92 protein-coding genes and 1 other RNA gene (2 of these 93 cut by a window edge) are annotated in these 115,343 nt (G+C 57.2%); 48 read left to right on the plus strand and 45 right to left on the minus strand.

Translation table 11 applies throughout. From position 1 onward, the window contains the following. The 3 genes in view from BFL40_RS19530 to BFL40_RS19540 are tightly spaced (at most 56 nt apart) and all read right to left on the minus strand, a layout consistent with a single transcriptional unit that may run on beyond the window. Positions 1-42, minus strand: partial view of a hypothetical protein gene (locus BFL40_RS19530; RefSeq protein ID WP_071485481.1) — the 5' end (the start) only. It extends 945 nt beyond the left edge of the window; the window shows 42 of its 987 coding nt (coding positions 1-42); its start codon is at positions 40-42; its stop codon lies beyond the left edge, outside the window. Further along, a complete protein-coding gene (gene ypfJ / locus BFL40_RS19535; RefSeq protein WP_071485482.1) occupies positions 43-933 on the minus strand; it encodes a KPN_02809 family neutral zinc metallopeptidase in 891 nt (296 codons plus the stop codon). A 56-nt stretch (positions 934-989) separates the two neighbouring features. After that, complete coding sequence (locus BFL40_RS19540; RefSeq protein ID WP_071485483.1) at positions 990-1,403, minus strand: membrane lipoprotein lipid attachment site-containing protein; 414 nt, start codon at positions 1,401-1,403, stop codon at positions 990-992. A gap of 185 nt (positions 1,404-1,588) precedes the next feature. Between BFL40_RS19540 and BFL40_RS19545 the strand changes: the two genes are divergently transcribed. Further along, on the plus strand, positions 1,589-2,467 hold the full coding sequence (locus tag BFL40_RS19545) for a DMT family transporter (RefSeq protein WP_071485484.1): 879 nt from the start codon (positions 1,589-1,591) through the stop codon (positions 2,465-2,467). A 1-nt stretch (position 2,468) separates the two neighbouring features. Here BFL40_RS19545 and BFL40_RS19550 read toward each other — a convergent pair whose 3' ends face one another. Further along, entirely contained in the window at positions 2,469-3,803 is a 1,335-nt protein-coding gene (locus BFL40_RS19550) for an MFS transporter (RefSeq protein ID WP_071485485.1), read from the minus strand. A 212-nt stretch (positions 3,804-4,015) separates the two neighbouring features. Between BFL40_RS19550 and quiC the strand changes: the two genes are divergently transcribed. After that, positions 4,016-5,917: a 3-dehydroshikimate dehydratase QuiC gene (quiC, locus tag BFL40_RS19555; RefSeq protein WP_071485486.1), complete on the plus strand. Its 1,902-nt coding sequence runs from the start codon at positions 4,016-4,018 to the stop codon at positions 5,915-5,917. 77 nt (positions 5,918-5,994) lie between these two features. After that, positions 5,995-6,660: a TetR/AcrR family transcriptional regulator gene (locus BFL40_RS19560; protein WP_071485487.1), complete on the plus strand. Its 666-nt coding sequence runs from the start codon at positions 5,995-5,997 to the stop codon at positions 6,658-6,660. A gap of 31 nt (positions 6,661-6,691) precedes the next feature. On the opposite strand, the gene BFL40_RS19565 is transcribed toward BFL40_RS19560, so the two are convergent. Both BFL40_RS19565 and aroQ read right to left on the minus strand, forming a co-directional pair. After that, positions 6,692-7,540, minus strand: coding sequence for a shikimate dehydrogenase (locus BFL40_RS19565; RefSeq protein ID WP_071485488.1), 849 nt, complete (start codon positions 7,538-7,540; stop codon positions 6,692-6,694). Between the two features lie 5 nt (positions 7,541-7,545). Further along, on the minus strand, positions 7,546-7,986 hold the full coding sequence (gene aroQ, locus BFL40_RS19570; RefSeq protein ID WP_071485489.1) for a type II 3-dehydroquinate dehydratase: 441 nt from the start codon (positions 7,984-7,986) through the stop codon (positions 7,546-7,548). A gap of 217 nt (positions 7,987-8,203) precedes the next feature. Here aroQ and BFL40_RS19575 point away from each other — a divergent pair, with 217 nt between their 5' ends. From BFL40_RS19575 to BFL40_RS19605, 7 genes are all read left to right on the plus strand, one after another. Beyond that, complete coding sequence (locus BFL40_RS19575) at positions 8,204-8,725, plus strand: RNA polymerase sigma factor (RefSeq protein ID WP_071485490.1); 522 nt, start codon at positions 8,204-8,206, stop codon at positions 8,723-8,725. Positions 8,726-8,788: 63 nt separating this feature from the next. Further along, positions 8,789-9,787 carry a FecR family protein gene (locus BFL40_RS19580; protein ID WP_071485491.1) on the plus strand — a complete coding sequence of 333 codons (999 nt, stop codon included), beginning with the start codon at positions 8,789-8,791 and terminating at the stop codon, positions 9,785-9,787. A 150-nt stretch (positions 9,788-9,937) separates the two neighbouring features. After that, entirely contained in the window at positions 9,938-12,694 is a 2,757-nt protein-coding gene (locus BFL40_RS19585; protein ID WP_071485492.1) for a TonB-dependent receptor, read from the plus strand. A 107-nt stretch (positions 12,695-12,801) separates the two neighbouring features. Next, entirely contained in the window at positions 12,802-13,419 is a 618-nt protein-coding gene (locus tag BFL40_RS19590; protein ID WP_071485493.1) for a heme acquisition protein HasA, read from the plus strand. A 172-nt stretch (positions 13,420-13,591) separates the two neighbouring features. Continuing rightward, the gene (locus BFL40_RS19595) at positions 13,592-15,334 is read left to right on the plus strand and encodes a type I secretion system permease/ATPase (RefSeq protein WP_071485494.1); all 1,743 of its coding nucleotides are present in this window, start codon (positions 13,592-13,594) and stop codon (positions 15,332-15,334) included. Continuing rightward, positions 15,331-16,641 carry an HlyD family type I secretion periplasmic adaptor subunit gene (locus BFL40_RS19600; RefSeq protein ID WP_071485495.1) on the plus strand — a complete coding sequence of 437 codons (1,311 nt, stop codon included), beginning with the start codon at positions 15,331-15,333 and terminating at the stop codon, positions 16,639-16,641. Before BFL40_RS19595 ends, BFL40_RS19600 begins: the two co-directional genes overlap by 4 nt. Further along, a complete protein-coding gene (locus BFL40_RS19605; protein ID WP_071485496.1) occupies positions 16,638-17,954 on the plus strand; it encodes a TolC family outer membrane protein in 1,317 nt (438 codons plus the stop codon). The genes BFL40_RS19600 and BFL40_RS19605 overlap by 4 nt, the downstream gene beginning before the upstream one ends. 65 nt (positions 17,955-18,019) lie before the next feature. On the opposite strand, the gene trmA is transcribed toward BFL40_RS19605, so the two are convergent. Then, a complete protein-coding gene (trmA, locus tag BFL40_RS19610; protein ID WP_071485497.1) occupies positions 18,020-19,099 on the minus strand; it encodes a tRNA (uridine(54)-C5)-methyltransferase TrmA in 1,080 nt (359 codons plus the stop codon). Beyond that, entirely contained in the window at positions 19,096-20,391 is a 1,296-nt protein-coding gene (locus tag BFL40_RS19615) for an NCS2 family permease (RefSeq protein WP_071485498.1), read from the minus strand. Before BFL40_RS19615 ends, trmA begins: the two co-directional genes overlap by 4 nt. A 222-nt stretch (positions 20,392-20,613) precedes the next feature. Here BFL40_RS19615 and BFL40_RS19620 point away from each other — a divergent pair, with 222 nt between their 5' ends. Continuing rightward, positions 20,614-21,060, plus strand: coding sequence for a DUF4879 domain-containing protein (locus BFL40_RS19620; RefSeq protein ID WP_071485598.1), 447 nt, complete (start codon positions 20,614-20,616; stop codon positions 21,058-21,060). Here the strand turns inward: BFL40_RS19620 and BFL40_RS19625 are convergent, their stop codons facing one another. Further along, positions 21,061-22,299 (minus strand): MFS transporter, encoded by a 1,239-nt coding sequence (locus BFL40_RS19625; protein ID WP_071485499.1) that lies wholly within the window; start codon positions 22,297-22,299, stop codon positions 21,061-21,063. 319 nt (positions 22,300-22,618) lie between these two features. Here BFL40_RS19625 and BFL40_RS19630 point away from each other — a divergent pair, with 319 nt between their 5' ends. The 3 genes from BFL40_RS19630 to BFL40_RS19640 are packed head-to-tail and all read left to right on the plus strand — an operon-like array spanning position 22,619 to position 25,247. Then, complete coding sequence (locus tag BFL40_RS19630) at positions 22,619-24,058, plus strand: cytochrome ubiquinol oxidase subunit I (RefSeq protein WP_071485500.1); 1,440 nt, start codon at positions 22,619-22,621, stop codon at positions 24,056-24,058. A gap of 1 nt (position 24,059) precedes the next feature. After that, a complete protein-coding gene (cydB, locus tag BFL40_RS19635; protein WP_071485501.1) occupies positions 24,060-25,067 on the plus strand; it encodes a cytochrome d ubiquinol oxidase subunit II in 1,008 nt (335 codons plus the stop codon). A gap of 12 nt (positions 25,068-25,079) precedes the next feature. After that, complete coding sequence (locus tag BFL40_RS19640; protein WP_071485502.1) at positions 25,080-25,247, plus strand: DUF2474 domain-containing protein; 168 nt, start codon at positions 25,080-25,082, stop codon at positions 25,245-25,247. A gap of 65 nt (positions 25,248-25,312) precedes the next feature. On the opposite strand, the gene BFL40_RS19645 is transcribed toward BFL40_RS19640, so the two are convergent. Then, on the minus strand, positions 25,313-26,437 hold the full coding sequence (locus tag BFL40_RS19645) for a methyltransferase (RefSeq protein WP_071485503.1): 1,125 nt from the start codon (positions 26,435-26,437) through the stop codon (positions 25,313-25,315). 167 nt (positions 26,438-26,604) lie between these two features. Beyond that, the gene (locus tag BFL40_RS19650; protein WP_071485504.1) at positions 26,605-27,318 is read right to left on the minus strand and encodes a helix-turn-helix transcriptional regulator; all 714 of its coding nucleotides are present in this window, start codon (positions 27,316-27,318) and stop codon (positions 26,605-26,607) included. Positions 27,319-27,778: 460 nt separating this feature from the next. Between BFL40_RS19650 and BFL40_RS19655 the strand changes: the two genes are divergently transcribed. Continuing rightward, the gene (locus tag BFL40_RS19655; RefSeq protein ID WP_071485505.1) at positions 27,779-28,555 is read left to right on the plus strand and encodes a ferredoxin--NADP reductase; all 777 of its coding nucleotides are present in this window, start codon (positions 27,779-27,781) and stop codon (positions 28,553-28,555) included. Positions 28,556-28,595: 40 nt separating this feature from the next. On the opposite strand, the gene mscL is transcribed toward BFL40_RS19655, so the two are convergent. Beyond that, complete coding sequence (mscL, locus tag BFL40_RS19660; protein ID WP_071485506.1) at positions 28,596-29,012, minus strand: large-conductance mechanosensitive channel protein MscL; 417 nt, start codon at positions 29,010-29,012, stop codon at positions 28,596-28,598. Positions 29,013-29,299: 287 nt separating this feature from the next. Between mscL and katB the strand changes: the two genes are divergently transcribed. From katB to radA, 3 genes are read left to right on the plus strand one after another with little or no spacing between them, the layout of a single operon-like run. Further along, positions 29,300-30,841: a catalase KatB gene (gene katB, locus BFL40_RS19665; protein ID WP_071485507.1), complete on the plus strand. Its 1,542-nt coding sequence runs from the start codon at positions 29,300-29,302 to the stop codon at positions 30,839-30,841. A 56-nt stretch (positions 30,842-30,897) separates the two neighbouring features. Next, positions 30,898-31,437 carry an ankyrin repeat domain-containing protein gene (locus tag BFL40_RS19670; protein ID WP_071485508.1) on the plus strand — a complete coding sequence of 180 codons (540 nt, stop codon included), beginning with the start codon at positions 30,898-30,900 and terminating at the stop codon, positions 31,435-31,437. A gap of 35 nt (positions 31,438-31,472) precedes the next feature. Continuing rightward, positions 31,473-32,840 (plus strand): DNA repair protein RadA, encoded by a 1,368-nt coding sequence (gene radA / locus BFL40_RS19675; RefSeq protein ID WP_071485509.1) that lies wholly within the window; start codon positions 31,473-31,475, stop codon positions 32,838-32,840. A gap of 115 nt (positions 32,841-32,955) precedes the next feature. Here the strand turns inward: radA and BFL40_RS19680 are convergent, their stop codons facing one another. Next, on the minus strand, positions 32,956-33,324 hold the full coding sequence (locus tag BFL40_RS19680) for a PilZ domain-containing protein (protein ID WP_071485510.1): 369 nt from the start codon (positions 33,322-33,324) through the stop codon (positions 32,956-32,958). A gap of 174 nt (positions 33,325-33,498) precedes the next feature. On the opposite strand from BFL40_RS19680, the gene BFL40_RS19685 reads away from it, so the two are divergent. The 3 genes from BFL40_RS19685 to yjiA all read left to right on the plus strand — a co-directional run bounded on the left by BFL40_RS19685 (position 33,499) and on the right by yjiA (position 36,889). Further along, positions 33,499-35,565: a carbon starvation CstA family protein gene (locus tag BFL40_RS19685; protein ID WP_071485511.1), complete on the plus strand. Its 2,067-nt coding sequence runs from the start codon at positions 33,499-33,501 to the stop codon at positions 35,563-35,565. Positions 35,566-35,580: 15 nt separating this feature from the next. Further along, positions 35,581-35,778 carry a YbdD/YjiX family protein gene (locus BFL40_RS19690; protein WP_017737420.1) on the plus strand — a complete coding sequence of 66 codons (198 nt, stop codon included), beginning with the start codon at positions 35,581-35,583 and terminating at the stop codon, positions 35,776-35,778. Positions 35,779-35,932: 154 nt separating this feature from the next. Then, positions 35,933-36,889, plus strand: coding sequence for a GTPase (gene yjiA, locus BFL40_RS19695; protein WP_071485512.1), 957 nt, complete (start codon positions 35,933-35,935; stop codon positions 36,887-36,889). Between the two features lie 173 nt (positions 36,890-37,062). Here the strand turns inward: yjiA and glyA are convergent, their stop codons facing one another. Beyond that, complete coding sequence (gene glyA / locus BFL40_RS19700; RefSeq protein WP_010174925.1) at positions 37,063-38,316, minus strand: serine hydroxymethyltransferase; 1,254 nt, start codon at positions 38,314-38,316, stop codon at positions 37,063-37,065. Between the two features lie 248 nt (positions 38,317-38,564). Beyond that, the gene (locus BFL40_RS19705; protein WP_071485513.1) at positions 38,565-42,416 is read right to left on the minus strand and encodes a bifunctional diguanylate cyclase/phosphodiesterase; all 3,852 of its coding nucleotides are present in this window, start codon (positions 42,414-42,416) and stop codon (positions 38,565-38,567) included. A 285-nt stretch (positions 42,417-42,701) separates the two neighbouring features. Here BFL40_RS19705 and ettA point away from each other — a divergent pair, with 285 nt between their 5' ends. Both ettA and gdhA read left to right on the plus strand, forming a co-directional pair. Continuing rightward, entirely contained in the window at positions 42,702-44,366 is a 1,665-nt protein-coding gene (gene ettA, locus BFL40_RS19710; RefSeq protein ID WP_071485514.1) for an energy-dependent translational throttle protein EttA, read from the plus strand. A gap of 273 nt (positions 44,367-44,639) precedes the next feature. After that, a complete protein-coding gene (gene gdhA, locus BFL40_RS19715) occupies positions 44,640-45,977 on the plus strand; it encodes an NADP-specific glutamate dehydrogenase (protein WP_071485515.1) in 1,338 nt (445 codons plus the stop codon). Positions 45,978-46,112: 135 nt separating this feature from the next. Here the strand turns inward: gdhA and BFL40_RS19720 are convergent, their stop codons facing one another. The 5 genes from BFL40_RS19720 to BFL40_RS19740 all read right to left on the minus strand — a co-directional run bounded on the left by BFL40_RS19720 (position 46,113) and on the right by BFL40_RS19740 (position 49,941). Continuing rightward, positions 46,113-46,625, minus strand: coding sequence for a GreA/GreB family elongation factor (locus BFL40_RS19720; RefSeq protein WP_071485516.1), 513 nt, complete (start codon positions 46,623-46,625; stop codon positions 46,113-46,115). A gap of 70 nt (positions 46,626-46,695) precedes the next feature. Next, positions 46,696-47,052, minus strand: a complete 357-nt coding sequence (locus tag BFL40_RS19725; protein ID WP_071485517.1) for a hypothetical protein — start codon at positions 47,050-47,052, stop codon at positions 46,696-46,698. A gap of 107 nt (positions 47,053-47,159) precedes the next feature. Next, positions 47,160-47,465 (minus strand): chorismate mutase, encoded by a 306-nt coding sequence (locus tag BFL40_RS19730; protein WP_071485518.1) that lies wholly within the window; start codon positions 47,463-47,465, stop codon positions 47,160-47,162. A gap of 42 nt (positions 47,466-47,507) precedes the next feature. Further along, positions 47,508-49,361 (minus strand): Lnb N-terminal periplasmic domain-containing protein, encoded by a 1,854-nt coding sequence (locus BFL40_RS19735; protein ID WP_071485519.1) that lies wholly within the window; start codon positions 49,359-49,361, stop codon positions 47,508-47,510. Positions 49,362-49,452: 91 nt separating this feature from the next. Beyond that, positions 49,453-49,941: a DUF3015 domain-containing protein gene (locus BFL40_RS19740; RefSeq protein WP_071485520.1), complete on the minus strand. Its 489-nt coding sequence runs from the start codon at positions 49,939-49,941 to the stop codon at positions 49,453-49,455. A 267-nt stretch (positions 49,942-50,208) separates the two neighbouring features. On the opposite strand from BFL40_RS19740, the gene BFL40_RS19745 reads away from it, so the two are divergent. Both BFL40_RS19745 and BFL40_RS19750 read left to right on the plus strand, forming a co-directional pair. After that, positions 50,209-52,647 (plus strand): Lon protease family protein, encoded by a 2,439-nt coding sequence (locus tag BFL40_RS19745; RefSeq protein WP_071485521.1) that lies wholly within the window; start codon positions 50,209-50,211, stop codon positions 52,645-52,647. 226 nt (positions 52,648-52,873) lie between these two features. Next, positions 52,874-53,203, plus strand: coding sequence for a PA4575 family protein (locus BFL40_RS19750; RefSeq protein WP_071485522.1), 330 nt, complete (start codon positions 52,874-52,876; stop codon positions 53,201-53,203). Between the two features lie 3 nt (positions 53,204-53,206). Here BFL40_RS19750 and BFL40_RS19755 read toward each other — a convergent pair whose 3' ends face one another. Continuing rightward, positions 53,207-55,030, minus strand: a complete 1,824-nt coding sequence (locus tag BFL40_RS19755) for a hypothetical protein (RefSeq protein ID WP_071485523.1) — start codon at positions 55,028-55,030, stop codon at positions 53,207-53,209. A 162-nt stretch (positions 55,031-55,192) separates the two neighbouring features. Between BFL40_RS19755 and BFL40_RS19760 the strand changes: the two genes are divergently transcribed. Further along, positions 55,193-55,681: a TIGR00645 family protein gene (locus BFL40_RS19760; protein WP_071485524.1), complete on the plus strand. Its 489-nt coding sequence runs from the start codon at positions 55,193-55,195 to the stop codon at positions 55,679-55,681. Positions 55,682-55,696: 15 nt separating this feature from the next. Here the strand turns inward: BFL40_RS19760 and BFL40_RS19765 are convergent, their stop codons facing one another. The 9 genes from BFL40_RS19765 to BFL40_RS19805 form a co-directional block, all read right to left on the minus strand. Next, the gene (locus BFL40_RS19765) at positions 55,697-57,136 is read right to left on the minus strand and encodes an ArnT family glycosyltransferase (protein WP_071485525.1); all 1,440 of its coding nucleotides are present in this window, start codon (positions 57,134-57,136) and stop codon (positions 55,697-55,699) included. A 141-nt stretch (positions 57,137-57,277) separates the two neighbouring features. After that, a complete protein-coding gene (locus BFL40_RS19770; RefSeq protein WP_071485526.1) occupies positions 57,278-58,303 on the minus strand; it encodes a hypothetical protein in 1,026 nt (341 codons plus the stop codon). 591 nt (positions 58,304-58,894) lie between these two features. Continuing rightward, positions 58,895-60,877 carry a DUF3732 domain-containing protein gene (locus tag BFL40_RS19775; RefSeq protein WP_071485527.1) on the minus strand — a complete coding sequence of 661 codons (1,983 nt, stop codon included), beginning with the start codon at positions 60,875-60,877 and terminating at the stop codon, positions 58,895-58,897. Further along, complete coding sequence (locus tag BFL40_RS19780; protein WP_071485528.1) at positions 60,861-61,358, minus strand: three component ABC system middle component; 498 nt, start codon at positions 61,356-61,358, stop codon at positions 60,861-60,863. The genes BFL40_RS19775 and BFL40_RS19780 overlap by 17 nt, the downstream gene beginning before the upstream one ends. Next, entirely contained in the window at positions 61,355-62,548 is a 1,194-nt protein-coding gene (locus BFL40_RS19785; protein ID WP_071485529.1) for an ABC-three component system protein, read from the minus strand. Before BFL40_RS19785 ends, BFL40_RS19780 begins: the two co-directional genes overlap by 4 nt. Positions 62,549-62,950: 402 nt before the next feature. Further along, positions 62,951-64,990, minus strand: a complete 2,040-nt coding sequence (locus BFL40_RS19790; protein ID WP_071485530.1) for a DUF8724 domain-containing protein — start codon at positions 64,988-64,990, stop codon at positions 62,951-62,953. Positions 64,991-65,000: 10 nt separating this feature from the next. Continuing rightward, the gene (locus BFL40_RS19795) at positions 65,001-68,561 is read right to left on the minus strand and encodes a DEAD/DEAH box helicase (protein WP_235864695.1); all 3,561 of its coding nucleotides are present in this window, start codon (positions 68,559-68,561) and stop codon (positions 65,001-65,003) included. 9 nt (positions 68,562-68,570) lie between these two features. Beyond that, entirely contained in the window at positions 68,571-71,354 is a 2,784-nt protein-coding gene (locus BFL40_RS19800) for a DISARM anti-phage system protein DrmE domain-containing protein (protein ID WP_071485531.1), read from the minus strand. A 2-nt stretch (positions 71,355-71,356) separates the two neighbouring features. Continuing rightward, positions 71,357-77,815 (minus strand): PLP-dependent aminotransferase family protein, encoded by a 6,459-nt coding sequence (locus tag BFL40_RS19805; protein WP_235864694.1) that lies wholly within the window; start codon positions 77,813-77,815, stop codon positions 71,357-71,359. 289 nt (positions 77,816-78,104) lie between these two features. Between BFL40_RS19805 and BFL40_RS19810 the strand changes: the two genes are divergently transcribed. After that, entirely contained in the window at positions 78,105-78,338 is a 234-nt protein-coding gene (locus BFL40_RS19810; protein WP_235864693.1) for a hypothetical protein, read from the plus strand. 662 nt (positions 78,339-79,000) lie between these two features. Here BFL40_RS19810 and BFL40_RS19815 read toward each other — a convergent pair. Then, positions 79,001-79,378: a hypothetical protein gene (locus BFL40_RS19815; protein WP_218027741.1), complete on the minus strand. Its 378-nt coding sequence runs from the start codon at positions 79,376-79,378 to the stop codon at positions 79,001-79,003. A 33-nt stretch (positions 79,379-79,411) separates the two neighbouring features. Then, the gene (locus tag BFL40_RS19820) at positions 79,412-79,864 is read right to left on the minus strand and encodes a YfjT/YkfB family phage-associated protein (protein WP_071485533.1); all 453 of its coding nucleotides are present in this window, start codon (positions 79,862-79,864) and stop codon (positions 79,412-79,414) included. Between the two features lie 136 nt (positions 79,865-80,000). Here BFL40_RS19820 and BFL40_RS19825 point away from each other — a divergent pair, with 136 nt between their 5' ends. Further along, entirely contained in the window at positions 80,001-80,345 is a 345-nt protein-coding gene (locus BFL40_RS19825; protein ID WP_071485534.1) for a helix-turn-helix domain-containing protein, read from the plus strand. 366 nt (positions 80,346-80,711) lie between these two features. Here the strand turns inward: BFL40_RS19825 and BFL40_RS19835 are convergent, their stop codons facing one another. The 3 genes from BFL40_RS19835 to BFL40_RS34360 all read right to left on the minus strand — a co-directional run bounded on the left by BFL40_RS19835 (position 80,712) and on the right by BFL40_RS34360 (position 82,481). Beyond that, on the minus strand, positions 80,712-80,900 hold the full coding sequence (locus tag BFL40_RS19835) for a hypothetical protein (RefSeq protein ID WP_071485536.1): 189 nt from the start codon (positions 80,898-80,900) through the stop codon (positions 80,712-80,714). Between the two features lie 253 nt (positions 80,901-81,153). Further along, positions 81,154-82,122 (minus strand): DUF932 domain-containing protein, encoded by a 969-nt coding sequence (locus BFL40_RS19840; protein WP_071485537.1) that lies wholly within the window; start codon positions 82,120-82,122, stop codon positions 81,154-81,156. Between the two features lie 86 nt (positions 82,123-82,208). Beyond that, complete coding sequence (locus tag BFL40_RS34360; RefSeq protein ID WP_231982597.1) at positions 82,209-82,481, minus strand: hypothetical protein; 273 nt, start codon at positions 82,479-82,481, stop codon at positions 82,209-82,211. A gap of 645 nt (positions 82,482-83,126) precedes the next feature. Between BFL40_RS34360 and BFL40_RS19850 the strand changes: the two genes are divergently transcribed. After that, a complete protein-coding gene (locus tag BFL40_RS19850; RefSeq protein WP_071485539.1) occupies positions 83,127-83,357 on the plus strand; it encodes a helix-turn-helix transcriptional regulator in 231 nt (76 codons plus the stop codon). A 386-nt stretch (positions 83,358-83,743) separates the two neighbouring features. Further along, a complete protein-coding gene (locus tag BFL40_RS19855) occupies positions 83,744-84,871 on the plus strand; it encodes a YagK/YfjJ domain-containing protein (RefSeq protein ID WP_071485540.1) in 1,128 nt (375 codons plus the stop codon). Positions 84,872-84,895: 24 nt separating this feature from the next. On the opposite strand, the gene BFL40_RS19860 is transcribed toward BFL40_RS19855, so the two are convergent. The 6 genes from BFL40_RS19860 to BFL40_RS19885 form a co-directional block, all read right to left on the minus strand. Further along, positions 84,896-85,615: a hypothetical protein gene (locus BFL40_RS19860; RefSeq protein ID WP_071485541.1), complete on the minus strand. Its 720-nt coding sequence runs from the start codon at positions 85,613-85,615 to the stop codon at positions 84,896-84,898. A gap of 366 nt (positions 85,616-85,981) precedes the next feature. Continuing rightward, positions 85,982-87,226: an integrase domain-containing protein gene (locus BFL40_RS19865; RefSeq protein ID WP_071485542.1), complete on the minus strand. Its 1,245-nt coding sequence runs from the start codon at positions 87,224-87,226 to the stop codon at positions 85,982-85,984. Positions 87,227-87,408: 182 nt separating this feature from the next. Next, positions 87,409-87,805, minus strand: a transfer-messenger RNA (tmRNA) gene (gene ssrA / locus BFL40_RS19870). 104 nt (positions 87,806-87,909) lie between these two features. After that, a complete protein-coding gene (locus tag BFL40_RS19875; protein ID WP_071485543.1) occupies positions 87,910-88,188 on the minus strand; it encodes a PA2433 domain-containing protein in 279 nt (92 codons plus the stop codon). Between the two features lie 136 nt (positions 88,189-88,324). Next, positions 88,325-91,135, minus strand: coding sequence for an FAD-binding and (Fe-S)-binding domain-containing protein (locus tag BFL40_RS19880; RefSeq protein ID WP_071485544.1), 2,811 nt, complete (start codon positions 91,133-91,135; stop codon positions 88,325-88,327). Positions 91,136-91,205: 70 nt separating this feature from the next. Further along, complete coding sequence (locus BFL40_RS19885) at positions 91,206-92,900, minus strand: lactate permease LctP family transporter (RefSeq protein ID WP_071485545.1); 1,695 nt, start codon at positions 92,898-92,900, stop codon at positions 91,206-91,208. Positions 92,901-93,162: 262 nt separating this feature from the next. Between BFL40_RS19885 and BFL40_RS19890 the strand changes: the two genes are divergently transcribed. Beyond that, complete coding sequence (locus BFL40_RS19890; protein ID WP_071485546.1) at positions 93,163-93,930, plus strand: GntR family transcriptional regulator; 768 nt, start codon at positions 93,163-93,165, stop codon at positions 93,928-93,930. A 38-nt stretch (positions 93,931-93,968) separates the two neighbouring features. Here BFL40_RS19890 and smpB read toward each other — a convergent pair whose 3' ends face one another. Next, positions 93,969-94,451: an SsrA-binding protein SmpB gene (gene smpB, locus BFL40_RS19895; RefSeq protein ID WP_003176160.1), complete on the minus strand. Its 483-nt coding sequence runs from the start codon at positions 94,449-94,451 to the stop codon at positions 93,969-93,971. A gap of 167 nt (positions 94,452-94,618) precedes the next feature. Here smpB and BFL40_RS19900 point away from each other — a divergent pair, with 167 nt between their 5' ends. Together BFL40_RS19900 and BFL40_RS19905 are read left to right on the plus strand one after the other, a co-directional pair. Further along, the gene (locus BFL40_RS19900; RefSeq protein ID WP_071485547.1) at positions 94,619-95,053 is read left to right on the plus strand and encodes a type II toxin-antitoxin system RatA family toxin; all 435 of its coding nucleotides are present in this window, start codon (positions 94,619-94,621) and stop codon (positions 95,051-95,053) included. Continuing rightward, positions 95,046-95,348, plus strand: coding sequence for an RnfH family protein (locus tag BFL40_RS19905; RefSeq protein ID WP_071485548.1), 303 nt, complete (start codon positions 95,046-95,048; stop codon positions 95,346-95,348). The genes BFL40_RS19900 and BFL40_RS19905 overlap by 8 nt, the downstream gene beginning before the upstream one ends. Before the next feature lie 63 nt (positions 95,349-95,411). On the opposite strand, the gene BFL40_RS19910 is transcribed toward BFL40_RS19905, so the two are convergent. After that, positions 95,412-95,939 (minus strand): outer membrane protein assembly factor BamE, encoded by a 528-nt coding sequence (locus BFL40_RS19910; protein WP_071485549.1) that lies wholly within the window; start codon positions 95,937-95,939, stop codon positions 95,412-95,414. A gap of 98 nt (positions 95,940-96,037) precedes the next feature. On the opposite strand from BFL40_RS19910, the gene fur reads away from it, so the two are divergent. After that, entirely contained in the window at positions 96,038-96,442 is a 405-nt protein-coding gene (gene fur, locus BFL40_RS19915) for a ferric iron uptake transcriptional regulator (protein ID WP_017139266.1), read from the plus strand. An 85-nt stretch (positions 96,443-96,527) separates the two neighbouring features. On the opposite strand, the gene recN is transcribed toward fur, so the two are convergent. Then, positions 96,528-98,201 carry a DNA repair protein RecN gene (gene recN, locus BFL40_RS19920; RefSeq protein ID WP_071485550.1) on the minus strand — a complete coding sequence of 558 codons (1,674 nt, stop codon included), beginning with the start codon at positions 98,199-98,201 and terminating at the stop codon, positions 96,528-96,530. A gap of 254 nt (positions 98,202-98,455) precedes the next feature. On the opposite strand from recN, the gene grpE reads away from it, so the two are divergent. The 8 genes from grpE (at position 98,456) to BFL40_RS19960 (ending at position 108,922) form a co-directional block, all read left to right on the plus strand. Beyond that, complete coding sequence (gene grpE / locus BFL40_RS19925) at positions 98,456-99,016, plus strand: nucleotide exchange factor GrpE (protein WP_071485551.1); 561 nt, start codon at positions 98,456-98,458, stop codon at positions 99,014-99,016. A 102-nt stretch (positions 99,017-99,118) separates the two neighbouring features. Beyond that, the gene (gene dnaK / locus BFL40_RS19930) at positions 99,119-101,035 is read left to right on the plus strand and encodes a molecular chaperone DnaK (RefSeq protein WP_071485552.1); all 1,917 of its coding nucleotides are present in this window, start codon (positions 99,119-99,121) and stop codon (positions 101,033-101,035) included. A gap of 316 nt (positions 101,036-101,351) precedes the next feature. Further along, positions 101,352-102,476 carry a molecular chaperone DnaJ gene (gene dnaJ / locus BFL40_RS19935; RefSeq protein ID WP_071485553.1) on the plus strand — a complete coding sequence of 375 codons (1,125 nt, stop codon included), beginning with the start codon at positions 101,352-101,354 and terminating at the stop codon, positions 102,474-102,476. Between the two features lie 10 nt (positions 102,477-102,486). After that, positions 102,487-103,293 (plus strand): 4-hydroxy-tetrahydrodipicolinate reductase, encoded by an 807-nt coding sequence (dapB, locus tag BFL40_RS19940; protein WP_071485554.1) that lies wholly within the window; start codon positions 102,487-102,489, stop codon positions 103,291-103,293. Between the two features lie 259 nt (positions 103,294-103,552). Beyond that, positions 103,553-104,689, plus strand: a complete 1,137-nt coding sequence (gene carA, locus BFL40_RS19945; RefSeq protein ID WP_071485555.1) for a glutamine-hydrolyzing carbamoyl-phosphate synthase small subunit — start codon at positions 103,553-103,555, stop codon at positions 104,687-104,689. 105 nt (positions 104,690-104,794) lie between these two features. Next, positions 104,795-108,016: a carbamoyl-phosphate synthase large subunit gene (gene carB, locus BFL40_RS19950; protein WP_071485556.1), complete on the plus strand. Its 3,222-nt coding sequence runs from the start codon at positions 104,795-104,797 to the stop codon at positions 108,014-108,016. Beyond that, a complete protein-coding gene (greA, locus tag BFL40_RS19955) occupies positions 108,013-108,489 on the plus strand; it encodes a transcription elongation factor GreA (RefSeq protein WP_071485557.1) in 477 nt (158 codons plus the stop codon). The genes carB and greA overlap by 4 nt, the downstream gene beginning before the upstream one ends. Positions 108,490-108,517: 28 nt before the next feature. Then, positions 108,518-108,922 carry an MFS transporter gene (locus BFL40_RS19960; protein ID WP_071485558.1) on the plus strand — a complete coding sequence of 135 codons (405 nt, stop codon included), beginning with the start codon at positions 108,518-108,520 and terminating at the stop codon, positions 108,920-108,922. 10 nt (positions 108,923-108,932) lie between these two features. Here the strand turns inward: BFL40_RS19960 and yhbY are convergent, their stop codons facing one another. After that, a complete protein-coding gene (yhbY, locus tag BFL40_RS19965) occupies positions 108,933-109,241 on the minus strand; it encodes a ribosome assembly RNA-binding protein YhbY (RefSeq protein ID WP_028617972.1) in 309 nt (102 codons plus the stop codon). 105 nt (positions 109,242-109,346) lie between these two features. On the opposite strand from yhbY, the gene rlmE reads away from it, so the two are divergent. The 6 genes from rlmE to secG form a co-directional block, all read left to right on the plus strand. After that, entirely contained in the window at positions 109,347-109,997 is a 651-nt protein-coding gene (rlmE, locus tag BFL40_RS19970; RefSeq protein WP_071485559.1) for a 23S rRNA (uridine(2552)-2'-O)-methyltransferase RlmE, read from the plus strand. A 200-nt stretch (positions 109,998-110,197) separates the two neighbouring features. Next, the gene (gene ftsH, locus BFL40_RS19975) at positions 110,198-112,108 is read left to right on the plus strand and encodes an ATP-dependent zinc metalloprotease FtsH (RefSeq protein WP_071485560.1); all 1,911 of its coding nucleotides are present in this window, start codon (positions 110,198-110,200) and stop codon (positions 112,106-112,108) included. A gap of 8 nt (positions 112,109-112,116) precedes the next feature. Beyond that, entirely contained in the window at positions 112,117-112,968 is an 852-nt protein-coding gene (gene folP / locus BFL40_RS19980) for a dihydropteroate synthase (protein ID WP_071485561.1), read from the plus strand. A gap of 16 nt (positions 112,969-112,984) precedes the next feature. Next, entirely contained in the window at positions 112,985-114,322 is a 1,338-nt protein-coding gene (glmM, locus tag BFL40_RS19985; RefSeq protein WP_071485562.1) for a phosphoglucosamine mutase, read from the plus strand. A gap of 66 nt (positions 114,323-114,388) precedes the next feature. Then, positions 114,389-115,144: a triose-phosphate isomerase gene (gene tpiA / locus BFL40_RS19990; RefSeq protein WP_003194193.1), complete on the plus strand. Its 756-nt coding sequence runs from the start codon at positions 114,389-114,391 to the stop codon at positions 115,142-115,144. A 4-nt stretch (positions 115,145-115,148) separates the two neighbouring features. Further along, positions 115,149-115,343, plus strand: the 5' portion of a protein-coding gene (gene secG, locus BFL40_RS19995; protein ID WP_010206600.1) for a preprotein translocase subunit SecG. Its footprint extends 189 nt past the window's final position; only the first 195 of its 384 coding nucleotides appear in the window; the start codon lies at positions 115,149-115,151; its stop codon lies off the right edge, out of view.

Consider the following 115,343-nt stretch of genomic DNA (forward strand, 5'->3'; position numbering starts at 1 on the left):
GGTGATTAATACGCCCAGCAGCAATCCCAGTCGTTTATTCATTTAGAGACTCTTGGCGGTAAAGGTGTCGCATTGAGTGATCTGCCCCTGAGCGAAGCCGGTTTTGAACCAGCGAACCCGCTGTGCCGAGGTGCCGTGGGTAAACGAGTCCGGCACCACACGGCCCTGACTCTGTTGCTGCAAACGGTCATCGCCAATGGCGTTGGCCGCATTCAGTGCGGCTTCAATATCGCCGGGCTCCAGCCAGTTCAGGCGCTTTTGCGCGCGGTTGGCCCACACGCCGGCAAAACAGTCGGCTTGCAGTTCCTGGCGGACCAGCAGGCCGCCGTCGCCTTGCATCTGCCGACCTTGTTGGCGCGCCGCCTGAATCTTGGCCGAGATACCCAGCAGCGTTTGCACGTGATGCCCGACTTCGTGGGCGATCACGTAGGCCTGGGCGAAATCGCCGGCGGCGTGGAAGCGTTGCGACATTTCCCGGAAGAAGTCCAGGTCCAGGTACACCTGCTGGTCGGCCGGGCAATAGAACGGGCCGCTGGCTGAGGTGGCGCCACCGCAGGCGGAGTTCACCCGGCCACGGAACAGAATCAGTTTCGGGTTCTTGTAGACCAACCCGTTTTCCTGGAAGACCTGGGCCCAGGTGTCTTCCGTGTCGCCCAAGATGGCGCGCACGAAATCAGCCTGCTGGTCATTGGCCGGCGGTGCTTGGCGCGTTTGCGTGCTCACCGACGGCGCTTGTTCCATCTGGCCGGTCAACTGGCCGAGGATCTGCAACGGGTCCTGGCCGGTCAGCCAGCCAATGCCGACGATCAGCACAATCGCCGTCAGGCTCAGGCCTTTGCCGCCACCAAAACGCATGCCGCCACCGCCGCCACCGCCACTGTCATCGCGCTCATCCACCACGTTGTCGCTGCGTCGGCCTTTTTTCCATAGCATGGGGCAATCCTCTTGATGAACGGTCCTGCAAAGATCTTGATTGAGTATGGTCGTTATTAGCGGCAATACCCTTCGCCAGTATCAACGATCAGGCAGTCCTTTTTATCGGCCAACCATTTCAATCCAGTGGCTTCACCGTCGCCGGCGTGCAGCAGTTGCGGGCCGTCCGGGCGGGTGAAAGTGATGCCCTCTTCGTTGGCCTCACCTTTGAACGTGCCGGAGTCGTCGGCGTCGACGCCGTATTGCATGGTCAGAAGGTAATGGCCACGGCCGATGCTGTCGTCCTTGGCGATGGTCAGGTACAGGCCTTCGACGCCCACCCATTTGCCGACCCATTTATCGGTGGGAGGGGTTGCTGGTACCAGAGTCGCTTGCACGGAAGCCGGTGCGGGTTTGGGCGCTTCCTTTGCTTCCTTGTTGCAGGCAGTCAGCAGTGCAAGGGCAGAAAGAATAAACAGGGTTTTTTTCATAGCGGGCAGGCCTTGGTTAAAAAATGTGCAACGCGCGGGCTGAGGTGCAGCGTTGGACTCGGATCCCATGATTTAGTGCGCTGTTCGCACGGTGTTTGGTTATGCTCTTGGGGCCGACGCAGGCCCGGCTGCTAGATTACCGGGTTGAGTACCGTAGCGTTCAGCCCGCCATGCAAGAGAATTCAATGACCGTCAGTACCCCCCTCTCCGGTGTCAACCAACCCTTCAAAGGTATCCTGCTGATTGTGCTGGCGACCTTTCTGTTTTCCAGCCATGACGCCTTGTCCAAATACTTGGCCGGGTTCTACCCGATTGTGATGGTGGTGTGGGCGCGTTACCTGGTGCATACCTTGCTGATGGCCGGCATCTTCCTCCCGCAGTCGGGGTTGCGGGTGCTGCGCAGCAAGCGGCCGGGGATGCAGGTGGTGCGAGCCTTGTGCCTGTTGGGCACCAGCCTGTTTTTTACTGCGGCGCTGCACTATATCCCTCTGGCGGAAGCCACGGCGGTGAACTTCCTGGCGCCGATCCTGGTGACCGCGCTTTCCGTGCCCCTGCTCGGCGAGCACGTGACACGCGGCCAATGGCTGGCGGTGATCTGCGGGTTTATCGGGGTGCTGGTGATCATCCATCCCGGCGGTGAACTGTTTACGCCGGCAGTGCTGTTGCCGCTGTGTTCGGCATTGTTCTTCTGCTTTTACCAACTGCTCACACGCATCCTCAGTCAATACGACACACCGACCACCAGCAACTTCTTCGCCGGCTTGTGCAATACCTTGGTGATGAGTGCGCTGGTGCCGTTCTTCTGGCAGGTTCCTACGCTGGGGCATGGCGCGTTGATGCTGGCGCTGGGGACCTGCGGGATGACCGCGCACTTGATGTTGACCCAGGCCTTCCGCTTTGCGGCGCCAGCCTTGCTGGCACCGTTCGGCTATTGCCAGATCGTGTTTGCGGGGTTGTTGGGCTGGCTGGTGTTCAACCATACCCCCGACGTGACCACGGTGGTCGGCATCGGGGTGATCTGCATGAGCGGGTTGGCCGCTGCCTGGCAGCAGCGGCGGCGGTGAATCACACGTCTACGGTCGGGATCTTGCGCGGCGCCATGAAGTACATCCAGATCAGCGCAATGAAGTACATCGCGGGGATCAGGGTGAACAGCACGGTGTAGTTGTTGTTGGTCACTGTGAGAATGTGGCCGACGATCTGGGTCATGAACATGCCGCCGATGGCCGCGCACATGCCGCCGAAACCGAACACCGTGCTCATCATGTGCTTGGGCGTGTAGTCCATCACCAGGCTCCAGATATTGGCGGTCCAGGCCTGATGCGCACCGATGGCCAGGGAGATGGCGAACACCGCGACCCACAGCTCGCTGGAACCGGCCGCCATGATCACGCCGACGATGCAGCAGGCAAACAGCAGCATCGACAATAGGCGCGCCTTGATCGCGTTCATCCCGCGGCCGATCAGGAAGGAAGACAGAATCCCCCCACCCACGCTGCCGAAGTCGGCTGTGAGGTAAATGATGATCAGCGGAATGCCCATCTGGGTCACGTTGATACCCAGGTTGTATTGCTGGTTCAGGAACGGCGGCAGCCAGTAGAGGTAAAACCAGAACACCGGTGCGGTCATTGCGTAGGCAAAGGCGAATGCCCAGGTGCCGCGCATGCGCAGGATACGGCTGAACGGCACGCTCGGTTGTTCCGGCTCGGCTTCCTGTTGCACGTAGTCCAGTTCGGATTGTTTAACCGTCGGATGGTCTTCCGGGTTGAAGTACTTCAAGCCCCAGAACAGCAGCCAGATACCGCCGAGTGCCGACATGCACAGGAACGCGGCCTGCCAGCCCCACACATGGAGGACCAGCGGCAGCAGCATTGGCGTCATCATCGCGCCGACGTTGGTGCCGGCGTTGAAGATACCGGTGGCCACTGCGCGCTCACCGGCCGGGAACCACAAACGTGTGGTCTTGACGCACGCCGGGTAGTTGGCGGCTTCGGTCAGCCCGAGGATAAAACGACACACCATAAAGCCGACAGCCGACGTGGCCAGGCCGTGGGCACCCGTCGCGATGCTCCACAGCAGCACCGCGCAGAAGAACACGCGCTTCACGCCGACTCGGTCGATCAGGCGGCCTTGCAGCACAAAGCCGATGGCGTAGCCGACCTGGAACCAGAAGTTGATGTTGGCGTAATCCATCGCCGTCCAGCTCATTTCCTTGGCCAGGATCGGTTGCATCACGCCCAGGGCGGCGCGGTCGATGTAGTTGAGGGTGGTAGCGAAGAACACCAGGGCCAGCATGCCCCAGCGAGTTTTACCCACGGCCATGGCGCCGCGGATTTTGTCGCCGATGCCGGCGTGCGGGTTGGCCGGGCGCGCGGCCAGGACGGAGTTTTGCGAAGGCATGAGGTCGTACCCGTTTTTTGAAATTCTTATGGTGTGTTCTGGGTCTTGTTGCGAGATCGATGGTGCGCAGCGGTTAAAAAATCGTCAATTCGCCAAAGCGGCATAGTGTTCGATAATCGCACCAAAAACTAACCGGTTCGTACATTTTAATTGCTGTGCGTAGACTGGGGGCGAATAATTTAACGCAAATAACAATTGCCGGGAGTCGCCCCATGCAACGTTCCATTGCCACCGTTTCCTTGAGCGGTACCCTGCCGGAAAAGCTCGAAGCCATTGCCGCCGCCGGGTTTGATGGCGTTGAGATTTTCGAAAACGACTTGTTGTATTACGACGGCAGCCCGCGGGAAGTCAGGCAGATGTGTGCTGACCTCGGCATCGCCATTACCCTGTTCCAGCCGTTTCGCGACTTTGAAGGCTGCCGCCGCGACCGACTGGCGCGCAACCTGGAGCGCGCCGAACGTAAGTTTGACTTGATGCAGGAGCTGGGCACCGACCTGGTGCTGGTGTGCAGCAATGCTTCGGCGGACTCGGTCGGCGATGAACGCATTCTGCTGGACGACCTCAGCCTGCTGGCTGAGCACGCAGGCCGTCGTGGTTTGCGCATTGGCTACGAAGCGCTGGCCTGGGGCAAGCATGTGAACACCTGGCAGCAGGTGTGGAATTTGGTGCGCCAGGTCGACCACCCCAGCCTCGGCGTGTTGCTCGACAGCTTCCACACCCTGTCGCTGAAGGGCGACCCGAGTGCCATCGCCGAGATCCCCGGCGACAAGATCTTCTTTGTGCAAATGGCTGACGCGCCGATCCTGGCTATGGATGTGCTGGAGTGGAGTCGACATTTCCGCTGCTTCCCGGGGCAGGGGGAATTTGACCTGGCAGGGTTCCTGGCGCCGATCATCAAGAGTGGTTACACGGGGCCTCTGTCCCTGGAAATTTTCAATGACGGTTTCCGCGCGGCGCCAACCCGGGCGAATGCGGCGGATGGCTTGCGTTCGCTGTTGTACCTGGAAGAAAAAACCCGTGCACGGCTGAAGCAGGAAGCGCCTGCCCAGCCTGTCGACACCCTGTTTGATACGCCCGCCGCCAGCGAATACGACGGCATCGAGTTTCTTGAGTTTGCCGTGGATGAAAACCTTGGCGCCAAGCTGACGCAATGGCTGGAGCGCCTGGGCTTCGTCAAGGCTGGCCAGCACCGCTCCAAGAGCGTGAGCCTGTTGCGCCAGGGTGATATCAACCTGATCCTCAACTGCGAGCCCTATTCCTTCGCGCATAACTTTTTCGAAACCCACGGGCCGTCGTTGTGCGCCACCGCGATTCGGGTCAAGGACAGCGCCAAGGCCCTGGAGCGAGCGGTGGCTTACAAAGGCCAGCCTTATCGCGGCCTGGTCGGACCCAACGAGCTGGAGCTGGCGGCCGTACGTGCCCCGGATGGCAGCCTGATTTATCTGGTGGACCCTACCGAGGGCAAGTTGTACGACACCGATTTCAATCTGCAACCCGCCTCAGCTTCCGGCGGTGGCTTGTTGCGCATTGACCATATGGCCATGGCCCTGCCGGCCGACAGCCTTGACAGTTGGGTGCTGTTCTACAAGAGCCTGCTGGATTTTGAAGCCGACGATGAAGTGGTGCTGCCTGACCCCTATGGCCTGGTGAAAAGCCGCGCGTTACGCAGCCGTTGCAGCTCGATTCGCCTGCCGTTGAATATTTCCGAGAACCGCAACACCGCGATTTCCCACGCGCTATCGAGCTATCGCGGCTCGGGCGTGCACCACATTGCCTTCGACTGCGCGGATATTTTCGCCGAAGTACGCCGGGCCAAGGAGGCGGGCGTGCCGCTGTTGGATATCCCGCTCAACTACTACGACGATTTGGCGGCGCGCTTTGATTTCGATGACGAGTTCCTCAGCGAACTGGCGTATTACAACGTGTTGTACGACCGTGACGCCCAGGGCGGTGAGTTGTTTCACGTGTACACCGAGCCGTTCGAAGGGCGGTTTTTCTTCGAGATCATCCAGCGCAAGAACGGCTATGCCGGTTACGGCGCGGCCAACGTGGCGGTGCGCCTGGCGGCAATGGCCAAGTCCCGCAGCGGCGCGGTGCGCCAGGCGCGGTTATAACGGCTGGCCAGGTGCTTCCTTCGGCGAGCGCCGCAGCCCATAATCACTGCCTGCATAACAATGGCCGTGAGCGCACCATGACCTCGAGTCCCGAACTCCCCGCGGTGTCAGACGCACCGCGCAAGAGTCGCAAGAACAATCCGGAAAAGACCCGCGAAAACATTCTCCAGGAAGCCATCGTCGAGTTTGTTCAGCAGGGCCTGTCCGGCGCCCGCGTGGATGCGATCGCCGAGCGTATCCACACCTCAAAGCGCATGATCTATTACTACTTCGGCAGCAAGGAGCAGTTGTACGTCGAGGTGCTGGAAAAGCTCTACGGTGACATCCGCAACACCGAAACCCGCATGAACCTTACCGCCCTTGAACCGCGTGAAGCGATCCGTCGGCTGGTGGAGTTCACGTTTGATCACCACGATCAGAACGTGGATTTCGTGCGCATCGTCAGCATTGAGAATATCCACAACGCCGAGTACGTGAAGCGTTCGGAGTCGATCAAGGCGATGAACAGCAACATCCTTGAAGCGCTGGGCACCACCTTGCGGCGCGGCGCTGAGATGGGACTGTTCCGCGCCGGGCTGGAGCCGATGGACGTGCACCTGCTGATCAACTCATTCAGTTTTTACCGGGTGTCTAACCGCCATACGTTCAGTGAGATCTTTCAGATCGAGTTGTCGGATGAGGCGGTTAAACAGCGGCATCGAGAGATGATTTGTGAGTCGGTGATGCGCTACCTACAGGCCTGAGCCCACCGCAGAACAAATGTGGGTTCTACAGTCAGGTGTTCATGCTCTGGAAGTGCGCCAGCATCCTGTCTGAATCCGGCGTTTCGCCGCTGAACAACTCAAACGCCTTCACCGCCTGAAACACCGCCATGTTGCCGCCATCCAGGGTGCGGCAACCCAGGGCGCGGGCGTCGCGCAGCAGCTCGGTTTCCAGTGGGAAATACACGATTTCCGCGACCCATAGTTCAGCCCGTAACAGGGCTGCCGGCACGGGCGTGCCGGGCAGCTTGGCCATGCCCATCGGCGTGGTGTTGACCACACCGTCGGCTTCGGCCATGGCGTTTTCCAGATGGTTGCCGACCTGGGCGCGACCGGCGCCGAAACGCTGCGCGAGGTTATCCACAAGGTCGCGGGCGCGGTCGGCGTCCACGTCAAAAATACTCAAATGCTCCACACCCTCAGCCAGCAGCGCATGAGCCACTGCTGCGCCTGCGCCACCGGCGCCCATCTGCACCACGCGTTGGCGGGCGACATCACTCAAGTTCCGGCGAAAACCTTCGGCAAATCCCAGGCAATCAGTGTTGTGACCGATGCGCTTGCCCTCCTTGAACACCACGGTATTGACCGCCCCGATTCCCCGGGCCTCGTCTGACAGTTCATCGAGTAACGGCAGGATCGCCTGTTTGCACGGGTAGGTAATGTTCAAGCCGGTGAAGTGCATCAATTCGGCAGCGTGCAGCAGATCGGGCAGGGCGTTGATGTCCAGGCGCAGAAGTTCAAGGTCGATCAGGCGATACAGGTAACGCAAGCCCTGGGCATCGCCTTCCTGTTCATGCAGTGCTGGGGTGCGGGAGGCCTGGATACCGGCGCCGATCAGGCCGGCGAGGATGCGCGGTTTCATCGGTTTCATCCTTTCAGGGTGTGGCTGAAGTGTTCCAGGGCCAGGTGGTAGCCATGGCTGCCAAAACCGGCGAGTACCGCCTTGGCGATGGGCGACACAAAGGAGTGATGCCGAAACGCCTCGCGCGCGTGCACGTTGGATAAATGCACTTCGATCACCGGCACTTCGCTGGCCACCAACGCATCGCGAATCGCTACCGAGGTGTGGGTCCAGGCCGCTGGGTTAATCACGATACCGGCGCACCGGGCGCGGGCGCCGTGGATCCAGTCGAGCAATTCGCCTTCGTGGTTGGTCTGGCGGAATTCGATTTTCAACCCGAATTTTTCAGCGCTACGACCACACAAAGCGGCGACGTCGGCCAGGGTTTCATGGCCGTAAGTGGCAGGCTCGCGGGTGCCGAGCAGGTTGAGATTGGGGCCGTTGAGCACCAGCACGATGGGCGGCATTAGGCGTATCTCCACACTTATTATTGGTTGTGGGGATAAAATGTACTGAATGGTTAATTTGGTCAATTCACGGGGATGCATCCTTACGGGATGTGTTCGATTATCGAACCGTTATTCAGAGCCTTCCCACGGAAGAATCAGATTAGATATCAATTGAAAATAATTCTCGACAACGCTTAAGATGCCCGCCTGTTTCCTAAACATCCAGGGAGTCGGTTTGTCGGACGTGGATCTCAAAGGCCTGTTTCTCAAGCATGCCGATACCCTGCGCGGGTATCTGGCGCGTAAGGTTCGGGACCCGCAATTGGCCGCAGACCTGGTGCAGGAGAGTTTCCTGCGCCTGGCGGAAAAACCGGCCGGCGAGCGTATCGACAACTCCCAGGGCTATCTCTATCGAACGGCGAGTAATCTGCTGATCGACCATATTCGTCAGGAAGCGCGGCGCAAGACTGACTCCGTGCCCCATGAGGCGCTGGCCGAGATTGAAGATGACGTGGCCGGGTTGGAGGCTCAGGCAATGGCGCAGCAACAGCGACAGACATTGAAGCAGGCACTGGCGGAATTGCCGGCACGAACCCAGCAGATTTTCCGTTTGAATCGCATAGAGGGCCTGACTCACGCCCAGGTTGCCCGGCGCCTGGACATTTCCGACAGCTCTGTGCAAAAACATCTGGCCAAGGCCTTGGCCTATGTCATGCAGCGCCTGCAGGATAGCGAGGTGACGCCATCCGACGAATGAATTACGGAAAAACCTGGGCTCAGACGTCACAGCGTTTACATAACGAAAATTCGAGATTCACACGTGAATAGCCAGGGTCCCCAACAGCACAGCATTACCGAGGCGGCTGCCGATTGGGCGGTGCGCCTGCACGCCGGTGCCCTGACCGACCAGGAGCAGGCCGAGCTGCAACATTGGATCGCCTGCGACAGCCGCCACGAAGCGGCGTTGCGCTTTGCCGAGCAGACGTGGGCCGCCTTGGGCGAGGTGCATCAGGAGGCGCCGGTGCGCCGCCAGCGTTCGTCTTCGGCGGCGTTGCCCGTGCGCCGGTCCAAGCGGCGCAGGCCATGGCAACGCGTGGCCGCGGTTGCGCTGGTTGTGGTGGTGGCGGGCATTGGCTGGGTACGCGGGCCGGATGCGTTGTTACGCATGCAGGCCGACTACGTCACCCAGAAGGGCGAAGTACGCACGGTGCTGCTGGCCGATGGCAGCAAGGTGGAGCTGGATTCCGCCAGCGCCATTCGCCTGGACTACGACGGCGTACAGCGGCGCGTCAGCCTGATTCAGGGTTCGGCGATTTTCGACGTGGCGCCCATGGTGGGCGAGGAAACACGGCCATTCGTGGTGCAAAGCGCCGGTGGGCAGGCCCGCGCGTTGGGCACGCGGTTTGTGGTCGAGCGTGAGGGTGATCGCCAGGCCTGGGTTGGCGTGTTGCAACACAGCGTCGAAGTTTCTCTACAAGCCATACCGAAAAAAGGCCCGACCGAGCGAGTACTCAAGGAGGGACAGGCCGCACGCTACAGTCCTCAGGACGGCGTAGTACCCCTGGATCCATTCGATGTGGAGCGCGCCACCAGTTGGCGGCGCGGCGTGTTGATCTTTGATCGACTGCCGTTGGCCAAGGTTATCGAACAACTCAACCGCTATCGCCCAGGGCGCGTGGTGTTGGCCGACTCAGCCTTGGGCGATCGCGAAGTCAGCGGGGTGTTCCGACTCGACATGCTCGACACGGCCCTCGGCACCTTGACCCAGGAACTTCAAGTGCAACGCTTGGACCTGGCAGGCCTCAGCCTGATCTATTGATGACCCGGTGGGAGAGCGCCCTCCCACCGCCCGCGACCCCCTTTCCTAAAAACTTTCAAAAAAATCTTACTGACTTCCCGCGCCTCGCACGTCTTCCTAGGTGAGAAGTATTCGCATAAACAAAAATGCATAGCGCAGGGAAGACCAGAAATGCCAGCACTCACCAAGGGGCGTATCGCCGGAAGTCGGTTAGCCCTGGCCATTCACTTGGGCGTGTTCACCGTAGCGGCTCCGGCGTACGCCGCACAGCCTCAAGCGGGCGCCGCCCAACCTGCCGTGATGATGTTCGATGTGCCTGCGCAATCCCTTGGCAGTGCCGTATTGGCCTTCGCCGACCAAGCCGGCCTGCAAGTGTTGTTCGACAGCCCGCGCCTGCAAGGCCTGAGCAGCACCGCGCTCAAAGGCCGCTTCAGCGTGCAGGAAGGCCTGGGCCGTTTACTCGGTGGCGCGCCGGTGGAATACCGCTTTACCGGCGAACGCCAAGTGACCCTCAATCGCGTCGCTGCCGACCACGACGGCGCCATGACCGTGGGCACCACCACCATCACTGGCAACACCAACGGTCAAGCCAGTGACTGGGTGTATCAAACCCCAAAGTCCGTGGCGGTGATCAGCCGTGACATGATCGATAAACGCCCGCCCCGTCACGCCGCCGACATGCTCGAAGAAACCGCGGGCGTGTACACCGCCGTCAACCAGCGCGATCCTGGCCTGTCGGTGAACATCCGCGGTGTGCAGGACTACGGCCGCGTGAACATGAACATCGACGGCATGCGCCAGAACTTCAACGTCAACGGCCATCAGCAGCGCAACGGCACGATGTTGATCGACCCGGAATTCATCTCCAGCATCGAGATCGACAAAGGCAGCCAGTCAGGGCAGGGCGGGGCGGCGGTGTTGGGCGGGATTGCGTCGTTCAAGACCCTGGAAGCCAGTGAGTTTCTCAAAGACGGTAAAGAGATCGGCGGACGCTTTCGCGCAGGCAGCGGCATCGGCGAGCTGGGTAACGGGACTTACTTCAATGGCAGCGGTGTGTTTGCCTTTGGTGATGAGCGTGGCGATGTATTGCTGGGTTACAGCGAGCGGCACTTCGGTGACTACCGAGGAGGACGCAACAACGACCAAAACCTGGGTACTAACCTGCGTGCCAGGAAATATGCTCCGGCTGCATTCGACCATTGGCTGAACAGCGAAGTTGGGGATTCGGGCAGCGTAACCCGTTCGCAAATGCTCAAGTTCGGGCTGAACCTGCCCAATGATCAGCGGGTGCAGTTGAGCTATCTGGAGAGCGACACTGACAGCAACGATACCTGGGGCTATATCTCTCAGGATCTCCAAAGTAACTATTATTTGCGCAACAGCAAAAACAACCTGAACGCAAAAAACGTTGCGCTGGATTATCGCTATACGCCGGATAACCCGTTGATCGACTTCAAGGCCAAGGCGTATTTCGTCACTACCCAGGAAGACCGTGCCAATGCGCCGAATACGGCGTCAGTGAGTTCGGGAAATTACACCTCCGGCTACACCGACCATTTTCAAACCGATACCTGGGGCCTGCAGGCTGACAACACCTCGCGCTTTGACTTTGACGCCTTTGGCCATGTGCGTTGGAACTACGGTGTGGAGGTGTATCAGGACACGTTCAAGCCACACAGCAACAAGGTTGAGTCGACCAATGGCGCCAGCGGTGTGTTGCCGTATGTTGAAGGTGCCAACCCAATCGGCAAGCGAACCATCGATAGCCTGTTTAACAACCTGCAGTACGAATACGACGGCTGGCTGACGCTCGATGCCGGCCTGCGTTACGACCGTTACCGACTGGAAGGCGAAACCGGGATGACGCTCTACAAGCGCCCTGCGATTGCCAGCAGTGTTGAGGGTGCCCGGCGTGTCGACGAGGTGTTTGATATTGATCGGGAGGAAGGCCGGTTCTCCCCAACGTTTGGTATCGGCATCAAGCCCGGCCTCGACTGGTTGCAGCTCTATGCCCGTTGGGGCAAAGGCTGGCGCCCGCCGGCGGTCACGGAAACCTTCATGACCGGCCGACCCCACGGCGGGGCTTCGGGGGAGCGGGTATTTCCCAATCCCTTCCTCAAGCCCGAGGAGTCGCGAGACTGGGAAATGGGCGTCAATGTGTTCAAGGAATCGTTGTTCTTCAATGACGATAGGCTGGGGATAAAAGTGGCCTACTTTGATACCCGGATAGAGAACTTCTCGTTCCTCAATCACAGCGTCACATTGCCCGAGACTAACGTGGGCGGCTTTACCGGGATCATGGCGTACACCAACAACCTGAACCCCACACGTTTTCGCGGTATGGAATACCAACTCAACTACGACATGGGCCGCGCGTATACCAACTTGAGTTACACCCACATGATTGGCAGTAACGAGTTCTGCTCCAAGAACTATTACATGGGTGGCGCGAAGAAAAGGGGCAAGACGCTCAGCTCAAAATATGAGCGTTACACCCGCCCCAATGGCACTAGCGGCCTGCGCCTGGTCAGCACCTACGAGTGGCTGGATGACACCGCTGCGAATGACAAGGAAAGCTGCGGCCGCATTATGGGCAACGCCACCTATATGCCGGCTGACCGCGGCTCCTTGACCGTGGGCGCGCGGTTCCTGGACAAGCGCCTGGATACCGGAATGCGCGTGCGCTACAGCTCCGGCAACGGTGAAAACCTGAACAACCAGGGCTACGACTTCATCGACCAGGCCATGTGGCCCAAGTACACGGTGTACGACCTGTACGCCAGTTACTGGATGACCGACCACTTGAACATTGCCCTGGCCCTGGAAAACGCCACTGACGAAGCCTATTTCGTCGCCATGGGTGATGCCAACAACCTGAGCCTGGCCCGGGGCCGCACCTTGAGTGGAATGCTCGAATACAAATTCTGATTGAGTGCGCGAGTTGCGCAATCAATAAACGGTTTTGCCCAAGGGTGGGCAAAAAGTGCGCCGGAGCGCGTGCTGATCAATAGCGTTGTTTATAACGAGGTTTAGTGATGACTATTTCTGTTAATTACGAGTCGGCTCTCGGTTCTATCTCGCTGTCGGACTACCTGACGGATTGGGCTCTGGGCTTCAAGACCGCAGGTCACGGCACCGGTAATACCGGTGGCTTCAGCAACGGCACGTTCAGCGGCGACCAGTACTCGACTCACGGTGCCAACGGTTCCGAGTACGCGTTCATTGCCGACAGCAACACCAGCAACGGCCTGCACTACGTGTTCAATCCGACCCTGCCTGCCTCGGACAACCAGAACCACTACCTGTGGGGCAACCTGGATAACGTCGAGCTGGGCCAGGGCTTGAGCGGCGGCAGTGGCAGTGATTTCGCACTGGATGGCTACAAGGTCGCCTTCAATGGCCTGGACCTGACCGCTGCCGAAGGCGCCGGCCGTGCGGGCAATGCCGTACAGGACGTGATCTTCAACCTGATGAAAGGCAATGTTGCCGGTCTCGAAACCGTGCTCAACAACCTGCTGGACGACTTCGGCCTGTCCACTGCCTCGACCTTCGACCAACTGGCCGCTGCCGGTCTGGGTCACGCGACTCCATCCGCTGACGTCGCCTTGGTCGGCGTACAAGACGTGGCGCAGGACTGGGCACTCGCTGCCTGAAGCGCTGCTGCATGAAAAAAGCGAATGGAAGATCACTCTCCCATTCGCCGCATTACACCACCGTCGCCAAGCCTTCTAACTCTTCAAGCGACGGTGGTGCCAAATTCTGCGGAGCGCCGTATTGCCTGTCAACGCTGCGGCGCCCCTCGCTTAACCCCACGAGAATTCCCCGATGCGCCACGCCGGCAACGAAACCCTGGCCGCCCTCACGGCCTATAAAAGTGGCTTCTTCAACATCGGCCTGTTCTCGGCGGTGATCAACCTGCTGATGCTGGCCCCGGCGATTTACATGCTGCAGGTGTACGACCGGGTGCTGGCCTCGGGCAATCAGATGACCCTGCTGATGCTGACGTTGATGATCCTCGGCCTGTTCGGCCTGATGGGCGCGTTGGAGTGGGTGCGCAGCCAGGTGGTGATCCGCCTCGGCACGCAAATGGATATGCGCTTGAACCAGCGGGTGTACGACGCCGCGTTCGAAGCGCAACTCAAGGGCGGCACCCAAGCGGCGGGCCAGGCGTTGCATGACTTGACCACCTTGCGTCAGTTCGCCACCGGCCAGGCACTGTTCGCGTTTTTTGATGCGCCGTGGTTCCCGGTGTACCTGTTGGTGATCTTCCTGTTCCACCCCTGGCTCGGGCTGTTGGCCTTGGGCGGAGCGGTGATTCTGATCGCGCTGGCGTGGATCAACCATCACGTCAGCCAGGCGCCGATGGCTCAGGCCAGCCAACTGTCGATCAGCGCCAGCCAGCAAGCCACGGCCAACCTGCGCAATGCCGACACCATCGAAGCCATGGGCATGCTCGCCACGTTACGCGAGCGTTGGTTCAACCAGCATCAGGCGTTTCTCGCCCAGCAGAACCTGGCCAGTGAAAAGACCGCTGCCGTCACCGCCTGGTCCAAGGGCGTGCGCCTGGCGTTGCAGTCGCTGGTGCTGGGTTTGGGCGCGTTGCTGGCGGTGCAGGGCGATATCACGCCGGGGATGATGATTGCGGGCTCGATCCTGATGGGCCGGGTGCTGAGCCCCATCGATCAGTTGATCGGCGTGTGGAAGCAATGGAGTTCAGCGCGCCTGGCATACGAGCGACTATCGCACATGCTGGCGGCCAACCCGGCGCGACCAGCACGTATGAACTTGCCGGTGCCCAAGGGCCAACTGACCGTGGAGCAGGTCAGCGCCTGTGCGCCCGGCAATCGTCGGCCGGCAGTCAGCAACCTGGGTTTCAGTTTGCCTGCGGGTGAGGTGCTGGGCGTGATCGGCCCATCGGGTTGCGGTAAATCCACCTTGGCCCGCGTGCTGGTGGGCGCGTGGGCACCGCTGGCCGGCAAGGTGCGCCTGGACGGCGCGGACCTGACCCAATGGGACAAGCAGCAGCTCGGTCCACACATCGGCTATTTGCCTCAAGACATTCAGTTATTCGCGGGCAGCATCGCAGAAAACATCGCGCGGTTTGCCGAGGTGGAGGCCGACAAAGTCCTCGCTGCCGCGCAGATGGCTGGCGTCCATGAACTGATCCTGCAACTGCCCCAGGGCTACGACACCCAACTGGGAGAGGGCGGTGCCGGTTTGTCCGGTGGCCAGAAACAGCGCGTGGCCCTGGCGCGTGCGCTCTACGGTCTGCCCGCGCTGATCGTGCTGGATGAACCCAACGCCAACCTCGACGAGGTGGGAGAGCAAGCCTTGCTCCAGGCGATCGCCCAGCTCAAGCAGCAACGCCGCACGGTGATTTTGATTACCCACAAAGCCAACGTGCTGAGCCTCACCGATCAGTTGCTGATCCTCAAGGACGGCCAATTGCAAGCCTTCGGCCCGACCGCACGGGTACTCGAAGCGCGACAGAAACACGCCGCGCCGGTGACCAAGCCAGTGTCGACCATGAGCATGAGCTACCGGCTCGGTGAAGGAAAACAGGCATGAGCCAGATCAAAGTCGTGCCGAATAATGTGTTGGCGCTGGATGACAAAAAATACTCGCGCCTGGGCTGGCTGCTGGTGCTCGGTGGTTTTGCCGGGTTCCTCGGTTGGGCGGCATTGGCGCCGTTGGACAAGGGCGTGGCCGTGTCCGGCAAAGTGATGGTCTCGGGCCATCGCAAGACCGTGCAGCATCCTTCCGGCGGCATCGTTGAGCGCATCGACGTGCGTGAGGGTGATGTGGTCAGCGCGGGTCAGGTGTTGCTGCGTTTGAAGGAAACGCCGTTGCGTGGGCAGATGCAGTCCCTGCGCAGCCAGTACCTGGCGTCACTTGCCAGCGAAGCGCGTTTGAGTGCGGAAAGCGAAGGGTTGTCAGCCATCGACTTTGGCCCTGAACTGCTCAATGAACCGGATGCCGCCAACACCCTGAGTTTGCAGCGGCAACTGTTCGCCAGCCGCGCCCAGGCATTGGCCACCGAGCAACAAGGCCTGCGTGAAACCATCGCCGGGGCCGAGGCGCAGTTGCGTGGCACGCGGGATTCCCAGGCGAGCAAAGTCCAGCAACGTGCGGCGCTGAATGAGCAACTGCAAGGCCTGCGTGAATTGGCCCGCGATGGCTATATCCCACGTAATCGCCTGCTCGACAGCGAGCGCCTGTACGCCCAGATCGACGGCACCATCGCCGAGGATTTTGGCCGCATTGGCCAGTTGCAGCGCCAGGTTCTCGAGCTGCGTTTGCGCATTCGTCAACTCGGCGAAGACTTCCAGAAAGACCTGCGCAGCCAGTTGGCCGACACCCGCACCCGCAGCGATGACCTGCGCAATCGCCTGGCCTCCGCCGAGTTTGAACTGGCCAACAGCCTGATACGCGCGCCCGCTTCCGGCGTGGTGGTGGGGCTGGACGTGTACACCGAAGGCGGCGTGATCAAACCTGGCCAGGCGCTGATGGACATCGTGCCCCAGGGCGAGCCGCTGCTGGTGGAAGCGCGGGTGCCCGTGCAGATGGTCGACAAGGTGCACCCGGGCTTGCCGGTGGAGCTGCTGTTCTCGGCATTCAACCAAGCCACTACGCCACGGGTGGCCGGTGAGGTGATGCTGGTCTCGGCGGATCGCCAGGTCGATGAGCGCACCGATGAGCCCTATTACACCTTGCGCGCTCAGGTCAGCGCGGCGGGCATGCAGCAACTGAGCGGCGTGCAGATTCGCCCAGGCATGCCGGTGGAAACCTTCGTTAAAACCGGCGAGCGCTCGATGCTTAACTACCTGTTCAAACCGTTGCTGGATCGCACCCATATGGCGTTGGTGGAAGAATGAAGGCGCTGTTTTTTATCCTGTGTTGCAGCTGTGCACCGGCCGCGCACGCCTTGGGTTTATTGGATGCCTATGACCTTGCCCTACGCAACGATCCGACGTTTCAGGCGGCGATCCAGGCGCGTGAGGCCGGTGAAGAGAATCGTGTGATCGGCCGCGCGGGGCTGCTTCCGAACTTGTCGTGGAGCTACAACAACTCGCGTAACGAGTCCGAAGTGACGGCGGGCAATGCCACCAGCGACCGGGATTACCGCAGCTACGCCTCGACCCTGACCTTGCAGCAACCGCTGCTGGATTACGAAGCTTACGCGCGCTTTCGCCAGGGTACCGCGCAAGCGCTGATGGCTGACGAGCGCTTTCGCAGTCAAAGCCAGGAACTGGCCGTTCGCGTGCTCAGTGCCTACAGCCAGGCCTTGCTGGCTCAGGAACGGATCGAGTTGAGCCGCGCGCAGAAACGCGCATTTGCCGAACGCCTGCAGCTCAATGAACGCCTGCTCAAAGGCGGGGAAGGTACACGCACCGATGTACTGGAAACCCAAGCGCGGTTGAGCCTGGCCCAGGCCGAAGAGATTGAGTCATTGGATGCCCAGGACAGTGCCCTGCGCGAGCTGGAAGCCATCGTCGGCCAACCGCTGCAAGTCGAAGAGCTGGCGCCGCTGACCCGCCAATTCAATATCCCGCCGCTGGAGCCCAACCGTTTCGACACCTGGCGTGAGTTGGCCATGGCCAACAACCCGGAGCTCAAATCCCAGCACCACGCCCTGGACGTTGCCGAGTACGAAGTGGAGCGCAAGCGCGCCGGCCACTTGCCCAAGGTCAGCCTGTACGCCAGCAGTCGCCAGACCCGTTCCGATTCAGAAAGTAGTTATAACCAGAAGTACGACACCAACAGCGTCGGTATCCAGGTCAGCCTGCCGCTGTTTGCCGGTGGCTCGGTTTCGGCCTCTACGCGACAGGCGGCGAATCAGCTGTCCCAGGCTCAATACGAGTTGGATGCGCATACCGCCACCACGCTGGTGGAGCTGCGCAAGCAATTTAACCTCAATACCAGCGGTGCCGCGAAAGTGCGCGCCTATGAAATGGCTGTCAGCTCCGCCACTGCCCTGGTGACGGCGACCCAGAAAAGCGTCAGTGGCGGTGAGCGGGTCAACCTGGACGTGTTGGACGCCGAACAACAACTGTTCACCGCCCGCCGAGATTTGGCGAATGCACGGCATGCGTATTTGTTGGCGAGGATTCAGTTGAAGTATTACGCGGGGTTGCTCAGCGAGCAGGACTTGCAGGCGTTGGCGGGGTATTTCCAGCCGTCGGCATGAAATACACAAATCCCCCTTTAGGCGCTGGCAAGCCAGCTCCTAAAGGGGGGCGGTGTCCGGCAAGTTTATCGGCGGGTCAGCAGGACACCGGATTCCATATGGTGCGTCCACGGGAACTGGTCAAACATCGCACACTGGGTAATACGGTGAGTGTCGTGCAACTGCGCGATGTTCGCCGCCAACGTCTCCGGGTTGCAGGAGATGTAGAGGATGTTGTCGAAGCGTCGGGTCAGTTCGCACGTGTCCGGGTCCATGCCGGCGCGCGGCGGGTCGACGAACACGCTACCGAACGCGTAGCTTTTCAGGTCGATGCCGTGCAAACGTCGGAACGGGCGCACTTCGTTCAGCGCCTCGGTGAGTTCTTCGGCAGACAGGCGCACCAGGGTGACGTTATCCACCGCGTTTTCATCAAGGTTGCTCAGGGCCGCATTCACCGAGGTCTTGCTGATCTCGGTGGCCAGCACTTTGCGCACGCGGGTCGCCAGGGGCAGGGTGAAGTTGCCGTTGCCGCAATACAGCTCAAGCAAATCATCCGGGCGATCGCCCAGCGCTGCATACGCCCAGTTGAGCATCTTCTGGTTCACCGTGCCGTTGGGCTGGGTAAACGCGCCTTCGGGTTGGCGATAGCTGAACGTGCGACCACCGACCTCGAATTTCTCGACCACGTAGTCTTGGCCGATCACATCGCGCTTGCCCTTGGAGCGGCCGATGATGCTGACATTCAAGTCGGCAGCCAGCTTGTTCGCGGCGGTGTGCCAATGCTCATCCAGCGGGCGGTGATAGCACAGGGTGATCATCGCGTCGCCAGCCAGGGTGGTGAGGAACTCCACCTGGAACAGCTTATGGCTCAACGCGGCGCTGGCTTGCCAGGCAGCCTTGAGTTGCGGCATCAACTGGTTGATACGAAGGCCTGCGATGGGGAACTCTTCGATCAGGATCGGCGTGCGCTTGTCGTCCTGGGAGAACATCGCGTAGTGGCGCTCACCCCCTTCGCGCCACAGGCGGAACTCCGCCCGCAGGCGGAAGTTCTGCAGCGGCGAGTCGAATACCTGTGGCTCGGGTGCATCGAACGGTGCCAGCAGGTCACGCAAGCGCGTGACCTTGTCTTGCAGTTGAGCGGTGTAGCTTGCGGCGTCAAAAGTCATGCGTTGAACCAGCCCAGCTTGATCACGAACAGAATCGACAGGATCACCAGTGCCGGGTTCAGCTCACGGTAGCGGCCCGAAAGCAGCTTGATGGCGGTCCAGGCGATGAAACCGAAGGCGATGCCGTTGGCGATGGAGTAAGTGAAGGGCATCGCCAGGGCGGTGATCACCACCGGCGCTGCAACAGTGATGTCATCCCAGTCGATTTCCGCCAGGCCCGAGGTCATCAGCACGGCGACGAACAGCAGTGCCGGTGCCGTCGCGAATGCTGGAACGCTGGCCGCCAGTGGCGAGAAGAACAGCGCCAGCAGGAACAGGATCGCGACCACGATGGCGGTCAAACCGGTACGGCCACCGGCGCTCACGCCCGCAGCGGATTCGATGTAGCTGGTGGTGGTCGACGTACCCAGCAGGGAACCGGCCATGGCGGCGGTGCTGTCGGCGATCAGCGCACGGCCCATTTTCGGCATGTGGCCGTCCTTGCCCATCAAGCCGGCGCGCTTGGCGACGCCGATCAGGGTGCCGGAGTTGTCGAACAGGTCAACGAACAGGAACGCGAAGATCACGCTGACCAAGCCAATATCCAGCGCGCCTTTGATATCCAGTTGCAGGAAGGTCGGAGCCAGGGACGGTGGCATCGAGGTCACGCCGCCGAACGGGGTGAAGCCCATGGCGATGGAAACGATGGTCACCGCCAGAATGCCGATCAGCACCGCGCCGCGCACGGCCAGGGCTTCCAGCGCAACGATCAGCGCGAAACCGAGGGTGGCGAGGATCGGCGCCGGTTGTTTCAGGTCGCCCAGGCCCACCATGGTGGCCGGGTTGCTGACCACGATGCCGGCGTTGTGCAGGGCGATCAGCGCCAGGAACAGGCCGATACCCGCGGCAATCGCCGAGCGCAGGGGCAGGGGGATGCTGTTGATGATCCATTCACGGATGCGGAAGATCGACAGCAGGAAGAACAGCACCGCCGAAATAAACACTGCGCCCAGCGCCACTTGCCAGGTATGGCCCATGTGCAGGACCACGGTGTAGGTAAAGAAGGCGTTGAGGCCCATGCCCGGCGCCAGCGCGATCGGGTAGTTGGCGATCAGGCCCATCACGGTCGAACCGATGGCGGCTGCCAGGCAGGTCGCGACAAACACCGCGCCCTTGTCCATGCCGGTCTCGCCGAGGATGCTCGGGTTCACGAACAGAATGTAGGCCATGGCCAGAAAGGTCGTGATACCCGCGAGAATCTCGGTGCGCACGTTTGTATTGTGTGCTTTGAGTTGAAACAGCTTTTCCAGCATGCCGGCTCCCTGTGACGCTATTTTGCGTCGTTATTTGTTGACCTCTAAGTCAAAGCACAAACTGCGCCAAGCGCCTGTGGTTTCAGAGAGGATCGGAAAAAGCGGCGCATCATACCAGCAGCCGAGGCCCTGTGGCGCACGGGGTTGGCTTTGTGGCGCATGGCTGTGAATCATGGCCTTGAGGCATACTGCGCCGACGTTTATTACAAGGTCATCAACAGCATGAAAAAAGCCAACGCGTGGAGTCTAGCTCTGATCGCCTGTATCAGCCTGTGGCTAGGTGCGGCACCGGCATGGGGCGCGGCTGCACCGGCCTTGAGCGAGGTGCGCGTGTTCAAGGTCGAGTCGGCGCGTTGTTCTGAAACCATTCCCGAACGGGCCAGCAGCACCCAGATGTGCGAACACCGTGGGCACGTCAGGGTCTCGGTGATGGAAGTCGGCCTGGGCAACAATCCGATGGGCCGCTTCGATGGCGCGGAGTTGGACGGACAGCGCACGCCGGTGTGCCAGGTCGGTAACATCAGCCAGGCCTGCAATGGGGCAGGCACGGTAATGGGGTACATCTATGTGTTTGACCTGAACGTCGAAGCCCAAGGCTGGTTCGAGTACAGCAATTCCTCGATCAACGGCCCGCAAAACACCTTGAAGACGATGCTCAACATCCGTTGATCAAGGCTTCGTCTCTTCCACCGGCACATGCATGCGGTCGCGGTTGGCCAAGCTCGGAAACAGCTTGATCCACACCCCCGTCACCACCAGCGTACCGATCCCGCCCATGACCACGGCGGGCACGGTGCCGAACCAGTGGGCGGTGATCCCGGATTCGAATTCGCCCAGTTGATTGGATGCGCCGATAAACAGGCCGTTGACTGCGCTGACCCGCCCTCGCATTTCATCCGGCGTCTCCAACTGCACGAACGAGGCACGGATCACCATGCTGATCATGTCCGCCGCGCCGAGCACCACCAGCACCGCCAGGGAAAACCAGAACGACGTCGACAGGCCGAAAGCGATGGTCGCCACGCCGAACACGCCAACGGCGGTGAACATCACGCGGCCGACATGCCGGTCCACCGCGAACCGGGCCAACCACAATGACATCAACAGCGCGCCCACCGCCGGTGCCGAGCGCAGCAGGCCCAGGCCCCAGGCGCCGGTCAGCAGAATGTCCTTGGCGAACACCGGCAGTAACGCGGTGGCGCCGCCCAGCAACACCGCGAACAGGTCGAGGGAAATCGCCCCGAGGATGTCCGGCCGGCTGCGGATAAAGCGGATACCGGCCAGCAGCGAATCCAGGGTGGCCTTGCCTTTATTCAACGGGGTCTGGCGGGCGGGCAGGTTGAGGGTCAGCACACAGGCAATCAGGTACAGCACCACGGTGGGGCCATACACCCACACGCTGCCAAACGCATACAGCAAACCGCCGAGGGCTGGTGCGACGATGGTCGCCAGTTGCTGGGCCGATTGCGACGAGGCCACGGCCCGCGGAAATAGCGCGGTAGGCACGATGCTCGGCAGCAGCGCCTGGGTGGTGGGCATTTCAAAGGAGCGTGCGGCGCCCAGCAGGAAGGCGAGGATAAAGATCATCTCGCGGGTCACGTTGCCGGTCAGGCCGCCGATGGCCAGGGACAGTGCGATCAGCGCCTGAACGGTCTGGCAAATGGCGGCGACCTTGCGCCGCTCATAGCGGTCGGCTACGTGCCCGGTGTGCAGCATGAACAGCACGCGCGGGATGAACTCCACCAGGCCGACCAAACCCAAGTCCAGTACGTTGCCGGTCAGTTGGTAAAGGTTCCAGCCGATAGCCACGGTGAGCATCTGGAAGCCGCTGGCGGTGAAGATCCGCGCCAGCCAGAACGCGATGAAAGGGCGGTGGTGACGCAACAGCAACGCGGGTTCACTAGGCATCGGGAATTCAGGTCAGGACCGGGGGGGAACGGCGAGATTAGCATCAAGCTGTAACAAAGAGTTGCGAGAAGTCGAGTGAGGCAGCCTGTCACGCGGCAAAAGACCACACAGTTCAATCTTGAAAATGGGACTACTCTTTCACCAATGCTTGATCCAGATCAAAACCAGCCCCGGGATTGTTCTGGCGGCCGAGAGGCCTGATTCCCTACGTGGTTGGTTAAAAAAGAAACGAATTTGAATTCGCCACACTCCATATCCGTGGGGGCAGTGGGTGCAGGCTCCCAGCCAGCAGCCGGTATTACCTGACAGAGGAAGACTTATGTTCGGTTTGGAGGCGCTAGATCTCGCCCGAATTCAATTCGCGTTCACCATCTCTTTTCACATCCTGTTCCCGGCGATCACCATCGGCCTGGCCAGTTACCTCGCGGTGCTGGAAGGCTTGTGGCTCAAGACTCACAACGACACCTACCGTGACCTTTACCATTTCTGGTCGAAGATCTTTGCCGTCAACTTCGGCATGGGTGTGGTTTCCGGGTTGGTCATGGCCTACCAGTTCGGCACCAACTGGAGCCGCTTCTCGGACTTCGCCGGCGCCGTCACCGGGCCGCTTCTGACATACGAAGTGCTCACGGCGTTCTTCCTTGAGGCCGGCTTCCTTGGGGTGATGCTGTTCGGCTGGAACAAGGTAGGGCGCAAGCTGCACTTCTTCGCCACGGTAATGGTGGCCGTCGGCACGTTGATTTCCACCTTCTGGATCCTTGCCTCCAACAGTTGGATGCAGACGCCACAAGGCTTTGAAATCATTGATGGCCGCGTGATTCCTACCGACTGGCTGGCAGTGATCTTCAACCCGTCGTTCCCCTACCGCCTGATGCACATGGCCACGGCAGCCTTTGTTGCCACCGCGTTCTTCGTCGGTTCTTCGGCGGCCTGGCACTTGCTGCGTGGCAAAGACAACCCGGCCATCCGCACCATGTTGTCGATGGCGATGTGGATGGCCCTGATTGTCGCGCCTATCCAGGCCGTGATCGGCGACTTCCATGGCCTGAACACCCTGAAGCATCAACCGGCGAAAATTGCCGCGATTGAAGGCCACTGGGAAAACATCGGCAACGAACCGACGCCGTTGATCCTATTCGGCTGGCCCGACATGAAGGCTGAAAAAACCAAGTTTGCCGTCGAGATTCCGTATCTCGGCAGCCTGATCCTGACCCACTCCCTGGACAAACAGGTACCGGCGCTCAAGGAGTTCCCGCCTGAGGACCGCCCCAATTCGACCATCGTGTTCTGGTCGTTCCGGGTCATGGTCGGCCTGGGCTTCCTGATGATCTTCACCGGTCTGTTCAGCCTCTGGCTGCGCAAGGGCGACAAGATGTACACGTCCAAGCCGTTCCTGTACCTGGCGTTGTGGATGGGCCCGTCCGGCCTGATCGCGATTCTCGCCGGTTGGTTCACCACCGAAATCGGCCGCCAGCCGTGGGTGGTCTACGGGTTGATGCGCACGGCGGATGCTTCATCCGGGCATAGCCTGGTGCAGATGACGATCACCCTGGTGATGTTCGTGGTGGTGTACTTCGCGCTGTTTGGTGCAGGTTTGGGCTACATGATGCGCCTGGTACGCAAAGGTCCTCAGACCCACGAAGGCAGCGAGCCGACCCACGGTGGCCCTGGCCAGAAACGCACGCCGGCCCGTCCGTTGTCTGCCGCCGATGATGGCAGCGATGACGACCACACCCACATCCAGCACAAGGGGCATTGAGATGGGTATTGATCTTCCGCTGATCTGGGCCGTGATCATCATCTTCGGCATCATGATGTATGTGGTCATGGACGGCTTCGACCTGGGTATCGGGATCCTCTTTCCGTTTATCCCGGGCAAAGTCGACCGTGACGTGATGATGAACACCGTCGCCCCGGTATGGGACGGCAACGAAACCTGGCTGGTACTCGGTGGCGCGGCGTTGTTTGGTGCGTTTCCGCTGGCCTATGCGGTGGTGTTGTCGGCGCTGTACCTGCCGCTGATCCTGATGTTGATCGGGTTGATTTTTCGCGGCGTGGCCTTCGAGTTCCGGTTCAAAGCCAAGGACGACAAGCGCCACCTGTGGGACAAGGCGTTTATCGGCGGCTCTCTGGCTGCAACGTTCTTCCAGGGCGTGGCGCTTGGGGCGTTTATCGACGGTATCCCGGTGGTGAATCGTCAATTTGCCGGTGGTTCGCTGGACTGGCTGACGCCGTTCACGCTGTTCTGTGGTGTGGCCTTGGTTGTCGCATATGCTCTGTTGGGGTGCACCTGGCTGATCATGAAGACCGAAGGCAAGTTGCAGGAGCAGATGCACAACCTGGCGCGGCCGTTGGCGTTCGTGGTGTTGGCGGTGATCGGTATCGTCAGCCTGTGGACCCCGTTGGCACACCCGGAAATCGCCTCGCGCTGGTTCACCCTGCCGAACCTGTTCTGGTTCCTGCCGGTGCCGATTCTGGTGCTGGTGACCATGTACGGGCTGATCCGCGCGGTGGCACGTAATGCGCACTACACGCCGTTCCTGCTGACGCTGGTGCTGATCTTCCTCGGCTACAGCGGTCTGGGGATCAGCCTGTGGCCGAACATCATTCCGCCGTCTGTCTCGATCTGGGACGCCGCCGCGCCGCCGCAAAGCCAGGGCTTCATGCTGGTGGGCACGCTGTTCATCATCCCGTTCATCCTGGGCTACACCTTCTGGAGCTACTACGTGTTCCGCGGCAAGGTCACCCACGAAGACGGTTATCACTAGGAGGGTCGTAGCATGTCCGGCAAACCTTCGTTGCACGATATCGAACAGGCCGAGAAACAGCCGTTGTGGCGGCGCCTGGGGTGGCTCGCGATGATTTGGACTGGCAGCGTGCTGGCCCTGTTTGTCGTGGCCAGCCTGATGCGCATGTTCATGAATGCGGCCGGCCTGAGCACTCACTGACATCCCAATCCGGGCCTCGCGGCCCGGCTTTCAACCCTGCCTTTTGTGAGAAAGGCAGGGTTTTTTTATTTGCGCGCTTTGAGGATCACGAACTTTGGCGTGGTAGCGACTTGCTCGACGCCACGGAACAACCGCGCCAGCTTGGTGTGATAACCCAAGTGACGGTTACCGACGATATACAGGGCGCCACCGACGACCAGCGTTTCCCGTGCCTGCTGAAACATACGCCAGGCGAGGAAGTCGCCCACTACCTGTTGCTGGTGGAAGGGTGGATTGCACAGCACCACATCCAGCGATTGCGGCTCCTGGCCGGCTAGGCCATCGCCGGCGCGCACCACAACATTGCGATCACCCAGCGCGGCTTGCCAGTTCTCGGCGGCCGATTGCACGGCCATGTAGGACTCGTCCACCAAGGTGTAGTGCGCATCGGGGTTTTGCAGCGCACTGGCAATTGCCAAAACACCGTTGCCGCAGCCCAGGTCCGCCACACGGGCGCTGCCCAGGTTTTTCGGCAGGTGCGGGAGGAAAGCGCGCGTACCGATGTCCAGGCCTTCGCGGCAGAACACGTTGGCATGGTTCAGCAACTCGATGGTCGGTGTGTCCACGGTGTAACGGGTGGGGTAGGGCGAAGCTGCTGTTGGGCGATCCTCAACGGTCGCGATCAGCAGCCGGGCTTTTTTGACCGCAAGCGAGGCGTGCATCGGCCCGATGTAGCGCTCAAGTAACTCGCCCGCCGCCCGTGGCAGATGCTTGACCATTGCCCCGGCAATCACTTCGGCACCCGGCGCCAACTGCCCTTGCAGGCGGATCAACTGTTCTTCGAGTAAGGCCAGGGTTTTCGGCACACGGATCAGCACCCGATCAAAAGGCCCCGTCGGCACCTGGCTGGCAGGAATGAAGGTCACTGCATCAAAGGCCTTGCCGTTGCGTACCAGGTTTTTCTCAAGGCCAAGGGCTGCGAGGAATGAGTCACCGCTGGACGTCACCTGCACTTGCCCTTCAAGGCTGGCCGCCAAGGCGCCGAAGCTGTCATTGAGCACCAGCACGCGGGTTGCCGCGCCGGGCTGCTGCTCGGCCATATGACTGAGCAGGTACTCGTCGGCGGCGTCGAACGCTTGCAGCGGGTCATTGTGTTGCTCTGGCTGGCGGATCAGATCGAGCTGGGCGAAGGGGCTGTCGAGCAGGGGCATGGCGGGGGAGGCTCTGGGTAATCGTTGGGTGTTCGGCAGGCGGTATAAAGCACCGGCGGAACCGTCTGAGTGAACGGCGAGGCGGCTCCGGTAGAGCTGCGTCAACACTCAGAATGGGTCGCAAATCTTACTTTTTTTTCAGCGGGAATACATGGGGTGTTTGCATGTCAGTCAAACAGTCCGGCTTTCGAGGCACGGAGCACTGCGGCAATCTTGCTATTGACGCCCAATTTCCTCATGGCACTGCTGACATGAAAGCCTACGGTGCGTGGTGTGATCGACATAATGCTGCCAACTTCGTCTGCTGTCTTGCCCATTGCCGACCATTTGAGAATTTGCGTTTCCCGCAGCGTTAACTTGCTGGAGGGGATGACGCAGGGCTTGTCGGCGTATTTTTGCGCGACTACCGCATGCATCGTATGGCACATCCACAACACCTGGCCGGCCTTTTCGTAAAGCTCCTCCGGGGTGACTTCGCCCTTGCTGCGCCCTAGCGTCAGCATGCTGAATACGCCCCGGAAATCGTGAACCGGCTGGGTCCAGCCCTGTTGCACACCGAATGTTTTTGCCAAATCCCACAAGTTAGGCGCGGCGCTGAAGGCTTTCTCCTCCCAGACGAAAGGAAACACATTATGTTTACAGTGAGTTACAACAGGGTCTACATCGAATAAGTGCGCTCTTTTATAGATATCATTCCACTCCTTGCAGTAGTTGTTGAATTGAAGCGGTTCTATCTTATTGTCAGACGATTGAGAACTCATCGTAAAAGAACAGACTTGGAAGCCGAGTTCATAGGTTTTGTTGATGACCATCTCAAAAACAGTGGCTATCTTGTCCTCACCTTCTAGTTTGGGGAGCTTTGTATTACGCCAGTTGACCATCGGTAACTCTCCATAGGTTTCTCCAATATTTGGGTACGTCCTGATCTCCCAAAGCAACACGAAGTTGAGTGTAGGATATTGCCTACACGCTGAAATGAAAAAAGAGTCATGTGTGATATGGCCTTGAATTTCTCGTTCTTGTACAGAAAATGTGTTTTTGTATAAGAAAATAATGCGGGTGAGGTATTTGTTATTTGTTTTAGTGAGTTATCAGTAATGCCAAGGTGATATTCATTAAGTGTGTAAGATCATTTGGTAATGGATTCTGAGTGTATTAATAGCCAAATAATTAGTCTGTATTTTATGTGCGAAATGTCCGTATTACGCTCTCGAAAACTGAACGCAAGGTCCCTTGACGAGGGCTCAAAAACCTTGAAGGTTGTAATGCCAGTACAAATCAACGGTGTTTGCGCGTGCGGCTTTGAGGGACACTAGGGCCCTGTGCATAACGGAGTTCCCCATGACGGCCAGTGCTGAGAAATTTACCCGCCAGACCTTGCTCGATGTGCAATCGCTGACCTCCAGCCTCTTCACCCTGCGTACCACCCGCGACCCCGGCTTTCGGTTTACCGCCGGCCAATTCGTGCGCCTGGGGGTGACCAAGGCGGACGGCAGCACGGTGTGGCGCGCGTACTCCATCGTGTCTTCGCCGTTTGACGAGCACCTCGACTTTTTCTCCATCGTTGTTCCGGGGGGCGAGTTCACCAGTGAGCTGAGCCGCCTGCAAGTGGGGGATACGTTGATGGTGGAGCGCCAGGCCACAGGCTTCCTGACGTTGAATCGCTTTGTGGATGGGCGTGATTTGTGGCTGCTGGGCACCGGCACTGGCGTGGCCCCGTTCCTGTCGATCCTGCAGGACTTCGAAGCCTGGGAGAAATTCGAGCGCATCGTCCTGGTGTACAGCGCCCGTGAGGCCAAGGAGTTGGCGTATCAGTCGCTGATCAAAGAGTTAGGTGAACGTGAATACTTGGCTGAGTTCGCCCATAAACTCACCTACATCCCCATCGTCACCCGTGAACACCATTCGGGCGCGCTCAACGGACGCATCACCACGCTGATCGAAAATGGAGAGCTGGAGCGCGCTGCCGGCGTCGAGCTGACCCCGGAGCACTCCCGCGTACTGATTTGCGGCAACCCGCAGATGGTCGATGACACACGGCAACTGCTCAAGCAGCGCGATATGCAACTGAGCCTGAGTCGACGCCCAGGCCAAGTGGCAGTGGAAAACTACTGGTAGAAAAAAGGCGCCTCATGAGGCGCCTTTCTTGATCAGCCGGTTAAAGCGGCTTGCTGTTCTGAGCCTTGAGCAGGTCGCGGATCTCCGAGAGCAACTCTTCCTCTTTGGTCGGCGTTGGCGGCAGGGTAGGGGCCACCGCTTCTTCACGCTTGAGGCGGTTGATCGCTTTCACGCCCATGAAGATCGCAAACGCGACGATCACGAAGTCGATGATGCTTTGGATGAACTTGCCGTAAGCCATGACCACGGCCGGAGCTCCGCCTTGTGCCGCCTTGAGCGTCACGGCCAGGTCAGCGAAGTCCACGCCACCGATCAACAGGCCGATAGGTGGCATCACCACGTCGCCTACAAAAGAGGAAACAATTTTGCCGAAGGCGGCACCGATGATGATACCGACGGCCATGTCGACCACATTACCTTTGACCGCGAAGGCCTTGAACTCACTAAGCACGCCCATGTGTTATTCCTTGTTACAGATGAGAAGGGTGGAGGTCAGTGTAAGTCAGTCGTAGCAGGCTTGCGCGACACAACTGTTAACACTGTTGATTTTTATCGACACATTAAATCGCAAAAAGTTTGCAAAGTGCCATCAATCGCGCGCGGAATACGCGTCATTTCAGTGGCTTACCACACTATTTTCTTAATCGAGGTGGTACGGCTTTTCTATTTATCTTCTGACTCTCGGGTCACTAGCCTCTGGCAAGCACAACTGAATGTGCACTAAAAAAACCAGAGGAAACCTCGATGAAAAATCCAATGAGCCGTGGTCCGGCTCCAGCGCGATACGCGTTGGTACTGATGACCGCCAGCCTGCTTTCCCTCTCCGTACACGCCGCCAACCTGACTCGCGATAACGGCGCCGCCGTTGGCGATAACCAGAACTCGCAAACCGCCGGCGCCAACGGTCCGGTGCTGTTGCAAGACGTGCAGCTTATTCAGAAGCTGCAACGCTTCGATCGTGAGCGTATCCCGGAGCGCGTGGTACACGCCCGTGGCACGGGTGCCCACGGCACTTTCACCGTCACCGACAACCTCAGCGACCTGACCAAAGCCAAAGTATTCGCCGCCGGTGAAGCCACTCCAGTGTTCGTGCGGTTCTCGGCTGTGGTCCACGGCAACCATTCCCCGGAAACCTTGCGTGACCCGCGCGGCTTCGCCACCAAGTTCTACACCGCTGACGGTAACTGGGACCTGGTGGGAAACAACTTCCCAACGTTCTTTATTCGGGATGCCATAAAGTTTCCGGACATGGTCCACGCCTTTAAACCCGACCCACGGACTAACTTGGATGATGACTCGCGTCGTTTCGACTTCTTCTCCCATGTTCCAGAGTCAACCCGTACATTGACCGAGCTGTATTCCGACTCCGGCACCCCGGCCAGTTACCGGGAAATGGATGGCAATGGCGTACATGCCTACAAGTTGATCAACGCCAAGGGCGAAGTGCACTACGTCAAGTTCCACTGGAAGAGCCTGCAAGGCATCAAGAACCTTGATCCCAAGCAAGTTACCGAGGTGCAGGGGCGTGACTACAGCCATATGACTAACGACCTGGTCACCCATATCAACAAGGGCGACTTCCCCAAGTGGGACCTGTACGTACAGGTGCTAAAGCCTGAAGACCTGGCCAAGTTCGATTTCGACCCATTGGATGCCACGAAGATCTGGCCGAACGTGCCGGAGCGCAAAGTCGGGCAGATGGTGCTGAACCGCAACCCGGCGAATGTCTTCCAGGAAACCGAGCAAGTGGCGATGGCCCCGGCCAACCTGGTGCCGGGCATCGAGCCTTCGGAAGACCGCCTGCTGCAAGGCCGAGTGTTCTCCTACGCCGACACGCAGATGTACCGCCTGGGGCCGAATGCCCTGCAACTGCCGATCAACGCTCCTCGGGTCACCGTCAACAACGGTAACCAGGATGGCGCGATGAACTTTGGCAAAACCACCACGGGCGTGAACTACCAGCCAAGCCGCCTGTTGCCACGGGAAGAACCGCAAACCGCGCGCTACAGCCAGTCGGCGCTGGTGGGCAGCACTCAGCAGGCGAAGATCCAGCGTGAGCAGAACTTCAAGCAGGCGGGTGACCTGTACCGCTCTTTCAATAAGAAAGAACGTCAGGACTTGATCGATAACTTCGGCGGCTCCCTGGCCACTACCGATGACGAGAGCAAGCACATCATCCTGTCGTTCCTCTACAAGGCAGACCCTGAGTACGGCACCGGCGTGACCAAGGTGGCCAAGGGCGACCTGGCTCGCGTTAAAGCGCTGGCAGAAAAACTGACCGACTGACGTCTGTTCCGGTCGACGCTCTAAAGAGGGCGTCGACCCCAGTTAGGAGAAAACCTGTGCGAGTTTCTATTGGTTTACTAATGGCCATGCTTGCCTTTGTCGCCCACGCCGAGTCCCCCGACCCGAGCGCACTCAAAGCACAATTGCAGGACTACTACTTCGATGCCGCCCGCCGTGGCGATATCGACATGCTTAATACCTTTATCGAATCCGGCTATGGCCTCAACACCCAGGACGACAAGGGTTACACCGCGCTGATCCTCGCTGCTTATCACGGCCAGGGGCCCTTCGTGGAGCGGCTGCTCAACGCGGGAGCCGACGCCTGTGTGCAGGACAAACGCGGCAACACCGCCCTGATGGGCGCGATCTTCAAGGGCGAACTGAAAATCGCCCAGCGACTGCTGGCGACCGACTGCAACCCCGACCAGCGTAACGGTGCCGGGCAAACTGCCGCCATGTACGCCGGGTTGTTCAAGCGCGTCGAACTGCTGGATGAATTGAAAGCCAGAGGCGCCGACCTCAACGCAGAGGACCCGATCGGCAACAGCGCTTCACGATTGGCCAGCGGTGAAATCCGGACCCCGGCGCCGCGCTGAGCTATCATCGCGGTTTTTCGGTTGGAGGTTCTCAAATGGCAAAGGCCAAGCGCATGTACGGCTGCACGGAGTGCGGCGCGACCTTTCCCAAGTGGGCCGGCCAATGCACCGAGTGCGGTGCGTGGAACACCCTGACTGAAACCATGATTGAAAGCGGTGGCGCCGCGGCCCCCTCCGGCCGCGCAGGCTGGACCGGGCAACAGGCGCAGATCAAGACCCTGGCCGAAGTCAGCGTCGAAGAGATCCCGCGTTTCTCCACGGCTTCCGGCGAACTGGATCGGGTACTCGGCGGTGGCCTGGTGGACGGCTCGGTGGTGCTGATCGGTGGCGACCCCGGCATCGGTAAATCGACGATCCTGCTGCAAACCCTGTGCAGCATTGCCAGCCGCATGCCGGCACTGTATGTCACCGGTGAAGAGTCCCAGCAACAAGTGGCCATGCGTGCCCGTCGGCTAGGCTTGCCCCAGGACCAACTGCGGGTGATGACCGAAACCTGCATCGAAAGCATCATCGCCACGGCCCGGATCGAAAAACCCAAGGTCATGGTGATCGACTCGATCCAGACGATTTTCACCGAACAATTGCAGTCGGCACCCGGTGGCGTGTCCCAGGTGCGCGAAAGTGCGGCGCTGCTGGTGCGCTATGCCAAGCAGAGCGGCACGGCGATCTTCCTGGTCGGCCACGTGACCAAAGAAGGCGCACTGGCCGGGCCACGCGTGCTGGAGCATATGGTCGACACCGTGCTGTATTTCGAAGGCGAGTCCGATGGTCGTTTGCGTTTGCTGCGAGCGGTGAAGAACCGCTTTGGCGCGGTGAACGAACTGGGCGTATTTGCCATGACTGACCGGGGGCTGAAAGAAGTCTCCAACCCGTCGGCAATTTTTCTGACCCGCGCCCAGGAAGAAGTCCCGGGCAGTGTGGTAATGGCGACGTGGGAAGGTACTCGGCCGATGCTGGTGGAAGTCCAGGCGCTGGTGGATGACAGCCATCTGGCCAACCCGCGCCGGGTAACCCTCGGTCTGGATCAGAACCGCTTGGCGATGCTGCTCGCGGTATTGCACCGTCACGGCGGCATTCCCACCCACGACCAGGATGTATTCCTCAACGTGGTCGGCGGGGTCAAAGTGCTGGAAACTGCATCTGACCTGGCCTTGATGGCGGCGGTGATGTCCAGCCTGCGTAATCGACCGCTGCCCCACGATTTGCTGGTGTTTGGTGAAGTCGGCCTTTCCGGTGAAGTGCGACCGGTGCCTAGCGGCCAGGAAAGACTGAAAGAAGCGGCCAAGCACGGTTTCAAACGCGCGATCGTGCCCAAAGGTAATGCGCCGAAGGAGTCGCCGCCGGGAATACAGATTATTGGGGTGACGCGGTTGGAGCAGGCGTTGGATGCGTTGTTCGAGTAACCACCGATATCACGGCCTGCAGGGTTCAGTGTGGGAGTCGGGCTTGACCGCGATTAGGGCGTGTCAGTTAAAAATCACCAAGACAGTTGCTCCCACATTGGCTCGGCGTCAATGTTCAAATTCCCAGCAACGCCGCCAACTCACGATGCAGTTCATCCTCATCACCCAGATTTAACTCAATCAACCGCCGCAAATGGCTGATCGAGTCCAGGTCGATGTGTTGGCACACGAAGCCCAGTTGGCCATGATCTTCGTGTGTCAGCCGGGCTTGCATCTTTATATGGGCCTTTGGGTCCAGGCGTATGTCGACGTCGAATGGCAGCGCTTTATTCCCCTTCCAGCCTTCGGGTCGTTGCACCAACAAGCCCTTCAGCGACAGATCCACCAATTGCACCGGCCACTCCCTGCCGTTTTGCCGAAGTTCGGTCTTGGCGTCAAAGGCTATCCGGCGAAAACGGCGGCGATCAGACGGTTGCTCGGTCATGGTGAAACCCTCTGTGGATAGGGGGATTGTAGCCCTGCGCCACTATTGGGCCGGTTTTTCTGCTTTTTTTGCCTCGTGAAGGCTCTAGACCAACGTAGGGGGGTGGCCTTTGAGGCCAACAGCGCTAAACTCGGAACGGCTGTCCTTTCTGTCCACCCTGGCTGGAATATAAAAATGAAAAATAATAATAGCCTGCTACGCCACCTACCCTGGCTGGTGCTGGCAATCGTAGGAGCGTGCGCCCTGGGCGTAGTGGCCTTGCGCCGCGGCGAGGCGATCAACGCCTTGTGGATTGTGGTCGCAGCTGTGGCCATCTACCTGGTTGCGTACCGTTACTACAGTCTGTTCATCGCAAATAATGTGATGCAGCTTGATTCACGGCGGGCCACCCCCGCAGTGCTCAATAACGACGGTCTGGACTATGTGCCGACCAACAAACACATCCTTTTCGGTCACCACTTTGCGGCGATTGCCGGTGCAGGCCCTCTGGTCGGTCCGGTACTGGCGGCGCAAATGGGCTACCTGCCCGGCACCCTGTGGCTGATTGCCGGGGTGGTGCTGGCCGGTGCGGTGCAGGACTTCATGGTTCTGTTCCTGTCCACTCGTCGCAATGGTCGCTCCCTGGGGGACATGGTCCGCGAAGAGATGGGCCGCATTCCCGGGACCATTGCGCTGTTTGGCTGCTTCCTGATCATGATCATCATCCTCGCGGTGTTGGCCCTGATCGTAGTCAAAGCCTTGGCCGAGAGCCCATGGGGCATCTTTACCGTGATGGCAACCATCCCGATCGCGATGTTCATGGGCGTGTACATGCGCTACATCCGCCCGGGTCGTATCGGTGAAATTTCGATTATCGGCGTGCTGTTGCTGCTGGGTTCGATCTGGCTGGGCGGGCAAATTGCCGCTGACCCGGTCTGGGCCAAGGCCTTCTCCTTTACCGGAATCCAGATTACCTGGATGCTGATCGGCTACGGTTTTGTGGCTGCGGTACTGCCGGTGTGGCTGATCCTTGCACCGCGTGACTACCTTTCTACTTTCCTGAAAATCGGCACCATCATTGCCTTGGCAATCGGCATCCTGGTCACCATGCCAGAGCTGAAAATGCCGGCCCTGACCCAGTTCATCGATGGCACTGGCCCGGTGTGGAAGGGCGGCCTGTTCCCGTTCCTGTTCATCACCATCGCCTGTGGCGCGGTCTCGGGTTTTCACGCGCTGATCTCCTCGGGCACCACGCCCAAGCTGCTGGATAACGAAACCAACGCGCGCTACATCGGTTACGGCGCGATGCTGATGGAGTCGTTCGTGGCGATCATGGCCATGGTTGCCGCTTCGGTGATCGAGCCTGGCGTGTATTTCGCCATGAACAGCCCGGCGGCCGTGGTCGGCGGTGATGTGGTGGCTGTGGCGCAAACCGTCAGCAGTTGGGGCTTTGCAATTACCCCGGAAGCGCTGACTGCGGTGGCCCATGACATCGGCGAAACCACCATCCTGGCGCGTGCCGGCGGTGCACCAACCCTGGCGGTGGGTATCGCGCAGATCCTGCACAGTGTGCTGCCAGGTGAAAACACCATGGCGTTCTGGTACCACTTTGCGATTCTGTTCGAAGCGTTGTTCATCCTGACGGCGGTCGACGCCGGTACCCGTGCCGGTCGCTTCATGCTGCAAGACTTGCTGGGTTCCTTTGTGCCTTCGCTCAAGCGCACCGAGTCCTGGACTGCCAACCTGATTGCTACAGCCGGTTGTGTGGCGATGTGGGGTTACCTGTTGTACCAAGGCGTGATCGACCCACTGGGCGGTATCAACACCTTGTGGCCGTTGTTCGGTATCTCCAACCAGATGCTGGCCGGTATCGCGCTGATGCTCGCCACGGTTGTGCTGATCAAAATGAAACGCCAACGCTACATCTGGGTGACCATGCTGCCGGCGGTATGGCTGCTGATTTGCACCACCACGGCGGGCTTCATCAAGCTGTTCGATGCCAACCCTGCGATCGGCTTCCTGTCGCTGGCCAAGAAGTACAGCGATGCCCTGGCCAACGGCCAGATCCTGGCACCGGCCAAGAACGTCGACCAGATGCAGCATGTGATCTGGAACGCCTACACCAACGCAACGCTGACGGCGCTGTTCCTGTTCGTGGTATTCAGCATTCTGTTCTATGCGCTCAAGGTCGGTGTTGCCGCCTGGGGCAACAAAGAACGTACGGATAAAGAAGCCCCGTTCCAGGCCGTACCGGACGCGTAATCGAGGATTGCAACCATGTTCAATGACATCAGTCGCCTCGGTAAATACCTCGGTCAGGCCGCGCGCCTGATGGTCGGCATGCCCGACTACGACACGTACGTCGAGCATATGCAAACCAAGCACCCGGACAAGCCGATGATGGACTACAAGACGTTCTTCCGGGAACGTCAGGAAGCCCGTTACGGCGGCAAGGGTGGGCCTAAGTGCTGCTGACCCGATAGTTCGGGTGGGTAGTGATTCCTTGTGGGAGGGGGCTTGTTCCCGATAGCGGTGTGTCAGTGACCTATAAGTGCCTGACACACCGCTATCGGGAGCAAGCCCCCTCCCACATTTGTTTGTGTTCCTTCAGTTATAAGGAGAACTGTCTTTGTCCTCTCCCATCCCAGTCACCATCCTCAGCGGCTTCCTCGGCGCCGGCAAAACCACCTTGCTGCGCCATCTGCTCAAGGCTGAGCACGGCCTGAAAATCGCCGTGATCGAAAACGAATTCAGTGATGCCGGTATCGACACCCAGCTGTTGGGCGAAGAACCGGTGCAAGTCATGACGCTGTCCAACGGCTGCGTCTGCTGCACCATTCACACCGACCTGACCAAGGCCCTGTACCTGCTGCTGGAGCGCCTGGACAGTGGCGTGATCGCCTTCGACCGGTTGGTGATCGAATGCACTGGCCTGGCTGACCCGGCGCCGGTGGCCCAGACCTTTTTCATCGATGAAGAACTGCGCGAGCGCTACATTCTTGACGGCATCATCACCCTGGTGGACGCGGCCCATGCCGAGCATCACCTGACCCAAACTATCGCCCAGGCCCAGATTGGTTTCGCCGACCGTCTGCTGGTGAGCAAGCGCGATCTGGTGGACGAGGCGACGTTTGATGCCCTCAGCCAGCGCCTTACCCGCATCAACCGTCGCGCGCCGATTCGCGTAGTCGACCATGGCAACATCGACCTGGCTGAATTGCTCGATGTGCGCGGCTTCAACCTCAACGCAGGCATGAGCCTGCGCCCGGTGAGCGCTGCGCCGTCCATCGACCGCATCGCAAGCCTGGTGCTGCGTACCGACCAGCCGCTGGATATCGACCGCCTCAGCGAGTTCATGAATGAACTGCTGGAAGACCACGGCAAGCAACTGCTGCGCTACAAGGGCGTGCTGAACATTGCCGGGGAAGACCGGCGCATGGTGTTCCAGGGCGTGCTCAAACTCTACGGCTTCGACTGGGACACTGAATGGGCCGAGGGCGAGGCGCGGGAAAGTGTGATTGTGTTTATTGCCGATGAACTGCCGGAACAGAAGATTCGCGAAGGCTTTACCCGCGTTTACCAGTGATCGTTCCCACGCTCTGCGTGGGAATGCAGCCTAGGACGCTCCGCGTCCCAAAGCGTGACGCGGAGCGTCACAAGAGGCGTTCCCACGCAGAGCGTGGGAACGATCGTAAGTGTTTGCTTCAGGCATAAAAAAGCCCGGCTCAAGAGCCGGGCTTTTCATTCAAGCAACTGCAATCAAGCGCCGTATACCGGCAGCTTTTTGCAGATGGCCTTGACCTTCTCACGTACCGCGTCGATCACGGCTTCGTTGTTCAGGTCAGCCAGGATGTCGCAGATCCAACCGGCCAGTTCCTTGCACTCTGCTTCCTTGAAGCCACGAGTGGTCACAGCCGGGGTGCCGAAGCGCAGGCCGGAGGTGACGAACGGCGAACGTGGGTCGTTCGGCACGGAGTTCTTGTTCACGGTGATGAAGGCTTTGCCTAGGGCAGCGTCAGCATCTTTACCGGAGATGTCCTGCTTGATCAGCGACAGCAGGAACAGGTGGTTCTCAGTACCGCCGGAGACCACGTCAAAGCCGCGCTCGATGAACACACCGGCCATGGCCTTGGCGTTTTTCACCACTTGTTGCTGGTAGGTTTTGAACTCAGGCTGCAGGGCTTCCTTGAAGCAGATCGCTTTAGCCGCGATCACGTGCTCCAGCGGGCCACCCTGGCCACCTGGGAACACAGCGGAGTTCAGCTTCTTCTCGATCTCGGCGTTGGCGCGAGCCAGGATCAGGCCGCCACGTGGACCGCGCAGGGTCTTGTGGGTAGTGGTGGTCACTACGTCAGCGAAAGGAACCGGGTTCGGGTAAACGCCGGCGGCAACCAAACCAGCTACGTGGGCCATGTCGACGAACAGGTACGCGCCAACCTTGTCAGCGATAGCGCGGAAACGTGGGAAATCCAGGATCTGCGAGTAGGCAGAGAAACCGGCCACGATCATTTTTGGCTTGTGTTCAACAGCCAGGCGCTCGACTTCGTCGTAGTCGATCAGGCCGTTGCCATCGATACCGTACTGAACGGCGTTGTACAGCTTGCCGGAGGAGGAAACGCTGGCGCCGTGGGTCAGGTGACCGCCGTGGGCCAGGCTCATGCCCAGGATGGTGTCGCCCGCTTGCAGCAGGGCCAGGTAAACGGCGCTGTTGGCTTGGGAGCCGGCGTGTGGCTGGACGTTGGCATAATCGGCACCGAACAGTTCCTTGGCACGGTCGATGGCCAACTGCTCAACGATGTCGACGTACTCGCAACCGCCGTAGTAGCGCTTGCCTGGGTAGCCTTCGGCGTACTTGTTGGTCAGAACCGAACCTTGAGCCTCCATGACCGCAGGGCTGGTGTAGTTTTCCGAAGCGATCAGCTCAATGTGCTCTTCCTGGCGCACGGCTTCTTGCTCCATGGCGGCAAAGAGATCGGCGTCGTACTTGGCAATAGTCAAATCACGGCTGAACATGGCGGTCCTCAAGGATCGGGGCAGAAAAGAAGCGCATTCTAACTCAATGGGTTTTAGATGGCATATGAAAGGACATCATGTCGCGGACAAGTGGCTTTCATCTGGGGATCAGTGGTGTGTTGATCGTTCCCACGCTCTGCGTGGGAATGCCACCCGGACGCTCCGCGTCTGCTCTTGAGGTTGTGACGCGGAGCGTCACGGGATGCATTCCCACGCGGAGCGTGGGAACGATCCACATAAGCGGTAAATCAGTCGAACATGAACAGCGCATCATTGCTGAACTGCGCTTCAAACCGATTCGCTGGCATCGGCCGCCCGAACAGGTACCCCTGAACCTCATCACACCCATGCTCACGCAGGAAGTCCAACTGCTCATGGGTTTCCACGCCTTCAGCGATCACCGCCAGGTTCAGGCTGTGGGCCATGGCGATAATGGCGCGGGCTATCTGCGCATCCTGCTCACCGGACGGCAGGCCATCGACGAAAGTGCGGTCGATTTTCAACACGTCGATGGGGAATTGCTTGAGGTAGTTCAGTGACGAATAGCCTGTACCAAAGTCGTCGACCGCGATGCTCAGGCCGAGGTTTTTCAGGCTGGCGAGGATCTGCATGGCTTCGTTGACTTCGCGCATCAAGATACTTTCGGTCAGCTCCAACTCCAGGCACGCCGGCGGCAGGCCAGTGTCCTTGAGGATGGTAGCGATGCGCTCACCCAACTGGCCATCGGAGAATTGCCGCGCCGAGATGTTCACCGAGACCTTCGGCACTCGTACTTTGTTCTGGTGCCAGGTCTTGAGCTGGCGACAGGCTTCGCTGAGCACCCAATCACCTACGTCCACCACCAGCCCCAATTCTTCCAGCACCGGAATAAAATCACCCGGCGGCACCAGGCCTCGGCGCGGGTGGCGCCAGCGCAGCAGGGCTTCGGCGCCGGTCAAACGCTTGCCGTCGCCGCTGAATTGCGGCTGGTAGTACAGCACGAATTCGTTCTGGTCCAGGGCATGGCGCAAGTCGCTTTCCAGCTCCAGGCGTTCCAGGGCGCTGGCGTTCATGTCGGCCTGGTAGAACTGGAAGTTGTTCTTGCCGCGCTCCTTGGCGTGATACATCGCGGTGTCCGCGTTCTTCATCAACTGACTCAGCTCATTGCCGTCCTGCGGGCTGAGCGCGATGCCGATACTGGCGGTCACAAAGAACTCGCGGCCTTCCAGCACAAACGGCCTCACCAGGCTGGCCAGAATCTGCTCGGCCACGTGAATCGCGCGGTTCAGCGCCATGTCACGGTTGACCCGCGGTTGCAGGAGCAGAGTGAATTCATCGCCGCCCATGCGCGCTACGGTGTCGTCTTCGGCCACACAGCCCAGCAGGCGGGTGGCCATTTCCTTGAGCATGCGGTCGCCGGCGGCATGGCCCAGGGAGTCGTTGATCGGTTTGAAACGGTCGAGGTCGAGGAACATCAGCACCACCCACGACTTCTGTCGCTCGGCTGACTGCAGTGCCGTGTGCAGGCGGTCCTGGAACAGAGTGCGGTTAGGCAGGTGGGTCAGGGCGTCGTAATACGCCAGGCGGTGGATGCGCTGTTCGCTGGCCTTGCGTTCGCTGATATCACTGAAGAAACACACGTAGCTGGCCAAGTCGCCTTCATCGTCGAACACGGCGGTAATGCCGACCCAGGCCGGGTAATGCTCGCCATTGCGCCGCTTGAGCCAGACTTCGCCTTCCCAGGTGCTGTGCTGGTGCAACTGCTTGAGCACGTAGCGCAGGTGGGCTTCCTGTTGTTCATCGACGGTGAGCATGTTCGGCAGCTGGTCGAGCACATCGCTCACCGCATACCCGCTGACCCGGCTGAACGCCTCGTTGGCCTGCACGATATAGCCGGCCGGGTCGGTGATCAGGATCGCGGAGGTGGAGTGCTCGAAAACCGTGGCCGCCATGCGCAGGTCTTTTTCAGCGCGGCGCTGCTGGCTGATATCACGACCAACGCCAAGAATGCCTTCAAATGCGCCGTGCTCATCCCAGACCAGCACCAGGCGCAGCTCGATCGGTACTTTACGGCCATCGGCACGCAGGCAGTCGAACAGGAATAATTGGGTTTGGACCTCATCGCGCAGCTTGTTCAACGCAGCGGGGTCACCCAGGGCGCGGCTGACCTGTTCCACCAGGCTATAAATGCCGGTCAGTTGTTGCGGGTTAGCAATGATTGACTGCCAGCCGTTCTTGAATACCCAGTCCACGTCATAACCCAACACAGTGTTGACCGACGGGCTGATGTAGTTGAGGGCCAGTTGGCTGTCGGTGGAGCAGATCACGTCGCTGATACTTTCGGCCAGCATGCGGTAGCGCTGCTCGCTGTCGCGCAAGGATTCGCTGGCTTCAATCTGATCGGTAATGTCCTTGGCCACGCCGATGATCCGTGTGACCACCGCGGTCTTGTCTCGGGCCAGGGCTTGCTCGCGGATATCAAAGCGTCGCCATTGGTTATTGCGGTGACGAAAGCGTAATTGGCACTGCAATTGGGTCGAATAGCCGACCTGGCGTTGCTGCTGGCGTAAGTCGTGGTAATACCCCGCGTCTTCGGGGTGTAGCAGTATTTCCCAGAAGTACTCACCCATTTGCTGCAATTCGGCCTTGTTGTAGCCAAGGGTGTGGCCCAAATGGTGGTTACTGAAAATCATGCGCTGGCTGATCACGTCCTGCACATATAAGTGATCAGGGACGGTGCGTACCACGTCTGACCAGAAGCTCTCACGCTCCACCAACGACAGTTCGATCAGCTTGCGGCTGGTGATGTCGCTGATGCTGAGGATCACGGCCTTGAAGTCGGCCTGTTGTTCCGGCAGGCGCATCACCAGCCACAAGTATTGCTCGTTGCCGGCCACATCGTTGAGTTGGATTTCCAGTTCCAGCTGTTTTTGCTGGGTCAGCACCGCTTCGAGCACCTGGTAACCGATGGCCGTGGCGTTGCGCGGGTAATCATCGATCAGGCGCTCCCAGGCTTCGTCACACGACCCCACGTTCAGCAGGCGCACGGCCACTTGGTTGACCTCGGTGATGCGCAGTTCCTTGAGCAGTTGTTGGCGCTCTTCGGGGTTGTCTTGCTGCCAGGTGTGCAGTTGCTCACGCGTCTGTATTTGCGCCTTGTCGAAGAACGCCTTCAGCTCCGACAGGTCAAGCACACACAAGGCCACGCCAGTGCCTTCAAAGATATCCTGATAGCGCCGTCGGCCTTCGTGCACTTGGCGCTGACGGCGACGCATGTTCAGCAGCACAATCACCGGAATCAGCGAGAAGGCCAGGCCCAGCAAGCATTTACCGATAAACGCCGGCAGTAATTGCTCCAGTACGGCGCTGCGGTCGAATAAGCCGCGCAATTGCCAGTCACTTTTGCTCAGGGGCGTGACCAGCACGCTTTTATTCAACTCATCCGGTGTCAGCGCAGAGGCCCACTGCGCCGGCATGCCGCTGTCACGGCTGACCACGCGATGGTTCAGGCGATTCTCGATGGCCCACATCGGGCGCTGGCCCTGGCCGTCCTGGCGGGTGAGGTTGGCCAGGTAGTCAGGCGCCAGGCGCAGGGCCCAGTACATTCTTGAGCCGCCGCTGGGCTGGTGCAGCAACAGATAAATGAGGGTGCCGTCGTTGTTGTTGCTCAGGTAATAAGGTTGAGAGTGGCTGCGCTGGACCAGCTCTTCAAGCCAGGCGCCGTCTTGGCTGTCTTTGGCACTGTCACTGATCATTGCGCCGCTGGGGGCCAGCAGGGCAATGCTGCGCAGCTCCGGCAGCGAGCGTTGCAAGGTGCGCATCAGGGCCTGTTGCTGTTCGTCGTCGCGCGGTGGCTCGACCATCGGCAGCAGGTTCAGCGCTATTTTTGCGCTTAGAGCCATGTTCAGGCTGATCTGCTCAGCCAGGTCGGCGCTGTAGTTAATGGTGTATTGCTGCTGGTTTTTCTGGTTCTGCTGCAACTGGTCCAGCAGTTGCCAGAACAATAAGGCGAGCAGCATAAGGACAAGCGTCGCCAATGCGCCTTTGAGGGTGCCGTGCAGGGGCGCTCCCGGCGCTATATGAGCGGCGCGCAGTGGAGTTGGCGGTGTGACTTTGGACAAACTGTGATCCTGCGGTTTGGCTGGACTGGCGCGCGACGTGCACTATAAGCCGGACGCCCGAAGGGCGGCTAGCATGCCCTGACTTGTGGCAAAGTGCCAGCCCCGCCTGGCTGGACTGGTCAAGCGCATTCAGGTAGCTTTGCCGGTTACGCGGGGGCGTTCCAGCCCCAGACACTCAGGCTTTTTCCGCTCGCAGGCATTGATCTCCGTCAACGGCCCGCGCGGCGCATGGCCTGGCACGGGCTTCGCCCGCTTAATTCATCAGTCACTGACGCTAGGTTCACCATGGCTCAATACGTCTTCACCATGCATCGGCTGGGAAAAGTTGTTCCGCCGAAGCGGGAAATCCTGAAAAATATTTCGCTGTCCTTCTTCCCAGGCGCCAAGATCGGCGTGCTCGGCCTCAACGGTTCGGGTAAGTCCACGCTGCTGAAAATCATGGCCGGCGTCGACACTGAGTTCGAAGGCGAAGCTCGCCCGATGCCTGAACTGAACATCGGCTACCTGCCGCAAGAGCCGATCCTGGACCCGACCAAGACCGTACGTGAAGTGGTCGAGGAAGCCGTCAGCGTGATCAAGAACGCCCAGGCCCGTCTGGACGAGGTCTACGCGGCTTACGCTGAAGAAGACGCCGACTTCGACAAACTGGCGGCTGAACAAGCCAAGCTCGAGGCCATCCTGCAGGCCAGCGACGGTCACAACCTGGAGCGCCAACTGGAAGTCGCCGCCGATGCGCTGCGCCTGCCGGCGTGGGACGCCAAGGTCGAATTCCTGTCCGGTGGTGAGAAACGTCGTGTGGCCCTGTGCCGCCTGCTGCTGTCGGCCCCTGACATGCTGCTGCTCGACGAACCAACCAACCACTTGGACGCCGATTCCGTCGCCTGGCTGGAACATTTCCTTCACGATTTCCCAGGCACCGTGGTTGCGATCACGCACGACCGGTACTTCCTGGACAACGTTGCCGGCTGGATCCTCGAGCTCGACCGTGGCGCGGGTATCCCTTACGAGGGCAACTACTCTGGTTGGCTGGAAGCCAAGTCCGACCGTCTGGCCGCCGAATCCAAGCAGCAATCGGCCCATGAAAAAGCCATGAAGGAAGAACTGGAGTGGGTGCGCAAAGGCGCCAAGGCCCGCCAGTCCAAATCCAAGGCTCGTCTGCAACGCTTTGAAGAAATGCAATCGCAGGAATTCCAGAAGCGCAGTGAAACCAACGAGATCTACATCCCGGCCGGTCCGCGCCTGGGTGACAAGGTCATCGAGTTCAAGAACGTTTCCAAAGGCTATGGCGACCGCGTGTTGATCGACAACCTGTCGTTCTCCATGCCAAAAGGCGCGATCGTCGGCGTTATCGGTGGTAACGGTGCGGGTAAATCCACGCTGTTCCGCATGCTGATGGGCAAGGAGACTCCGGACTCGGGCAGCATCGAAGTCGGCGAAACCGTGCAGCTGGCTTGTGTGGATCAGAGCCGCGAAGACCTGGATGGCAGCAAAACTGTATTCCAGCAAATCTCCGATGGTTCCGACCAGATCCGTATCGGCAACTATGAAATCCCGTCGCGCACCTACGTCGGCCGTTTCAACTTCAAGGGTGGCGACCAGCAGAAGTTCGTCAAGGACCTGTCCGGTGGTGAGCGCGGTCGCTTGCACCTGGCCCTGACCTTGAAAGAGGGCGGCAACGTGTTGCTGCTCGACGAACCGTCCAACGACCTCGACGTTGAAACCCTGCGTTCCCTGGAAGAAGCCCTGTTGGACTTCCCGGGCGCCGCCATTGTGATCTCTCACGATCGGTGGTTCCTTGACCGCGTCGCGACTCACATCCTGGCCTACGAAGACGACTCTCAAGCCGTGTTCTTCGAAGGTAACTACACCGAGTACGAAGCGGACCGTAAAAAGCGTTTGGGCGATGCCGCTGCCCAGCCGCACCGTGTACGGCACAAAAAGCTGGCCTGATTCAGGTCGGTGGTTTGAAAAAAGCGGAGCCTTTGGGCTCCGCTTTTTTTTGCGCATTTTTCAGGCGGACCGAGGTGGGTTCATCTGTTGGTGCATTCCTTTGATTGGTGATCCCTTTTAAGGTGCGCAAATGATGCTTTTTTGTGATTTATTTATATCCAATGCACCATTTAAATTCACAAAGGCGACATTTTGCGCTTTTCAGGTGCGGCACGAGTTGCTAAGGTCCGAGTCAAATCGCCCCTAATGACAATAAATTTGCCGAGAATTTTCATGATCGAATCTGTCGAATCTTTCCTCGCTCGCCTCAAGAAACGCGACCCCGACCAGCCTGAATTCCACCAGGCCGTAGAAGAAGTCCTGCGCAGTTTGTGGTCGTTTCTTGAAGCCAACCCCCACTACCTGACCTCGGGCATCCTGGAGCGCATTTGTGAGCCGGAGCGCGCGATTACCTTTCGGGTTTCTTGGGTGGATGATCACGGCAAGGTCCAGGTCAATCGTGGCTTCCGTATCCAGATGAACAGCGCCATTGGTCCTTACAAAGGCGGCCTGCGCTTCCATCCATCGGTGAATTTGGGCGTGCTGAAATTCCTCGCCTTCGAGCAGACCTTCAAGAATTCCCTGACCTCGCTGCCCATGGGTGGCGGTAAAGGTGGCTCGGACTTTGATCCCAAGGGCAAGAGCGACGCCGAAGTCATGCGCTTCTGCCAGGCCTTCATGAGCGAGCTGTACCGTCATATCGGCGCGGACGTGGACGTACCGGCCGGCGATATCGGCGTAGGCGCCCGTGAAATTGGTTTCCTGTTCGGTCAGTACAAACGCCTGAGCAATCAGTTCACCTCAGTGCTGACTGGCAAGGGCATGGCCTACGGCGGCAGCTTGATTCGTCCCGAAGCCACCGGTTTCGGCTGCGTGTACTTCGCCGAAGAAATGCTCAAGCGCAACGGCCAGCGGGTTGAAGGCAAGCGCGTGGCCGTCTCGGGCTCGGGTAACGTCGCACAATACGCGGCACGCAAGGTCATGGACTTGGGCGGCAAGGTGATTTCCCTGTCCGACTCCGAAGGCACCCTGTACGCCGAAGGCGGTTTGACCGAGGAGCAATGGTCGGCCCTGCTGGCGTTGAAAAACGTGCAGCGCGGTCGCATCAGCGAACTGGCTTCGCGTTTCGGCCTGGAATTCCGTGCGGGCAAGACGCCATGGGAACTGGCCTGCGACATCGCCCTGCCGTGTGCCACGCAGAATGAACTCGACGCCGACGCTGCCCGCACCTTGTTGCGCAATGGCTGCATCTGCGTGGCCGAAGGCGCCAACATGCCGACCACGCTTGCGGCTGTGGATATCTTTATCGAGGCGGGCATTCTGTTTGCGCCGGGCAAAGCGTCCAACGCAGGTGGTGTGGCCGTGAGTGGCTTGGAAATGTCGCAGAACGCCATGCGCTTGCTGTGGACCGCCGGTGAGGTGGACAGCAAACTGCACAACATCATGCAGTCGATCCACCACGCGTGCGTGCACTACGGTGAAGAAAACGGTCGGGTCAACTACGTGAAGGGCGCGAATATCGCGGGTTTTGTGAAAGTGGCCGACGCAATGCTGGCCCAAGGCATCGTTTAAACCGCAGATACATGCGCCAAACCCTCGTAGCAGCTGTCGAGCCCTAGCGAGGCTGCGTTGGGCGCGACGCAGTATTTATGTCTGACCAGGTAGCGGCGGTGCTGCTGACGTAGCCTCGCTGGCGCTCGACAACGGCTACGGGGGAGGACTCTGGCTCTCGGGCTCGATCAGCAGCACCTCGATCAACTGATCCCCGACGGGGCGCTTCCACAGCACCTCGTCGCCCACCTGGGCGCCCAGCAACGCCCGACCAAGGGGCGAGCCCCAATTGATCAAGCTCACTGTGGCATCCGCCTGATCTTCTCCGACTAACTGAATGCGCTGCTGCCCATCTTGTTCGTTGGCGAAGGTGACCCAGCTGCCGATCTGCACCTTGTCGGTGGAGGTCGCTGGCGCTACGACTTGGGCGCTTTGCACCCGCTGGTTGAAGTAACGTAAATCCCGCTCAAGGTCGGCCTGACGCTGCTTATCCATCTGCTCACCCTTGGCGGACTCAGCGCTGTGTTCGTGTTGTAACTGCGCGACCTTGGCCTGCAACTGCACCAACCCTTGCGCGGTGAGGCGGTTGGGCTGCTCGCTGATTTGACGCTCCACTGGCTGGTCAGCCTGGGCAGCGGCATTGTCTTCATTTACAAAGGCTCGGCTCATGAGGTTCTCCCTCTGTGGAGTTTGGGCCATATTCGCCGGGCTTTAGTTTCGACGGATGTCTGAAAGCGACCTATTGCGAGCGATAGGCCCTGGCTGCGTCGCGGTCCTTTTCCTGCTGCCAGGCGCGTTCACGATCGTCCCAGTGATTGTCCTTGTAGTCGCGTAACTCTTCGCTCTCACGCATCGCCTTGCACTGGCGAAAACCGTCTTCCCAGCCCTCGGCGTATTCGCGGTCTTTCAGATAACGAGGAACGTTCTTGCGAAACTCCCCGGTAATCACCCCTGCCGCCTGGCGACCACTGCTGCAGCCGTCGTCAAAGCCGTCGGCAAAGGCCGGTGGATACCCCTTGGCCAGTAAATCCTGATGGGTTGATTGGCAGCCCGTCAGCCACACCACCGCACATAGCATTACCGCATACCGCCACATTGCTAGCTCCCTGGCCGTTTCAAGGCTGATAGGGGCAAGTTTAGGTAAGGGTTTGTTGAGGGGGTGTGAAAGGGTGGTGAGAAAGGTGTTGGGTTCGCCACAGGGCTCTAGGTCGCCGGATGGATCGCCAGCGCCGCGTGTTCGTTCAACTCCTGCTGGATAAACGCCGCAATCATCGCGCGATACACCTGTTCAGTGACTTCCGGGTTGGCACCCACTGTTTGAGATAACCCCCTCACTTTGGCGATCACCTGTTCAACCCGTTGCGGCGCCTTGACGCCATCCGTGTCTTTTTTGAAGCGTGCTGCCTGGGAGACGTAACGGCCACGTTCGGCCAGCAGGGTGACGATTTGCTGGTCGAGGCGGTCGATATTTTCGCGGACTTGTTCGAGGCTGGTGCAGTTAACGTCCATGTTGATGGGGCTCCCATATTTTGGATCTTTGTTTGACTTTAGTTAGTAGTGGTACCACTTCACCTCAAGCATCACTTCGTTTACCGGCGTCGATAAGTGGCTGTATTCGCGCTGCGCGCTCAGTCGCAGGCCCAGGTTGCGCGATAACTCCCACTGCTGATTCAGGCTGATACTGCGCCGTACTTCGCCATTGGTGAAGAAATCGCCCTTGGCTTCCAAGCTCAAATTCCCCAGTGGGTTCTTCCACAGTACGCCGGTATTGAAGCCGGCAGCCGGGGAGATAGCTTCGTTGAAGTCGTTGTTGTGTTCCACGCGTACGGTGCCGAGGGCGAAGCCGAGCATGTCGTCGCTCAGCTGCCAGGTGCCTCCGGCGCCGCCGTTGACGTGGGCGACCAACGTTTCGTCATCGTGTTTGCCCGGCACGCGTTCCAGGCCGCCGGTGACTTGCCATGACCAGGGTTGCAGCAAGGCGTTGCGTGGGGTCAGAGAACGGATGGTGGCCAGGTCCAGTTGTTGCAGTTGCCAGTGATTGCCTTCGTACTGGCGCAGTTTCATTTGCAGGATTTCGATCTGCGCGCCGAGGGGGAAGCCTTCGGCGTTGTCGTTGAGGTCGTGGTAGGCCATGCGCAGGCCGTACTCGCCAAAGGTTTTGCTGCCTCGGGTGCCGACGCCGGCTTGCCAGGTGCGCGACTCGTGGCCATTTTCCGGCAGGCCGGGGCGTTCGACTTTGAGGTCGGGCGCGGGGTTCTGGTTGATGGCGCGCAGCAGTTCGAAGCTGCGTTGGGAACGTTCGGTGTCGCGTTCCAAGCCATTGGCGCGGTAGCGGCCCAGGCGGTAGGCGGCGTCGATGATCAAGGCTTGGCGATCCTTGGCGATGGCCTTGAACGCAGGAGCCTGCAATTGCTTGGCGTCGTCGCTGATCTTCAATACCCATTGCTGCTCGTCGCCGTCCAGCGGCTTGGCGCGCTCCAGCAGTTCGCGTTCGCGAGAGGGGCGGTAATCGATCTTCTCCACCAAGCCGGCGTCTTTTACCGCCTTGACCGTGTCGGTGGGGATGGCCGTCAGCGGGAATTGCTCGGTCAGGCGCAGGCTGGGACGGGCCACTTGCAGCAGTTCCAGCAGGCGGTAGGAGCAGTTTTCATCGAAGAAAAAGTAGTCGAACTGAATCTGTTTGAGCTCCCACACATGCTCGACCATGCGCTCGGTTTCGGCCTGGGTCAGGTTCAGGCGGTATTCCCACAGGTCGCGGTTTTCGAGGCTGCGGTACTCCGAGAGTTTTTCCTGATAAGGCACCAGGGCGAACAGGCCGGGGTAACCGCCCATCAGGCCTTTCCAGGCATAGAGGATGCTGTTGTCCGAGCCTTCGATATAGGCGCCGAAGTTGATCGCATAGCTGAGCAGGGCGGTGTTGTTGCTCTGCACGTCAGCCTGGTCGATGCGCAGCAGGGTATGGCCGAACATCGACGACGGGCTGTTGAGGTAGGCCGCCGGGAAGATCAGCACCGCACTGTGGGGCGCGACGTCCTTGAACCATTGCTTGAATTCTTTGCAGTCTACGGCGGGCACGTCGGTCAGGTGCAACTGATCCTTGAGCCAGCGCGTGCGTGCGGGGTACACACATTGGGCGTGTTGTTCACCCAGGCTGGCCGGAGCGTACAGCGCTTCAACGGTGGCCTTGAGCTCGGCGTCCGGGTGGTGGGCACCGTCGGGTGCGAGGAAAAACTTTTTATCGCTGACATAGCTGCGCCAGCCTTTGAGTTTGCCGGCTTCGTAATGGCCCAAAGATAGCCAGAACGGGTCGTTGGCCAGTTGCTGCAAACGTTGATCATCAATAGGCGGGGCCGCGTACAGCGGGGCGCAGGCAAAGAGTGCCAACCAGGCAAGGCGTTTGAGCATAGGGGCAACTTAAGTCTGAAAAAGTGAGACCCAAAGGGGAGGCGGGCCCAAAAATAGAGCCCGCGCCTCGGAAGGCGCGGGCGGGTCGAGCTTAAGCTTGGGTTGCGTATTTCGCCAGGCGTGCATCGCCTTTCAGAACGGCGAGGGTGTTGGTGTGTACGTCGTCAGCGGTCACGTCGGCCTTGCTGAAGATCTGCTGGAAGTGCTCGTGGGTCACGGCAGCAAAGTGCTCGCGATCTTCAGGGGCGACGCCCAGTACCACCGCGTAGGTGGTCAGCGCTTCGCCGTTGCCTTTGGCCATGTCTTCGGACAGCTCGTTCATCATGCCATTCATGGCAATCCACGATTTGCCGCCGTACGTCAGCTTGCTGTTGGTGTTACAGCCGTTGGTGCCCGAGGTCATGCCGAAGGTGGCGTTACCCGAGGTGCCGTTGGTGGTGGATGCCAGGAAGTGAGCCGGAGTGCCGCGCTGGCCGTCGAACAACATGTTGCCCCAACCGCAGTTCGGGCCACCGGGTGCTTCTGCCATTGCATTGAGGGAGACGACGGTGAAGAGAGTACCAAGAAGGATCCGTTTCATAGCTTTGTTCTCTTTGTGTGCAAACCAATAGACAAGGGGGTAGGCGCATCGCAGCGCCCTAGGGGCCAGTTATTAGTCCAACCCGCGCAGTTTGGAGTTTAGGCATGATCCAGGGGTTCCGTTATTTTTTATAAAACAATCAGCGTTATCGCGATTTTTTTGTAGGACGCATCCAGTGTCTAGGCTTTCCCACAGGTGCGCCTTGCCAGAGCGCGTAACCGGGAGCCAGAATGCCGTCATCTGCCCCGCCTGATGTAAGGAAGCCCGATGCCTGATCCTGTTGCTGCCAGCTTGCGTCTAGCGCCTGAAGCGCTGACCCGCCCTTTCTCCGCTGAACAGTTCAGCTTCTCGACCACTAATGATTTGGAGCCCTTTCGCGGTGTGCTTGGCCAGGAACGTGCAGTTGAAGCGTTGCAGTTCGGCGTGGCCATGCCGCGCCCCGGTTACAACGTGTTTGTCATGGGCGAGCCCGGTACCGGCCGCTTTTCGTTCGTCAAACGCTACCTGAAGGCCGAAGGCAAACGCCTGCAGACCCCGGCTGACTGGGTCTACGTCAATAATTTCGATGAGCCTCGCGAACCGCGTGCACTGGAACTGCCTGCTGGCGGCGCAGCGGCGTTCATCAACGATATCAACGGGTTGGTCGACAACCTGGTGGCGACTTTCCCGGCCGTCTTCGAACACCCGACGTATCAACAGCGTAAAAGCGCTATCGACCGCGCCTTCAACCAGCGTTACGACAAGGCGTTGGACGTGATCGAGCGCCTGGCCCTGGAAAAGGACGTGGCGCTGTACCGCGACAGTTCCAACATCGCGTTTACCCCGATGCTCGACGGCAAGGCGCTGGACGAGGCGGAGTTCTCGCAACTGCCGGAGGTCGATCGCGAACGTTTCCACACCGATATTTCTGAGCTGGAAGAGCGCCTCAACGAAGAGCTTGCCAGCCTGCCGCAGTGGAAGCGTGAGTCCAACAACCAACTGCGTCAGTTCAACGAAGAAACCATCACCCTGGCTCTCCAGCCTTTGCTGGCACCGCTGTCGGAAAAGTACGCAGAAAACGCCGCTGTCTGCGGTTACCTGCAAGCTATGCAGGTGTACTTGCTGAAAACCGTGGTCGAGCAACTGGTGGACGACGCCAAGACCGACGCCCAAGCGCGCAAGCTGCTCGAAGAGCAGTACTGCCCGAGCCTGGTGGTGGGGCATCCGGTCAACGGCGGCGCACCGGTGGTGTTTGAACCGCACCCGACCTACGACAACCTGTTCGGCCGTATCGAATACAGCACCGACCAAGGCGCGCTCTACACCACCTATCGCCAGTTGCGGCCGGGTGCGTTGCACCGCGCCAATGGCGGCTTCCTGATTCTCGAAGCCGAGAAAATGCTCAGTGAGCCGTTTGTGTGGGACGCGCTCAAGCGTTCCTTGCAGTCGCGCAAGCTGAAGATGGAGTCGCCGCTGGGTGAGATGGGGCGTCTGGCTACCGTGACCCTCAACCCGCAAATGATTCCGTTGCAGGTCAAGGTAATCATCATCGGTTCCCGCCAGCTGTACTACGCGTTGCAAGATGCCGATCCGGACTTCCAGGAAATGTTCCGGGTGTTGGTGGATTTCGACGAAGACATCCCGATGGTGGACGAAAGCCTGGAGCAGTTCGCCCAGTTGCTCAAAACCCGTACTTCGGAGGAGGGCATGGCGCCGCTGACGGCGGACGCGGTAGTGCGCCTGGCTACTTACAGCGCACGGCTGGCTGAACACCAGGAGCGTTTGTCGGCGCGCATTGGCGACTTGTTCCAACTGGTCAGCGAGGCGGATTTTGTTCGTCATCTGGCGGGTGACGAGATGACCGATGCCGGCCATATCGAGCGCGCGCTCAAGGCCAAGGCCACGCGTACCGGGCGGGTGTCGGCGCGGATTCTCGACGACATGCTCGCCGGGGTCATCCTGATCGACACGGCAGGCGCTGCGGTCGGCAAGTGCAACGGGCTGACCGTGCTGGAGGTCGGTGATTCGGCATTCGGCGTGCCGGCGCGGATTTCCGCCACGGTGTACCCGGGCGGCAGCGGTATTGTCGACATCGAGCGTGAGGTTAACCTCGGGCAGCCGATTCACTCCAAGGGCGTGATGATCCTCACCGGTTACCTGGGCAGCCGTTATGCCCAGGAATTCCCGTTGGCGATTTCGGCAAGTATCGCGCTGGAGCAGTCCTACGGTTACGTGGACGGCGATAGCGCATCTTTGGGCGAGGCTTGCACCTTGATCTCGGCCCTGTCGAAGACGCCGCTCAAGCAGTGCTTTGCCATCACCGGCTCGATCAACCAGTTTGGTGAAGTGCAGGCGGTGGGCGGGGTCAACGAGAAGATCGAAGGCTTCTTCCGCCTATGCGAAGCGCGCGGGTTGACCGGTGAGCAGGGGGCGATCATCCCGCAAGCCAACGTCGCCACGCTGATGCTCGACGAGAAGGTGCTACAGGCTGTGCGGGCTGGGCAGTTCCACATCTATGCCGTGCGTCAGGCGGATGAGGCGTTGAGCTTGTTGGTTGGCGAGCCTGCCGGTGAGCCGGACGCCGAGGGGCAATTCCCGGAAGGCTCCGTCAATGCGCGCGTGGTAGAGCGTTTGCGCGCGATTGCCGAGATGATCAGCGAGGAGGACTTGAAGGAAGCGGAGAAGGAGCTGGCGCAGCAGGCGTTGGCTGAAGCCAAACCAAGCTGACTTTTTGTGTTGAGGCAGCTTTTGTGGTGAGCGGGCTCGCCACAGAGCTGCAAGCCTGCCATAAAATTGACTCCAGCCTGAGGGGCCAACACCGTTGGTCCCTACAGCCTTGGTTTGTACGGTTTTTCTTCTATTCTCACCTCAAGGGATATCCACAGGAGTCGCAGGATAGAGACAGCCTCGCCATGCGTTGAGGTTGAACACCGAACTACCGAGGGTCGCCGCCATGCCGCGCAACCTTTGCCTTACCCGCCAATGCCTGGGTCTAGTCACCCGTATCGAATGCTCCATTCGCCCTCTCGCGGGGGATAACGGGATGTGGACCTTGTTGTTTGCCGCCGGAATGACCGGCGAACAGCCTTCCACGATCAAGTCTCAAGGCCCGTTTCATGGGCCCTTCGTGGCAGAAACCATTCTTGAATCGATTGTGGAAAGCCTGACGCTGCACGGTTACGCGCTGGCGGACGACCCGCAGATCTGGTGCCTGCACCTGCAAGCACATTTGCGACAGCTCAATGGCGGGCGGGTGCAGACGCTCAGTGATACCCACCACTGAGCCTTATTTGCTTTCGGGCTTGTCCAGCTTGACCTCAAAGCCGTATTGCACGGTGTTCAGCTCAGTGCGCTGGTAGCTTTCCAGCGTGGTCGGTTGGCCGTAGAAATAATGCACGTCAAATAGCGCCGTGCCGTACTCCTCGGCGCGGTGGCTGACGCCGAGGATCTCCTTGAGGTACTTGCCGCTGGCGTCCTTGGCGTAGAAGCGCCAGCTGTCGGCGGGGAACTCTTTCTGATCGACAATCAGCGCGTTGTCCTTGAGCGACAGGCCTTTGGGCAGCTTGGCGACGTCAATCGTGGCTTTGTCGATGGTGGCCAGGAACAACGGGACCGAGCCGACTACAAAGGCCGGGTTTTCCGGGAACAGATTGAGGTCGTAGGTGAGCGTGCCGCTTCCCGCGTTCAACTCGAAGGCTTCGGCCGGCAATTCGATGGGCTCCCCGCGTTCGCCCTTGTCGTCCGCCGTGAAGAAGGTGATAGGGGCTTCGCTGCTGTTGCGTTCGGCGCCGACCAGGTCGTCATTGAACGTGAAGGGGTGGTCAAACACGATCTTCGCGGCACTGGCGTCTTCGGTCGATTGGCTGATGGTGACGCTTTTTTTCAGCTGGTCTTCGGTCATTGATGCGTCTTTGAGCCAATTGACGGCGCTGTCGTCATACACCGTGACCGGCATCGGCAAAGCTTGTACGGTTTTCTGCAGGCTGTTCTTGTCGAAACGCAGTACCGGCAGGTCGAGGTCTTTGCGGGTGAGGGTGGCCTTGGAAAAGTCCAGGACGTTGACCTGCAGGTTGTCGATCAAACCATTGAAATACACCTTGGCGTAATGGCTGCTCTGTTTGTGTTCGAACGCTTTCTGCTCGTCCGTCAGTTGCTTTTCAAATGCATCTGACCAAGCTTTCTGCTTTTGCATCTCGGCCAGCTGTTTCTCGTAGAAGGCCACTTGTGCGGCATTCTCGTTGATTGAGCCTGAGCGGGTTAGAAATTGCCCGGTGCTGTCGCGTGCCTGCACCAGCAATGGGTTGGGGGATTCGTCACCGACTTCCGGCGCCAATGGAGCGCTGTTGGTCATCTCGATCTCGGCGTAATTTTTCTCAAGCAGCAGCAGGTTGAGGGTGATATTGCCCTCGGTGCGTTTGTGGCCTACGTCTTTTTTCGACAAGTCGAAGGTCAGTACCTTGCCTGGCGCGATCACTTCAACCGCGCCTTTAAGGCTGACGGGTTGTGGCTGGCTCTTGTTCTCGGTCTCGACACCCTCGATGAATGGGTAGGTGATCGTCAGGTCATCGGGGTTGGTCAGGTTGGAACTGCTCGGGCTGAGCTGTATACCCGGGTCGGTTTCCGACCATTCCGGTTGGAAGGGGATGACTTTGTTGTTGCTCAAGGTCACCGACTGCCATTCCAGGCCGTGTGGGAAGGGGAACTGGTCCGGGGTGTTGAAGCTGAACGGGAAGACCGGCTGCAAATCCGTCAGGTAGTCGGAGTGTGAAGCTTTGCGCAGCACGAACAGGCCATTGATGTAGGTGTCTACCAAGGCTTGGGGCGTGGGGTAGTGCGTGAGCAAGGCCAGGGTGTCTTCGCCGTATTCAGCCTCGATGGGCTTGGTAGCGAGTTTGCTCCGTGCCCGTTCCAGCAACAGCAGCGAGCCGCCAAGGTCGGCGACGGCGTCTCTGAGCTTGGGGTCTTGAATGCTGTCCAGCGATTGTTCGAACTTCGCGGTTTTCTCTTCGAGGGTAGCCTGCTTCTGCTCTTCTTTGGGGGAGCAGCCGCTGGCCATCAGCAACACCGCACACAGGCCGATAGTGGCCAAAGGGGATCGCACATCCGTCATCTGAATCTTCCTGTCCGACATCATCGAGCCGAGTGAATGGTCTCGACACTAGCAGAAAAAATCTCTTACAGATGCGGTCTAGGTCAGTTTTCTCACGGTTACAGGTGTTTGTGAGTGGCTGGTATACTCGCCGCCATTTTTAGCCAAGCTGTGTGAGATCCAATGGAACGCTTTATCGAAAATGCTATGTACGCCTCGCGTTGGCTGCTGGCGCCGATCTATTTCGGCTTGTCCCTGGGGTTGCTGGCGCTGGCGCTGAAATTCTTCCAGGAAGTGATTCACCTGCTGCCGAGCGTGTTCTCGATGGCCGAGTCGGAGCTGATCCTGGTGCTGCTGTCGTTGATCGACATGGCCCTGGTCGGTGGTTTGCTGGTGATGGTGATGATTTCCGGCTACGAGAACTTCGTCTCGCAGCTGGATATCGATGAAAGCAAAGAAAAGCTCAACTGGTTGGGCACCATGGACTCTTCTTCGCTGAAGATGAAAGTGGCAGCCTCCATTGTTGCCATTTCGTCCATCCACCTGCTGCGCATCTTCATGGACGCCAAGAACGTCGATCCGCAGCATTTGATGTGGTACGTGATCATCCACATGACCTTCGTGATCTCGGCGTTTGCCATGGGTTACCTGGACAAGCTCACCAAGCACTGATGCCCCGCGCCAGTCTTACTGCTCGACGAAGTAGTAAGGCTGGCGACCGATCGCCATCTCTTTGATCACAGTCACCTTCTCAGCCAGTTGCTCGGTGCGGCCCAGTAGCGCCATGTTGCCAGGCTTGGCAGCGAGAAAACTGCGCAACTCAGCTTCGGTTTGCAGGATCGGCAAGTAGCCCTGCAAATAGAACACGCTGGCCCCGGCGATACGCTCGTTGGGTTGGAACAGTACCACTTCCTTGCCTTCGGTTTGATAGGCCTTGGCCTGGCTGATCACCGGTACGAAGGACTCACGTAGGTCGGCTTTTGGTGCAAACCAGAAGGCGGCTGTCATGTAACTGGCGATCAGTAGCGTGAACACACCGCTGATCACGCCTCGGTGATAACGATACAGCGCCGGTTTATGCGCTTTGAGCCACTCCAACAACACCCCTGCATATTCCGCTGCAAGTACGGCGGCAGCGGGGGTGAGTGCCATCAGGTAAACCACGCGTTTGCTGGAAGCCAGGGTCAGCAGGGTGAACTGCGCCACCAACCACACACTGAAAAACAGGCGATAGCGGTTGCGCACCAGGCTTTTGCGGAAGTGCCACAGGCCCAGGTACACCAGAATGTTCCAAGGCAAGAACGCCTCGGGCAGTTTTGCGATGTAGTAATAGATGGGTTCGTAATGCCCGGCTTCGACAAACGAGCCGCTGAAGCGCCCGACGCTGTTGGTCCACAACACTTCGGCTACGGCCTGCATGCCGCCGCGCTGGAACAGGAACCCCAGCCAGATCAGCAGCGGCACCAGTGCCAGCAGTGTAAACAACCCCGGCTTGAGCCAGTCACCGATGCGCAAGCGTTTATCCATCACGCTGGTGCTGACCAGGTATACAAAGATCACAATGCCCGGCATGGCCAGGCCCAGCACACCTTTGCTCAGTGTGGCGATCGCCATCCCGACGGTAAACAACGCCCAGGCCCAAGCGTTGGAGCCTTGGCGCTCGGACTCGGGGCGCATGGCTTGGTAGAACGCCAGCAGTGCCGTGGTCACGCCGAGGCTTAGCAGCGAGTCTTCGCCCACGCCTCGCACGTTGCCCCAATAACTGGCCATGGTCGCCAGGATCAGAGCCGCGCAGAAAGCCATTGTCTTCGGGCGCCCGAACTTGCGCAGCATCCCGTAAAACAACATCACGCTGAACAGCCCGGCAAACGCCGAAGCCAGGCGCACAGCCCAGGTAGTCCCACCAAACAAGCGAATGGCCCCGGCGTCCAACCACAAGCTCAGGGGTGGTTTTTCCAGGAAGGGTTCACGAAACAGGCGCGGGATCACCCAGTCATTGTCCAGGTGCATGGCCATGGCGATCCCGGCCACACGAGCTTCGGTGGAGCCTTGCAGTTCATGGCTGCCAAGGGCGAAGAAGAACAACAAACCTGCGAGAAGGAGCAGCAGAGGAACGGGACGCGTCATGGATTCTGGCTACCGGGAGTAGGGACCGGCCGGGGGATCGGTCTTGGGCAATCGGGGAGTATACGAGAGTAGTTCTTAATATTTCGTGAATGACTGTGGAGATTTTGTAAGGCGAACCAAGTGAATAGTCGAGCCAGTGACTCAGGGAGATTTCAAGCTGGGCAGTGCCGCTTTGCCTTGTTCTGTCAGGACAGGTTCCAATTGCTCCCAGGTGAAACTCAAGTCGTTGTCGCAGCCGTCTCCGGTGGCAGGCGTCGAGAGCTGCAGGCCTTGGGTGTTGAAGCTCAGATCGAAGGTGGAGTAGTGGGCCACGGCCGGGCAACCTTCGTCGGTGGTGGTTTGTTTGGCGAGCCACATGCTGAATTTAGCTGGCAGCTTCAAGTGACCGGAGTAGGCGTCATACCATTCTTGATGCCCTCCGAGCCAAGCCCACGGGTCAACGCTTTCACCGGTTTGCAGGTTCCAACTATGCAGACCCCAACTGATACCGCCGCGACCATAACCGGCGGTCCAGCGGTAGAACCGCACGGTGATCCACTGCGAAGACCAGTAGAACGGCTCCACCGTGATCTCACTGGTTGAGGTGCCGCCGCTTTGGTCCAAGGCATTGCGCCGCTCGCGATAGAAATCGGCCTGGCCCTCGGGGCTGACAGCCAACTGCGCGAGGTCGCGATTGATCTTCTCGATTGCCGGCCCCTCACCTTCGAGTTTCAAGATGACCTGCCCACCTTGGGTTTTCACTTGATAGGGATGTTCGCTGAAGGTCTTCTTCTCAACCGTTACGGGAGGTGGCGCCGCCTCGAGAGGGTTGTTGTAGGTGTCGCTGGCGCAACTGTCCGCATCAGCACGTTTCAGCGCCAGTACCAGGCTTTTACCCCCGAGGGTTTTGCTCCAGGTTCCCGCCAGCGTGTCACCTTGGGGTTCGTCCAACTGCCAGAAACCGGTATTGCCTTCTTCGGCCCACGGTTCGCTGGCGTTGGCTTGGGTCAGTTGGATAGGGGTGAGGATGCGCTGGTAGTAGTAACTGCCGTTGGATCCATGGGCCCCGTTGAAACAGGCCGTAATGGCGGATTTGCCCAGAGTGCCTTTCCAGACACCTGCCAGCTCGGCAGCGGAGGCGAGCAATGGCGCGCAGGCGAGGACGATGACAGCGAGGGGCTTGAGCACGGGTATCGGACTTCCGGTTGTCTGATAAAGGCTGTCAGGTTAATGGGAAGTGTGGGGGGATTCCAGAGGGCGGGGCCTTGTGAGGCGACTCGCCTTTTGTCGTCTGTTATTGCGTGGGTATTTGAGGAATCCTGGTGAATGGCTGTGTCCCCCCAGAAACAACAAAACCCGCACTAGGCGGGTTCTGTCGATGCTTTGAATTGGTGGGCCGGGGTAATCTGAACGCGATATATAACCTATTGTTTTTAAAGCTTTATTTGTTTCTATTTTTTGATTGGAATACTCTTTGGAATACTAAGTCCATTTGCAAGGCCCTGAGGTGTGATCGGCCAGGCCGATGAGATTCCACCACATCCAAGGGGATCCGATCAAAGCAGATATCCCTTTACCGTACTTGTTATCAACGGTGTTACGACGATCTTTGGTAAGGCATCCGTGTAGGCAACTGAAGGCTCACACTATGACCAGCTCGGCCCGCTCTCATTTCCAGCACCGATGACTTTGACGGAAACGGCCAGTATCCAGAGGCCGGTCTGCGTACTCGTTGCCGATCAGCCATGTCGGGCGACAACGAGTATCCAAATGCTGCGGTTAGACCCAAGTATCTGGGATGAGCCCATCACCTTTCACGTCCCAGCTTTCAACTGAGTGGGTAAGGGGGATGTCCTTCCAGATTTCCTTGCCGGCGTGCTCAAGCACGATGATCTGAAGGTGGTTATTGGAGCGTCGGAGCCCTTCAGCTAAGACGCTGAAAATGCGTTGGGTCGCAGTGACGTCTGTTGGCCGGGTACGCTTGAGCTCCCGAATATCTTCATCAAGGCCGTTGTCGCCGCTATGGCTGCTTGGGAAATACACCTGACTGGGTTGGTCGATTACCAAGAAGCTGAAGGGTGGCAGTTCCTTGTTTTCTTCTAGGGACAGGAATTCGTGAATCGCGAGGAAAGCTGCGATGTGGTAGCCCATCCAGTTAGCACCGCTTCCGACCTCCCACAGGTAATCCTTGCGGTTTGGTTCGCTATCGAAACGTAGCGTCAACTCCTTCCTGTCGAGTTTGATCTGCGATCCTTCAGGTGCCTCTAGGCCCCCGAATGCATCAGCATAGTCACCGATCAACTCTCCGATCAGGTAGTCGACTCGACGCTCCTTGTCGACGCGATTTGTCAAACTCAGGGTGCGATCGAATTTTTGAATGATGCCATCCAACTCTTTCAGTCGCGCAACCACGGTGTCATCTGCTGACGTCGAGCCTATGCGTTTTAGCAGACCGGATATGTCGCCTGCGAGGAAATAGATCTGCCCGATCACATCTTTGAGTTTTTTGTCTCGACTGAGGATCTCATTTTTCTCAGCCCTCAATTTAAAAAGCTTTTTTTCCTCTGCCGACAGATTGCGTTTTAGGGTAGACAGTCGATTGTCGACGACTGGGTTTTCTTGCAGCACTTCCGAGATCTGCGTGATCTTGTTGACCTTGACCTCAAGCTTATCGATCACCTCGGGAAGAACAGAAGTGGCGGAGCCGCATGCCACGCACTCGCCTTTTGATTGGACATTCTTCTTCAGCCAGTCCAAACCAATCACGTGAGATTGCTCTAAGCGGATCGCATCAACGAATTTTTCGCCACTCTGTTTCAGGCTGCTGTAACCGCTGATGTCGGCAGCCAAGTTTTCCACGATATCCTGCTGGGCAGCTTCTTTGGCAAGGGCAACTTCGAACGTCTCGTTAGTGTGCAGACGGTTAGGCTGAAGAAGCGTTTGTTCCAGCCGTCCTGCATTGTAAGCCTCGACAACGGATCGCAGTAACGCAATCCTGCTGTCGATGCCCGCAGGAGTTTTGGCAGGGAGCAAACCAATCTCGATGCAGCTGTTCAGCATCCGATTTACTTCGAAATTCCAGTTATTTTTTGTCCGATCGAGGAGAACAAGCTCTTTATTGAGGCTCTCTCGCTCTTTTGCTGCCTCTTCGCGGCGACGCTCAGTCATTACGTAATTCGCATTCACGATGCCAAGCGCGTAGGGCATCGCCCGAGTCAGGCGCTCTTTGTGTGTCCACGAATCGGTTTTGAAGAACAGGGTGTTCGGGTTGGCCACAATGTGCTGAGGCAAATAGTTGAAGGCGGCCATGTCCCGAAACGAGCTGCGGCTGTCGAGCTTTCCAGGTTCTTCGTCGTCAGAGTGCGGCAGATCGCTCATCCTGACCAGGCTGTTGAATTTGTCTTTGAAGGCGTTTGCATTCAAATTGCACGGCAGGATGTCGGGCAGGTCGCCTGTGAAAGGCGAGAGGTAGTAGTCACTGGACGTCTGCCTGTTGCCGGGTGTGCGTCTTGCAACAACCCAGGTTTCGTTGCGAATAGTGATTTTCAGACCGAACCACTCGACTTGGTTTCGAATGAAACCGATCGGGATCTGACATTTGCTGGAGCCGAGGGCGTAATCGATGATGTGGATGATCGACGATTTACCAGTGCCGCTCAGACCATGAATGATGTTGATCTTGCCGGGTTCGAACGTGATCTCCCTAACAGAATTAGCTTGATTCTGGGGCCACAGCAGGACGGCATTAATTTCGAATTTCATTGGGAATTCCGAACAGCAGCTTATAGATTTGAGGGGTTGAGACGCTGGCTAGCCAGCTTGAGAGCTGCTTGGTGGTCTTAAGCATCTCAGGCGGTATCGAGGCTTTGGTGGCATTCGGCCAACGAGTCACGAGACCTGTGAACACATCACCGTCTACGCCTGGTTTCTTCACTACCAACTTGGCTGATACCGCAAGGTTCAGTCCTTGAAACGTCGAGGCGGTGTACTCCTGAACCCGGCGCTCCAGATCAATCTTCAGCACAGGCGAGTCTCGGAGCACGCTGTCTATGGCAGAGGCAGTGTTTCGGGATGAAAGCGCACTGCTGCTTGCCGGGTTCCAAACGATGGGGAGCACCAGCAAAAGCTTTGGAAGGTCAACAGGGTGATCTGCTGACTCGTATTCGTTTATGAAGTACGCAAGAAGGAAGCAGGCCAAGGAGGTGTTGTGGATCAAATGACGATCCATGAAAGGCGCGCTCATTGATCACCCTCCGGGTCTTTGTGCCAGTGAATGGGGTGCTCTATGCCGTCGCCCCCATTCGCCTGGTGGTGATAGGTGCCCATAAACAGGTATCTGAATTTAGATTTGACGCGACCTATCTCCAGCTCGAAGGTGTGTGGAGTGGATGTCAGTTGGTAAACGGATAAGAAATCCTGTGCGTTGAAATCCTCTGGATCCTTATTTTCCTGTACGCACCGCGCGGCCTGGTTGGCCTTCCACTTGTCGCACAACTCCTCCTCAACCGCACTCAAATCGCTGGGCAAAATTCTGTTTAGCCTGAGCAGGCGGGCACGTTCGGAGTATGCAGCCCAATAGTGGCCAAGCTCTTCTTGGAGAAGCTTAGGTCGCAGGTTTATGTTTTCGAGCTGTTCGATAAACGCAGGCTTAATCTCAGGGTACTCGTCTATCAGCGCTTTGAACTCAGTATCGGCCTGGGCCAACGGCTTCCAATAATCCTCTAGAAATTTTTCAATCAGCATGTGCTTCCGATTGAAAAATGGTTTTGCGGTTGTCCAGTAGGGTGTGCCTTTTTTCCAAGCTGTCTGGCATTCGTTAAACAGCTGACCCATTAGGCCTTCATATACCAGATGCTGGCTGTCCTCCATTCCTTCTGGAAACTGCAGGGCGGCGTAAATCGCATCCTTTAGCGTCTGATCATTCATGCTGTCCGCGACATGAAAGCGCGATATCACGTATGTGAGATCGGCATCGGTATACGTCATAACCTCAGCGGCTATTTCCCCAGCCACACCCGACATCTTGCTGGCATGATCGCGCAAAGCTTTGACCGCCGCAGCGACTGCTGAAGGTGTGTCCGCCTTTGAGAGCGTGCTGACTAGTGCTTTGTCCGGTACCGTTCGATTGGTCACAAGCACGAACTCAATAGAGTTGTACTTGCTACTGGCATCAGCCAGCTTTTTGAGCCAATTACGCAACGTATTCCAGACGTTCTTACTGCTGTCCTGCAGGGAGTATTTTTTGCCGGTGGTTAGCTTGTTCTGCTCCCAAATAGTGGTTGTGCCGTTGGCACCCGGGATCTGCTCTTCCACATCGTCCGCAGTTTCGATACCGAAGTACGTGCCAGGATTAGTGCTGTGAAAAATCCGGTGTAGCGCTCGCTCATATTGGTAGCCGAAACCTGCCGCGCTTGCACTCGCGTTGCTAGTCATCGTTCCTTCTCTTGATTTTGTTCGCTGTCAGCGAGGTCGATAACGCAGACTTTTAAGAGGATCCAATCTGCAGGGGGAGGTCAATTTACCTGTAACGATTCCAAAGAGCCACCATCTGCGTAAGGTGTTGCAAGTTTTGGCTCTCACTCTAAATTCTCTGTTGTAAACGCCACTATGAAAGGGTCGCCGTGGGCGAATACGCGCTAATGTGGTGACATCTCATCGCCTACCCAAGTCATGGAGTTGTGCCAAGTGATGCGGTTTACCTTGGAGGCAGCTGGGGATGTTTATCCGACCGATCAGATTGAGATGAACCGTTCCGCTTCGATTGAATTTGGGTTACTCCGTGAACACGAGGCGGCCAGGCCGCCACCACCTGACAGCTCTGGCGACCTACACATGTTAAGGCGCGCTCCAAAAGCCTTTTGGGATGACCAATGAGGCATCTCTGTTAGCCGGCCCGCCATGGATGTATGCCCGGGACAAACCTTGGTTGAAGGTTTCGCACCCGATCTCAACTTGAACGCAGCCGCTGCAGGAGCTGCCGACGTCTGTGCATACCGGATCAAAGGCACAATTGAAGGCGAACATGCTGGCATCATCAAACCAGCGCTGCAGATAGTGCTGGAAAAGGGTCAACAAACCGCCTGCTGTATAGTTCTGCACGGACGAGACGTACAGAATCACTGACAAGTCCATCGGCAGCAGGTATTCCTGAATGCTCTTGGAGTCGTAGCCTGTATGACGTCTCGCCGTGAGCATCAGGGAGTGGCTGATCGAATGCAGCAAGTGAAACGGAGTACCTTCTTCCGGATGGGCTTGAGGAATGGCTTTGGAAACCAAGCCAGGATGCATCGACAGAACAGGGTACTCGCTCAGTAGGTATGCGTGGCTCTTGGATCTGTCAGTGAAAATATCGTCGCCTGGAGATGCCAGATGCGCTGAGTCGACACACCATTGCAGCACCTTGCGAGGATCGAGCCTGATCCAGAGCGCCTCGGTCTTCGCTGCCATGGCATACACTGAGGTCTTGCCTCTCATTGACTCGTCGACACGGTCAGCAAAGGCGTTGAGCACTACCGGCGGAACCCCGTCAGTGACGGATGGACTACTTTTTTCCCTCGAATACCCAAGCGTTGCCAAGACAACGCGCAAATCGGGGATGTGAGAGATCGATTCAATGCCATAGCGCGTTTGTACGCTGCTCCACTGCGCGAGCAGAGCGTCTCGCTCCATGGGATCGGCTGTTGCCGTAATGTGCTGCTGAAACGATATGCCAGTGACGTCATGCTGAAGAAATACTGCCTCAAGCGCCCGGCGATGCTGCATCAATCCGATTAGGGTCCTTTGATCGGGAACCAGCGTATGTACCTCCTTGAAGCAACCGGCCGCGCTCGCTAGTTTGGCATCGATCTCCCCAATTTCCTTTCTTGTGGATTCCAGCATCTCTGCGATGAAGGGATTGGTTTCGGCGAGCTGAGTGCACGCTAGGACGCTTTCCTGCTTTTTAGCTCGGCTCTCCAGAAGCGCTGCCTGTTCAGCAACGTCAGCAACATTTGAGGACAGCAAATGAGTGAGTTTTTCCTCAAGCTCCCGTCCGGTTATTTTTCGAAGCAGCGCAAGTGCAACACCTTCCGCGATGTCCTGTACCCGCCCGCCATCTGGTGACTGTTCCTCTTGGAGGCACTGCAGCAATTTCGCAATGAGTTTTCCTCGTTCCTCGCTCAAAGCAATGTACTGAGTGCTCTGAGCGTAAAAGGACTCCCCGCTGGTTAGCGGTGTGCCCCGTTTGTTGATTTCTTGTTGATATCGGTCGTCGCAAGCAGGACAGGTTTCCTGGAGCGAACCTGCAAGCTTGTCGTTGGTTTCGACATCAAAAAAGGAGGAGTGAATGAACGAGCCAGTGTCTCTATAACCGATATTTTTGTTGCGCCTTGCCGAATGGTGAATATAGATTGGGCTGTCATGGCCGCACCTATGCACAGCCACATATGGAATCTGGATCATCTCCCCAGGGCAACCTGAACGCTTGCACGAGATATAGCTTCTCCCGGCTCGGTTTTTGATCCTTGATTCGATCTTGGCAAGCGCCTGGTCTTCGGTTAACCAGGACTCGTGAAAATCGATCACCTTGCATATCTTGCAGGTGAGCATCAGCGGCGCTGGCGTGACCGAGATCTCGGACGGCGATTGAATCTCAAGGCGCTTCTTTTCGGCAGCTGTCATAAAAGCGGGATCGACAGCCCCACCTAACCTGACCCAGTCGTTGACGAAGTTAAGTACGGCTTCGCGCAGTTGCTCTTTGTCTACACCCTCCAGCGCTGAGCCATTGCTGAGGACACCCGCGACGCGGCCATAGGCTTGATTTCGTAATCGTGTGTAGGCGCCAGGGAGAAACGACTCCCGGAAAAGACGGCTTCGGCTTACATATTCCTTTTCCATATTCGTATCCTTACCTGGCCAATGCCATTAGAACTTGGTCGGCTGAACCGTTAACCGGTTTAATCAAAATCTGATTTTCGATATCCCGAAATGAGCGGAAGGGGGCGTAACCAAAAATGTCCCCCAAAGCTTCACTCAGCGTTTGATCATTTTTGTTGCCCGGCCAGTTTTCCAGTTGGAAAAACGCGTTGTCGATACGCTCTTTCAGAGCGGCATTGAATCCTAAGATCACCCGTTGATCGAATCGAGGTTGCAGCGCTGTTGGAATGCGAAGTGAGTTGATGGCTACGTTCTTGATTTGCTCTGCGACTACCTTGCCATTGCTCTCACGCAGCAAGGAGACCAGTGGTCGAACGTAGTTCGAGATATCCGATCCCCACGGTTGTTGGCGTGCCCAGTTCAGGATGACCGATGAGAGAATCCCTGGCAGCGTGCGATCAATGATGTTGGGTGCAAAACGGTTAATTGGAACCGAGTCGACAAGACGATCCAAGAAGGTGTGGTAGTCGCCGAAGTTCATGAAAACACCCGACTCGAACAGCTGGTGCGATGAGAGCACGCAGAACACAATCCCGGGGTGTACACGCCCGCTGCGTGCAGATGCTTGAATGTATTCAGCCGTAGATTTTGGCCACCCGGCCATGATCATGAAGTTCAGCTCAGCGATATCGACCCCGTGTGACACAACGCTGGTGGCAATGATGTGTCGGCAGGTATCGTCCGGGGATTTCGTCTCAACGTGGCGAATCGCATCGAGGATCATATCCAGACGGGTCTCTCCATCGAGCAAGCGGGCGTTGCGCTCGGCCCCCGTCTTATTGTTGACCTCTTCCATGTAGCGCATGATTTCCGTGATGTTGCGCTTGCTGTTCGCGTACACCAGATCAGTGTTCAGATTCTTCTCAACGTATTGCAGGGCATCGCTGGCCTGCGCAGCGGTGAGTCCAATCTGGGAAAGCAATGAAGCATCACCGGCGGCAAGGCGGGCTCGCCATTGATCAACCTGATCCAGAAATCTTGAGCTGATTTCAGCCACCGCCTGCATCGCAATTCTTCCTCGGCCAATGGGAAGAATGCCAGCGAACCACCGACGAATCAGTGGCATTTCGGTTTCGCTGTCTCGCACTTTGCGGGCGTAAAAAGATTCGCCCTGATTGACTCCTGGTGCCGGAAATCTCACCGCCTGTTGCAGGTACAGGTGATGGATATGGTCTTCGAAATCTTTGATGGTTGCCGTGGCTGCCAGCACCTTAGGGGCTCGGCCTTGATGGCTGATCTGAAGATTACTCAGCAACGTCTCATAGTGGGCGTCGAAATTCCCAAGTGACTCCCTCAGCAAATGCAATTCGTCTTGCACGAGGAGTGCGAAGCCCGGATCTTTCATCGGCGCTACTGCAACTACTTTAAGCTCGCTTGTTCGGGTGTTATTGCCGCATTGCACCGCTTCCCAAACGTCGTTTTTCAGAACCATTCGACGGTGCTCGCATGCGGTTTTTTGTGTGAAACCATGCTCGGGGCAATAGTAGCGTGCTCCACCGAAATAGTTCACGAAGCGCTTGTTGTGGCCAATGACAGCTAGCTTATCCACGGTACCGACGAGCACCGATGGCAGGTACCGATAGCATTCCTCATCTGATACGTAGATGCCAATTTCGCCCCGAATTCCTTCGCCGTGATTGCCTGCATCGGCTTGCACGTTCGACCAACAATCCTGGTTGCTGCACACGTGCTTGATACGTGCTCTGGTGAGGTCTTTCTGGATGCCTATGGAGCCAACTGAACCACAGTAGGGGCAGTCACTGATGAACTGGTAGGTCTTAAGCCGATCTTCGCTTATAGCAGGCAGGAAGCCTTTCTGAACGTTCTCGCCAAAGTTGCTGCTAATGCTGTTGGGTGTTCCTTCACCAGTGTAGTAGCCGATCGTGAACGGCCATCCGCCGAGGTCTTCACGCTGGCGGATCTTGTTCGTCTGTGCCAGCACATACGAGAGTCGTTGGAATTGCTGTACCGACAACATGCGCAGGGGAAAGCGCATCCATGCGGTTGTGCCGTGATCCCGCCCTTTGAGCCTTCCCAATAACATCGCCATGCTGATGATGCCGAGATACGCTTCCGTTTTACCGCCGCCGGTTGCAAACCACAGTACATCTGCTGTCTCCATGCTCCCTCGCAGTTCTGCGACAGGGGCATGGCGCTCAAAGATCGAGCGTATCTGGGTCAGAATGAATCCAAGCTGAAACAGGTGCCAGCCTGTAAATTTCTTACCCTGCATTTTGATGGCGCCCGCCATGGCCTCATTCATCCACTGGAAACACTGACGCACATCGTCGTTATCTCGCAGCAGGCTTACACCATCTCGGATTCTGTTGATTTCAAATTGGAATGAATCCCTGTCTTTCATCGCAATATCGCGATCAGCCATGAGCCCTGCAGACTCTAAAGACTGGATGCGGGTCGCCCAGAGCCCTAGGTACTGCTCTTGAGCACTAAGAAAACTGTCGCAAACGATTAAGGGATCGCGCGCGAGAAGCTCATAGTCTGGAGCGTGGGTCATGCCGACATCGCCCGGGCGTGGCGCATCCACCCGCGCTTGAGCTGAAGTAGGCATCCCGTCAGTCATGAACTCATTGTGGTCGAGATGGATAACTCCGCAGCTGACCCCGTAGCCAGGCAAACCGTCATCATCTCTGTAGCGATAATCTTCAGGTTGCAAGCGGTGAGGAACTTTGTGGCTGGTTCCTGCCACCAGTTTTGCTACCAATCGAGCATCGAGCAGGTAGGGGAACTCCACGCCAAAAGCACGCGCATGCGCAGTGGTCGTCTGGTTCTCCAGAAACAGCTCCAGCAGAAAGCGGCCTTCCATATTCGCTCCGAATGCGCTGGGAGCTGGGCGCAAGCGACCGCGTACATTGACCTCATAGCTCAGAATTTCATTTGGATCGGAGATGATCTGCTCGTACACCACCCGGTTCAGTCCAGGTTGATCGGCTAAAGCAGCTGCACTCCATTCAAAATTTAATCGGGCGCCTCCGTTTGGATTCAAACGACAGCGTCGCATTATCCGCGGATCGTCCAACCAGCGACGTTTTTCATTGTCTAGGGTGGCGGTTACCGTCGCTTTTGCGGATATCCACTCGTTAGGTTTTGCGGGATCAAACGCCAGCGTGATTCCAGAAAAGCAGACTGTGTAACGTTTGAACGTCACAGAGATGGTTTGGCTCTTCCGTGGATCGGTACCATCGAGCATGATGTCGCGAGCCATGCTGCTCACGTCGGGAATGTACCGGTGAACGACGTCAAACTGGCCGTTCAGCTCGCATTCGACAAAACCTTCGCCATCTGGAGACACCAGAAGCACGATTCCTACCGAGTTAGGTGGCTGTGGCCCTGTGTAGTCCACGTCCGGTGATGGGCCAATACAACCCACCAGGCTGAGCCGGTTAGGCTCGGTGCCGTCATACAGTTTGCCTTCAGGGGGTAATACGTCTGCATCCTTGTCGCTGAGCCGCAAGCGCATTTCGCTGAGAAATGCGGCTGTCAGTCCCATCTCTTCTCGATAATTGAGCGTCATGGATCGTCCTTAAGATTGTGTGGTTTCCAGATGTTTACCGGCATGGTGGATCACAATAAGTTTGTCCTCATCATCCCAGTCAAAATGGATGCGTAAGGTGCGCGAGGGATCGCGTGCGTTGCCCAGGCAAAAGTGTCTGTTGATATTGGCAGGCTTGCCTTTGTATTTGCGGTTATCGGAATACTGTCCCATCGTCACGCTGGACATCTTGGGATGAAAGTCGATGCTTTCCTGAGTGAAGTGTTCAAGGACGTCGTGCAGGCGATCGGTCTTGTCCCGGTAATGCTCGTAAAGCTTGGTGGCCATGAGCGACAGGCACGCCCGAAACTTGGCAGTGTCCCTGTAGACCGAGTCACGCATGGACTTGAGCGCAGGGATTGTTAGATAGATTCGCTGTGGGTGCAGTGTAAGGATGCTGTTCACGACCTCCGACAACCCCTCGTCCTTCACCGCAACGGCTTGAGTAACCGGCGACCGGATCGACCTCACGGTGGCGATTTCAATCATGTCGTCAAAGGTATGGCCGTCTAATGTGAGCGTGCCAATGGTGATGGTGGTGGCGCCTTTACTTCGATCCAAAAGCGCTTTTCTAAGCTGTTTTCCAACCTGCTGATGCGCGCTGCGCACCTGCTCGATAGCATTGGAAATATAGACAGCTGCATTCTCCGGCTGATTGACGTTTGCAAGGCGCGCGAACACCAAGACGGCGGCACGATCGCGGGGGCCGTACACGTTATGTCTGTACCAGTTCCAAACGGTAGCGTCGCTTACGCTGACATTTTCCTTCTTCAGATGAACTTGCACCTGAGAGGGCTTGAAACGAGCGGATACCGCATCCACGATTAACTTCCACCGATCGGCTGCACGAATCATCTGCTGCATGCCCTCCGATAGCGCGACCATCTCGAAAAGCTTTTCTTGAGTCGCAAGGCGTTCATCGGTGTATTTGAGCAAGATGATCAAATCACCTTCTTCGAGCTGCTCAGCAGGAGTTGGATGGATGTCATCATTCTTGAGCACCAGAACCGGCCGTTTCCTGCTCCATGGCAATGGAGCAGGCGATTCATCTGTCGTTATCCAGACAAGTTCCGGGCTCAGAATCTCGCCGTCTTGGACGTCTGGGATGGGTTCTACCGGCTGCTCAAGCAAAAGCTCAAGCCAGTTATCTAGCTTCATCTCCAACGGAATAACCGCGTGATGCTTGCGAGGTGGATACTCGCTGTGGTCGGGTTCGGTGACAATCGTGAGTACAAGAGGATGAGATAGTGTTTCTCCGTCTTTGCAGCCGCTCCTTCCCCAATCAAGCTGCCAGTGCTTTAATTTGTCCCCTGCACTTGCGCTTGCCGTCCCATGTTCCAGCCACCAGCGCTGGAGCAGTCGCTGAATCTGATCGGTTTCATAGGCATAGGCGAGTACCGTCATCTTCCTGCACGGAAGGGCGAGCCAGTGCTGACGTGTTGGCCACAGCATGCCAGTGATGATGACCTCATCAAACATGCCGTGGTGTTGCCGGTAGGCTTTTACGCCATCCATCGCCGTGAGCTGAATGTTCTCGATCCACTCAGCATGTAGTGAGTCATCCAACCAGTTCCCTAACGCCAAAACCTCGTGTTGACTGCCACACAAGACTAGCGTTTTCACCCCATCTGTGCGGGCTTGAGCCAGGCGTCGCTTTAGCCATCCAGCCTTGCCCGATACCGATTTCATCAGCAACTCGTGTACGTCAGAAATCTGCTTGATGAGGAAGCGAGATGCCATGTCAGTTTCGCCGTACTGACATGTTCCTTTTTCTGCGAGCTCCAGCCAGCGATGAAAACACCGCACAGGAAACAGGCCGGGCCGGGTGGCTGCCTGAAGCACCCCTTCAAGGCGGGCAAGAGGAACGACCAACTCGTTTAGTCCACGAAACACTTTCCCGATGATGGTCAGCCGATCCTTCAGGACGGGATCTTTAGAGCGGTCAAGCTCCCGGCGCAGGTGAAAATAACGGTTGGCGATATTTAGGAGACTGGCATTTGCTGTTTCGTCGCTGATCAGTGCTTGCTGAAAGTTCGGATCAGTGGGTGTCGTAGATTCGATCATTGCCCTGTCTGAGAGGCGCATGATCCATAGGTGAGTGCGCGTTCGATTTGTCCGCATTTTGGCGATAGCCTCGCCATCGCCCAAGGACAGCAAAACGATCCGCGGTATGTGAGCAAAGCATTCCTCCAGCGCACTATCCACTGCCCACGCGTTATCGTTACCCCCACGCGTGCCATCCACCACGATGACAACTGGGCGGCTTCCTCGGCTGATAAGGTCAGTAAGCTCCATTAAATCAGCAGATCCATCCACCACCAGAGTTTGGGAGGTGGTAAGGGTTTTACGCTCTTTTAGATGTGCAGGGCGTAGGACTCGTGCATGCAGGGCAGCTACTCGCGAGAGATCTTGAGAACCTTGGCGAGGCCTGGAAACGAACACGATATCTGGGCACTGTTCAACGTTTCCGGGATTGAGCCATGGAGCACGAATGCCGCCCTGAAGCGCATCCATCCGAATGCGGTGCAGGTAAACCATTAGTCGTGTGATGCCTTCCCCGCTCAGTACCGGCAACGCGAGAGCTACTGATTGCCCGTACTTCAACGCGCGCCCCGCCACAGCGAAGCTTGCGGCCTCCCCAATATCTGGGGGCGACAGGCCAAGGTTGGCCCAGGCGTCGGAGGAGGGCTGCAGCAGCTCTGCTGCGGGCACAGCCCCCCAGCTGGCCTGCATTTGAGTGATCCACTCGGCGCGGTTTGTGATTTCCGTGGCCATGATCAGGCTTTAGCTTCTTGCACGGATTTGGCCAGCAGAGCAGCCTTGATACTTTCCGGCACCTTGTAAAAATTCTTCTTACTCTTCACTGGAGCGATCAGGCGCAGCCTAGACAGCCAGCGAAGCGCATTTTGTGGATTAACATCGGGGAAGACGTCCATGAGTTGAAGCGCAATATCGTCCTCATCGAATTTTTCTTCCTCGCATACCGCGCTCAAAACAGGCCGAGCCCAAGGAACAGCGCCAACGCCGGCCTTGATGAGAAATTCTTCCATACTTTTAGGCTTGGCTTGCAGCAGTGACTGATAACTTTGCCCGAAGGAGCTCACTCGCAACACATCAGGTTTTTTCTTTTTGGCTTCAAACAGCCTGTCCAGCGAGAAGTACCAACCCTGACTGAAGGCTTCAAGAGTCTTGACAGACGTTGAGGTGTTCTCAAGCTCAAGTTTGTTCAGAAGATGAGCGAGCGCTGTGTTCTTCCACACATCCAGCGCCACGAACGGCTGCATCGATTCACGTCCTGCGATCAGATCGGGATGACTTTCCCACTGCCAAAGAGCTTTTGGAGTCATGAGAAAGATGACTCGGACTCGGCAGCGCTTGGGGTTGATGTTGAGCCGGGCCTCGTGTGCTATGTCAAGCAGATCCAGCGTGTGGCTGATGGGTTGGTCACCTGTCAGCTCCACGAACAACATGATGTGTTTGGTAAGCGCCTGGACACCCAGAATCCCTTCGTTCAGTAACTTTTTGAAATCGCCCGCGGTCTCGATACCAGTGTCTTTTTTGTGGGCTGGAAGATAGCGCCCATACTGATTGTTATTGAGGACAGGTTCTTCTTCTCCGATCGCAGGAAGCGACTCCACCATCCACGTGGGATTCAAACCAAGTGCTTCTGACCCCGTGAGGACGCCCACTGAGTAATTGGACGATTTTGCTGCAACGGTACTTTCTTGGTTTTTCTCGCTTTTCTCTTCGCTAATTAGCAGCTTTTCATCCCGCAAAGTTAGAGGAGACGGGCGCAGGGCTTTTTCGGGATAAGCATGGGCGGAGAGTGGATCGTTTTCATTGATCGCGTCGATGGCTTCGAGGAGTTTGTCCTCTACTTGCTTCTGCGGGCCTCCTACCAAGTTCATGATGTTGGCGTTGCGCAGGGAATATTCTTTGCCGCCCTCGTTGCGGCGCATGCATTGCAGAACACCCAAACCACACAACTCATCGAGAAACGCTTCAAACAACGCGACAGTCATTGGTTCGAAAATTTCCGGAGCCCATTCTTCGACTATCGCCTTGGCTCGGCTCGGAGAGAAACTTCGCGTGCTTTGAGAGATCAAGCTGTAGGCAATCAGTTTGTATCGCAGGTCAAGGTTGAGAGTGATGTCAAAGCGATCACAGATCAGTTGGTTGATGTGGTGATCTCGGCGAATCTGTTCGATGTCATCCGTTGTGATAACAAGGCTGCCGATCTTGTTCTGATGGCGGGCGCTCAAAGTTTGAATGAGTTCATGGCAAACGATGTGAATCAGCCCTGGGTGGCGATTGGTTTCCACCAGGATGCGGTTCATTAGCAGCGGCGTTTCGAACTCATAACCCAGATGCCCCAATGGCTCACGAATCAGCTGAAGAGCTTCGGTCGGCGTCATGATCGACACCTGGATCGCGCTTCCGAGCTGGTGCAGCGGGTAATTGGGCGCATCAGCGAAGCGGCGTACGTTTTCTAGGCCTGCGATGATCACCTTAAAGTGGCCATTGCTGTTATTAACCAACCCACTCAGCTCGCGGAAAATCCGGAAGCCGTTGGCGGCGTCCAAGCCAAGAATCGGATCAATCTCATCGAGGCACACCATAAACGCATCCGGACTTTCCCGGCCGAAATACTCCTGCAAGGCTGCAACCTGCCCTGCGGTATCAAGCCCGTAAGTATCCTTGATCAGCTTGCTGGCTACCGCAGAGGAGTAAATGGTTTTCCATACCTTAGTCCGGTGTTTATCCAGCTCATTGCCGGACAAGTCGGCTCGGTCAAGGTTGCCATCCATCTGGTGGAGGAAGGCGTGGGATCGTTGCTCAGGATTGTGAAACCGACGCTGAGTTTCGTTGAGCAGCGTAGTCTTGCCCAGCTGCCTGCCGCCGAAGATCATAGCTGCGCCGTTGCGCATCGTGGTCAGCATTTTTATGTCATTTTCACGACCGTAACGCATCTCAGGTGGCGCCGGTTGCATCTGATTACCCGTGTACGGGTTGTAGTACGTCCAGGGTAGGCTCAGCTGCAAAAAGGTCTTCAGGCGAGAGGTGTCTTGGACGTTCAGACCGGCCAGAACAGCAAGCAAGACCGGGTCGGCGTGGAACAGCGTATGTCGCTCGCGTTTTGAGAGGCTTGCGAGGTCATTGCGCTCGTCGTTTGATAGGTCTCTGGCCGAAATCAGGATGGTTCGGTCATGCAAAAACTGCGTGTGCTCATTTAACAGCACACGTAGCTCGGCGACTGTCCATTCGCCAGTCGCGATCAGCACGTTGATCGCCTGCTCTTCAGATTTCTGGTTGAAAAAGACGATACCCCGGCCGGTCTCCTTTCGTCGTACAGACAAAGTGAGACGGCAAAACTTGTTATGCGCAGTGAACCCTGTCTTATGGGGCATTGTGCCGTCGAATGTTGGAGTAACCGCTTCCAGCCCTAACGCATGCAGCACATGTACAAGTTGTTCATATGTCAGCCTGTCCAGGGTTTTGAGTCGCCCACGCAAACCTATGAGGTCTTCGATTGCCCGCTTGAAATACGCCGGGAGGGGATCGAGTGATAATCCCTCGATCTGCTGCGCTGCCAGATATCGGGCTATCTCACGTGGGTTATGATTTTCGCTCAAGGCTGTAGACAGCTTCGGTTCTGCCCTCAGGAACAGTTGCAATAGCTCGGTACCGCGTTCCGGCTGGCCCGAGAGTGGATCACCAGTCTCAAGAGAATGCTTCAGGTGTCCCAACATTTCTTCAGCAACGGTGGTGTCATGAGTCGCGAGCGCACTGTTGATCTGTTCCACCCAGTTAGCCGGCACCCAATCGACGCCTCGCCCTACCAAGGCCTGGGTCATCAGCGCGTCTAGTGCCTCTTGCAGTTCTTCTCTTTTGGCCGAAAATTTAGTGACAATGCTTGATTCCAGATAGTCAAGGTTGCCATGGATCTCGCTGAGATCATCCAGAATGCGAAGGCCATTGAGCTGATCCTGGAGGTGCTCAACCTCCCCACGCAGCTGATAGTGGCGTTCATCATCAATGAGTGAAGCCACGTTCGCGTTATCCAGCAGTCCTTTCATCTTCACGCTTCGAAGATTGCATTGGTGCACCTCTTCGGAGAACAGGCGCTTGATCCCATCAAGCGTTTCACCAGCGGACTTACCAGTTTCGTCCTGATGGTGCAGCGTCAGAAGTTGTGCATGGCGGAAATTCTTGCGTGTCAGCGCCTGCTCCGCTAGAGACAGATCGTCCATGCCTTCCTCAAGCAGCGTACTCAATAGCTCTAGCTGCTGGTTGGCATCATGGGAGTTCTGGGTTGCCAGCCACTCGGTGGGCCACGCGAGCCAGCCGCTTACGCGAGCTGTTTCCCAGTTGAGGTCATCACGACTTTCAGCGGCTCTCGCGATATCGCGAAGGATCTTCTGAACAATCTTGAGTCCGGCTAGATGCTCAAGATCATCGGTGCGTTTCAGTCGCTCACTGACGTGGGTCAGGCCATTGGCGACCATTGTCAGGAGTCTGGGGGCGAACCTGTTAAGTTCGTCGTTGCGCTGGCCCTGCGGCGGATGACGCTCGATCCAGTCGTCAGCGATCTCAACTATCTCGTCGACCGTGCGCAGGAACCAGTTGCGAGCATTGCCTTCAATTTGCGGAGCGGCAGTACTCTCGTTCATGACTTTGAGAATTTCCGCGTGCATCAAGCGGTTTTGTTCCTCCTTGTCACGGTACTTTTCTGCGAAGGCGCGCACCTCAGCAAGTGCAGATGCGTCATCCTTGGCGATACTCTCGTACGCGAGGGCAAAGTCTTCGTGTTCGAGGCATTCCTTCATGGCTTTGCGGGCCGGAGCCCAGCCTGTCAGTTTGTTCTGTATACGGTCGTGCCACTCGACAACCCGCGCAGCCAGCTTGACACGCTGCGCTTTGTCGTTGCTGCTAGGCTGCGCCCTCAGGGTATCAATATCAAAGCGCAAATTATGACTGGAGAAGGCAACGACCTCTTCGATCAGGCGGACTATTGGGCCGTCGAAGTTGGTTGCCACCGCGGACAGCAGGCGCGGCGCATTCGTCATATGGCCGCAGAACAAGGCAGGCTGGAAGGCAGCCGCGAACACGAGATAGGGAACAACCCGTCCCCCGGGGCGCCGGTAGATCCAAGTCTCGATGATTTCTGCGGAAAGCTGACTCAAGTTTTGCTGCACTCGCGTAACGCTCGCGGCATCGCCACGCCAAACATGCGTTCCTTGATACGCTGCTTGAACCAAAGGTAAGGATAGGAGCTCCCCGATGAGCCTCATCCTTCCAGCAACCTCCAAGGTCTTGCTGGCCAGCGGCATATGCCCTTGTTTGATCCAGAGCAGTGCTATGTTTTCCACCGCAATGGCGGGAACTGCGTCCATAGTTTGGGTGCAGATATCAAAACGTTCCCGTGCCTCAGACGGGGTCTTGAGGAACTGAGAAACATTGATCCCTTCCTCTTCCAGCCCCTCTGCGATTACTTCCGTCGGCTCATCAGGCGGTAACAGGACGTCCACGATCTCAGTTTCTTGCACGAGCTGGATATGAGGCGCTGGCTCAACTTGGGCCTCGGGTTCAGGCTCCGGGATGTCGATAGTTGTGGCGAGGATCTGCTGTTCAGAGGCCTCAGCTTCGGCATCGTCTGCACGCACGGCTTCATCTTCAACCGGCTGTGGCTCTCCGACGATAAAGGCTAGTGTAGCTGGGTCAGTCGGCTCGTCGGCTACAAGGGCGCCATTACCAGCCTCGACTTCTATGATCCGGCCGGCCCATGCCACAAACGCGGCTTTCGCGCTTGGGTGGTAGCCTTCGGTGGCCAGTGCGATTTCGTTAATTTCAGGTAGAGAGTCCAGCGACAGGCCTGGCGGCAGTAAAAGGTTGTACCCTTCTTGCTCCGCGTCCTGATGCTGTCTATTACCTTTAACGCGTAATTCTTCCGCCTCAGTGATGCTATTGCGCAGGTCGTTTTTTTCGCGAAAGCTCGCCTTCAAAAGTTTTTCATTGAGCACCGCTAGGTCTGCACTGGCTGAGAGGCGAATGTCTTCTGCTGTTTTCAGCCGTGTCTGCAGCTCTTCAGAAACCGCCTGCCGCTCCTCGGTGACGTCAACGAGTAGCGTCTGAGGGACATCTTCCATCAGCCGCTTATTGAAGTAATCGAGCCACGCTGACCTGAAGACTGTAAGGAATTCTTCGTCGTCGAACTCAATCAAAGACAGGCGGCGGCCGATGCTTTCCAGTACACCGATGCATTCGCCCAATATTTTACGAATGGCCTCTTCACCTAGCGAGTACTCTTGCTTGAGACGCGGAAGATTCGCAGTGATGAGTGCTTCAATTTGCTCGGCGTAGTGAAGGTTGCTTGCGTCGGCCTGAGCCTTCTGGGCGATTCGGAAGAGTTCGCTGTAGAGATTAAAAAGGCTCAGGGGAGACGTATCTTCCGTGTTCGAGTCAGTCTTAGCTGGGGCAGGTTCTATCTTTTGCTCCTGAGATGCATCTGCCTCCTGCGCTTTTGCTGCCCGAGCATCCTTAAGCATCTCGGTGAAGTAGCCCATCAGCTCGGGTTGCTTAGTGAGAAAGAGTCCAAAAAGTTTGTAGCCAAACGGAGTCGCGCAAGCATGGGCGCCGTTTGCGAGAGCTTGTCTTGCGTCACTGTCCAATGCTTCCCATTGCTCCAGCCGATCCAGCAGCAGGCCAACCATCCCGGCAAGTTGAGGGTAATACCAGCGGCTTTTCATGAACTCTGCTGTTAGGGGAGAGGTTTTTTTGAGGCTCTGCATCCAGGTAAGCCTAGGCTCTGCCATCTCATCTAGCGCTTGGCGGTCTTCCTCGGAAAAGGCATCGAATCTCTGAGCTGCGGCCCCGGTGGGATCAAACCATGAGGCTTCTGTTTTACTCAGTACAACCATTTCCCAGCTGCGAAATGCTGGCGAGGCTTTCGATTTCTTCTTCATGACCTGTTGCGCTATGTGCAGGTCGTTAATCAAAAGAAGCATTCGACCTGTAGGGAGAGGCATATAGTCCATCAGGCGCTGCCCTTCCTTGTGTTTGGCAGCCTCTGCGCGTCGCATGGCGCGAGTCATCCCGATCATTCGGTCGAGCACGGACGGGTCACGCACGCCTGTTTCAGGATTCAGCATGGTTTGATCGGGGAAGCCAGGCCCATCAATCACAAACTGATCTATGAGGGAGTTGTCGATCTGAGCGTCGAAAATAGAGTTAGGCATCGGATATCCATATCGTAATAAGGGCTTAATCGTCTTTCCGAAGGCGCGTGAAACTGCGGCTTTAGAAGCGCATTGAAGGAAACTTGTAATGACTGGGCATGGCCGGAGTGGGACTCCTGGTTCTACATCGTATGGCGCAACGCTACTACATGCGAGATCGCCGAGCTAGCAGTGAGCCGGTTATTTCGTCGGCATATCCATCTCCAGTATCGAGTTGGATGCTGATCGAGATCGTAGGTTAGAGCAGGAGTACTGGGTTCAGGCGGATGCGGCTCGAAGTTGCAACTGCATGTCCATGGCGCAAGCGCTCGCAAGCGAGTTTGGGATATCGGTTGAAGACGGTGAGCTCTTAGCCGGATCAGAGATCACGGCCCACGAGTCGGATGATGGGTTTGTGTACAGCTACTGGATCAATTTTGAACCGGAAGCTCAGGGTGAGCTGAGGGCCGACCTGCTTGCGCGATTCGGCTCGCTGGAGTACGACCTTCACGCAAATTTCTTCGATGATGTTGAGCCAGCTTAAAAGCTAGCCATTCAAATCACCTAACCAATCCAGCGCCGCGTCTCAAAAGCCGCTGATCTAGCAACACTCTCGACGCGAGCGCCTGATAGTCACTCTCCGTCAAGATGAATGATGAATAGCTGAGTGAGGTTATGTCTGGCGAGCCCTGTCGCCGCTTACCGAAAACTGACCCACCAGCCTCTACTGGGTCAGTTTTCGGTAAGCGGCAACACGATCGATTCATAATTCTGCTCAGATCCAAGTTTTCAGGCGTCGGAGCGCAAATTCAGATGTTGCTTAGTGAAAAGACTTTCGCAAAGCTCAAAAAAAAACCTGAAGGGCTAACCCAGTTATAGGGGCGGCTCTTCAGGCGTTCTACTTATAAAATTGGTTCGTCTTGTCGTTATTCTGGCTGAAAATTTGACGATCATCCTTTCCGACAGGCGCTCCCGGCAATAATTACGTTCTGAAGTAAGTTGTCCGATCTACCTGAGCGAAGCTCCGCTGGAGAGTACTTCGCGTCCAGTTTCTGAAAGGCACGCTGGCACGTAGCTTTAGGTACTCCGCTCTGTACGCAACCAGAAAGGAACTCCCTCTGGTTTGCGAGCTTTCATCGGAGCAACCTACCAGTAGAAACAGCGGGGCGGTCAAACTGCATCTTGGGTGCAGGCTGACTCTGTGCATTAGCGCAGCACCATGGCGCAGCCGAAGAATACGCCCACACATAAGCCAAGTACTTGCGGGCCAACTGCCCAAAACACCTTGATCCAAATTAGGCTCAGGATGCCACCATTGGTGAAGACTGCATCTGGATGAGCGAATTTACGGATCGCATCACCGGCCATGGCACCCAGCCAGCCCAAAATCGCGCCGACCAGAACGGCCACGAATTTAGCAAACCAGCCTGCGCTCAAGACCATGGACGAGGTATTGAAGGTCACACTCACTATTGCCAACACCGCCGCTGCCACACCCCAGCCAATCATGGCTGGGCTGATGCTGCTTGCACTACGGTCTTCTTCGTTGACGCTGCTCTGTGGGTTTTCGCCTTGTTGAGACACGTGATTCTCCTTTTGTGATGATTGGCAGGTGAGTTACCAGGCAGCCAAGCAGCTGTTGTTTTCGTCGTTCAGAGCTGGCAATGCCGCCTTAAGGTTCTCAGTGGGTAGGTTGAAGACTTTGCCTTGAGCGCTGAACTGCAACCGATTGGCGTTGCGCAAGGCCCCCCAGAACTCATGAGTGAAGATGCTGCTGCAGGCACGACAGTCTGTGTAAAACGGGTTATGGAAGGTTTTTCCATCCACGATGAGGTCAAAACCTCGTCCGTCTTCTGAGCTATACCCCCGGCCACTTACGGTGGCGCTGGCTGAGACATAGCGGTCGTCATCACTGGGGCATGCAATCACTAATTCGTTGCCGTTACCGTCGTCGACGGCATATTCGGCGGTGCCCATCGCCCAGCCCGAGGTCCAAATATTGGTTCCGGCAGAAGCGGTATTTGCAGCCAGGCCGCTAAGCGCCACCATTAGTAGGGTTTTAGTATTCATGGGCATGTTCCTTCTCAAGGAGGCTAATGTGTAGTTTTAGGATGGGTAACAACCTTTAAGGGTGATTTTCAACTTTTGATGTTCTTCATGTCAATGAGGTGATGCCCAACCATCTAGGTTGAGATGGGAGGGCAAAATGGTTGAAATTGATCAGAAGCAATTGGCGGGCACAGTAGGGCGCGCCATATCTAAACAGCGGGTGCGTAGCGGACTAACCCAGGAGGCGGTTGCAGAACAGTTGGGGGTGGGGAACGAGGCGGTTTCTCGCATTGAGCGAGGGATCGTGATGCCAAATATCACTCGGCTTTTGGAGTTCGCCGACATTTTTGGCTGTGAGGCGGCTGACTTACTGAGTGAAGTGAGCCCACTGGTCGATGACCAGGCGAGTCGGATCAGTCATTTATTGGCATCTTTGAATCAGTCCGATAGACAATTGGTGGTCGAACTGGTCGAGCTTTTAGTTAATCGACTTAAAGCGTGATCATGGGTCGACGGAATCAAAGTGGGCGCCGCAGCGTAAGCAAAAATAGGTAAAGGAGCCGAATTGATATTTGTGCATGTCCTGAATAAACCTGTTACTGGCGCTAAACGCTGAGGTGGCGCTGGCCACCGCCGTCGTCATGTTCTGCAGAAACCACGCCATAGGCTCCACTGTGTGCATGCTCTTGGTGGAAGAGGTTGTTTGCCTTTCGCGAGCGAAGCTATTTAGCACAGTAAAGAACTGAGCGATCGCCTTGGCGCTGTCTTGGCTAAGGACAGCTGAAGACTCACATATGAAGCAGTGTGGGTTCATACGAGGCCTCTATCTGAATAAGTGAATGCAGTGCTGAGCATGTCGTTATGGGTATCAAACCGCCGTGCGGTAATGCGCGCGAATTTTTCTTAGAATGATGACCAACAGAACACAGCCCAACACGATGGCAAACAGTAGGGGTGGGAAGCGCAACATCAGGCAAATGGTCGTTACCACGATGCTGCTACCGGCAAGCAGGCAAATGAACGTGAACAACGTGAGGAAAAATCGAAGTACTCTCATAGACGTATTTCCTGTATTGGAACCTTTAAGTGGGAGTCACTGGGGGGGGGGATGTTTATTGGGTGGCGTCTAGAAAAACGGAGTTCGGCGAGTGACACGTGGACTTCTGCACCGAAAACAACATGGTCCAGAGTCCAGGTACCTACCAGGCTGCGAGCGTCTTTCCCATGTCAGGTTGTGGTAGGGCTAGCTGGTTTCCAGGTCTTGAGAGATGTCGTTTACATAGAGCTTGAATAGATGCATGCGCCAAGGCTCACGCCACGAGTTGCAGTGCAGCATTCAGGGCTTTCTGTTTGATCGCCGCACCTTGACCAAACCAGGCGGAATCCATTCGATACTCCGAGTTTCGGGCTCGACGCTCGTGATCCACGTACTCCGTTACCGCGTTCAGCAATCCCCAGGCGGTACCGCGTGCGGACAATAGATCCGCACCTCGACCTTTTCCTTCATACAGACTTTGCACTTTCTCCACCGCTCGCTTGTTGGGCAGCACTTCAGGTATTGGGTCATGGGCGCTGGTGTCACACAGTACGTCCATAAAGAAACCTAGGGCCTCTTTGGTCTGAACTCTGCGTTCGGCGAGGATGTGCATCCGATACATGAACTCGTCCCATTGCGAGACGGCGATACCCAGTTGCTTTTTGACAGTTCGAGGATCAAAGCGCGTGCTGTGCGGAACCTTGATGGCGTGAGTGGCGCCGTTGAGAGAAATGCTCAAGGTGTTGTTGCAAACCACCCGCACTGTGGTGGGAGTGGCGGTAGTCGCCAGTGTGCCGTCACAGGAGGTTGCTAGCAGCAGATAACCGCTGACCTGATCATTGCCCTTCAGTGTGGTCGCTTGCCCCGTTCTGGCAAGAGCCCAGAACTTGCGTCCACCTTTCAACACGCCGGCGGTTTCCAGCTCGTAGCCAGAGAACTCCGTCAGGTCTCGGTAGAACTCCAGCACTTGACGGGGTTGCACAACTTGATAGCGATTGGAGACCACTGACAACGGGGTTTTGGTGTCTGATCGATAAAGCACTTTTTGTTCCGGGAAGGTATGAATGCTGCCCAAGGGACCGGCAGCCTCGGCTTTGAAATGAACCGGGCTGTCTTGAATCTGCCAATTCATCCCCGCTTCGCGCTGCCAGACTTCTAATGGTTGTTTTTCGGTAAGGCGACTGCCCAAGCCGTGCCAAGGAGTAGCACCAACGTAAGCCATTTGTTCAATGAGGTGAGCCATGGGAAAGATTCCTTTGAGTGCAGGTCGGCATAAGTGCTGCACAGAGCACAGCACGATCCGGGTTTAATGTTGAGGAAAGAGGGGATTTAAGTAGGCAGGTTGAAGCGATGCCCGCAGACCAAGCAGTGGTTATTTGCCAATACATGGCGATCCAGTTTTTCGCCGAGCTGGGCGCCAATGGCACAACCACCTACACCGCCACCGAGTCCGCCAAGCAGGGCGCCCGAGACTGTACCGATGGTGATGCCGAGCGGTCCGGCAAGCGCGCCGACAGTGGCGCCTATTTGGCTACCCGTGAGTACGGTACTCGCTCCTCGCGCAGCACCGCCTACGGCACCAACACTGGCCCCGATCGTCATGGCTATTCTGAGGAAAGCAATCTCTTTGGAGTTACAGCGAGGGCACTGAAATGGCATGGTTTTGGATTCCACGGTGGATGTTCAGTGTCGTGATATAGGCTTAAAAACCGTTCTAATTTTCGGGGAAGAACAGGTGTGCACCTTGTGGCGGTGCCAAAAACCGGCAGTTTTCTGTAAATGCTATACGGAGTTAGTTCCTGCTGAAAACGACTCCAGTGCTCGATGTGCAGAGTTAGTTCTTTGCTCGCCTTTGCGGCGCTTTTTGACTGCATTTTCGGCTGGAGTGGTTTGCTGGGGAAAAACTACCCGGATGCGTTATGGCATACGCACTGGCCCACATTAAGTCTTCCATCTGAAAGATCAGAACAGCCCCATAAAGCTGAGCAGTGCCTGGATGCACGAGAAGCTGCTGAGTGTCCGGGGTAGCTCAAGGCATGTCAGGGCCCAGAGACCCACGGTAAAGGTGACCTATCGTCGTTGCAAGCAGCAGGCCGGTATACGACTTCTACAGCGAAGCACTTGCTCAGCTTGAATCAGAAAATCTATCCCGGGCTCAGGAAAAAAATACTCGTCGCTGCCGACCTTTTTGTTGGATTGAGAGAGATTTAAAGTTCGATCACTCCCAAGCCAACAGCGAGAAGGCAAGTGACAAATTCAACATCTGTTCCCTACCCGAGAATTTTACGTCTCAAGCAGTTGAGCGAACGCATAGGTCTAGGCCGGTCAACGATCTATGACCGCATGGACGCCCAGTCACCAAGGTACGACGCTACGTTTCCAAAACCGATCAAATTGGGGGCCTCGGCTATCGGCTGGATTGACTCCGAAATCACCACCTGGATTGAGCAGCGCATGTCTGCTAATGAGGCGCGCTGAGTATAGAACTGGAACGTTATCAGGTGGTTGGGCTGAAAAAGCCTTAGCTATTTTATGTTGAGATCTCGCACTAACTCTGTATATAGAATTCTTTCCTGTTTAGATTGAAAGGCCCGTTGTCGGTAGTGCTTTGGTTAGGGCTTTGTCGCGCTATTATTTCTGGTTTATATGTTATTAGTAAATAGTAGTGTATTGGTGGTGTTCTTAATGGTGCCGTTAATAAGTAGGTGTTGTCATTCTTAATGACAACCTATGACTGTTGATGTGCATGAGTATGTGAGTAGGAGGTATGTTTAGATAAACGAAGTGGATAGGGTTGATCAGTAACTGAGTAAGTCAGTAATTCCAATTGAGTGCCGAGTATGTGAAGAAATCAGGATGTGATTATGAGTATTGATATTGAGGAGCGCTATACGGCGCTCGTGAGTAAGATGGACGTACACATAAAAGGTGTCGGTCAGGTAGGAGCTGTAGACGCAGGATTGATCTGTACATTGAAAGACGCTTCTTTCTGTGTAGGAAGGCTAGTAAAGTCGCAAGGAGACGCATTCAGACTAACTGCAACAGATGAGTACGGTTACGCAGGTCTTGAAAGCTACCCTTCCGGTAAATTGTTGCTCAGGTTGGTAAGGCTACACATGCCGGACGATAACCGGTTCAACGCCCTTTATACGCTTGAGCCATATCTGGAGATGGCGATGGGTAAGGTTAAGGAGTTCGGTCTGTATCAGCTCTGCTCGTCCTGGAGGGCTACAGGGCCGGTGAGTGAAGTTGAAATGCTCATGAAGCATTTAAATGAGTGCGTGAATCAGATTCGTGAGAGTGTCAAGACCAAAGCTTTCCAGGCACGGCTCAACAGCTATCAGCGGTCGAGCAACAAAAACTACAAGGAGCTCACCGGGTACGTTGATGCTTTATTTGAGCGCTACTCCAGGCTGCTGGTGCTGAGGGTTGATCTTTCCTACTCGAAAGAGAACTCCAAAACTACGCAGGCAGTTGCTAAGCAAGATCGAGAGCGTCTGTTCGGAAACGCGAGGTCGAACAAATTGTTTGCCGACATGGTGGGCCACATCTGGAAGCTGGAGCACGGGCCGGAGAAGGGCTTCCATTACCACATGATGTTTTTCTTTGATGGATCCAAGGTTCGAGAAGACGTGACCCTGGCTAGGCGGGTGGGTGAGTATTGGGCGGATGTAGTCACGAAAGGGCGTGGTCTGTATTTCAACTGCAATGCGAACAAGCACGCCTACAAGACCTGTGGGGTCGGGATGATCGACCATACTCAGTCCGCGTTACGTGAGGCTTTGCGAGGCGCGGTGATCTACCTCACGAAAACGGACCTTTACATGAAGCTGCAAACTCAAGGCCGGGGTATGGGCAAAGGGTTAAGCCCTGCCCCCAAAGGCGTCCGTGGTAGGCCAAGGGCTGTTTCGTTGTCAAGGGAGTGCCATGGTCTAGGGGCATCACCGCAGAGGCCTCTTAGAGGCGGTGAAGGCAGTCTGGTCGATGAATAAAATTCAATGCCGCTAATCTAGACTTTATCGCGCTTTAGCATGCTTGGTTTTTTCCCAAGCCTGATTAACGAGTACATCTTCACGTAGCCACGCGGTCAGCCATTTCTCAATATTTGAAATCTTTAGAGCAGGAATGTTATTTTTTTCAATAAATTCGGCCAAAGGATCTTCAAGGTGGTAAACGGCTTTAATCTTTGTTGGCCACCCATCCGCAGGTTGTCGCTCCACCAGTAGTCTTGCTGCCTCGGTTTTTACCAGAAGGATAGATTTGTTTCGTGCTTGAGCATTTCTACTGTTCTGGCTCGAACGATTATCTGCTTCGATTGCATTTTGGAAGGCTGCAGATTTTTCTATGATCTCGCCGACCATTACACTGGCATAGTTGGTGAAAGCCCATGCCCGATCACGATTTTTTTGTGCCTCAGCGGTGCTCCCCAGCTCAAGGTAAAGGCACGCATATCTCACTTGATGCAACAGTGTGTTGAATTCTTCATCCTGCTGTATGTGTTGTTCTTCCCAGCAAGTTTCTAATTCAGCTTGTAGTGCAGGGTGGCCTGTGACTGCGCGGATGCTCTCAAGCAATTGAGTATAGTCGTCGAGATTAAGTAGGGAGTCGAAAAAGTGATGACCAATTAAGTCATGATTTCTAGCTATAGCTTCATCAATTGTAGTGTTGCCTATGCGTTCATTCATGTTTGTTGTAACTTCTTGCGGTGCAAATAGCGGCTGGGCTCGTTTAATCATTATTTATTCCTTGTTGTTGATCATTAATACAGTTTCGCGCTTCATTAGCTGGCGTTGTGATGACGAGTAATATGCTGCTGCTTTTGCACGCGTGTAGTGGGAGGATAACTCAAACTCTAGATTTGTAGGCTTTTTGCAGTGTTGGTAAATTTGCTCCAGTCGGCCACCAAGGCGTGCCGCTTACCGAGAAAGTCTGAGCGGGAGTAAGCTCCTTCGGTCTGGTCGCTTTTATCATGCGCCATAGCCATCTCACATACCTTACGTGGGAAATGAGTACATTCCCCAGCCTGGTCTCGAGAGGACGATCGGGCACCGCGCCTCGTGATTCACACGTAAGTCATATCATGCAAAATCGTGTGTATTACACTAGTGGGCTACTTTCCGGCTGTCATTGGTTGCGGACATAGAAAGGTTCCCGGTAGCCGCTTCCTGTATATGCTCGCTCCACCATTTCATCATTGGCCTTCGGCGCTCTATATAATCTGCCCGATTATAGGCGCTGCGCACCTCGTCCTTGTCCACGTGAGCCAGGGCAACCTCGATTAGTTCAGGATCCCAGCCGTGTTCGTTGAGGATGGTACTGGCCATTGAGCGCATGCCGTGGCTAACCAAGCGGCCTTCGAAACCCATGCGTTTCAGAGCCATATTGGCTGTTTGACTGTTGCAATGAGTACGGGGATTACGATCAGCCGGGAAGACATACTCGCGGTGCCCGCTAAGGGGCTTTATAGCTTCCAAGAGTCCCAAAGCTTGTTCCGTGAGTGGAATGATGTGAGTCCGGCGCTTTTTCATCCGCTCAGGCGGTATCGTCCAAATTTTCTTGCCGATGTCGATATCTGCCCATCGTGCGGTGGCTGCTTCTGCGGGGCGAGTCATGGTGTGAAGTTGCCACTCAATCAAGCAGCGTGTGGTCCTTTTGATACTTGCGTTTGCCACCGTCACCATTAGTTCATTGAGTTCGTCTGGCGCAAGCGCTGCCATGTTCGTCTTCTTGGGTTTCTTGAAGACAGAGCGAATTCCGCTCAATGGATTTGAGTGAATCAAGCCGGAATTCACGCCATAAGTCATGATCTCGTTAAGACGCTGGCTCAGTCGCTTCACGGTCTCAAGACTGCCTTTTGTCTCAAGCGGTCTGAGCAATTTGATAACCGCCGGGGCAGTGATCGCTGAGATTGGGGTAGCGGCCAAGTCGGGAAAAACGTGCAGCGTGAGAGAGCGCCAGATGTCTTCAGCATAAGCAGTAGTAACTGAGTCTTTCTTGAGCTCGAACCAAGCGGTGGCTACGTTTTTAAAGGTATGTTCCGTAGTCGCTCTTAACGTTTGCCGATCCTCGTCACGCTTCGCTTTTGGATCAAGCCCCTGCGCCACCAGCTCCCTGGCCTCTACCGTCCGTTTCCTGGCTTGAGCCAAACTCACCTCCGGAAACGTACCAAGGCCCATATTGATCCGCTTTTTGGTGACTGGGTGAATGTAGTTAAAATTCCAGAGCTTTGAGCCATTAGCCCTCACTCTCATCTGGAGGCCGTCGCCATCAGTGAGGATGTAGTCTTTTTCCTTTGGTTTTGCTGCTTTGACTTTGACGTCTGAAAGCCGAGTGGCTTGGGCACCCATGAGAATCTCCGGTACTGCGTGTATTCCAAAAAATAGCAGTCGTGGGCTTGGAATACCACGTGGAATACACGAATTGTAGGATGTGCTCAGATACCATCGGACCCCGCCGGACGTGAAACCCGCGTATTTGCTGGATTTCAGGCACAAAAAAAGACGCCCTTGGACGTCTTTAGATGTTGAAGTGGTGGAGCCGGGGGGATTTGAACCCCCGTCCGCCAGTACTCCGCTGTCGGTACTACATGCGTAGCCGTTTCTATTAAGTTAACCCTCAGCGACCCGAAGGGCAGGGTGCTTTGGGCGAGTTGTGTAAGTTTTAGCCGCTTCGTCCACAACGTACTGCACGGCGATTCTGTTCTATATGACAATCACTTTGGGTTTACAGACATCCCCTGGTGATTGCTGGACCCGAAGGTACCAGAAGCTCAGGGCTAAGGCTGCTTACGCAGCGAGAGCGAATTCCTGGCCGTAGTTTTCGTCATTGGCAACTATAAGAAGTTGCAACAGTGGATTTACGAGTTCTGTTACCAACTCGGCATGCACCTAAAGTTTCGCGACCGGCGTCGAATCCTAAACGGCCCCGTGCTTGTAACTCGTTGTTTCATAGTGAGTGACAAGCCTTTGCAGTGTACGCCATACGGTCACAGAAGGCCAACCCGAAGGTTGGCCGTGAGCGGATGAGGCGCCTATTGGCCGCCTTTATCGCTGTTCTGCAAGTCTTGAATGGCTTTGGAGGTGATCTCGATGCACTTCTTGTCATCGCCGGCCGCGTGAGCGGCCTTGGCCTGGGAGACGGCGGTGTCTATTTCGCCGCTTTTGCCACTGGTGTTGGTGGCGAGCAGGGCTTTGCCGTTGTTGATTCTGTCCAGGTTGATCTTGCAGAGGTCCGGGTCGCCGGCAGCAAAAACGGGAGAGGCCAGCATCGCAGCGGTAATGAACAAGCCAGCAAGAGCGGAACGCTTCATAGGGTATCTCCTTGCGAAAAAGGGCTCGACGCTGCTGGCTTTCAAGGCCTGCCAGCGACATCACTGATGGGCCTCGTTCGCAGAGGCCTATGCAGATGACTACGCCGGTGCGCAGGGGTTCGTTTTTCGCAGGTTTTTAATGTGCGCGGGCCTGTGTTACCCGGTCCACCAAGTACACCAATCCATGGTAGTCGATGCCTCCATGCTGGCTCAGGCCGATCTCGCAAGTACGGCTGGTGGAGATGCCTTCGCTGCAATATTGCACGGCGTCTTTGAGGGATCGCAGTGAGTGGGCGTTCAGTTCCGGCGTGGTGAAGCCTTTGTCACCGGCAAAGCCACAGCAGTGAATACCTTCCGGGATCACCACGGTTTTTGAGCAGCGCCGTGCCAGATCAATCAACGCCTGGCTTTCGCCCAAGTGCTGGGTGCTACAGGTGACGTGTACGGCGATGGGCGCTTCCTGGGGGGTGAAGTCGAGGCGGTCCATCAGGTGGGTGCGGATAAATCGCACCGGGTCGTAGAGGTCAAGGCGCGTTTCGCCGAGGTCTTGCACCAACCGAAGGGTGCAGGGGCTGGTGTCGCAATAGATCGGGTCGAGGCCGCCGCGGCTAGCGTGAAGCAGGGCGCCGATCAATTCCTGGCGCTTGTGTTCGGCCTGCTCGACGTAGCCTTTTGAGGCGAAAGGCTGGCCGCAACACAGGCTGTCCAGGTTGTCTGGAAGCACGACTTGATAACCCGCTTTTTCCAGCAGGCCACGGGTTTTGTCGTATAGCGACATCTGCTCTTGATCACCCGCCGCTGGGCCCATGGCGCGCGAGACGCAGGCAGCCAGGTAGACCACGCGCGGTCGCTCGTCTGTAACAGCCGGGCTAAAACGAATGGCTTTTTCCGGCTGCGGCATGGCGTTGGTCCATTGCGGGATTTGGCCCTTGGACAGCTGGGTGACTTTTGCCGAGAGCTTCGCAAGTCGCGGCGCGCCCAGCAGCATGCGTGCGCCGTTGGCGATGTGTAGGGTGAAGCGGGCACCTTGCAGCGCCGCGGCGAAGTGGGTGGCCAGCCATTCGGCAGTTTTCGTACGGTCTGCGTCGCGTGCGCGCAGCTTTTTCACCAGGTCGCCGGTATTGATGCCTACAGGGCAGCGTTGGGCGCATAGCCCGGTGGCGGCGCAGGTGTCGATGCCTTGATAGTGGTAGGCCGCTTCCAGTTCAGTTGTGTCGATGCCGGCGCGTTTCTTTGCCTGAATATCGCGCCAGATCACAATGCGTTGGCGTGGGCTCAGCGTCAGGCCTTTCGAGGGGCACACCGGCTCGCAGAAACCGCATTCGATGCACTTATCCACAAGCTCGTCGGCAGCGGGCAGGGGCTTAAGGTGCTTGAGATGGATTTGCGGGTCTTCGCTGAGCACTACGTCGGGATTGAGGATGCCGTTCGGGTCGAGTAGACGCTTGAGCTGCCACATCAACTGATAGGCATCGGTGCCCCATTCCAGCTCGACAAATGGCGCCATATTACGGCCGGTGCCGTGCTCGGCTTTCAGCGAGCCGCCGAATTCCACCGCCACCAACTGCGCCACGTCGTCCATGAATGCTTGATAGCGTACGACTTCTTCGCGGCTATTGAAGCCCTGGGTGAACACAAAGTGCAGATTGCCTTCCAGGGCATGCCCGAAAAGGATCGCCTCGTCGTAGTGATGTTTGTCGAACAGCTCAATCAAGCGGTTTACGCCGATGGCCAGTTGTTCGACTGGGAAGGTCACGTCTTCGATGATCACCGTGGTGCCGGTTTTGCGCACGGCGCCGACGGCAGGAAAGGTGTCTTTACGGATTGCCCAGAGGCGGGCGTTTTCCACCGGGTCTTCAGTGAAGTCGACCTGTTTTTCCACAGGGAAAGGCGCGAGGGACGCCATGATCAGCGTCAGCTGTTCATGCAGCAGTGAAGATGATGCCGCGCGGGATTCGATCAACAGAGCGCAGGCATTTTCCGATAGGTGCTGTACGAAAGCAGGCATGCCGGGTTTGTTCTGTACCGAGCGCATGCTACGCCGATCCAACAACTCAACGGCCGAGACCGGTTGGGTTTTCAGGACCGTTACCGCGTTGCAGCAGGTCTCGACATCCGGGAACACAATCAGCGCCGACGCTTTGTTCGGGTGGTCAATCACCGTGTTGTAAGTCACTGCGCTGATAAAGCCGAGGGTACCTTCGGAGCCCACCAATAGATGACTGAGGATATCCAGTGGCTCGTCGAAATCCACCAAGGCATTGAGTGACAGGCCGGTGGTATTTTTCAGACGGTATTTATGGCGAATTTTTGCCGCCAATTCAGCGTTTGCCCGCGTCTCGTGGCCCAGTGTCGCCAGGCGTTCTAGCAGTGTTCCTTGCTGTTCACGAAATGCAGCGACGCTGGCCGCATCTTCAGTATCCAGGCGGCTGCCGTCGGCCAGTACCAGGCGGATGCCTGCCAGTGTGTGGTAGGTGTTCTGCGCGGTGCCACAGCACATACCGCTGGCGTTGTTAGCGACGATGCCGCCAATTTTGCAGGCATTGATCGACGCAGGGTCTGGTCCGATTTTGCGCCCGAACGGTGCAAGCCATGCATTGGCCTGAGCACCGATCACGCCGGGTTGCAGGCGGATCTGCCTGCCTTGTCCACGAATCTCGCGGCCGTTCCAATTGTCGCCCAGCACGATGAGTACCGAGTCGCTGATGGCCTGTCCGGACAAGCTGGTACCCGCCGCACGGAAGGTCACGGGCACGCGGTCACGCTGGGCCAGTTGCAGCAGCGCGACGACTTCGTCTTCCGACTCTACGCGGATCACCAGCTGTGGGATCAGTCGGTAAAAGCTGGCGTCGGTGCCGAAGGCGAGAGTGGAAAGTGGATCGTCGAAACGACGATCTTTTGGGATCAGTCGTGCGACGTCGCTCAGAAAAGCAGCAGGCAGGCTCATCGGTCCTCCAGAAATAGCTGACGCCGGAATCGTTGTCCGGCGTCGATTTTTACCCTATTACGTGCAGGTCTCAGTGCACCAGCATACCGGTGAACCAATAAGCCTGTGCCAGTGTGATCAGCCCGACAATCGTGGCAAAGAACAGGCTGTGCTTGAGGGTGAAACGGAACAGGTCGGATTCTTTGCCCACCAGGCCGGTGGCGGCGCAGGCCACGGCGATCGATTGCGGGGATATCATCTTGCCGGTCACGCCGCCGCTGGTATTGGCGGCTACCAGCAAGATGTCGTTGACGCCAATCTGGTGGGCGGTGGTGGCTTGCAGTGAGCTGAACAAGGCGTTGGACGATGTGTCGGAACCTGTCAGGAAAACTCCCAGCCAGCCGAGGAAAGGCGAGAAGAACGGGAAGGCAGCACCGGTTCCGGCCAGAACCAGTGCCATGGTCGAGGACATGCCGGAGTAGTTGGTGACGAAGGCGAAAGCCAGCACCATGCCGATGGACAGGATTGGCCAGCGCAGTTCGTAGAAGGTTTCTTTTAAAGTGGTAAGACCAGTTTTAATGTCGATTTTCAGTACCAGCATCGAGACCAGTGCGGAGAAGAAAATGGCGGTGCCGGTCGCTGAGATTGGGTCCAGTTTGAAAACGGCTGGAATGGCGGTCGGGTTGGTAACAATCGGGGCTACCTTGACCACCAATTGATCCAGATGCGGGATCGCGAAGTTGAATACCCAGCTGTACATCGAACCGCCCGCAGCGAACATCGCCTTGAAGGGCTTGAGGGTCCAGATGGTGACTAATACGGTCAGGATCAGGAACGGTGACCAGGCCTTGAAAATCTGGCCCAGGCTGTAGGGCGAAGCGATCGTTTGGCGCGGCTGACCGAATCCGCCGGTGCTGGCGGTGATCACTGCGCTGGACGTCGCGCCAGCAATCTGCGCGCCTGCGGTGCGCTTGGGTTGCCAGATTTTCAGGAACAGGGTTAGCGAGATCAAGCTGGCCAGGGCTGAGGTGATGTCCGGCAGTTCCGGGCCGATGAAGTTGGAGGTGAAGTATTGGGTGACGGCAAAGCTCAGGCCTGCCACCAAAGCCGCTGGCCAGGTTTCGCGAACACCGCGTAAGCCATCCATCATGAACACCAGCCAGAACGGTACGAACAGTGACAGCAGTGGTAGCTGGCGGCCGGTCATGGCGCCGATTTTAAACGCATCAATGCCGGTCACTTGCCCGGCGACGATGATCGGGATACCCAGTGCGCCGAAGGCGACAGGCGCGGTGTTGGCGATCAAGCAAAGGCCGGCGGCGTACAGCGGGTTGAAACCCAGGCCGACCAGCAGTGCGGCGGTAATCGCTACGGGGGCGCCGAAACCGGCCGCACCTTCCAGGAAGGCACCGAAGCAGAAGCCGATGAGCAATACCTGTAGGCGTTGGTCATCAGTGATCGCCAGGACCGAGCTGCGGATGATCTCGAACTGGCCGCTTTTGACTGTCAATTTGTAGAGAAACACTGCCGCGACGATGATCCATGCGATGGGCCACAGGCCGTAAGCAAAGCCATAGCCAGCGGCGGCCAGCGCCATGTCTACCGGCATCTGGAAGGCAAAGATCGCCACCAGGATCGACAGCGCCAGGGTGATGCTGCCAGCCACGTGGCCTTTGAGGCGAAACACGGCCAAAGCCAGGAAGAAGAATACGATCGGAATAACGGCGGCCAATGCGGACAGGCCGAGGCTGCCGAGAGGGCTGTAGAGCTGTTGCCAGGTTTGCATATGGGATGGCCCCTAATTGTTGTTGGTCAGGCACTATTTGGTCAGCTTGGATAATTGGTATTACCAATTTACAATCGCTGTTGGCTAGATTAAAAGCCTTGGTAGGGGTGTGTCAATTTGCCGCCCGCGAAACTTTGGTCGTAGGGTCGGTCGCGGGAAGTTCTGATCGGATAAATCGAAGGTGTTCTGATAGGTGCTGCAAGCGCGGCGATAGGCCAGAATAGAGGCCCCGGCGAGTGGTCGGGATTGTGGAGAGTGAGTTATGGGGTTTGATCAGGTGCGTCAGCGCCGTTTGTCTGACGATATTGTCGAGCAGCTTGAGGGCATGATCCTTGAGGGCACGCTGAAATCGGGCGAACGCTTGCCTGCCGAGCGCGCTCTGGCTGAGCAATTTGGCGTGTCGCGCCCGTCGTTGCGCGAGGCGATCCAGAAGCTGGCGGCCAAGGGGTTGTTAGTCAGTCGTCAGGGCGGCGGCAACTATGTGGCGGACTCTCTGGGATCTACCTTCAGCGACCCGCTGCTGCACCTGTTGGAAAACAACCCCGAGGCTCAGCGTGATCTGCTGGAGTTTCGTCAGACCCTGGAAGCTTCGTGCGCTTATTACGCCGCGTTGCGCGCGACTGAAGTCGATCGCGAGCGGCTGACAGCGGCTTTCGAGGCGTTGCAGGATTGCTACACGCGTTCTGATGAGGTGAGTCGCGCGGAGGAGGGAGCGGCAGATGCGAGGTTTCACTTGGCCATCGCCGAGGCCAGCCATAACGCGGTGTTGCTGCACACCATTCGCGGGCTGTTTGATTTGCTCAAGCGCAACGTGGTGACCAATATCGGCGGCATGTATCAGCAGCGTACGGAAACCCGTGACATGCTGATCAGCCAGCACCGGGATTTGTATCTGGCGATTATTGAGGGGCGGGCCGAGCAGGCGCGGGAGGTCTCAACACGTCACCTGCTGTATGTGCAGGAAGTGCTGGAGGAAGTACGTCAGGAGGTTCAGCGCGTGGCGCGGGCAGAGCGACGTAAAGGCATGTAGCCCGGGGTGAGCCACCCAGGGCTACATCGCCACAAGGATTACTCTTCCTTGCCTTTGTTGCGTACGGCGCGATGCAGCTCACGGTTGGAGTCACGTTCGCGCTCAGTGTCGCGCTTGTCGTATTCCTTCTTACCCTTGCCCAGCGCGATCTCGCACTTGACCAGGTGCTTGCTCCAGTACCAAGACAGGCAGATGCAGGCGTAGCCCTTCTGCTGTACAGCGGCAGCAAGCTTTTCCAGCTCGCGAGCGTTGAGCAATAGCTTACGCGTGCGCACCGGGTCGGCAATTACGTGGGTGCTCGCGGTGGTCAGCGGGGTGATATGACTGCCGAGCAGCCATGCCTCGCCATCCTTGAGCAATACGTAGCTGTCTACCAACTGCAGCTTGCTGGCGCGCAGACTCTTTACTTCCCAGCCGGCCAGGACCAGACCAGCCTCGAATCGATGTTCGATGAAGTAATCGTGTCGCGCCTTTTTATTTTGCGCGATGGTCCCTGTGGGGTGTTTCTTTTGTTTAGCCATAGGGGCGGCATTATAGGGAGTTGCGAGCGTGTCGGCTACGGTCAACCTGCGTGCTTGAGCGTGTTGGACGAATCCCGGACAATGTGGGCAACTCTTTGGTTTTTTCTCTCGCGAATCGGGCTGTTCTTTCGCGATGTTTGCCGCCCAGCTGTGGAAATAACGCTCACATGACGACGCATATTCAACGTTCGGCCCTACTGCCTTATCCGGCGCAGGCGCTCTATGACCTGGTCAACGACGTGGCGCGTTACCCGGAATTTCTGCCTTGGTGCTCCACCGCCGAAGTTCTGGAGAGCAGTGATGAGCACATGGTCGCCAGTGTTGGGGTGGCCAAGGCGGGTCTCAGTCAGTACTTTGTCACGCGCAATATTTTAGTGCCTGGGCAATCTATTGAAATGAATCTGCAGGAAGGGCCGTTCACCCAGTTGCATGGTGTGTGGGTGTTCAAGGCGCTGACTGACAAGGCCTGCAAGATCAGCCTGGACCTGTCCTTTGATTACGCCGGGCCGATTGTGCGAGCGACGTTGGGACCTTTGTTTAATCAGGCGGCCAATACTTTGGTAGATGCGTTCTGTCAGCGAGCCAAACAATTGCATGGTTGAAATCGAAGTGGTGTATGCCGCGGTGGATCGTCAGGTCTTGTTGGCGGTATCGGTGCCGTCGGGCACAAGCTTGAGAGCGGCGGTACAAGCGTCGGGGATTGCAGTGGTGTTTCCGGAGCTGGCGCTAGATGAATGCCCTTTGGGTGTGTTCGGCAAGGTGGTTGCGGACGCGGATGTGCGTGCTGTGCAGTCAGGTGATCGTATTGAGATTTACCGGCCCTTGCTGGCAGACCCCAAAGAAGTGCGTAGGCTGCGTGCGGCCAAGGCGGCGATGGTCAAGCAACAGAACTCATGAGACTGCCAATCAGCAGGCAACAAAAAGCCCGGCATGCCGGGCTTTTTGTTGAGTATCGCAAAATTACTGCGGGCTGGTGTCCAGAGGCTGCGGCGCTGGAACCGGAACGGTTTTCACGCCATCAACGTCCTTCTGGATCTGATCCAGCAAGGAGCCTGGCTTGGCCGGTGCTTCTGGCTTCGGCTTCTCGACTTCCTGCGCAGGCGCAGCCACGTTGGTGCCGTTATCCTTGCCCAGCAGGGCTTCGTCGCGGCTTACGCCGGGCATGAAGTCACCGGACAGGCTGACAAGCTGGTCATTGCCATTGAAGATGACGCTGACGCGCTCCTGCTGGCGCTCACCGCCACCTGGCTGGATGCTGTAGAGATAATCCCAGCGATCGGCGTGGAAAGTGTCGGTCAGCAGAGGGTTACCCATGATAAACCGTACTTGCCGTCGGGTCATTCCCGGGCGTAACTGGTCTATCATGTCCTGCGTGACGACATTGCCCTGTTGGATGTCGATTTTGTAAACCCCGGGGAATGAACAACCGGCGAGTGCGAGCAGTCCCACAAAGGTGAAACTGGTTAGCAAGAGCTTGGTGTTTTGCATCGGTGGGCGACTTCCACTATCTTGGCTGGGACAACGTAAACGCCGATCATACCCGTATTAAGAGAAGCTGCGAAGCAGCATCCGCGAGAAAGCTAACCATGGTTGAAAATAGCGAACTACGCAAAGCCGGTCTTAAAGTGACTCTGCCACGAGTCAAGATTCTACAAATGCTCGATTCTGCTGAGCAGCGCCACATGAGTGCCGAAGATGTTTACAAGGCGCTGATGGAATCTAACGAGGACGTTGGCCTGGCTACGGTTTACCGTGTGCTGACCCAGTTTGAAGCCGCAGGGCTGGTGGTTCGTCATAATTTCGACGGCGGTCATGCAGTGTTCGAATTGGCTGACGGTGGTCATCACGACCACATGGTTGACCTTGATACCAATGAGGTTATCGAGTTCACCAGTCCGGAAATCGAGAAGCTCCAGCACCAGATCGCTGAGCAGCATGGATTCGATTTGGTGGACCATAATCTGGTTCTGTACATCCGTAAGAAAAAGTAAAAATCGACGCAGATTTGCTCTGCAAAACGATTGAAGGCGACCTTAGGGTCGCCTTCGTGCTTTCTAAAGAGAGGAAATTGTCAGCTTAAGCCTTGGCTGCTACGACCATCTTTTTAGCGTGGGCCAAGGACTCCTTGGTCAAGTCGATACCGCCAAGCATCCGTGCCACTTCCTCCACGCGTTCGGTCTTGTTCAGCTTGGACACGGCTGTGTGCGTTGCGTCGTTGCCACGCACCTTATGAACAAACAGATGCTGATGCCCTTGGGCGGCCACCTGTGGTAAGTGGGTCACTGTAAGCACCTGGCCGCGATCTCCCAGGCGGCGCAACAGCTGGCCGACAATCTCCGCCGTCGGCCCGCCGATACCAACGTCCACTTCGTCGAATACCAGTGTAGGTACCCGAGAGGTTTGGGCGGTGATCACTTGTATCGCCAGGCTGATCCGCGACAGCTCGCCACCGGACGCTACTTTGGCCAATGCCTTGAGTGGTTGCCCGGGGTTGGCGCTGACCAGCAGTTCCACTTGTTCCATGCCTTGGGGTTGCAGCTCGTTGCTGGTGTTGGTGCGCAATTCGATGGTGAAGCGCCCGCCTGGCATGCCCAGGCGCTGGATTTCCTGCTCCACTGCGCTGGCCAGGCTGGTGGCTGCTTGATGGCGAAGGTCGCTGAGTTCGCGGGCCTTCTCTTTATAATGGCGGGCAAAAGAGGCGAGCTCGTCGCCCAGTCGCTCAATGGACTCGTCATTCGCGTTCAGGGTTTCGATTTCATCCAGCAATTTCTGCTGCATCGTCGCCACCTCGGTGGGCTGGATCCGATGCTTGCGTGCCAAGGTATAGATGGTGTCCAGGCGTTCCTCGATTTCCTGTAGACGCGCCGGGTCCGCATCGAAGTGATCAAGGAAGCGGTTCAGTTCACCCACGGCTTCCTCTACCTGAATTTGTGCACTGGTCAGCAGGGTAGTGGCTTCGTTCAGTGAGCCGGACGCGCTATTCACGCTGGACAAGCGATTGAGGCTGGCTGTTAGTGCGTTGAGCACATTGCCCGAATCGCTCTCGCTGCATTGTTCTACCACCTGGCGGCAAATACCCAGCAGGGTTTCGGCATTGGTGAGGTTCTTGTGTTCTTGCTCCAGCTGCTCCAGCTCAGTTTCGCCCAGGCCCAGGCTTTCCAGCTCTTCAAGCTGATAGCTGAGTAATTGGTGGCGAGCGCGCTGCTCGTCACCGGAGTTGGAGAGGCGCTCAAGTTCCTGGCGAGTCTGACGCCAGCGTTGGGCGGCCAGTTGTACCTGGCGGGCAAGATCAGTCGCACCGGCATATTCATCAAGCAGGCGTCGGTGGGTGTCGGTTTTCAGCAGAGATTGGTGTTCATGCTGGCTGTGGATATCAATCAGCAACTCGCCCAAGGCTTTCAAGTCACCCAGAGGGCAGGGCGTGCCGTTGATATAGCCGCGTGAGCGTCCTTCCGCTGTGATGACCCGGCGCAGGATGCACGGGCCTTCATTATTAAGATCGCGCTCGGCCAGCCAGGCTTCGGCCTCGGGAATATCCGCAAGGTCAAAGGTGGCGAGGATATCGGCCTTGTCCGCTCCGGGGCGCACTACGCCGCTGTCGGCGCGATCGCCGAGGGTCAGGCCCAGGGCGTCGAGCATGATCGACTTGCCGGCGCCGGTTTCGCCTGTGATTACGCTCATCCCGCGATCCAGTTCGAGATCCAGATGTTCAACGATGGCGTAGTTATGTACGGACAGGTGCACGAGCATGACGGCCGCTCCCAGGCTTTAAGTCTGGTTATTTATACAGTGTTTTGCTCGGGGCTGACAATCCTGGTGCTTAGCTCGATTTGCTTGAATGTCTTCTTCATTTAGAGCGATGAGGAATGAGTGCATGGGAATTGGGTTGGGGCACTGGAAAGACTTTTGGTAACGCCTACGCCCTTGAACCTGGAAATTGTGGCCCCATATACCGGAACAGAAGCGCGAGTTGAGTTCGCGCATGATTTTGAAAGGAGAAATCTATGGCTGACGAACAGACGCAGGATACGCAAACTCCAGACGCCAATTCGGCTGTCGGTGATGAACTGACAACTCGTGTGCAAGTGCTCGAAGAGCAATTGGCTGCTGCGCAGGATCAGTCTTTGCGTGTTGCCGCCGATCTGCAGAACGTCCGCCGCCGTGCCGAGCAGGATGTAGAGAAGGCTCACAAGTTCGCGCTGGAAAAGTTCGCCGGTGATCTACTGCCGATCATTGACAGCTTGGAGCGTGGCCTTGAGTTGTCCAACCCGGACGACGAGAACATCCGCCCAATGCGCGAAGGGATTGAACTGACCCTGAAAATGTTCCAGGACACCCTGAAACGTTATCAGTTGGAAGCTATCGATCCGCAAGGCGGCGAACCCTTTAAAGCTGAGCATCACCAGGCGATGGCCATGCAAGAAAGCCATGACTTGGAGCCTAACAGTGTCTTGAAAGTGTTCCAGAAGGGCTATCAGCTCAACGGTCGCTTGCTGCGCCCTGCAATGGTGGTGGTGAGCAAGGCTCCTGCACCTGTTGCACCTTCTATTGATGAGCAGGCTTGAAATCCGCCGCAAGGCCCCCATTTATAAGTCAAGCGTTTAAGTGCTACCGCAGTTAGCCACCACTGCTGCGGCAACCAAATTCAAGTTTCGGGAGAGTAAATCATGGGCAAAATTATCGGTATCGACCTGGGAACCACCAACTCCTGCGTCTCCGTGCTGGAAAACGGCGTTGCAAAAGTTATTGAAAACGCCGAAGGCGCGCGTACCACGCCGTCGATCATTGCTTACGCCAACGACGGTGAAATCCTGGTTGGTCAGTCGGCCAAGCGTCAGGCTGTCACCAACCCGCACAACACTCTGTACGCGGTAAAGCGTCTGATCGGTCGTAAGTTCGACGAAGAAGTCGTGCAGAAAGACATCAAGATGGTCCCTTACAAAATTGCCAAGGCTGACAACGGTGACGCCTGGGTTGAAGTAAACGGCCAGAAAATGTCGCCGCCGCAAATCTCGGCTGAAATCTTGAAAAAGATGAAGAAAACCGCCGAAGACTACCTCGGTGAAGCAGTGACTGAAGCGGTAATCACCGTTCCAGCCTACTTCAACGACAGCCAGCGTCAGGCGACCAAAGACGCCGGCCGTATCGCGGGCCTGGACGTAAAACGTATCATCAACGAACCAACCGCAGCTGCTCTGGCTTACGGTATGGACAAGGCCAAGGGCGACCACACTGTGATCGTTTATGACCTGGGTGGCGGTACTTTTGACGTCTCCGTAATCGAGATCGCTGAAGTTGACGGCGAGCACCAGTTCGAAGTGTTGGCCACTAACGGTGACACCTTCCTCGGCGGTGAAGACTTTGACATTCGTCTGATCGACTACCTCGTTGACGAATTCAAGAAAGAAAGCGGCATGAACCTCAAGGGTGACCCGCTGGCCATGCAGCGCCTGAAAGAAGCTGCTGAAAAAGCCAAGATCGAGCTGTCTTCCGCTCAGTCGACCGACGTTAACCTGCCGTACATCACTGCAGACGCTACCGGTCCTAAGCACTTGAACGTGAAGATCTCGCGCGCCAAGCTGGAAGCACTGGTTGAAGACCTGGTTCAGCGCACCATTGAGCCTTGCCGCATTGCTCTGAAAGATTCGGGTATCGACGCTTCCAAGATCGACGACGTGATCCTGGTCGGTGGTCAGACCCGTATGCCACTGGTTCAGAAGCTGGTGACCGAGTTCTTCGGCAAAGAAGCACGTAAAGACGTGAACCCGGACGAAGCTGTTGCCATGGGTGCTGCCATCCAGGGCGCGGTATTGGCTGGTGACGTGAAGGACGTGTTGCTACTGGACGTAAGCCCGCTGACCCTGGGTATCGAAACCATGGGTGGCGTGATGACTGCTCTGATCGAGAAAAACACTACGATTCCTACCAAGAAATCCCAGGTGTTCTCGACTGCCGACGACAACCAGGGCGCTGTGACCATTCACGTGCTGCAGGGTGAGCGTAAGCAAGCGGCTCAGAACAAGTCCTTGGGCAAGTTCGACCTGGCCGAGATTCCACCAGCACCACGTGGCGTGCCACAAATCGAAGTAACCTTCGACATCGACGCCAACGGCATCCTGCACGTAGGTGCCAAAGACAAGGCTACTGGCAAAGAGCAGAAGATCACCATCAAGGCCAACTCCGGCCTGTCTGATGAAGAAATTCAACAGATGATTCGTGATGCGGAAACCAATGCTGAAGCCGATAAGAAGTTTGAAGAGTTGGCTGGTGCCCGTAACCAGGGCGATGCGCTGGTTCACTCGACGCGCAAAATGGTCGCTGATGCTGGCGACAAAGTGACTGCTGAAGAGAAGGTCGCGATCGAAGCTGCCGTGGTTGCCCTGGAAGCCGCTATTAAAGGCGACGACAAGGCTGCCATCGAAGCCAAGGTTGAGGAGTTGTCCAAAGTCTCCGCACCAGTTGCTCAGAAAATGTACGCCGAACAAGGCCAGCCTGCCGAAGGTGCTGCACAGCATGCAGAGCCTGAAGCCAAGCACGACGATGTTGTCGATGCCGAGTTCGAAGAAGTCAAAGACCACAAGTAAGTTGGTCGCCCGGTTGACCGCTATCAAGCGGTGACTGGTAGGATGTCGCCGCGCGGGAGCTTGCTCCCGCGTTGGTGTGTCTGGGATATGCAAATTTTTACAGCATGCGACAGTGTTCGGGTGCTGGCGGTGTGATCGGGAATGCTCCTGCTTTCCGAGCGATATATACCGCGTTTTTGGCTGGGTCTCGGCTAAAAGTAGTAATGACCAGGATCGTTGAATTGACGTGAGTTGGGTCCGGGCCTGTATTGGGGCTCAACGAGTTTGGCGGGGCTCAGGAGGGTCTCGCCGAACGTCCTTAAGAGTGCAAAGACTTATGGCAAAGCGTGACTATTACGTAGTGTTGGGTGTGGAGCGCAGCTCCAGCGAGGCAGACCTGAAAAAGGCTTACCGTCGCCTGGCGATGAAGCACCACCCGGACCGTAATCCAGATAGCAAAGAATCCGAAGAGATGTTCAAAGAGGCCAACGAGGCCTATGAATGCTTGAGTGATCCGAACAAGCGCGCGGCCTACGATCAGTATGGTCATGCCGGTGTCGACCCTAGCATGGGTGGCGGCGGTGCTGGTTTTGGCGGTCAGAATTTCTCCGATATTTTCGGCGATGTATTCAGTGACTTCTTCGGCGGTGGTCGTGGCGGTCAGCGTGGCGGCGCCCAACGTGGTAGCGACCTGCGCTACACCCTGGAGCTGAACCTGGAAGAAGCCGTGCGCGGCACCAGCGTCAATATCCGTGTGCCGACACTGGTCAACTGCAAGCCGTGCGACGGTTCTGGTGCCAAGAAAGGCTCCTCGCCGATCACTTGTCCGACCTGTGGCGGTATTGGTCAGGTCCGCATGCAGCAGGGCTTTTTCTCGGTGCAGCAGACCTGTCCACGCTGCCATGGCCAAGGCAAGATCATTTCCGATCCATGTGATTCCTGCCACGGCGAAGGCCGCGTCGAGGAGTACAAGACTCTTTCGGTGAAAGTGCCGGCGGGCGTGGACACGGGTGATCGTATTCGTCTGTCGGGCGAAGGTGAGGCGGGTACTCAGGGTGGGCCTGCGGGTGACCTGTACGTGGTGATCAATGTGCGCGAGCATTCGATCTTCCAGCGTGATGGCAAGCACCTGTTTTGCGAAGTGCCGATCAGCTTTGTCGATGCAGCCTTGGGTGGCGAGTTGGAGATTCCGACGTTGGATGGTCGGGTCAAACTCAAGATCCCTGAGGGGACTCAAACCGGCAAGCAATTCCGTATCCGTGGCAAAGGCGTCGCGCCGGTGCGCGGTGGTGGTGCTGGCGACCTGATGTGTCGCGTGGCGGTGGAAACGCCGGTCAACCTGAATCGTCGTCAGCGCGAACTGCTTGAGGAGTTCCGCAGTTCGCTGGATGGTGATAGCTCGCATTCGCCGCAAAGCACTGGCTTTTTCGATGGCGTGAAGCGCTTCTTTGGCGACCTGTAAGGACGTGAGTATGCGACGTATAGCCGTAATGGGCGCTGCCGGGCGCATGGGTAAGACGCTGGTCGAGGCGGTGCAGCAGCGCTCGCCGGCCTCCGGGCTGACGGCGGCGATTGTTCGTCCAGGCAGTACATTGATCGGTGCGGATGCCGGTGAGCTGGCCTCGTTGGGGCGTATTGGTGTTTCGCTATCGGGCAGCCTGGAGCAGGTGGCTGACGAGTTCGACGTGCTGATCGATTTCACATTGCCGGAAGTGATGCTGAAGAACCTGGCCTTCTGTCGTAAAGCGGGCAAGGCCATGGTGATCGGTACCACGGGCTTGAGTGCTGAGCAGAAGCAGCTGCTGGTGGAGGCGGGCAAGGATATTCCGGTCGTGTTCGCCGCCAACTTCAGTGTCGGTGTGAATCTGTCGCTCAAGTTGCTGGATCTGGCGGCGCGCGTGCTGGGTGACGAGGCGGATATCGAGATCATTGAGACCCATCATCGCCATAAGATCGATGCGCCATCGGGTACTGCACTGCGTATGGGTGAGGCTATCGCTGACGCGCTGGGTCGTGACCTGTCGAAAGTGGCAGTTTACGGGCGCGAAGGCCATACCGGCGAGCGTGCGCGTGACACCATCGGCTTTGCGACCGTGCGCGGTGGTGATGTGGTTGGTGATCACACCGTGTTGTTCGCCACCGAAGGCGAGCGCCTGGAAATTACGCACAAGGCGTCCAGTCGCATGACATTCGCCAAGGGGGCGGTACGTGCTGCACTCTGGTTGGAAGGTCGTGAGCCTGGTCTGTACGACATGCGAGATGTGCTGGATCTGCACTAATCAGTAGCTAAAACGGGGCCCCAGGATTACTCTAGGCCCCCGTTTTTACCCGCTAAGCGACGTCCTGTCGCATTCTCCTGCCTTTAAGGCTCATTAGCGGTGGACCAAAAAAGCCTTTTTCTGTAAGCTACAGCTTTAGTGTGTCCACTAAAAGCGCGCAGAATAATTCAGTGAAGAAGCGGGGTGACGTGTCCATACGTCACTCCGCTTTTTTACAACCTGCGATCGCCCTTTCAGGCTTTATTTACGGGAGGTCTTCTTGACTAAGCCAGCCATACTCGCCCTTGCTGATGGCAGCATTTTTCGCGGCGAAGCCATTGGAGCCGACGGTCAAACCGTTGGAGAGGTGGTGTTTAACACCGCCATGACCGGCTATCAGGAAATCCTTACCGATCCTTCCTACGCCCAACAGATCGTTACCCTGACCTACCCGCACATCGGCAATACCGGTACTACGCCGGAAGACATTGAGTCTGATCGTGTCTGGTCGGCCGGCTTGGTCATTCGTGACTTGCCACTGGTTGCGAGCAACTGGCGTAACACGATGTCGCTGTCTGATTACCTGAAAGCCAACAACGTTGTAGCGATCGCCGGTATCGATACGCGCCGCCTCACACGCATCCTGCGTGAAAAAGGCTCGCAGAACGGCTGCATCATGGTCGGTGACAACATTTCCGAGGCGGCGGCCATCGCTGCGGCTCAGGGCTTCCCCGGCCTGAAAGGCATGGACTTGGCAAAAGTTGTCAGCACCCAAGAACAGTACGAATGGCGCTCCACTGTTTGGGACTTGAAGACCGACAGTCACGCAACTATCGAAGCTGCTGAGCTGCCGTACCATGTTGTTGCCTACGACTACGGCGTCAAGTACAACATCCTGCGCATGCTGGTCGAGCGTGGTTGCCGCGTGACTGTGGTACCTGCTCAAACCCCGGCCAGCGACGTACTGGCCTTGCAGCCGGACGGCGTATTCCTGTCCAACGGCCCGGGTGACCCTGAGCCTTGCGATTACGCCATCCAGGCAATCAAGGAAGTGCTCGAAACCGAGACTCCGGTGTTCGGTATCTGCCTCGGGCACCAGCTGCTGGCCCTGGCATCCGGTGCCAAGACCCTGAAAATGGGCCATGGTCACCACGGTGCCAACCACCCTGTGCAAGACCTGGACACCGGCGTTGTGATGATCACCAGCCAGAACCACGGTTTTGCGGTGGATGAAGCGACCTTGCCGGGCAACGTCCGTGCAATTCACAAGTCGCTGTTCGACGGTTCCCTGCAAGGTATCGAGCGCACCGACAAGAGCGCGTTCAGCTTCCAGGGCCACCCTGAAGCAAGCCCGGGCCCGAACGACGTAGCGCCGCTGTTCGACCGTTTCATCAATGAGATGGCCAAGCGACGCTGACTGAGCGGTTTGCGGGTGGCCCCGAACTCCGGTGGCCCCCGCAGGCTCTTCAAAGATTGTTCAAGACGGCTTGCCGACTGACCTGCGGATTTGAGTGACAAACCCATGCCAAAACGTACAGACATAAAAAGCATCCTGATTCTCGGCGCTGGCCCGATTGTGATCGGCCAGGCTTGCGAATTCGACTACTCCGGCGCCCAGGCCTGTAAAGCCCTGCGCGAGGAGGGTTACCGCGTCATCCTGGTGAACTCCAACCCGGCCACCATCATGACCGACCCGGACATGGCCGATGCCACTTACATCGAGCCGATCAAATGGCAGACCGTTGCCAAGATCATCGAGAAAGAGCGTCCAGACGCGCTGCTGCCAACCATGGGCGGCCAGACCGCTTTGAACTGTGCCCTGGACCTGGAGCGCGAAGGCGTCCTGGAAAAGTTCGGCGTAGAGATGATTGGCGCTAACGCCGACACCATCGACAAGGCTGAAGATCGTTCGCGTTTCGACAAGGCCATGAAATCCATCGGCCTTGACTGCCCGCGTTCCGGTATCGCCCACAGCATGGAAGAGGCCAACGCGGTTCTCGAAAAGCTGGGCTTCCCGTGCATCATCCGTCCGTCCTTCACTATGGGCGGCACCGGTGGCGGTATTGCTTACAACCGTGAAGAGTTCGAAGAAATCTGCGCGCGCGGTCTGGACTTGTCTCCGACCAAAGAGCTGCTGATCGACGAATCCCTGATCGGCTGGAAAGAATATGAAATGGAGGTTGTCCGCGATAAGAAGGACAACTGCATCATCGTTTGCTCCATCGAAAACTTTGACCCGATGGGCGTGCACACTGGTGACTCGATCACCGTTGCTCCGGCGCAGACCCTGACGGACAAGGAATATCAAATCATGCGTAACGCCTCGTTGGCGGTACTGCGTGAGATCGGCGTGGAAACCGGCGGTTCCAACGTTCAGTTCGGTATCTGCCCGGACACTGGCCGCATGGTCGTTATCGAGATGAACCCGCGTGTATCGCGTTCTTCGGCGCTGGCATCGAAGGCTACTGGCTTCCCGATTGCGCGCATCGCTGCCAAGCTGGCGATCGGTTACACCTTGGACGAGTTGCAAAACGAAATCACTGGCGGCGCTACGCCAGCGTCTTTCGAGCCGTCGATCGACTACGTCGTGACCAAGCTGCCACGTTTTGCTTTCGAGAAGTTCCCGAAAGCTGACGCGCGCCTGACCACTCAGATGAAATCGGTCGGTGAAGTCATGGCCATCGGCCGGACCTTCCAGGAATCCCTGCAGAAAGCTCTGCGTGGTCTGGAAGTGGGTGTTTGCGGTCTGGACGAGAAACTCGACCTGAGCAATCCGGAAAGCATGAGCGTGCTCAAGCGTGAGCTGACCGTGCCGGGTGCTGAGCGTATCTGGTACGTAGCTGACGCCTTCCGCGCCGGCATGACTGTCGAAGATATCTTCGGCATGAACATGATCGACCCGTGGTTCCTGGTGCAGATCGAAGATCTGATCAAGGAAGAAGAGAAGGTCAAGACCTTGGGTCTGGCTAGCATCGACCGTGACATGATGTTCCGCCTCAAGCGCAAAGGCTTCTCCGACCAGCGCCTGGCTAAGCTGCTGGGTGTGACTGAGAAGAACCTGCGCACCCATCGCCACAAGCTGGATATCTACCCGGTCTACAAGCGCGTTGACACTTGCGCGGCCGAGTTCGCCACCGACACCGCGTACCTGTACTCCACCTACGAGGAGGAGTGCGAGGCTGCGCCGTCGGGCCGCGACAAGATCATTATCCTTGGTGGTGGTCCAAACCGTATCGGCCAGGGCATCGAGTTCGACTACTGCTGCGTACACGCCGCTCTCGCCCTGCGCGAAGATGGGTACGAGACCATCATGGTCAACTGCAACCCGGAAACCGTTTCTACCGACTACGACACCTCCGACCGCCTGTACTTCGAGCCAGTAACACTGGAAGACGTGTTGGAAATCTGTCGCGTCGAGAAGCCAAAAGGCGTGATCGTGCAGTATGGCGGCCAAACCCCGCTGAAACTGGCTCGCGCCCTTGAAGCTGCTGGCGTGCCGATCATCGGCACCAGCCCTGATGCCATTGACCGTGCCGAAGACCGCGAGCGCTTCCAGCAAATGGTTGAGCGCCTGAATTTGCGTCAGCCGCCAAACGCCACTGTGCGCAGCGAAGACGAAGCCATCCGTGCAGCCAGCAAGATCGGCTACCCGCTGGTGGTGCGTCCGTCCTACGTACTGGGCGGTCGTGCGATGGAAATCGTCTACGAAGAAGAAGAACTCAAGCGTTACCTGCGTGATGCGGTGAAAGTGTCCAACGACAGCCCAGTGCTGCTGGACCACTTCCTCAACTGCGCCATCGAAATGGACGTGGACGCTGTTTGTGACGGTACCGACGTAGTCATCGGCGCGATCATGCAGCACATCGAACAGGCTGGTGTTCACTCCGGTGACTCTGCATGTTCGCTGCCTCCGTACTCGCTGCCTGTGCACATCCAGGACGAAATGCGCGAGCAGGTCAAGAAGATGGCCTTGGAATTGGGCGTGGTCGGTCTGATGAACGTACAGTTGGCGCTGCAAGGCGAAGACATCTACGTCATCGAAGTCAACCCACGTGCATCGCGTACCGTGCCGTTTGTTTCCAAGTGCATCGGTGTGTCCCTGGCCATGATCGCTGCCCGCGTGATGGCGGGTAAGACTCTGAAGGAAATCGGCTTCACCAAGGAAATCATTCCTAACTTCTACAGTGTGAAAGAGGCGGTGTTCCCATTCGCCAAATTCCCTGGCGTGGACCCGATCCTGGGCCCAGAGATGAAGTCCACCGGTGAAGTGATGGGCGTGGGCGATACCTTCGGCGAAGCATTTGCCAAAGCCCAGATGGGCGCCAGCGAAGTGCTGCCGACCGGTGGTACTGCGTTCATCAGCGTGCGTGATGATGACAAGCCACTGGTTGCAGGCGTGGCGCGTGATCTGATCAACTTGGGCTTCGAAGTCGTGGCTACCGCCGGGACCGCCAAGCTGATCGAAGCTGCCGGCCTGAAAGTGCGTCGCGTGAACAAGGTGACGGAAGGCCGTCCGCACGTGGTCGACATGATCAAGAATGACGAAGTTACTCTGATCATCAACACTACCGAAGGTCGCCAGTCGATCGCGGATTCCTACTCCATTCGTCGTAACGCCCTGCAGCACAAGATTTACTGCACCACCACCATTGCTGCTGGCGAAGCCATCTGCGAAGCGCTCAAGTTCGGTCCGGAAAAGACCGTGCGTCGCTTGCAGGATCTACACGCAGGATTGAAGGCATGACCAAATACCCAATGACCGTCCAGGGTGCTAAGGCCCTGGAAGAGGAGCACATCCATCTGACCAAGGTCGTCCGTCCGAAGCTGAGCCAGGATATCGGTACGGCCCGCGAGTTGGGTGACTTGAAGGAAAACGCCGAATACCACGCTGCTCGTGAGCAGCAGGGTATGGTCGAGGCGCGGATCCGCGACATCGAAGGCCGTATGCAGAATGCGGTCATCATCGACGTCACGACCATTCCGCATACTGGCAAAGTGATTTTCGGCACCACCGTGGAAATCGCCAACGTCGAGACTGATGAGCGCGTTGTTTATCACATCGTGGGCGAAGATGAGGCTGACTTCAAACTCGGTAAAATCTCCGTCGGTTCGCCGCTGGCCCGCGCCTTGATTGCCAAGGAAGAGGGTGATGTGGTGGCTGTGAAGACGCCTAGCGGCGTAATCGAGTACGAGATTGTCGAAGTTCGTCACGTCTGAAAGGCGGCGCCCGCTTTACGCGGGCGCCATGCTTTGGCAGCTCTCCCAGATGCTTTGGGTAGGCGGCCTGTGGTTGTTGCATATTGGTGTACTGCCGGTGCTGGGTCTGATTGGCCTGGCACCGCTGCTGATCGATGAGATCGATGGATTGCTGAGTGCGTTGCTGGTGGGTTTTGCGGCGGCGTGCGTGACGCTCCAAGTGCTGGTGCTGATCAAGGCCGAAGGCTTGGGGAGTTTGTGGCGGGATATTCGCGGCCAACTGCTGTTGATGGCGCTGTATGCGTGCGCAATGTTTTGCGTTGTGCATGTGTGGCTGCCGGAAGCGTTGCGCTGGCAGCTATTCAGTTATCTTGTGCTAGGGTTCTCCGGTTTGGTGCTGGTTATACAGCCGGCGCCGGGATGGAGTGGCGGGGCGCGCGAAGCACGCCCGTGACCCTTGTTGTTTACTTGAAGCGATGAACGTTCGATAGTTGCTTGTTGACGCTGAAGTTCTTGCGATACAGCAGCGCCATCTTGCCGATGACCTGAACCAGGTCCGCTTTGCCTGCCTTGCACAGTTCTGCAATGGCAGCCAGGCGCGCTTCGCGGTCAAGGATGTTGACCTTGATCTTGATCAGTTCGTGATCGTTCAGCGCGCGTTCGAATTCGGCTAACACACCTTCAGTCAAACCGTTGTCTGCCACAATCAGAACTGGTTTCAGATGGTGGCCAATGGATTTGTACTGTTTCTTCTGCTCTTGAGTGAGCGGCATAATCTGACCCCTGCGTCTGATCTTGTAAAAAGCGGCGGCCAGTTTACCCGAGCGAGTCCGGGACCGCCCAGTTAATCACGACCCGTTTTATTTTCGAGGTGGCCCGTGGCCCGTTCCAAAACTAGCCTTAAGTGGCTGCAAGAGCATTTCAACGACCCTTACGTCAAAATGGCGCAGAAGGATGGCTACCGCTCCCGTGCCAGCTACAAGCTGCTTGAGCTTCAGGAAAAGGACAAATTGATCCGCCCTGGCATGACCGTTATCGATCTGGGGGCCGCCCCTGGTGGCTGGTCCCAAGTGACCAGTCGTCTGATTGGTGGGCAAGGTCGTTTGATCGCCTCCGATATCCTGGAAATGGACAGCATCCCGGATGTGACCTTCGTCCATGGCGACTTTACCCAGGACGCCGTATTGGCTCAGATCCTTGAGGCTGTGGGAAATTCGCAGGTAGACCTTGTGATTTCCGACATGGCCCCCAATATGAGTGGATTACCGGCCGTTGATATGCCGCGAGCGATGTTCCTGTGTGAGCTGGCGCTGGATTTGGCGGGTCGGGTACTGCGTCCGGGTGGTGATTTCCTGGTCAAGGTCTTCCAGGGTGAAGGTTTCGACGAGTATCACAAGAACATCCGTAAGTTGTTCGACAAGGTACAGATGCGCAAACCAGACTCTTCTCGAGGCCGGTCTCGCGAGCAATATCTGCTGGGTCGCGGTTTCCGCGGCATCGAAGGCGCCGCCAGTGATGAGCGTCTTTGAGGATTTGAGGGGGGGCGATAGGTTTTTTTATATCGCTTTCGTCACGAAGCTTTACGAATATTGTGTAGTCAAAGTTTCACAAAGGGTTACAGACGGTGCCTGCCAGAGTTGTAGGTAATGTAGTAAGTTAGGCCGGTGAATATCATGCGAAGCGCGCGCCAGTAGCGGAGCTTGCTTCAGAGGGTAGTTAATTGAACGATATGGCAAAGAATCTTATCCTGTGGTTGATCATCGCGGCTGTCCTGGTGACAGTGATGAACAACTTCTCCAGCCCTAACGAGCCGCAGACCCTCAACTATTCCGACTTCATCCAGCAAGTTAAGGATGGCAAGGTCGAACGCGTAGCGGTTGATGGCTACGTGATTACCGGCAAACGCAATGATGGCGACAGCTTCAAGACCATTCGTCCGGCAATCCAGGACAACGGTCTGATCGGCGACCTGGTGGATAACCATGTGGTTGTTGAAGGCAAGCAGCCTGAGCAGCAGAGCATCTGGACTCAACTCCTGGTGGCCAGCTTTCCGATCCTGGTGATCATCGCCGTGTTCATGTTCTTCATGCGCCAGATGCAAGGCGGTGCGGGAGGCAAGGGCGGACCTATGAGTTTCGGCAAGAGCAAGGCGCGCCTGCTCTCCGAAGATCAGGTAAAGACCACCCTGGCTGATGTTGCCGGTTGCGACGAAGCCAAGGAAGAAGTGGGTGAGTTGGTTGAGTTCCTGCGCGATCCGGGCAAGTTCCAGCGTCTGGGCGGCCGCATTCCTCGCGGTGTGCTGATGGTCGGTCCTCCGGGTACCGGTAAAACCTTGCTGGCCAAGGCCATTGCTGGTGAGGCCAAGGTGCCGTTCTTCACCATTTCCGGCTCTGACTTCGTCGAAATGTTCGTCGGTGTCGGTGCCAGCCGTGTTCGCGATATGTTCGAGCAGGCCAAGAAACACGCGCCATGCATCATCTTCATCGACGAAATCGATGCCGTTGGTCGCCATCGTGGTGCCGGTATGGGCGGTGGTCATGATGAGCGTGAGCAGACCCTCAACCAATTGCTGGTAGAGATGGATGGCTTTGAAATGAATGACGGTATTATCGTCATTGCTGCGACCAACCGTCCGGACGTACTGGACCCTGCGTTGCTGCGTCCAGGTCGTTTCGACCGTCAGGTTGTGGTTGGCTTGCCGGACATCCGTGGTCGCGAACAGATTCTGAAAGTACATATGCGCAAGGTGCCGATGGGCGACGACGTGGCTCCGGCCGTGATTGCCCGTGGTACTCCAGGTTTTTCTGGTGCTGACCTGGCCAACCTGGTGAACGAGGCTTCGTTGTTCGCTGCCCGTACCGGCAAGCGCATCGTTGAAATGAAAGAGTTCGAGCTGGCGAAAGACAAGATCATGATGGGTGCCGAGCGCAAATCCATGGTTATGTCTGAAAAAGAGAAACAGAACACGGCTTATCACGAAGCTGGTCACGCCATTGTTGGTCGCGTTGTGCCTGAGCATGATCCGGTCTACAAGGTGTCAATCATTCCTCGCGGTCGGGCGTTGGGTGTAACCATGTTTCTGCCGGAAGAGGATCGTTATAGTCTCTCCAAGCGCGCACTGATCAGCCAGATCTGCTCGCTCTACGGTGGCCGAATTGCTGAAGAGATGACCCTTGGCTTCGACGGTGTGACCACTGGGGCTTCCAACGACATCATGCGTGCCAGCCAAATTGCGCGAAACATGGTGACCAAGTGGGGCTTGTCGGAAAAACTCGGTCCTTTGATGTATGCCGAGGAAGAAGGCGAAGTGTTCTTGGGTCGCGGTGGTGGTGGTCAAAGCGCCAGCTTCTCTGGTGAGACAGCCAAGCTGATTGACTCCGAGGTGCGCAGTATCATTGATCAGTGCTACGGAACTGCCAAGCAGATCCTGACTGACAATCGCGACAAGCTGGATGCCATGGCTGATGCGCTGATGAAGTACGAGACCATTGACGCCGAGCAGATCGACGACATTATGGCGGGGCGCGCACCGCGTGAACCTCGTGACTGGGAAGGTGGTTCGGGTACTTCGGGCACTCCGCCTGTAGCTCAGAACGAACGCCCTGAAACCCCGATTGGCGGCCCGGCAGCTGACCTCTAAGGTTTGAAATGACTTCTGTGTTGTCCTCTACCTGGTTGCCTTGCGGCAACCGGGTTCTCGATTTGGCCCATACGCACGTTATGGGTATTCTTAACGTAACCCCTGACTCTTTTTCCGACGGCGGTCGCTTCAGCCAGCAGGATGCCGCATTGCGTCATGCAGAGGCGATGGTGGCGGCGGGCGCGACCTTGATTGATGTCGGTGGCGAGTCGACCCGGCCTGGTGCTCGCATTGTCTCCCCCTTGGAGGAGCTGGAGCGGGTAGCGCCGATAGTCGAGCGTATTGCTCGCGAGCTGGATGTGATCATCTCGGTTGATACATCGACCCCGGCCGTGATGCGTGAGACTGCGCGCCTGGGGGCGGGGTTAATCAACGATGTTCGCTCCCTTCAGCGAGACGGCGCTCTGGATGCTGCCGCGGCAACTGGTTTGCCTGTATGCCTGATGCATATGCTGGGAGAGCCCGGCAACATGCAGGACAGCCCGCACTATGATGACCTTGTTGGCGAGGTGAGCGGTTTTCTCGCTGAGCGGATGGCTCGGTGCGCTGCGGTGGGGATTCCTGCCGAAAAGATCATCCTTGATCCTGGATTTGGCTTTGCCAAGACCCTGCAGCACAATTTAAGCCTGTTCAAACACATGGAGTCCCTGCACGCCCTTGGTCGGCCGCTATTGGTCGGTGTTTCGCGCAAGAGCATGATAGGGCTGGCGTTGAATCGTCCAGTGGGTGAGCGGTTGTACGGCGGCCTGGCACTTGCGGCGCTTGCGGTGACTAAGGGCGCGCGTATTTTGCGAGTGCACGACGTCGCTGAAACGGTCGATGTGGTGCGCATGATGGCCGCTGTAGAATCTGCCGAATAAGAATGATGGAGCACTTATGACTAAAAAATATTTTGGCACCGACGGTATTCGTGGTCGGGTCGGCGAATTTCCGATTACCCCTGATTTCATGCTCAAGCTGGGTTGGGCGGCAGGTATGGCGTTCCGTAGCATGGGCGCGTGCCGCATCCTGGTGGGCAAGGACACCCGAATTTCGGGGTACATGTTTGAATCCGCGCTGGAGGCGGGTTTGTCTGCTGCCGGCGCTGATGTGATGTTGTTGGGCCCAATGCCGACGCCGGCAATCGCTTACCTGACGCGTACCTTTCACGCTGAAGCCGGTATCGTGATCAGTGCCTCGCACAACCCTCACGATGATAATGGCATCAAGTTCTTCTCGGGTCAGGGCACCAAGTTGCCGGACGAGATTGAGTTGATGATCGAAGAGTTGCTGGATGCGCCGATGACGGTGGTCGAGTCCAGCAAGTTGGGCAAGGTTTCGCGCATAAACGATGCGTCTGGCCGCTACATCGAATTCTGTAAGAGCAGCGTGCCGACGAGTACCAATTTTGCCGGGCTGAAGATCGTTGTCGATTGCGCTCACGGCGCAACTTACAAAGTGGCGCCGAGTGTATTCAATGAGCTTGGTGCGGATGTAACGGTGCTGTCGGCTCAGCCGAATGGCTTGAACATCAACGAAAACTGTGGCTCCACCCACATGGGGCAGTTGCAAGCTGCTGTCTTGGCTGAGCGTGCCGACCTCGGTATCGCCTTCGATGGTGATGGCGATCGTGTCCTGATGGTGGATCATACGGGTGCCGTAGTGGATGGTGATGAGTTGTTGTTCATCATTGCTCGCGACCTGCATGAGCGTGACAAGCTGCAAGGTGGCGTCGTTGGTACCCTTATGAGCAATTTGGGTCTGGAGTTGGCTCTGGCCGATCTTGGGATACCCTTTGTTCGTGCAAATGTGGGGGACCGGTATGTGATTGCCGAGCTGCTGGAGCGTGGCTGGCAGGTAGGTGGTGAGAATTCCGGGCATGTTGTCTGCTTCCAGCACACGACCACTGGCGATGCAATTATTGCTGCGCTGCAGGTGTTGCTGTCCCTGCGTCGTCGTGGTGAGAGTCTTGCCCGGGCGCGCCAGGCTTTGCGTAAGTGCCCACAGGTTCTGCTCAATGTGCGCTTCGCCGGTGGCGAAAACCCGATCGAGCATCCTGCTGTCAAAGAGGCTTGCGAGCGCGTAACCCTTGCAATGGCGGGGCGTGGCCGTGTGTTGCTGCGTAAGTCCGGCACAGAGCCTCTGGTGCGCGTTATGGTCGAAGGTGACGACGAAACACAGGTTCGCGGCCATGCCGAAGACCTGGCAAAACTGGTAACTGAAGTTTGCGCCTGAATTCGGCTTGCCAGTGATGATGTGGTTGGGTAACATCTGCGCCCACTTTGACCGACGAGGTACAGCATGCGTCGCACTATGGTAGCTGGTAACTGGAAGATGCACGGTACCCGCGCCAGTGTCGCTGAGCTGATCAATGGCCTTCGTCACTTGGCATTGCCTAGCGGTGTTGATGTCGCGGTTTTTCCGCCTTGCTTGCATATCAACCAAGTGGTTGATGGCTTGAAAGGTAAGTCGATTCAGGTCGGCGCGCAGAACTCTGCGGTGGAGCCGATGCAAGGTGCGTTGACGGGTGAGATTTCGCCGAGTCAGTTGGTTGATGCGGGTTGTTCCTATGTGCTTGTCGGGCACTCCGAGCGCCGTCAAATGATGGGCGAGCGTGATGGGACGCTCAATCGCAAGTTCGCAGCGGCACAGGCTTGTGGCTTGATTCCGGTGTTGTGCATAGGGGAGACCCTGGAGCAGCGCGAATCAGGCAAGACTCTTGAGGTTGTCTCGCGTCAGCTGGGCAGCATCATTGAGGAGCTGGGTGTTGGTGCGTTTGCAAAGGCAGTAATTGCTTACGAGCCGGTCTGGGCTATTGGCACTGGGCTGACTGCTACACCGCAACAGGCGCAGGATGTGCACGCAGCCATCCGCGCGCAGTTGGCGGCAGAGAATTCTGAGGTTGCACAAGGTGTGCGGCTTCTATACGGCGGCAGCGTGAAGGCGGCCAATGCGGTCGAACTGTTCGGCATGCCGGATATCGATGGGGGGCTCATTGGTGGGGCTTCCCTGAATGCAGATGAGTTCGGTGCGATCTGTCGCGCCGCGGGAAACTGAAAAAATGCTGGAAACAGTCGTAGTCGTTTTTCATCTGTTGGCTGCCCTGGGCGTAGTTGCCCTGGTTTTGTTGCAACAGGGTAAAGGTGCGGATGCTGGTGCGTCTTTCGGTGCAGGTGCTTCAAATACTGTGTTCGGAAGCCAAGGTTCCTCTACCTTTCTTAGTAAGTTTACTGCTATACTTGCCGCCGGTTTCTTC

Source organism: Pseudomonas costantinii, from assembly GCF_001870435.1.
Classification (GTDB): domain Bacteria; phylum Pseudomonadota; class Gammaproteobacteria; order Pseudomonadales; family Pseudomonadaceae; genus Aquipseudomonas; species Aquipseudomonas costantinii.

Coding starts and splice junctions, on each gene's coding strand:
- ypfJ (WP_071485482.1), bottom strand. CDS start 933: ATGCTATGGAAAAAAGGCCGACGCAGCGACAACGTGGTGGATGAGCGC.
- BFL40_RS19540 (WP_071485483.1), bottom strand. CDS start 1,403: ATGAAAAAAACCCTGTTTATTCTTTCTGCCCTTGCACTGCTGACTGCC.
- BFL40_RS19545 (WP_071485484.1), top strand. CDS start 1,589: ATGACCGTCAGTACCCCCCTCTCCGGTGTCAACCAACCCTTCAAAGGT.
- BFL40_RS19550 (WP_071485485.1), bottom strand. CDS start 3,803: ATGCCTTCGCAAAACTCCGTCCTGGCCGCGCGCCCGGCCAACCCGCAC.
- quiC (WP_071485486.1), top strand. CDS start 4,016: ATGCAACGTTCCATTGCCACCGTTTCCTTGAGCGGTACCCTGCCGGAA.
- BFL40_RS19560 (WP_071485487.1), top strand. CDS start 5,995: ATGACCTCGAGTCCCGAACTCCCCGCGGTGTCAGACGCACCGCGCAAG.
- BFL40_RS19565 (WP_071485488.1), bottom strand. CDS start 7,540: ATGAAACCGCGCATCCTCGCCGGCCTGATCGGCGCCGGTATCCAGGCC.
- aroQ (WP_071485489.1), bottom strand. CDS start 7,986: ATGCCGCCCATCGTGCTGGTGCTCAACGGCCCCAATCTCAACCTGCTC.
- BFL40_RS19585 (WP_071485492.1), top strand. CDS start 9,938: ATGCCAGCACTCACCAAGGGGCGTATCGCCGGAAGTCGGTTAGCCCTG.
- BFL40_RS19590 (WP_071485493.1), top strand. CDS start 12,802: ATGACTATTTCTGTTAATTACGAGTCGGCTCTCGGTTCTATCTCGCTG.
- BFL40_RS19595 (WP_071485494.1), top strand. CDS start 13,592: ATGCGCCACGCCGGCAACGAAACCCTGGCCGCCCTCACGGCCTATAAA.
- BFL40_RS19600 (WP_071485495.1), top strand. CDS start 15,331: ATGAGCCAGATCAAAGTCGTGCCGAATAATGTGTTGGCGCTGGATGAC.
- BFL40_RS19605 (WP_071485496.1), top strand. CDS start 16,638: ATGAAGGCGCTGTTTTTTATCCTGTGTTGCAGCTGTGCACCGGCCGCG.
- trmA (WP_071485497.1), bottom strand. CDS start 19,099: ATGACTTTTGACGCCGCAAGCTACACCGCTCAACTGCAAGACAAGGTC.
- BFL40_RS19615 (WP_071485498.1), bottom strand. CDS start 20,391: ATGCTGGAAAAGCTGTTTCAACTCAAAGCACACAATACAAACGTGCGC.
- BFL40_RS19620 (WP_071485598.1), top strand. CDS start 20,614: ATGAAAAAAGCCAACGCGTGGAGTCTAGCTCTGATCGCCTGTATCAGC.
- BFL40_RS19625 (WP_071485499.1), bottom strand. CDS start 22,299: ATGCCTAGTGAACCCGCGTTGCTGTTGCGTCACCACCGCCCTTTCATC.
- BFL40_RS19630 (WP_071485500.1), top strand. CDS start 22,619: ATGTTCGGTTTGGAGGCGCTAGATCTCGCCCGAATTCAATTCGCGTTC.
- cydB (WP_071485501.1), top strand. CDS start 24,060: ATGGGTATTGATCTTCCGCTGATCTGGGCCGTGATCATCATCTTCGGC.
- BFL40_RS19640 (WP_071485502.1), top strand. CDS start 25,080: ATGTCCGGCAAACCTTCGTTGCACGATATCGAACAGGCCGAGAAACAG.
- BFL40_RS19645 (WP_071485503.1), bottom strand. CDS start 26,437: ATGCCCCTGCTCGACAGCCCCTTCGCCCAGCTCGATCTGATCCGCCAG.
- BFL40_RS19650 (WP_071485504.1), bottom strand. CDS start 27,318: ATGGTCAACTGGCGTAATACAAAGCTCCCCAAACTAGAAGGTGAGGAC.
- BFL40_RS19655 (WP_071485505.1), top strand. CDS start 27,779: ATGACGGCCAGTGCTGAGAAATTTACCCGCCAGACCTTGCTCGATGTG.
- mscL (WP_071485506.1), bottom strand. CDS start 29,012: ATGGGCGTGCTTAGTGAGTTCAAGGCCTTCGCGGTCAAAGGTAATGTG.
- katB (WP_071485507.1), top strand. CDS start 29,300: ATGAAAAATCCAATGAGCCGTGGTCCGGCTCCAGCGCGATACGCGTTG.
- radA (WP_071485509.1), top strand. CDS start 31,473: ATGGCAAAGGCCAAGCGCATGTACGGCTGCACGGAGTGCGGCGCGACC.
- BFL40_RS19680 (WP_071485510.1), bottom strand. CDS start 33,324: ATGACCGAGCAACCGTCTGATCGCCGCCGTTTTCGCCGGATAGCCTTT.
- BFL40_RS19685 (WP_071485511.1), top strand. CDS start 33,499: ATGAAAAATAATAATAGCCTGCTACGCCACCTACCCTGGCTGGTGCTG.
- BFL40_RS19690 (WP_017737420.1), top strand. CDS start 35,581: ATGTTCAATGACATCAGTCGCCTCGGTAAATACCTCGGTCAGGCCGCG.
- glyA (WP_010174925.1), bottom strand. CDS start 38,316: ATGTTCAGCCGTGATTTGACTATTGCCAAGTACGACGCCGATCTCTTT.
- ettA (WP_071485514.1), top strand. CDS start 42,702: ATGGCTCAATACGTCTTCACCATGCATCGGCTGGGAAAAGTTGTTCCG.
- gdhA (WP_071485515.1), top strand. CDS start 44,640: ATGATCGAATCTGTCGAATCTTTCCTCGCTCGCCTCAAGAAACGCGAC.
- BFL40_RS19720 (WP_071485516.1), bottom strand. CDS start 46,625: ATGAGCCGAGCCTTTGTAAATGAAGACAATGCCGCTGCCCAGGCTGAC.
- BFL40_RS19725 (WP_071485517.1), bottom strand. CDS start 47,052: ATGTGGCGGTATGCGGTAATGCTATGTGCGGTGGTGTGGCTGACGGGC.
- BFL40_RS19730 (WP_071485518.1), bottom strand. CDS start 47,465: ATGGACGTTAACTGCACCAGCCTCGAACAAGTCCGCGAAAATATCGAC.
- BFL40_RS19735 (WP_071485519.1), bottom strand. CDS start 49,361: ATGCTCAAACGCCTTGCCTGGTTGGCACTCTTTGCCTGCGCCCCGCTG.
- BFL40_RS19740 (WP_071485520.1), bottom strand. CDS start 49,941: ATGAAACGGATCCTTCTTGGTACTCTCTTCACCGTCGTCTCCCTCAAT.
- BFL40_RS19745 (WP_071485521.1), top strand. CDS start 50,209: ATGCCTGATCCTGTTGCTGCCAGCTTGCGTCTAGCGCCTGAAGCGCTG.
- BFL40_RS19750 (WP_071485522.1), top strand. CDS start 52,874: ATGCCGCGCAACCTTTGCCTTACCCGCCAATGCCTGGGTCTAGTCACC.
- BFL40_RS19755 (WP_071485523.1), bottom strand. CDS start 55,030: ATGACGGATGTGCGATCCCCTTTGGCCACTATCGGCCTGTGTGCGGTG.
- BFL40_RS19760 (WP_071485524.1), top strand. CDS start 55,193: ATGGAACGCTTTATCGAAAATGCTATGTACGCCTCGCGTTGGCTGCTG.
- BFL40_RS19765 (WP_071485525.1), bottom strand. CDS start 57,136: ATGACGCGTCCCGTTCCTCTGCTGCTCCTTCTCGCAGGTTTGTTGTTC.
- BFL40_RS19775 (WP_071485527.1), bottom strand. CDS start 60,877: ATGAAATTCGAAATTAATGCCGTCCTGCTGTGGCCCCAGAATCAAGCT.
- BFL40_RS19780 (WP_071485528.1), bottom strand. CDS start 61,358: ATGAGCGCGCCTTTCATGGATCGTCATTTGATCCACAACACCTCCTTG.
- BFL40_RS19785 (WP_071485529.1), bottom strand. CDS start 62,548: ATGACTAGCAACGCGAGTGCAAGCGCGGCAGGTTTCGGCTACCAATAT.
- BFL40_RS19790 (WP_071485530.1), bottom strand. CDS start 64,990: ATGGAAAAGGAATATGTAAGCCGAAGCCGTCTTTTCCGGGAGTCGTTT.
- BFL40_RS19795 (WP_235864695.1), bottom strand. CDS start 68,561: ATGACGCTCAATTATCGAGAAGAGATGGGACTGACAGCCGCATTTCTC.
- BFL40_RS19800 (WP_071485531.1), bottom strand. CDS start 71,354: ATGGCCACGGAAATCACAAACCGCGCCGAGTGGATCACTCAAATGCAG.
- BFL40_RS19805 (WP_235864694.1), bottom strand. CDS start 77,815: ATGCCTAACTCTATTTTCGACGCTCAGATCGACAACTCCCTCATAGAT.
- BFL40_RS19810 (WP_235864693.1), top strand. CDS start 78,105: ATGTCCATGGCGCAAGCGCTCGCAAGCGAGTTTGGGATATCGGTTGAA.
- BFL40_RS19820 (WP_071485533.1), bottom strand. CDS start 79,864: ATGAATACTAAAACCCTACTAATGGTGGCGCTTAGCGGCCTGGCTGCA.
- BFL40_RS19825 (WP_071485534.1), top strand. CDS start 80,001: ATGGTTGAAATTGATCAGAAGCAATTGGCGGGCACAGTAGGGCGCGCC.
- BFL40_RS19835 (WP_071485536.1), bottom strand. CDS start 80,900: ATGAGAGTACTTCGATTTTTCCTCACGTTGTTCACGTTCATTTGCCTG.
- BFL40_RS19840 (WP_071485537.1), bottom strand. CDS start 82,122: ATGGCTCACCTCATTGAACAAATGGCTTACGTTGGTGCTACTCCTTGG.
- BFL40_RS34360 (WP_231982597.1), bottom strand. CDS start 82,481: ATGACGATCGGGGCCAGTGTTGGTGCCGTAGGCGGTGCTGCGCGAGGA.
- BFL40_RS19855 (WP_071485540.1), top strand. CDS start 83,744: ATGAGTATTGATATTGAGGAGCGCTATACGGCGCTCGTGAGTAAGATG.
- BFL40_RS19860 (WP_071485541.1), bottom strand. CDS start 85,615: ATGATTAAACGAGCCCAGCCGCTATTTGCACCGCAAGAAGTTACAACA.
- BFL40_RS19865 (WP_071485542.1), bottom strand. CDS start 87,226: ATGGGTGCCCAAGCCACTCGGCTTTCAGACGTCAAAGTCAAAGCAGCA.
- BFL40_RS19875 (WP_071485543.1), bottom strand. CDS start 88,188: ATGAAGCGTTCCGCTCTTGCTGGCTTGTTCATTACCGCTGCGATGCTG.
- BFL40_RS19880 (WP_071485544.1), bottom strand. CDS start 91,135: ATGAGCCTGCCTGCTGCTTTTCTGAGCGACGTCGCACGACTGATCCCA.
- BFL40_RS19885 (WP_071485545.1), bottom strand. CDS start 92,900: ATGCAAACCTGGCAACAGCTCTACAGCCCTCTCGGCAGCCTCGGCCTG.
- BFL40_RS19890 (WP_071485546.1), top strand. CDS start 93,163: ATGGGGTTTGATCAGGTGCGTCAGCGCCGTTTGTCTGACGATATTGTC.
- smpB (WP_003176160.1), bottom strand. CDS start 94,451: ATGGCTAAACAAAAGAAACACCCCACAGGGACCATCGCGCAAAATAAA.
- BFL40_RS19900 (WP_071485547.1), top strand. CDS start 94,619: ATGACGACGCATATTCAACGTTCGGCCCTACTGCCTTATCCGGCGCAG.
- BFL40_RS19905 (WP_071485548.1), top strand. CDS start 95,046: ATGGTTGAAATCGAAGTGGTGTATGCCGCGGTGGATCGTCAGGTCTTG.
- BFL40_RS19910 (WP_071485549.1), bottom strand. CDS start 95,939: ATGCAAAACACCAAGCTCTTGCTAACCAGTTTCACCTTTGTGGGACTG.
- fur (WP_017139266.1), top strand. CDS start 96,038: ATGGTTGAAAATAGCGAACTACGCAAAGCCGGTCTTAAAGTGACTCTG.
- recN (WP_071485550.1), bottom strand. CDS start 98,201: ATGCTCGTGCACCTGTCCGTACATAACTACGCCATCGTTGAACATCTG.
- grpE (WP_071485551.1), top strand. CDS start 98,456: ATGGCTGACGAACAGACGCAGGATACGCAAACTCCAGACGCCAATTCG.
- dnaK (WP_071485552.1), top strand. CDS start 99,119: ATGGGCAAAATTATCGGTATCGACCTGGGAACCACCAACTCCTGCGTC.
- dnaJ (WP_071485553.1), top strand. CDS start 101,352: ATGGCAAAGCGTGACTATTACGTAGTGTTGGGTGTGGAGCGCAGCTCC.
- dapB (WP_071485554.1), top strand. CDS start 102,487: ATGCGACGTATAGCCGTAATGGGCGCTGCCGGGCGCATGGGTAAGACG.
- carB (WP_071485556.1), top strand. CDS start 104,795: ATGCCAAAACGTACAGACATAAAAAGCATCCTGATTCTCGGCGCTGGC.
- greA (WP_071485557.1), top strand. CDS start 108,013: ATGACCAAATACCCAATGACCGTCCAGGGTGCTAAGGCCCTGGAAGAG.
- BFL40_RS19960 (WP_071485558.1), top strand. CDS start 108,518: ATGCTTTGGCAGCTCTCCCAGATGCTTTGGGTAGGCGGCCTGTGGTTG.
- yhbY (WP_028617972.1), bottom strand. CDS start 109,241: ATGCCGCTCACTCAAGAGCAGAAGAAACAGTACAAATCCATTGGCCAC.
- ftsH (WP_071485560.1), top strand. CDS start 110,198: ATGGCAAAGAATCTTATCCTGTGGTTGATCATCGCGGCTGTCCTGGTG.
- folP (WP_071485561.1), top strand. CDS start 112,117: ATGACTTCTGTGTTGTCCTCTACCTGGTTGCCTTGCGGCAACCGGGTT.
- glmM (WP_071485562.1), top strand. CDS start 112,985: ATGACTAAAAAATATTTTGGCACCGACGGTATTCGTGGTCGGGTCGGC.
- tpiA (WP_003194193.1), top strand. CDS start 114,389: ATGCGTCGCACTATGGTAGCTGGTAACTGGAAGATGCACGGTACCCGC.